Source organism: Bacteroides sp., assembly GCF_028690125.1.
Lineage (GTDB): Bacteria > Bacteroidota > Bacteroidia > Bacteroidales > Bacteroidaceae > Bacteroides.
On record NZ_JAQVBV010000005.1, the window covers coordinates 1 to 115,343 of the forward strand.

The following is a 115,343-nucleotide window of genomic DNA, read 5'->3' on the forward strand; positions in this document are numbered from 1 at the left end:
CCGAAGAATTGAAACCAATCTTAGGAAAGCACTCTCTATAACATTTTCCTTCTCACAATTATCCCAAGGCATTGAATCTCACGGTTCGATGCCTTTTTTATTCACCCAGTCCCCACCTAATTAACCCTTTGTTAGTAATCAGAAAGGTGGGGACTTAATTTTTTAACAATGGAACAACTAGATAATAACCTCTACGCTGAAGCATTGAAGGTGTTTTTTCAGAGATCTGGGAACTTAAGATGTACGCTACTTCTATTTATAACTATACAGTATGGAGAAGAAACGTTTCCAGGCTTACAATATTAGCAAATAAATCAAATAGAAATCAAAAAAACAAATGAAGAGACTAAAAAAAATTTTCAGTAAGTTTTTCTCAAAGAAAAACACTTATTATGCCGTCCTATTGTTTGACGGACAACAAGATTATATATCAGGAACTCCCTACCCTTCTAAAAAAGAAGCCCAAAAGTTTTCTGATAAAATAATGAAAGAAAACGCCACCATGAAAGTGATAGGAATCATCAGTTTCAAGACAAATAATATCTTGTTACGGATAGAAAATCGGTTTGATAGAATCAGGGAAGAACTAGGTGATTAATATATAGAATAGCCTTCATTATTCAATACATACATTTGCAATATGAAATTCAAAAATTTACTCAGTATTATTCGTTCCAATAATTCACGCAAAGGATTATTCGTTATCCTCCATTGCGATACAAACTTCATCTCCCTATCAAATGGAGCAGTTAAAGAATTAGGTGTCAAAAAAGGAGGTATCCCTTTCATCTTCGTTTACAAAACGGAATATAATTCCAAAACTGTTTACGCCTTAAGACGTGTAAAATATGAATTTGCCGTACGCACACAAGTCGGATTAGTAACCAAGAACCGAGAAACGGGATTTTATGTATTCGAAAATATGTGCCCCACTAATCAAGCCATATTCTTCGATCTTGGTCTATTCCACAATCAAGACCAAAGATTCAATCTTATTAAAAGAACTCTAAACGAATCAACCGAATATATACTCCAATATGAAGCAGCTAGCAAGTAATATCAAACCGGACATTAAGTTTATGCCAAATGGAGACATTCACCTCACATCGAGAGTAGTGTCTCTTTTGGACATAAAAGCTGGAGACTCAATACAGATATCGTATGATAATGATGAAGTTTATATTTACGTGCATATGCGCCAAGCCATCAATGATAATATCGCAGGTATAGCTAGACGCACATCGAAAACAACCGGATATCTCCGTGTCCGATGGACATCACTATGCAGAAAGATTATAAGCATGGACGGAAGAGCCAATTTTGCAGCTTACCGCGTAGGAGAGCCATATGAAATAAACGGTCTAAAAGTTCTACCAATTATAACTAGAAAAAACTATGCAGCAGAAAGAAATTAAATATACAGGTATCACAAGCACTCCATCCGATTACGATTGTCCGGATGGAGACATCTCAACAATGATAAACCTCATCAATGAGAATGGGAACTTAGTGCCTGTCAATTCGCCAGAAACCATTTTTACTTTAGAAAACGCTCAAAAAATAGTTTATATCCATAAAACATCAGATTATTGTAATTATATCATACATAATATCGGAAATAATAAAGTTGAAAGCAAAATATCTTATTTTACAGAAAATCCTGCCAACACAACAAATATTCTTTCACTAGGGGGAAAAAAGTTATACGAGATAACCTCTATTGGAAATACATTAGTTATACTCACCGATAACGGTTTGATTTACGCCCTATATAAGTCAGGAAGTTATGAAACGCTTGGTAATAATCCCCCATTTCCTTCCATTTCTTTTCGTCTAAAAGGAAAAGTTGGTGAAATAAAAAAATTTACCATAAAATTTAAGAATAAAACTAAATATTACAAAGAAATCACATCTACCAACCCATTTGATCAAAAAAATCTTGGACTATTATTTCTAGATAATCCAACCACCTCAGAAGCTATTTACGCTAATATTAATCCAGATTCAGAAGCAGTAAAAGCCTCAGGAGGTTTCCAGTTTGACTTCATGCTTAGATATGCATACCAACTATACGATGGGTCGTTATCCATGCACTCAGTTCCAATATACATGAACGCTGGCGATGGAACTCCATATTTAATGAAAGTAGAAAGTTTCCACAACTACGTGGACGATAATGGTTCTGATAATATTGGAAAATACTCCATGATATATGATGTAGAAATTAGTATGCACAGACTTGGTTCAAGACTATATTATCAAATATGTAATTTTGATGAAATAAAAAATGAAATGGAGAAGTGGAAAGATATAATTAAAGATATATCTGTATTCATCACCCCTCCATGCTATTATATGGATCAAAACTACCAGCCTGTTCACTCTTTCAAAAATTCAATAACAGAAGGGGTAGGCGATGGAACAATAGACCTTAATTTCACCATGTCAATAGGGAGGGAAAATAATAACACAGAAATATATCATAAAATTGAAAATTACGCATATATTCATTTCACCGAAGATACGAAGTTTATTCCTGTATCGATAAAAGCCAATGCAGGAGATGGTATGTTCAATTTCCACCATATCTGCTCTATAAATATAAAAAATCTAGAATCAGGAGAAAAACTTCTTCCTTTAGAAAGTGGAATACTTACTGAACTCATCGGAAGAAAGCAAATGACAGGAGACAGCCAGAAAAATGGTACAATTGTAGCCAGATATGCTTTCACATACAATTCACGACTCAATTTGGCTAATATTACTATAATTCCCCAAATCACTCCCCTAGAATCTTGTTGTCAATATATTAATGGAGAATTTGATATTTTTGGAATAACCGAAATAGCAATCCATAAAGTATATAAATACAAAGCTTATATATTCATCAAATCAGAGAAACAAGATATAATGATAGATTGTACAAGTACCATAGAAATCAATATTCCAAATGGTTCATACTTTTTTTATCCAGATCCTAAAGCATACAAACTTATCATAGAAAGAGAAGACAGCAGTGGAAATAAAACATATTCAAACAACAAACTTGAAGAACATCAATTCCTCAATGGAGCATACAACAGCGCGATCAATAGTTTCGTCACCGATTTCGACACATCTATTCTCCATAATACCAGTCGTGGAATCCCCTACTACAATAAAATTTATACCTCAGAAATCAATAATCCTTTTAGTTTTCCATCAACTGGAGTAAAAACCATCGGCTCTGGTGAAATACTAGGTATTCGTTCTGCCACCAAAGCACTTTCGCAAGGACAGTTTGGTCAATTCCCCCTATACGCATTTACAGACGAAGGGATCTGGGCACTCGAAGTATCCAGCGAAGGAACATTTATCGCAAAACAACCAATTACCCGGGATGTTTGTAATAATCCTGACTCCATCACACAGATAGATACTGCCGTATTATTTTCCTCCGATCGCGGTATAATGCTTATTCAAGGATCTGAAAGTATATGTATATCAGACATAATTAATGAAAAACCATTCGATATCACAACACTACGAGGATACAACGAGCTGATAAAAATATCTACATTTACAGATAATCAATTTCAATACATCCCATTCAAAGATTACATAAAAGAATGCATGATATCTTATGACTATAAAAACCAACGGATTATATTATTTAACAAAAAACAAGACTATTCATATGTATGGTCTTTAAAGTCAAAAACATGGAATATACTCTCATCTAATTTTGAATACGCAATTAATTCATACCCAGATTCCTATATAATGACAAAAGAAAACACCCTCATCAATATATCCAATACCAAGAAAGAAAAATTAAATGGTATTATTATCACGCGTCCACTAAAACTTGACGCTCCTGATCTCTTAAAAACAATCAACCAGACCATACACAGAGGAATATTCGCAGAGAGCAATATCAAAACAGTTCTCTATGGATCACGTGATTGTATCAACTTCATCCCCATAGCATCAAACGCCGGACGATCCATAAACTCAATTCATGGAAGTCCGTACAAGTATTTCCGATTTGCAATTTTAACGGAACTATCTCCTGGAGAAAGTATTTCAGGAACCTCCATTGTTTTTGAAACCAAACAAACCAATAAACTTAGATAAGAAAAGAGCCACTTCAAAAAAGTGGCTCTTTTCTATTCAACTTAAAAAGGATGCATCTTTATCCTGACAGGATTCACCCTCACATTCAAGAATTTTTTAACTTTTGCTAGTTCTATGAGAGACTCACTCTCATAATACGAAACTTCATCCTTTTTAGTTATAGCAAACCACCCAGAAAGGGCTTTATTAACAAGATAAGCGTGCATTGAATTCTTCACAGCTTCCGCATTTAGTTTAGAGAAACTATATGGGACACATAAACGCACAGAATACTCATTCGGAATAATAAAGCTATTATCAACATTTAAATCCTCATTAGTCTCTATCTTTGTATACCCAGTAATACTATTCAACAACTCGCCCCAAGCCTTGTTGATGCCTTGAGTCGTCTTATCGACCTTCCCATCATCTCCAACATCCATCACTAAACTACGCTCTTTCTCATCCATTCCCTTTACAGTATCACCGACAGAGTAAGCAATAAGCTCAATATCATACATAATCTCATTACGAAGTAGTGTTATAGTAATAATACTATTCATGTCGTAGAAACTTCAGGGATAACCCTCTTAGGAGTAGTCCTCTTGTTTACCGATTCTCTAATAGCCTGAATAGAGATAGCCGATAAATCAGCATAACTCTTTGCTTCATCGGGTTTAGTTATAGTAAACCAGTCACAGATAGCCGTATTCACCATATACTTGTGACAAGCAGCTGTGATACTGTCAGCTACGGATTGATTAAAATTACTTGGCATATTAAGCATTAGCTTGAAATCTCCTGTTTCCATCTCCTGTACGTCTGACGATTTTACAGCTGTATCTACCAAATAATTAGATAACTTTGTTTTCAACTCACGATATGCGTCCCCAAGTGAACGAAGAATCTGATTCTTATGTTCTTCATCATCATTCATTTGCATATTTGCTACTTGCTCATGATTATCTCCCGTCTCCCGGCTTCTTCCAGTTAAATACGTCTTATTCTGTACCTCATAAATAAGTTCCGATTTTACAAGTGTAATAACTAATTCTTTCTTTGCCATACGTTATTTTTTTTAAGTAAATATTTTCAAATTACAGGAATTACTCTTTTAGGCTTTTTTCGATAATATAATTTACTCTTCGTTTCATTACCGGACGCAACCGCCATTGTATTATACTTTTCCTCTTCCTCCTTATTAGTGATAGCAAACCATTTACTAGCAATAGAATTCACCGCATAAGAAAATATAGAATCATTGATTGACACAGTAAGATTATTATCAAAATTACTTGGCATATCAAGTGTAACAGTCCAAACCTCAGATATATCTATTGATTGAGAATTACTAGATGTACTTACAGTAGAAATAAATCTTTTAACTTCATCCGTGATAGCACCTATTGCCTCCCTCCAAAATCTCTCAAGCATCAGACGATCATCATCTGTCGTAAACACTCTATCATAAGCCTTTCCTGTATCCTCGATAGTCTTTGCACCAACATATCCTGTCAGCTTTGCTACCTCATCATACACATTAGCCTTTTTTATCGTAAGCACTATATCCATACTTTTTTATTTTATACGCAAATAAACATATTACATCCCATTGATATCTTCTACATATTAATCATCATTCTACCAATCTCCAATTTTGTACACACCAATTCTGGATATGGAAAATCATGTGTTCCAAGAAGTAGGTAACATTACCTTGACTTTTATTTCATATTATGATAGTAAGTTAAATGAAATGTTATGTCATGTTGATTCATTATGAAAATAGCCGACCTTTATATTCAAAAAAAAATCTCTCATCAATGAGGCTACTTTCAAGCTATTTGATTATGTGTTTGAGGAAAACAAAAGCTGATATAATGATGATGAAAGGGTAAAAGTAAAGGCAGCTTATTGGGCTGCCTTTATCTTATCTGTAGCAAATATTACAAGCACTCCTTTTCTTCTTAGCTTGTTTGAGACTGATTGAAACTATTTCAGCCCTACAGTTATTAAGACCGGAGCTACTACTATTTTTATGATACATGTATGATAAGCTTACGAATAAGAGATGATTTATCAAAATTACAAGATGCAGAAAAGACAGCCTACTAGCTTCCTTTTAAACTCAATTTGATGTCTACCTATTTGTTCATAGCTGCTTCATCTTATAATGTTTTTACATCATCGCTATTTTCTTTCTGAATTGAATCGTACAGTTTTTTTAGAAAATCATGCGATACATATTCATTTTTAATCACGTTTTCAAACAAAGTGGGCGGAAAGTTTATATATTCCATTCGGGATACAGACTCATCATTTGCTCCCTCTTTCAATCGTACATCCTTTAATTCAAGGTTATTGAACAGATCGGCATTCTGATATAATTCTCGTGTCTTGGGATTAGATAGTGAACTGAATGAATTGAAAAAAAGGAGTACAAGTTCATATTTTGATAGTTGCGCCCGGAATATCTTCGAATATTTTTTAGGTGAATTGAATTCTGAAGCCATTTCCAAGATGTAATAAGCGTTCCTGAAATATGTGCCAAGCTGATTTTTATATGGAGCAAAGCAATGGTCAGCGGCTTTTTTACAGGCTTCAGCTATAGGTTTGAAATTACCCTGCTCGATATAGAGTTTTATTGCATTCAGACATAGATAATCATAGGCATTTGGGTGTACGGGTGACGTAATCATACTCCCTCCGTTCATGCACCAATCATACTCTAGGTAGGTGTTGTTAATGGCAGTAGATATATGTATATACTTCATCATCCATTGTTCTCTCGACATGTTGTTGGGAATAATCCTTTTGGTGAACTCTTCCTTAGAAAAATTCTCAGGAATGCCTCTTCTTATCTCCAGATAGAAAGTATGATATAACTCTACATAAATTTGCCTATAAGTTTTTTCAGGTGTACAAAACTCATTATATGGAGTTATTTTCCATTGACATTGCTTCGCATTGTATTCCCAGTCAATTCTTTGCACCCGCAAAGAATCCCTATACGAAATAAAAATCCTAAGTAATTCAAAAAAGACAGACCTCTCCTCGCTGTCAAGAGATTGCTGTTTATTCTGTCTCAACGTAAAAAGAACTCCGACAAATGCTATCAAGCCAGTTATCGCTCCTAACAAACTTCCAAATTCACCCCAATTAATCTGTTTGTTTTCAAAACTTCCCCAAGTTTGATTGAAATAGTAACCTAGAATTACTATTATGATTACCCCGATAATAACAGTTCCCAAAACGAGCCAATCTTTCACATATTTTCTTATTCTTGACATAGTCTATGTTTTTTCAGTTGTTCAAATATAATAACTATTTTGATATACAGAAAACCTTTTTAAAAATAATCAAATTAAAAGCCCTGAATCCTAAAACCCAGGGCGGACAGCTTATCAATGATAAGCAGCTTCTACAATTATGCGAAGATACTACTTCTTTCTTAAACGATATACCAACCAGCCGACAATTAACAGAGCGAATAATACGATTATCCCGAACGCCCAACCGCCCAACTCTAACTTCACAGACTGCCACCGACTCAGTTTCTTCTCGACCAGATAAGGAACTTGAACCGAATCAGTCTTATGAATATACGTCGTATCCCGGATCAGCTTATCCCGATATTCAATACGGTATCTATCCCGGAATACCGTATCTCCTTTCACTAACATAAATACGCTATCAAGCACATGAATTGAATCACGTTGCAAACGATCTTTATATTGCACTTCTGTTTTGATAGTCTCTACCGGGACGTACTGAGTACTTCGGCAGGAAGTGAACCATATTCCAGACATCAGGAATATGGTTAAGTAGATTAACGCTTTCATAGCTTCCGTATTTCACCTCTATTCTTTCCATCAGCCCGGTAACTTACATGAATCCAGCTGTAGTCATTCTCATTGATTAGCTGATCAAACGGTAGATGTTTGCGGATCAATTCAAACAATTCCCTGTTACCTTCCTTTGTACCGGCATAAATATCGGCAGCTTCACCCTTCATGTGTTGGGAAGTCTTAGAACCTCCTACAGCTCCGTTCAAGTCCTTAGACCTAAATCCTGAGTTGATGATGATAGGTCTTTTGAATCTCTCTCTTAGAGGGTCTAATACGTTATCCACTAAAGCCGTTAGCGAATCAATTTGCTGTTGATTCGGCTTGTTATCTATTCTCCGTACCTCTGCTACATTAGAACGACACAATTCTTTTAATGTAAAATGTTTCATTTCTTTTCCTCCTCTTTAATCATATCTTTTTTCAAGTATTCACCCAAAGCCTCTATTATCTCAGCCGGATCAGTTTTATGTTTAGCTATTTCAGCCGCAAGGGCAGCTACCTCTTTATAATCCCCCTTTACTTTTTCATCTGCCTTCTCATAGATTGACTTCAATTCAACCAATGAGATACCTAAAGCTCCAAGCAATGTAACCACAGGGAAAATCGGTATAGACCAACCATAATACCCATCTAAATACCATACCCCGCTCATCTGCATTACGTCAATTACTGTCAGAGCAATTAGAGCGTTATAATACCTGGCTATCTTGTCAATAGTCTTTTTATACATGAAGCTGGAACGTACCTCACCACGCAATTTCGCTTTTCGTATTCCACTCCAAAGATCAGCCAGTATCATAATAAATACTTCTATGTAGATGCCAAAAAGCATCCAGCCGATAACAAATAGTTCATTTAGTCCTTTCATATATTTTAATTTTATATTCTTATTACTAACTTCATACACGTTTTGCAATATGAGACAATATTTTTTCTATTTTTTTATAATTTCAAGCAGATTAATACCCGGTCTGTAGTACATACTGCCTGTATTCCAGAATGAAATATCCAGCCTTCCAGTCGTTCCAACATTCACATTATCAATATCTATAAATTGCGTCATATTATTTACCGGATTGAAATTAATATTGACTGACATACCATTTGCCTGGTAGAATATCTTATTATAATTATTCTCAGCAATAAAAGCACCTTCTCCACATGATATAAGAAGTCTAACCTTGTAGTTTCCCGCTTTTAGATTATTAAACCGGAGATATGCTTTAAGACCCGTATGAGCGTTTCCATTACAAACATGCTTACTAATGTATTTTGCAGGATATGCTCCACTGTCATCCACTGCAGGAGCAAACATGTTTTCGTTAAGAGGAGCGATATCCACATTAATTACGCCCGGATAATCACTTGGATTTTTACAGAACTCACAACTTTGAGCCCCACCAGAATCCCGTAATGCAAGAGTCTTGTATGAAACAGCCAGGGAACTGCTGACACAATTTACGATCTTACCACCTACTGAATCATAGGATATATTGTTATAACTATTACTAAATGAAACGATTGTCTTTACCGGCTCCGGTTCTACATAATCAATCTTATCTGAAAGAATAGAACTTATATTATTAAACTCATCTTTTAGCTGCACATATACGGTTTTAGTTCCATAATCCGGACTCAAGAATGAATAAACAAACTTTTCACTAAATGCATACCAGGGCATATCTGACAGGTCGGATAACTCACCCGCCCGGTAATGAGTTGGAATCCCATTGTATGTAATCCCAACGGAAACTTCCCGCGCTGTTGTGCTTGGCGCGCCGAAATTAACAGAAACACCTGTCAATTCAATCTGCTGCGGCATATAAGCAATACTATCGCTAAGTATCCGGGATTCACCAAACTGATTCTTGACTTTCAAATAAAGAGTATGCAGCCCAGGAACATTAGTCAAAGTAAAATTTTCATGTGCCGAACGAATCATTTCCCATTCTGCCCCTTCGAAAGTCGGAGATTCAGAGATGCAATAATGCGTGGCACGTTCGTCGGTCGAATAATAAAATTCTATATTCGGGGTATCCGTAACGGATGGAGTAGATTCATAAATATAAAATTCATTCAGTACAGGAGGCTTCGCTATCGCTTCTATCCTTGCCAGGTAAGCGTCCGAAAGTTCCTGCCGTAACAGAGAGATGAAATACATCGCGTCCGATCTGTCCTCCTCATTCAGGCTATGCTCAAATGCACTGGTATATTTCTCCGCACATATGGGAAGGTGATCGTCATAATTTACATTTATCAGAAGATTTCCGTTGTTTATTCCATAATTCAGACCATTTGCCGTGTCATTAGTTTTAATTGAAAGACCTGAGACACTGGATATGCCGTCTACTAAAACACAAATGTCTTTGTGATAAAAATACTGATCCGATGGAATGGACAGTGTAAATTCCACTGTCTGTCCGGCTGCTTCTTTCCGTATCATGGCATTCTTGCGTACAAACCACCATTCGTACACTTCATCAACAGTAGCCATCCAAGCTGAGTCATCACCGTCTTTTCCGAAATTATTATTAACACGCGTAAGTAGATCAACAATCGGTTGCCCCGGAGTATGAGTAAACAAATGACACCATTGAGGGTTACCGGAATCGTGTATTGCTTTTATCCACGCAAAATCCGTATCGTTATTCTCCGAATATATTCTGCGCATACCGGTAACCTTGAAAAGATCCGGATTATCGGACGGATATAACTCAATAGCCGGAGAGTTTTCACCACACATCATAACTACATCACCAGCCATGACGGCGGCTGTAATATAGTTATTATTTCCATCCGGTCGCATCATTACCTTCATCCCACGCCCGGACTTTCCTACGGTCTTTAACTGGTCCTCCTTTAGTCCTTCAAGTATTTTTAAAGGATCGTTTTTGTACCAGGCGCGCTCGTTTACATTATGCCAGTACAATGCTCCTCCAAAATCCATGATTGGAAGTGTTTCCGGCCATATGAGGTAGGGATAATTTTTACCCTCATCCTGCCTGTCCATAAAGTCATTTATATAATCGTTGCCCAGATTGGGCCAGATGGCAACGCCGACAGGCATACGGTGCTCCTTTCCGCATCCATCCGTATAGCCTAATGTCGTAGCGGGAATATAGCCCGTTGTGCGTACCTGTCCCTTGTGATAATATTTTTCGTCATCAACCCATTTCTTGTTGATAGCTCGGAATACTTTTCCGTAGGCCCCTACAGGACAATCATCTGCCGTATAGGTGAATATAAACTTCTTGTTATATTTCAAGACAGGGAGCGAAGCATTAACCGCGCCGGAATCGATTCCGTCCGGGAGTGTGATGATGAGGATAATATCCTTACGTTCAATTATAACAAGCGAGATGGTATCTGCTTTAGCGTCACAGACTGATTTGTCATCCATGATCTGCATGTAAACAGTTTTTTGCCCTTCGGCTTCGGATAAGGTAAAAGATACTTCCGAGACTTTCGGGTCAGGCCATTGTCGCCATTCAACAGTGGAAAGGTCCGGACTTTCCGATATACGGTAATAAGCAGGAATACCGTTCATGTCGGCCATGACGGTCACCTCACGGGTATAGGTACGGCTGTCATCGTTATTAATATAGATGTTTTTTAAGACAAGAGGCACATACGGATCACGGTACTCGACATTAATTGTACGTATGTTAGACTCTCCAAAAAGATTTTTCACTTGTACATAAAGTATTTTTTCTCCAAAACCTTCACTAATCATATAAGGTACATCCATTTCACCGTTTGGAATATCCACCCATCCACTGCCTGTCATATCCTGATTTTCTGATATGCGGTAAGCCGTAGGCGTTCCGATACAATTCAAATGAACAGTGACGTCCGGGAACTTGACAATGTCGTCCACCGCCTCGATTACAGTGGCGTCACGTAAGAAAACATCCGTGTTTTCAGGCGCGTCGTTTGATTTATACTCTTCGATAATCATGAATGTCGTAATCGGATAGGTAGAATTTGCGCTTCCGTCTTCAACGGCATTGATCACATCTACATTTAATATACCTTCTGTAGACTGGCAATCTTCAATCATAAGGTAAGATGTACCGTTATCTTTCTGGTTTATCACACCGGAATATTTATTGCCCACCTTGATTTTGGCAGAAGCGCCATTGCCGGCTTTCGTACCCCCAAAATGCCGGATTGTATACCTATATTCGTCTTTCAAACCGGATAATTGGAGTCGCGCTACTATATTTTCTGTCACATCGCTTTTAAATCCCGGACCACGCCAGCCGTATTTAAACACGGACTGTTCAATACCTTCGATTTCACAGTAACCATAGTCTATGTTGGTACTCCACGAATACTTAGGGCTGGATTGTATGGGAGAAATTATAATGTCGGAGACACGTTGATATGTATCTTTCAAATTTACAGATATTGTCTCTGTCTCCGGATTTCCAATAATACTATTCCATTCTTCGTCCTGAGGCAGAGGTGAACCGCTACCGGTAAAGTTGATTTTATATGTCGCTTCCAGATTTGTAAAATTACCGATTATGTTTATAACCTTTACGTTTGAAAAGCCATTGAGGGCAATTCCATACACTGATTCGATACCTATTCCCATATAACTGATACGTACATCGCTGCGGCGGTCATAGTCTTTTAATGAATCTTCCGGTATATAAAGGATAAGATTTTCTGTATTGGCTTCATCACGCGATACCGCTTGTATCAGTCGCAGGTTACCGTCTTCGGTGAGAGTAAAATTTTCCTTTGCAGTTGCTGAAATGATTCCGATCGGAAGGTCGAATGTCAGAATGATTTTCGAACCGAGTTTATCTGTCATTGCCCGTAGCAGCGTAGGAGAGCATTCTTCTGCCATCAGAGTACGGGTCGTAATTTCTTTGGAATATTCACTCTGACCGTTTAAACCAACCGCACGAATTTTATACTTATAAGTATGCCCCACAAGTAGTCCGTTATCGGTGTAGGTCAAAATGGATTTGTCTTCTACCTTTCCGGTCTGAATATATTCACCCGATTCCTCAGCACGATAAATGGCATAGTAAACAAAGTCCGCTACGGGCATAGATGTATATTCCCATTCCAGAGTGACGGATGTTACAGTCCGGGATGTCACACGAAGATTATCGGGAGAAGGAAGTTCAGAGTATGTTCTAACGCTGGTATAGTCGCTCATCGTTCCCACTTGTCTGTCTTTGACCGGGCGGATTTTATAATAATAGGTCGTGTCAGGGGAGAGTCCGGAAATGGTGAACCTGTTTTCGATAAAAACCGGAATCTCTTTCAATAAAGTATAGCCTGCTTCAGGAAGTTCTGAAACGAAGATCTGGTATCCGGTATCTTCCGTATTAGTATTGTTCCAGAAAAGTTCTACCGCGGAACCGGATATGGTCCGTGAACTAAAATCAGTAACCAAAGACTTGAAATCAGGTTCAGGGATCGCATCAAAAAAGAAGTATTCCGGAAATTCGGAGACATTTGCCCGAATCATTCCCCGGACAGGCTCTTCAATGGTTTCATTACCGGTACGTCCGTGTATGCCTTCCGGATGATAATCAATATAATCACATACTGCTTCTACCTGGCGCCAAGATAAAGAAATATCATTCTTCACACTCCAGATGATATTTCCTTCCGCATCAACATTCGGTTCATTCTGCCATTCTTCACGATCTGTTTCATATTGTTGCGCACTCAGGTTGTTTCCGCGGTTGCTGTTTTTTGCCTGGACGGGACCTGTAATGGGGAAGTAAGGGTTTTCTTCAGTGGTTGGAAGAACCACGACTTCGCAACCTTCATGCGGATTCTCCGGGTAAAAAGCGGGACCTTGCGCATATGAGGCATAACGGTCCTGATAGTAAGGTTGGTGTACCAGTATCCATTCACCATTAACATACCGTTCATGCCGCGCCCCGGAAAGTCCTGTACGCGCATGGTCATTGCCTAAGTCTCCGGGAACATTTTGTGGATTAGGAATGTCAGGAATATAAACTGTGACATGACGGACCAAACCGACACTTTCAGGTACAGGAATTTCAACTCTTGCCATGCCTGTATTACGGTTGTCATCCAGATATACCACGTACGCTCCTTTATCTTCATCCTGTTTTTTAAAACAGGCAACTACAATACGTTCATCAGTTTCAATGTATTTCATTCCTGTATACACATAGCCTTTCAGGCGGTTACGCATAGTTGCAACCCACCAATATGACCGGGTGATCGGGTAGGCACCGTTACCCAGGATTTGTCCGAACAGTCCGGTAGTGGCAAAGCCGCCACGGGCATATGAATGCTCATATCTTCTGATCGCTTCCGCTTTGGCGCCGGGAGTAGTGTCTGTGCAGTCGTTCCAGTGAAACATCTCGAAACCGGCACCACTATCCCAGTTGCCCGATCCGAAATAGTTGCTTTCCGTTTCAGTCGAGTAGTAATTGACAAAATCAACACCTAATTTCATCATCTGTACGCAAGCTCTGACAATCCAGGCGCCTTTTACATCCGAACGGTGACGGTCAGGAACAGTCCAGTCGCCGATCTGACATCCCGGTTGTGTGTAACATTGGTATTTACTTGCCGTATCACGCCCACCACTTTCACCCCATCCAAACTCCGTCAGAGCTATTTCTTTGTCGGGAGCGAAACGATTACGAAATTCAATCATCTTAATGAGTTCACCGCCGGTATTGTTTTTCATGGCTTCTTCAAAAGTAATGCCATATTGGACGGCTTCCTTCGATGCATCCTGGCTTCCTATATTGGAGAAATACATATGCATGGAAAAAACATCAACGGGAATACCGGCATTATGCCGCCTGGATTTCCAATGTAGGATAGCCGGAAGCAAATAACCTCTATTAACGGAAGCCGTACCGCTACTCACTACTTGAATATCACCGTATCTAATGCCGGAAAGTACAATACCGTCTTCATCTGTCAGCGTACGGTCGTGACCGTCGGCTGAAGCGGACAGTATGGCCGCGTATTCTTCAGCATGTGTATATCCGAGCCAGCCGGACCAGTTCTGGTCAGGTTCATTTTCCGGTTCTATTCCGCTGAGCAAGTTTAAGCCGGTAGTTTCATCTGTATCGTAAAAGAATCCGGTACCGGGCACAGCGTTCCTGCCATATTTCGCGGCAAGTGCCTGGCAAAGTTTGGCGTAAGTTTTATAGGAAGCCGCGTCGGTAGTAATACCCAAATACCGGTCAAGCCCTCTGACACCACGCTTGGGAACCGGACGCCATGTCCCGGGAAACCAATAACCGTCACAGGGACGGTTATGAACACTCTGATTACGATTATAATAGCAGTAATCAAAAACCCCAGTATTGCACAGGAATGGCTTGAGTCCGTATCTATGGTAAGTATTCAGGAGCATATCCTGCAATCCCTCCTTACTGCCGTTATTACTATATACCCAAGAAATATCACTGACCTTAAATCTCATATCGGCCAGACGCGTATAAGCGTCAGGGGTGCCATAACCGACAGCAAAATGTCCAAAGTGAATGTACATACGCATTCTCTCACCTGAACACATGCTATGGATTCTTCCCTGTTGGTAGGCATGACCATTGGTGCAAAAGAATTGGTCTACGGTTTTACGGACCGTAGAGCGGCGAAGCGGGGACATGATACCATCAGGGCATGTAGACACGGGACGACCGTATAAAAGGACGTTGTCTATTCTGTCAATGCTGCCATTGTATTCCGGTTCGGGAAAAGCTTCCGTTCCTTCAGGCATGACAGGGCTGGTTGAACTCGCTCCAAAGTCCATCTGATCAAATGACAGCTTAATAAACCGGCATTGGCCGGAACGGAAATCAAGTGACTTCCATTCATTAAATCCGATTTTTATTTCACCAAAACGTTCCCATTCATATCCGAGGTCTTTCATACCATAAACTGAAAAGTAAGGCTTGCTCCTGGAATACACGAACAATTTATCGATGGAATAAGTGGAATACAAGTCAATAATTATATTGAACGGAGAAGTATCACGGCTATACTTATATTGTGACCAGAATGTGGTATAGTCCTTATTTTTCATATCCGGGTATCCATCATCAAGAAATACATTTTTTTCCGTCTCATCAACTATATTCCCAATTGAACAGATGCTACCGTCCGTGTCGGTCAGGTAATTGCGTAACTGGGGAATCAGATTACGTTCGGTCAGGTTAATACGGAAAGCTTTCTTTGTATCTCCGCTGCCTAATGTCTTGAAGTAGATAAAGTCTGATGAATCTGAACTGTATTCGATCCCATAATTAATCTTTATGCTTTTCAAGTAAACATAGTATTCTTTATTGGATGTCAGACCACTGATAGTCATTTTCTGGATTTCTCCCGGTATGGCGGGCTCAGGAACACCTGATACTTTCTTGAGGCCTGACCAAACTTTCGGATCATCAGCATCGACAAGAGAATTGGAATAACGTATATCATATTCGGTAACCTTGTCATAAATGTTATTGGCATAAGGGGCAGACCATTGGACCATACATACGGAAGTATCGGAATATACAAGCATGAAATCCCTGACTTTCTGGGGGGTGGGAAACTGGATGTCGCCAAGCACTGTATTTGTATGAATATATATAGTGTCACCCAGACGGTTGTAATGGAGCAGGGCGATAGTGTCCCTGTTGAGAGGGAGGTCTACAGTTCCCTTTATGTTACTGGCCACAGATATCTGTTTAAAACCGGATTGAAAAACAAGTATCTTTCCGCTGCTTCCGTCTTTCGTGTTATTGATTGACAGATTGAATATCTTATGATCACCCGAAAGGGTAACTTTGGCATAAGGGGTTTTAACAAAATCAATGGTAATATTGCTGGAAACAGGCATGATTTCAGAAAACTGCTCCAGAGTGAAAGTACGGAAGACATCAAGGTTTAAAGGCTCATATTTACCACTTGTCCAAATGTAAGGTATATCGCCTACCTTGAAAAATCCATTTTCGCAAGGACCTTCCGGATAGGCGTTCATAAGCTCATCAAGAGTTTGATAGCTGCCAAGAACTACAAACTCAATACTGTCTCCTTTGGAGCCGTCATGTCCCTGCAATTTGGATATGGGAACCATCACTGTTTTAGTAACTCCCTCATATTGCTGGATAGCAGGAAGCGAATACACGCCATCCGTAGTATCGGCTACAGGAAGTTTACCTACCTGTATAGCTTCATTTTTGATCACTGGAGCCACGAGTGAGGCGAGCCGGCGTAATTCATTGTCTGTTAATTCGTCTAATAATCCCATATCTATGATTGATTTGAAATTGAATTTGTTATAGATCCGTTTTTCGTAAATGTAATTCCCATAGGACTCACATTTACTTTATAAATATCCGGTTCAAACTGCCGGGATTCCAAGTTGAAATTTCCTGCCTGAAGCGTTGAAAGAGCTATCACATCACCGTCGGCGGACAGGTTATACAAACTAACAATAGCCATACTGATCGGATTAGCACTAGTTGAATGAGAAGATTCAATAAATGAGATTTCTGATATTTTATGCCCATTCTCATTATACATTAAGATTGCATTTTTCTGTGGATCTATTTCTATGCGTTTTCCGGACAATGCAGTAACGATCTTGTTTGATATCACTTTATCAGCAAGCAAAGTATTCACGTCAATCAGTTCCAGATTCAAATAACCACCTATCATAATTGCTTTTCCTGTTGTAGCCGCATTCTCAACTAATTGAGAATAATTAGTGTAACCTAGCTGTCGCGCAACATCATCTTTTGCCGTCATGCTTGCATTGCCGAATGCCTGATTATAAGCAGTCTGAAAATCAGCACTGAAGCTTTCAAAGGTGACGAGACCTTTCAGATTAATATGTGACCCGCTCAGAAAGATCCCTTCCGGGGTGATATTGAAAAGCGACATCGCCTTGGTTCCATCGGAAAATGTACAACTGGCCCATATTTTTGTACCGTCTTTTTCGGTTAGCCAGCCGCTTTCCTCTATTTTTTTGGCGATGTTATCAATAGATTTAACGGTAGCTTCTATACTTGTGGCGGTCTGTTCTATTTTACTGTTTATTTCCTTTTTAAAATCATCCAATGGGCGGTTGGTCAGAGTTACCAGACTGATATAAATATCACCGGTGAATTGTATCAGGAAATCACCGGTGCCATCCCATGTACCGGAAAACTCGAAAATTCGTGTTTGGAGATTAGTAGCTATTGGAGCTGTTTTATACAACCCCTGCTTTTCAAAGCCGCAGGTCAGTGTTCCCGGAGTTTTACACAGATAGCGGAAAGAAATGTAAAATATGGTTGCTTTCTCAGGTTGGTCAAGATTGCTGTTTAGTTGCCTGACAAAACTATCTTTCAAATGGAGCATATACTTATTTTCATAGCTGACAACCTCGGCTATCTTCGTTGCATCAGCGTAATATTCCCCATTAACTACGATAGGTTCTTCCGCCGCGATTACTTCCAGATCGGATTCACGCAGCCAGTCCTCCAGATTCAGAGAAAAAGAGGCATTATGAAGATAGTTGTCTTCATCATTGATCCAGTGTTCTACACTTTGAATCTCTGTTTTTATAAGATTCTCAAGGACCTTTAACTGTGTGGCGATATTGATGCCGGTATTCAAAATGAAGTCACCTACATAGCGGTTTCCTTCAGGGGAAGTAACTGACACTTCTTTGCCTTCGAGTGAATAGGAATTGATTCCTGTATATTGTTTGAAAGAGGGAGCGTCGGGACCATAGGAGGATAGTATTATCGCATTCTGCCGCGTCGGATCCGTGCGATTACCTAACTGGCATATTTCATCACCTTCCTCAGGAATATCACTCCCTGTATCAAAATCAGTTTTGCTCAGATCTATATAGTCTGCACCGATTGCTGTAATCAGTCGCCAATAATATTTATTTGTGGCGTTATAGGATGTGCCTGATTGGTAGTTATCTGTTTTTACCTTAGCCTGGTCATTAACGACAAACTGGTTATGGATGATCTTCTCATCCTCCTTATTTTTAAAATAGCAACGATATACGTTCTCTAGTTCATCGACTTTGATACATTTCATTCTAGCGGGTGATAAGATGAGAGCACCACCTACATGCGATAGGGTTTCTATAATCATCTCGTTAAAGTATGATTTCACCCGAACGAACAGCTCATCGACTTCGAGATAAGACTTCTCGGTTAGTGGATCAATCTTAATACATGCACCGGAACCTAATATGCCGGTAATGAATTTACCAAAAGTCGCTCCTAAATCGGCTTGAATCAAACCTTTCGCAACAAAACCTTTTAAGAAAGTGATAAGACCGGCGGCTTTGTCGTCGTTGTTTTTGCTTAGAACCTTGTCATACACCGGACTAATCGCATCCAAATCATAAGCTTCATCTGCATATTTAGCATTTTCAACCTTTCCGGGAATAACCACCCCATCCTCAACTCCAATAACATCACTCAAATTATGTTTATGAGTCTTTAAGGCATAAGGAGGATTCTTAACTTCGAGTACTTCTGTAACTACTTTTTCAAAATCAGCAACATTCCCTTTAATATCCCCACCAATAGTCAAATCCTTATCAACTGTCAAATTACCCTCTATTAGCTGTTCCTTATCCGATGAAATATCATCTCCATAATCCCCCCATACCCTGCGTTCATCATTCCAAAACACAACTTCTCCGCTAATCGTGGCATAATCCCCAGGGCATCCTCCATAAGGATAAGTATCCCATACTTTCTCCAAAGTATCAAATACCCCTAAATCACGCTCGTCCTTCATTTTAAAAAATCTTTAGCGATTGAAAACAACACTTGACCCTGTTCCTTCTCCTTATATGTTTGACATACCATTCCAGCTGTATAATAAACAATAGGCATATAAATATGAGCGCAAATATCAACAATCCCATTCTTTATTGAAGGATAAGGCAAATACTTTGCAACTTTAACACCAACAGACGCCCCACCAACACACGAGTAGAACTCCATCACCTTTCCCGTAGGATAAGTTGTTATTGCACAAACAGGCTTATCAATACCTCCTCTAATACCCGAAAACTTAGACTTTTGCAAAAAGTATAAAGGATCCGTATCTTCAATCGGAATCACCACAGGCCTCTTCCAATCACTCATCTGAAAGACAACTAATCTCATAAAATCATCAGGAAGAACAGTATACCCCATACCCTTACCACTCGATCCACTTTCCCAATACAAATTTGAAGCGAAATTCACTCCACTGTCCAACAGTCGTGAAGGAGCCATTTCAGTTATACATCTTGTAGCATCCAAAATTTTCTGCTCAATAATAGCGTCCATAGAAAGAGTATAGACATCATCAATAAAAAATGTATTAACCTCATTTTCATCCAAAGCCTTCCGGACATCCTTAACCACCTCTTGAACGCTATAATTCATCTTATTTCAAATTAGGAAATTCTACACCAAGTTCCTGCGCGTAAGCCAATATGTTATCCTTACTACGGATTGTCTTATCGCAACCCTTAGTAATCAGATACTCCTTAGCTTCAGCAAATGAAATAATGCCCTCTTGAATATCCTTCGGTTCACCTCCATTCTTGCCCTGTGAATATTTTTCGCCTTCCAATCCTGAAGACCCCTCACCACCCCCAAAAGAATCATTCGCAACCTTCCCTTTCTCTTTGTCCGATTCCTCTTCAATAATCTCCTTCACTTCAATAATACTCCCGAATTGTTCCAATCCCTCAATTCCTCTTTGCACCTCCATGTCATTGGTACGATACTGGCTTCTACCCCCCGTCATAGAATCAAAAATAATTCTTCTCTTATTCCCACCAATTTTCAGATTAAAAGAAATCTCAGACACACATCTATATACTTTTATCATATCCGAATAAAAATTAAAAAAGGAGCGGGATAACTCCGCCCCCTAAGTTTATACTCCAATTAATTATGCTGCTTTAGCCAACTTCAAACGAGCATGTGCCTTAGCGTATCTCAAATAAACACAACTGATCTCCTGCAATACGATTGCGTCAGTATTTCTAACCCCAGCAGATTTTAAGTCCAAAATATTTCTGCTCCAGCTCACAAACGTACGCTTAGTCAAAAACTGAGGATCAAGAACCAAGCCACAATCACTCATACCATTCTGATCGAACAACTCATGATGAATAACCAATACTTCCCCAAAATCTGTATCAAAACTCTTAAACTTCAAGCTCCAATTCTCCACACTCTCCTTCAAACGGAACTTATCCGATTTAATCTTAGAGAAAGCAGCGAGCATATCACTTCCAGCAAAAAGAATTTTCCGTTTATTGCCCACTCCGACACCAGTAAACAAATCCTTCGTGATATCCACCAGTTCATTATCTGTAATTTCAGCCTCTCCAGTAGTAGTATTCCAGTCTCCTACAATAATATCCTTTCCAGCCATCCACCAGATACCTCCAGTAAACCATACACTCTGTTTTTTCACCGGATGTTTAGCTTTTCCTTTCACTCCAAACAAGAAGGTATTCTCCATACCCATTCTCATATCAAAAATCGAATCTTCCTCCAAATCACTGAAGTTCCAATCCACCTCTTTACTTTGCAACTTATCAAGTGTAGACTGCTCCACCTGCGTCATAAAGTTCTGGCAGTACTGAACCTCCGGAGTAGGAATATTACTAAACGAACTAGTCTGAGCATCCAACTCTGCGCAAGCCTTACCCATACGTATTATAACCGTATTAATTGGAATAGCTGGAATCCATATATTATTTCCATTACCATCCTTCTTTCCATTCACCGCATACACTAAAGGATTACCCGAAGCTGCAGCACCAGATACACAAAGAACCAGTTCCTTAGTATCTTGAGTAGTACCATCTTGCTTATACCCCATAACACCTATTACACGTATCGTATCTGACTCACCAAACATATCAGGATCATTCACTACAATTTCAGCCGTATTACCCGTAGTCTGTGCTGAAAAAGCAGCAGTCAATTTTCCCTTAATCGGACGAGTACCAACAGTATAATACTTTACCTCCATACTCTTTGTACCCATAGCTTTCGCATGGCGAGTAATCTGATCAATCGGAGTAGCCATTGGACGAATTTTCGTGATTCTCTTGTCAATTTCCTGAGTGTAAAGTTCATCCACCGCTTCTTTCCCGTCTGTTATAGTAGAAGCACCGGGTATAGTTTTACCCGCATCCGGCAAGTTAATCGCACTTTCTGCAAACATAACACAACCCGAAGCACCTGTCAAAAATGCGATGAGCATTAGGAGCATTGCCCCCATAAACTTTAAAACAAAACCTTTTTCCATTTTTTTGTCTATATTTAATTAATAACTATTATTTCCTACCTCTCTTCCAAATATCATCAGGATCATCATCCGAATACTTAGCCAACGCACCCTCAATTATAGGCCTCTTACTTACATTATCGTTCAATGCCCCCTGCCCACCCAATTGAGGCGGAATACCCTCGGGAACAGTCTTCTTCTTCTTCTCTTTGTCAATCCTTGCATTTCTTCCCTTTATTTCAGCCTCATACGCAGCGTTCTCAATATCCATGTCATGATTAAGCCCCTTTAACAACATCATCCATGTCTCTTTAGTCACCTTATCTACGATAGCATCTTCCTGAATCTGAGCAAACATTTCAAAGGCCTTGTCTGCGTCTTCATCACTACCCCCCAGCTCATTCCTTGCCTCTTCCAACGCATCCATAGAAATCAATATGTTCCGCTTCGCCTCCTCTTCCAGTTTGCTATTTTTCGACTGTCTTTCAAGATAAGCATTCTGTTTTTCTACAATCTTTTCTTTCATATCCGGATCATCCAAAGCAGTCCTTATTTCATCCTGTCCGAAATTATCTATCAGATACAATAGAGGATTTTCACCATTAGTCATAGCTAAAAACATGCTAGCAACTCTTGGATCCTTATTAAAAGCCCTCAACAATTTTTCTTCATTCTTCTTGTAACCCTTCAATTCTCCGTCGTAAGAGTCGTAATCGTCGTTAATGGAACCGTATAAAGCATCCTCATCTTCATAGTTCAAATCCGGTCGCTTAGCTTTCATCCGTTCAATAAAAAGATCCTTTTTGCTCTTAACATCCTGTTTTTCGATACTTTCCATACATTTACTATTTTACGCCATTATTATTGAAAGCAAATGTACAATCCGCATTTATATATGTTTTTCTACATATTAACGAGCATACTTCATTTCTCATTAACTTTGTATCTGTCAGCATGATAATATTCTATTTTTATTTCACTTATGGGAAAAAGAGGAAAAAAGGGCCGATTCTTTGAATATAGAGATGAACGAAACTCAGATCTCTTACGAGTGTTTCGTGAATGCATAATGTCTTCTCCTGAAGAAGAAAGTATGGAATCCGTATATCAACGTATTGTCCAAACTAAATCAAAACGCTTCTGGGTCTCGGAAGAACAAGCCTCCAAAGTAATATCCTACATGATGAAAGGGAACAATATAGACTATATGGGAAAGAATAAAAGAAAAATGTTTGAAGAAATTCTTAGCCGGGTAACAAAGCTACACCAAAATAACCCAGATATACGCATTTTCAAGTTAGTAGAAATAGTAGTAGCGCAAGAAGCACCATGTTTCTACATGACACCCGGATCAGCGAAAGTAATCATCAGTCAGATAAAGTCAAAATGGTGCCAACAAAGATTACAATTATTACGATTCTTACGATAATATACTGTGCTGGAATCCCATCCGATTCATACGGAGTTTCGTCCACCTCCCCTTGGTGGACTCATTTCACATATCAATTTTTACATGGAAGTTTTATACACCTATTATCCAATGCCTACGCTTTATGGTTTTGTTTAAATAAGAAAAACGCCTCATTTAAGAATCTCCTGTCAATATACCTAATGTCAGTATTGGCGTCTTTCATCATACCCTCTTCAATACCCACAGTTGGATCATCCGGAATGATCTTCTCTATAATAGGAATCAATCTCATATCAGCCCCTACTAAAAGAAATATTATATACACAACCATTATACTGATTACAGGATTCATAATCCCACATATAGCAGGTGGCATCCATTTGACATGTTTTATTCTAGGATTCACAGTGTCTGCCATTTACAAGAACATAAATCGTTTTAAAAATGACTGTTGCTGATATTATAAAAGAGAATAAGAAAAGGCTGAATTTGATCAATAGCACATTCAACCCACTCACTGGAGAAGGATCACCCTTAGAGAGAGTTCCCCTTCGAATATCTGACTATGTTCTCCCTATCCAGTATATCCCCAAATCAATGGCCAACAAAAAACTAGTCATTAAATTATCCAAAAGTGGATCCATATTATCATTTTTAAAATCCATAAATGTGCCAGATGATGAAATAGAGCAAGAGCGGGAAAACCTAATTAAACAGTTCGTCCTACTAAGAATAAAACATGACTTCCCCTTTTGGGCATACTCTTACGTCAAAATAAAGAATAAGTTTGGAGGGAAAAACATACCATTCAAACTCAATCGCCCCCAAAGGAAACTCCTATCAGTACTCGAAAAGATGAGACTTTCGGGACTTCCCATACGCATAATACTCCTCAAAGCTCGTCAATGGGGAGGATCTACCTTAGTACAAATCTATATGGCATGGATTCAGCTGGTCCATAAAGAAGGATTCTACTCCGCTATCGTAGCTCAAGATGCCGGTACCTCCCGCAAAATACGTGCTATGTACTCTAAGATGCTAAAAGAGTACCCACCCGAATTACTAGATTTAGATCCTTCTCGGCAACTGGAATTAACACCCTATGAAGGCTCTCATAATGATACAATCATCTCCCAAAAAGGAGAATTAGCAAGAGATTCAGTAATATGTATCGGAACAGCCGAGCGACCGGATTCAATTCGTGGTGGTGATATATCCTTAGCTCATATGTCCGAAGTAGGACTCTGGAAAGCCACCGACGGGAAAACTCCGGAAGACATAATACGCTCCGTATCCTCCTCCATCCTTTTAGAACCACTAACTATGGACGTCATAGAATCAACAGCCAACGGAACCGGTAACTTCTTCCACACTGAATGGCTTGCTGCCAAGGATAATAAATCAGACCGGACGCCAGTATTCGTTTCGTGGTTCGAGATCGATATGTATTCAAAGCCATTCAAGTCAGATCGTGAGAAAGAATATTTTATCAACTTCCTCATAGATAATAGAGAAAATACAGAAGAAACATCTCGTTCCGAGAGTGGACGCTATCTATGGCGGCTATGGAAAATGGGAGCAACGCTCGAAGCCATCAACTGGTATGTAAGCAAGCGCAAGTCCTACAACTCACATTCCGACATGGCAGCCGAGTTTCCATCTGATGATATCGAAGCATTCAAGCACTCCGGAAAAAAAGTATTCGACCAATATGCAGTAGAAGAATTACGCAAATACTGTCGGGACCCTCGATTCAAAGGAGAAGTAAGAGGAGAAGCCACCGAAGGGAAAAAAGCCCTGTTCTCTACAAAGTTCGTACCAGATAATCAAGGATTATTCAAAGTTTGGGAACTCCCCGACAAAGAAATAATCGTTAGCAATCGCTACCTTGTAGTAGTCGATGTCGGTGGTCGATCAGACAAAGCCGATTTTTCCATAATAACAATCTTAGATCGATTCTGGCTCATGTATGGCGACAAGCCGGTTATAGTAGCCGAATGGAGTGGACACATCCGACACGACCTCCTGGCATGGAAAATGGCACAAATAGCCGAATTCTACAACCGCGCACTCTTAGTAGTCGAAAGCAATACTTATGAAAAAGACCAAGATACTGACGGAGACCACACCGAATACATCCTAAATCAAATAGGAGAAGTATACTCCAATATGTACAAACGAGAAGCCTCCGAACAATCTATAAAAGAAGGACGCCCCACCATGTGGGGATTCCAAACAAACAGGCTCACTAAACCATTGATAATAGACAATTTAGTAAGATACATTGAAGAACAACTATACATAGAAAGAGACAATGATACTATTGATGAATACCTCTGTTATGAAAAGAAAAAAAATGGAGCTTTTGGCGCAATAGATGGGAAACACGATGACAAGCTAATGACTCGAGCCATCGCCCTACACATATCCAACAATATGCCAATACCTAAAATAATAGAAAATAAACCCAAAGCAGCCAAGAGGAAAGTCATTTCTGCCGCTACTTTATAAAAAACAAATTATGAAACTAATTAGATCATTATGTGATTACATCCACTACAATGTAGATGAGTTGAAATTAAAGTTAGCCATCTACATGGCCCAAAAAGCCCACAGTCAAAACGGGAAACGTTATTTCGTAATGCCAGATGAGAGAGACAGATTAATAATCATGCACCGACCATCCTTCAGAAAACTGAAACATTCCGGACGCATATCTTATGCCGCAAAAATAAATGACTTAAAGCGTGAAAGCTTCTATTTTACACCATATTCTAATGAAATAAAAACAAAAAATGATCATTCCACATACTGCGACAGTAAAGATAACACCTTTTTTTGTACAATCGAATCAGAATCCATAACCCCCGACATTCAAGAAGCTAAACGGATCATGTTCCACAAATACATGAAAGAATCCAGAATTCGAAAGAAAAACACATACCATACCCCCTTCCTCATCCGACTGAAAATAAGACTAAAACTGTTAGCCATACAGTATAAAATAGCGACTAGATAAAACAAGGGGCTGTGTCAAAACTCCTCTTTTAACAAAAATATCCTTACCACAGATAACTGTAGCAAAGATGCTTTTTCATTTATAAGGGTTTTGACACAGCCCCTTGTTTCTAGCTTATTTCATTGCACTCTGTAACTTTTGCACAACTTGCGGATTCGCATTTTGAGCAACCTGCTGTTGAAGATCCGGAGAAATCCCTTGCGGTAAATTCCCGTTCTCTATCTCCTCGCGCTGACTCTTAATACTTTGCAACAACCTATCAGCAAACGGGAAATTACCATTCTCAAGCAACTGCTCCACACTAATCTGCCCAGCTTTCCATATCTCCATCAGAAAATCATTAGCAATCATCCGATAAGTCGGAGTATTAGAACTCTCCACAATAGAAAGATCAAACTCCACATCGTTAATCTTCTCCGGATCATATTCCGAAACACCACTCGCACTCTGTCCCACAATGTTAAGCACCCGTTTACTATCATAGAATTGCTGGATATTCTTCACCTTCTTTATGCTCGATTCAATGATAAAACTAGAAAACGACTCAAGTAAATCAAGCAAAGAAGACGATGAATTTTGCTGCTGTTGGTTATACAGAGAAGCACTCATACCCGAATACCCAGGCTTCCCCTGCAAAGCCCCTGTAACCCCCGTAACATCCTCCATCAAATTCATCTGCATCTGAAGCATCTCCGAAATTCCAATATTCGTACTCTTATTCGCAACCTGCGTAGGAACCTTATCAGTGTTCTTAGAAGTATAAACAATCACCCCGTTAAACCGGGCCCATTCATCCGCAAAATCCTCCACAGTCATATTCTCCGGAATACACTCCTCCGGAACCAACAACGCACCCTTAGCACTCGCCCTGATGATAAAATCATTCAATGTAATCAATCTATTCACATACCTCTGCTGATCAATTACATCACTCACAAAACTATGAATCTCCCCATCTATGAACGGATAAAGTTTAATCGTATACGGATGACTTCTATGCTTATAAGGAGTCTCCCCTTCCATCAGACATTGACCAAATGGAGTCAAAAAACGATAATACCAATAATCATCCATGAACCACTCATACTCAATCAGTGGAATATCATCCGGATCAATTCCAGCAGCGAGTCCCTCCTCTATCCTAGCCCGATTCTCGGTCTCAATATTAGAAAGATTATCAACCTCATCCTTATAATAATCACCATCCAAATAATCATGACATCGATACCTCGGCTTCTGTTCCTTTCTCCAGACCTCAATCACCCGACATAAATTCGTATCATAAGGAGCAAGGAAATCGATATTCTTCAAATCACTCTTATCCAATCGATCCGCATACTCCGACAAGAAACGTCTATCTGCAGCAAGATTATAAATATCCCGAAACATCTTATAATCATCTGGAGATTTCGCAAAAGAAACACATAACCTCTCGAACGTCAAATCATGAATCTCACCAATAAGAGAAATATCCCAATGCCTGACATCTCGCATCACCCCATCAAAGAATATATGATTAGGGCTCACCATATCACTCCAACAATCCATCTTATCATTCCTCCATTCATACACCTCCTTCTCAAAAGCACCACCACTGATAAGAAATTCCTCAAAAATTCTTCCATTCACCTCCTGCATACGGTTCGCCTTCCAGTTACATTGCAGCGCAATACTCATCGTCTCCCCAAGCTTCTGTTCATCCCTATCATTAGCGGTACAAGTAGGCTCCTTGCTTTGCCCCCGATAAACTCCCATGACAGTACGCACCAACCTTCTTATCAAGTTATTCTTTAAAGGAACACTTCCCTGTTCCATAATATACCTCTCTTCAGTAATCTTCTTGCCATCACCATTATCCACTAAATCACTCCATTGATCACCATAAGTATACTTTTTATTTCTCGCTCTCTCCTCCCGATAAGAACGCAACCCATCCCAACAATGCTGCGCCTGAAGCAACACATCAAAATTATTCCCAAGATCCCTGCTACTTTCTCTTTTCACACTGTCCAGTTCCACGCCCTCCGTAATTCTGGACTTTGGTATCAACTTTCTATTTGCCATGAATTAATATTTTCGGCAAAGGAAAATATAACCAGTCATGAGTACATTCTATCCATTAATCATGAAGAGGATGTGTCTAAATGATGCATCCTCTTCAGCACTTTCTTATTTACGTTTGCGAGTTAAGTTCATCTCATCAATCATCTCTTTCTTAATTATATTCAACTCGGATTCAGCCACTTTTCGCTCATCCTCATCAACAATTTCTTTCAGTTCTTCGTAGAGTGCATTAATATCACCCTTGTAATTCTCAAATATTTCGTAACGTTCATATTCGGGTGAGTTGTAGAGAAAATCAACCTTCTCAGCATAATCGAAAATATCGTTATACGTATCTTCCTCATAATGCTTGAGTCGTGACTTCAAATTATCATGCTCATCTTTCAAGCGGAAATACTCATTATTCACAGCCCTGTACTCTGTACTTTCATCGCCATTTTTCACAATACGGTTCAATAACAAGAAACTACGAGGATCATACTCCCTCTGCCCGGCAATCGTTTCAGTCATTTTGGAGAGCTTGTCAATTGTGCTGGACACACCGCCAAAATACCCATTCAGCATGTATTCGATCTTGGATGGATTAAGATCTATTGCACCTTTTGTATATTCGTCACCTCGTTCAAATTCTGTCTGCCACGGCATTTTCACCTCATTGAGTACCGCACAAAGATTTACGATATATTTGTTGGCACTCTTATATGCTTTCGTCCATTCGGGCATATCCTTATTGTAAGGGCTATCCTTATACAATGGCATACCAGTCCATCCTTTTTCACTCACATAAGCTTCGTAGATAGGTTTTGCCGCACTTGGTATAAATGCAGTCACGTTGCCACCACCCTCCATAAGGTCAATTGGCAATACTTGACTAACTTGCCCTGCGATAGCCTCAGCTATCTCTCCGCCTGTAAGATGTTCTTTTCCATTTAATATACTCATCATTAGCTCACCCATCCCATAAAAGCCACGAAATTCAACCGACAACGGTATTGAAATCCATTGACCACCTATACGAAAGAGTATGTTGCTACGTCTTACATGTTCAGGAAGATTATAATATGCATTCTTGTCGTCTTCATCATCATCGCCACCAAGACCAGCCATTATTGCTCCAAGAGTGAACATTGCCGCAGCTCCAATAAAAGCTTTTGCCGGATGTCGTTTGAATTGACGCCCAAAATTGGCACTACCTTGAATAGCTGCGTTCCAAAAGACGTAGCCAATGCGACCAATACCAGAAACAAAAGCACTGACATTACCTACCGCTGTCTGTCCAGTTTCCCCCATAAACTTAGATCCGCTACCTTTTTTATTGAAATTTACGGATATTTCCTTTGCATCGTAAATAGATCTGTCTATGCTACGCCCCATTTCACGAGAGGTAACGAATGCGGAAAAACGTGCGCAGTTTTCAACGGCTCTATTGTATTCATCCAAGCGTTCACCAAGTAAACTTATAGCACGACCGATTTTTAGTTTGCCATTGGACCGTTTTAATTCTCTGCGAATGTCGTTCTTACGTTGCTCAATATCACGAACATTAGCATAACCGGTTTCTCCTCCATTTATAATAAATTGATGGAACATTCTTTCTGTTGCATCATTCATGGCAATTTCACCCTTGCGATATTTAGAAAACAACATTTTCATCTTGGCAGGATTCATCATGGCAAAGTTTCTATTGAAACGAAGTGCATAGTTCGGAGTTTCTTTAACCCACGCCATTGTATTGGAGTAGATCATATCCCTGATAAAATTAGATACAACGAAGTCCGGATTACGTGTGGTATAAAATGCGCTCAACTGGCGATTTACCATTTCTCCTACTTTTAGTATTGCACCAATGGAGCCAGATAAATCATTATCTGGGTTGGTTTGACCGTTGATAGCCTGAGCTGCTCTCGGGTTTCCGTTAATAGTAACAACGTAATCACGGGTACTGCACTTTACCACTATTTGATGTTGGCGCAAATCACGGCTTTCAACAACACGATACGGAATATTTTCAGCATCTTTTCCGTTCTTGTATTGGTCAGGGTATTTCTCCGAAAGTTTCTCCATCTTCTCCTCGAAGTCTTTCATCTTTTTCTCTACTTCCCCCGGAGTGTCGGTATCCACTATGTTATCTGGGAATACAGGCTTCCATTCGTCAGATGTCTTGTCATACGCCAACCACAAATCACTAACGCTAACAAGATCACTCGGATGATTGAGTGCGAAGTTGAGGAAACGTTGCTTTACGAGTCTATTACGGTTGCCCTGCATTATTGCACTTTCTGCCATACTCTCCAAGTTAGCGAATGGATCATCAGCTTTCGACTTACGACCTTTCGTATTCTTTATGGGTGCATTAAATGCACTCTGTTTGCTCGAAAGGTAAGCATAAACTTCATCGCTTGTTTTTTCATCAAAACCACGCAAGGGAATATAAAACTCATACATCTCCTTTACCTTTTTATAAGTAGCTTTCGACATCATCCCACTTTGATATGATTTTTCAAGGATAGCATTACTTACAGCATGAACCTTTGTCCACAGTTCTGTCGTATCATTGCCTCGTTCGTAATCATCTACCATTCGTCTAGCTTCCTCTTCCGCATCTGCAACCTCACCAATTCCTGTCAAAGCCGTAAGACCGGAATAATCTTTTTGACGATATTTGGCAAGAATATCATCAAATGATTCTGTACTGCCCGCTTTTACTTCTTCCTGTGCATCTCTCTCAGCCATTTTAGTATTACGCTCAAGCCCATGTTTGGCCATCATGTAGTCAGTAAGATTCCAGCGTTCGTCCTCATTCTTGGCGAAATTTGCAACCTCATCAAGCATAGGTTTAAATATCGTATGCGCAAAAGCATCCGCTTCTGCTTTATTCACCGAAGACAGGCTATTTTCACCAAGATAAGCGTTTTCAAAACCACTGATATCCTCGATATATTTATCAGTTCCTTCCGCTTTCAAAATAGCATCCATAGCCTCTTTCAATCCTAGCATACTATCTTGTAATGCTTCTTGTGTTTGATACATTCCGCTTCGCACTCGTCGCTCGTATCTATCCCGTGCATATACCCTTTCATGTATTTCAGGATTACCATCACGATTTGTAGATGGATCTTCTACTCCCGAATTGTCGGATTCCCTTTTATCTTTTCTTCGTAAGCGTTCCTCTCCCGATTCAAGTATGCTTCGTAAGTCAATCCAGCCGCCTCTGCTTTCTTCTTCAGATCTGATATTTCCATCGGAGTTCCGCATTTCCAGGGCTTCCCCTCCTCTTTCCTCTTTCTGAGTTCCTCCATCGATTTTTTCATTCCACTTTGAAACTCCTCCATCAATTTCCCGTCCTGATCGTTCTCGAACATACTTTCCAACTTCTTTTCTTTCAGTCCCATAAACAACTATATTATATATTTCCGTTAATACATTTTTCGTGCTAAGAAGGTTTTTTTTATTAATTTTCTCAATGAAATTTGAATAAAAATCGTCTCCATATATCCTATATAAATCCTCTACAAACCATACAATACATTCTTCTCTCTGTTCTGCTTCCGACCTATCCGAATACAATCCGATAATTTCATTAAAATCTTCTTTCGTATACATTGACAAATCGTCGTACACTTTGTCAATGTATTCCTGCATATTGTTCCCATACAAATCTTTTAATGCCTTATGAATATTCTCATGCCAAAGATAAGCATTTAACTCTTCTTTTGTAACATCAGTATCTAAAACAAATATTCTTTCATATCTTCCTGAATAAAAGGCCGACGTTTTACCTTCATTCATCCATCGTTCATACTTGTCAATATCTTCATCTTCTATATGAAGCACCTCCATTTGTTCACGAAGAGAATCCTTAGACTTAACAACCAAAGTTCTACAAGCACCTGCACACTTTTCGGAAAACTCATTGATAGCATTCAGAGCATTATCGTAGTTCTTATTAACTCTTTCTTGCTCCACAATGCGCTCTGCGGAATCAAATATATTCTCATTTTCTCCACTTCTTTTCCTTTCATTCTCATACGTAGGTTCAATCTCTCCGACCCCATAAACACTTTCAGGCTCCATCAAATTATCATCAACCGCACTCCTCGTATTCATTCCGCCGACACTGACACAATCAAGAAGCCGAACATTACCTGCGGACAGCTTTCTGATTTTACCATTCAATGCGCCAGGACTAAATTTCATCATATCAAAATTACCATATACCACAGCCGACGTTCCACCAAAACGGATAACATTCCTTGCAATATCATCAGCTAGAGCGTTCTCATACCTTTTCACAGATGAAAAAGTGGTATGCAGATTACCCAAAACACGACCAGCATTATCCAATATCATGTAACTCACCTTCTTTCGTTTTCCGAGACGCTGCGAAGACACCAAAGCAGCTATATCTTCTGAAGACCGAATAATACTCAAATTATTCGCGTCATAATCCTTAGAAAACACCAACCGATCGAAAGTATATAATTTCAATGAAACCTCATCTTGCTTATCAGGACGTTTGGACATCTCGCTATCTCCTTCCAAATTAAAAGTGCCATATTCCCCAGATGTAGTATCTATGATTATTCCATCTCGAACAACAACCTCTTCAGATTCAAACATATTAACAATATTTCCCAATATTCCAATATCTTCTCTTGAGCACTTCAAAACACCTGACGGATGATTATGAACAAAGTAAATTTCATCAGCACCGACAGCATTATATGCGGCTTTTATTGCCGCAGAATTAACGACCGTAGATGTAAATGCCCCCATTCCTAAATGAACAACAGTCGGCTTCTTATCTTTCACGAGTACGACAAATGAATTCTCTACAGATACATTTTCAAGCTCTCTGAAAATATAAGCTACATCATCAGTTGATTCTATTTTATCTTTCCCTGTAAACGAGAATGCGTTACTTTCAGTAAATATTCTTTCAACATGGCAGAACTCCCCCTCTTTTAAAGGTAATTCTCCACTATGAGTATAAAGAATAGGATCATCATCTTTCGGATGATATTCTTCTTCAACCATGCCAGATTCCGCATTTGATTCTTGCGCAATCCCATACTCCGCAAAAGGCTTTGTCTTACGACGAGAAGAATCAATCCACTCCTTAAATGCCTCCTTAGAAACTCCCGTAATCCCCCCAAGCCCCTTCCATCCCGGAGAGTAATTCGCCAGATAAGACACTCTCGCCTCCTCCATAGAACCAAAACCATACATCACCTTATGTTCATCAAATGAGCCATCCTCATTTATCTGATCAATTACATATACATCTCCTCGCGTCGGATCATCAGACAAGAACACATCAATATGATCACCGTCCACACCTTCCGTTCCCCGGATATAACCATAAGTGTTATTCATAGTAATACTCCACGGTTTCCCGCTAACATCTACACCGCTGCGCTCACTACCTTTAGGATTCTCAATAGTTATATTATAACCATCAATCTTTACGTGTCCCTTCTTGTAATTTCCGGCTTCCTTCTGAGTATCGGTAGGAGCAGTATTTACCTTTTTTTCTTCTTGGTGCAATACATGAGCACCATTCACACGTTCTGCGTAATCAAGAAGAGATTCCCCCTCCATATGAGAAGGAGCAATAAATTCACTGTTTACTTGTTTGTTTTCAGGCTCTTCACTATCTTTACTTCCAGAAGAATAGCTAACATCCTGAAGAAGAGTTGAGTCACTCTGCAAATTATTTCGATTTTCGCCAGTGTCTGTCGTCTTGTCGATAGATGATAGTGCTTCTTTTTCGAAAGCAATGGCCTCTTTTGCTTTACCTTTAAACTGACTATAGATTTCTCCAAATGAATTTATTTCTCCTCCGGATGAGCCTTCAGATACAACTCCATCCTCGCTAACGATGCCGCCATCAACTTCTGGGGATTCTTCTTCAATTCCTCCAGCTCTCCCGGTCTGTATAAATTCTTCGTCATGCAGAACCTCGCTGCTTGTTTCGCTTTCTCCAGTAATTCTTTGTTGTCCATTACTATTCATTTTTTGTTCATCTACAAAAGTAGACATAAATTCATTATACTCTTCTTCCGGTAAAGAACGTTTTGCCAAATCCTCAGTTATTTCCCCTTCGTAAGTCTCATATTCTTCCGGTATCATATGATAACCTTCATCACACCAACGTTCATATGCTTCATATTCAGCCTGTCTTTCACGTTCCGCCATAGCCTCCCGTCCTTTACTTATATACCCGGTCAAATCCCCACGAGTACGGGCAGATGATAACACATCAAGAATGGCATTACGCCCAGCATTGGCATCTTCTTGATCAAAGTAGTTTGTCCCAGCTTCCATGTCAGCAAGCATCAACTTTTCTCCAGCTTGCTCAATAGTCAAGCCTCCATTCTCTTTAGAAGCAAATGTACCAAACATACCACCAGCTTCTTTATCTTTAAAACCAGTCTCTTTCTTATAATCACTATACAAGAGAGGAAGTTTTCCATTTCCAAGCATCATAGCTGCCAACTCATTCCCGTTCATCGGATCTCCCATAGAGGTGATCTCCTCAGCAGTAGTATCACCTGGCTTCTTACGAGTAGCTAGTACTTGCTCTTCTAGTTCATTCCAATACTCAGACTGTGCTTGAGCATCTGCCATCTCGTCTGCCCATGCTTTTTTATCCATCTGATACTTTTCAAGATTAATACCAACCTTCGGCTTGCTCTTCTGCAACTTCTCAAATCTTTTGGAAGCTTCAATCTTTTGGGCACCAACAAACTCATCCGTCTCAGCTTCATCAAGGCCAAAGGAACGTATATCTTTCAAAGACGTTTCCACTGAAGCTTTATGATAAAGCTTATTTCCTTTCTTATCTACCGGTATAAATACTGTCCGATTCTCTTGGCTACCGTCCACTTCTACCGAAGCAGCTGTCGTTTGCTCTTGAACCGGGACATCAGCAACAGGTTCAACATTTATAGGCGTATCTATCAATTTGCTTTCTTCCATCGGTGATAAACTCTCATTTTTATCACCTATATCTATCATATTGCTACTGTTTTTCTGTTCTGGAATGATAATAGTCTTCAATTGTTCATCAGATAATTCAACCACTTGAACCTTTTCACCACCATATTCAATAGGATCATCTAATTGCAATACCGTTGATCCATCTCTTTTGGATTGTACAGTAGCAGTAGCTTTAATCCCTTGCATGTTAAGAGAAACAACGTCCCCGGGGTGAAAAGAAGCAACCACTTCCGCATTCTCCTCTTCACTTGGAGTTTCTATCTCCTCCGCATATCGTGCCGATTCTTGTTCTCGTATCGTTTGAGCAGTCACCTCTTTCAAGTACTCACCATTATCAGACGCTTCCAATTTATATAAATCATCAACAGACCGCATCTCCACCTTCCCCGTGTCATCATGCACAATAAAGCGAGCATCAGATTGCTTTCTGTCTACTATCCCATTCTCATCAAACACAAGATTTCCACTAACGGGAAACACATGCTTATTTTCGTCTGAAGACAAAGTAATATCATACACATTCCCGTCTTTATGAGTCACGTTAGTAATATGTTCATTAGATCGGGCAACCTTTTCGTCTATACCATCACGGATACCTTGAATCATTCCATCAAACCTTGACCAGGCATTAATATACGCAAGCTCATACGATACATCCTCTCCAGATTCAGCTCTTTGTTTCATCAAATCGTATTGTAGGTTTTCATCTCCAGAGAGGAACTCATCATCTAGCTCTTTCTCGGCTTCACTCATCTCTCTAAAAGCCTTCCTCTTCCCATTCCTGTCTGCCTCTGCTAATCTGTACCCTTCATCAAAATTCATTTGAGACTTGACCACCTCATCAGGTGTATCTCCCTCTGTTTTTCTTTTCAAGTCTGCCAAGCTAGCGCCATGATAAGTCTTGAGCCTACCTGCATACACCAGAACAGCTTGCTTGGCTTCATCCGCAAGCTGTTCATCCTTCATTACTCCAGAAAGAATATAAACAAGCTCCGAATCATCGGCTTCATCAACCTGTTCCTTCAAATCCATCCATTCCTTACTATTGTTCATCACCCCAGAGGCAAAACGGGCGGCTTCGTTTAATTTGTTCTTAGCAGAATACTTCTCACGTGCATATCCGGCAGTCTTGACTCCAGAGAATAAACCTCCCAAAGCAGATACGCCAAGAAATGTATCAATTTGCACATTAGGATCAAACATGTCCGATAAGTTATTGTCGCCAACAGTCAATGCATTCATAGCCATCCCAGCCTGCTCTTCCAGATATTCGCCAATAGTTCCGTTCCACTGAGTTTTAGACTGAAAATCATCAATAATCTTCGCTACGTCACTTGATTTTATATCACCTATAACTCTATTAACTCTCCCTAGACCAATTTTATTCATGGCCTTCCCCGTACTAGCTGCAAATGCACCACCAATCGGAGCAAGATAGTTACCAAACATTTCTGAGAAGTTTTCAATAGTGCTAGCTCCATAAGCCTTTGCTAGCGACTCCCACACACCTTCGCCTCCATCAGTACCACCAAAACGATAATATCCATCAGCGTCTACAACAAGAGATACGTTTCCATTCATTCTATCAACAGCGTCGGAAGCCGTTCTCATTGCTCCAGTTGTTCCTGTCATAATTCCTGCACCTGCAATATCTCCGCCCACACGTACTGAATTACGCGCAATCTTTCCTATTGTACTCTTCGCAGCCTCTTTGCCAAAATTAGTTACAATCTTTTTTGTAGCAGCTTTACTAACTGCCTTGCCGGTTCCCGTAGCAGGATTTATCATAAATTCAGCCATAAATGGAAGAGATTCAGCTGTGGTTCCTCCTGCTTTATAGCCTCTCCCCAGATCACCGGAAAGTTCTCCGCTTGCAGCCGCTTCTAATGCCACGGCGTCAAGAAGGTTTTCTTCCTCATCACTTAGTGTCTGTCCTGCTTCATATTTTTTAGCGGCCGATGATATAGCCAGATTAGCCTGCATATCTCTTCCTCCGAAATCCCAGGTGCTAGTTTTTGAAACTCTTTCCCAGAAGCCACGCCCGAACCCTGAAACGAATGAAGTATTACCTTTTCTGCCAGTTTCTTCAATCATGTTAAGCGTATCATCCGCACGCTCCGAAGCCGCTCTGGTCAGTTCCACTTTCTTTTGTGATTTGGTCTGGTCAGGCGTTTTCATCTCAACCCCCATCACAGGATCATTTATAGCAATAAAGGGATTATTTATCACTGCATCATAATCAGCTTGCACCTTATCCCCCATTGCAGAAACGTGTTGTTCACCTGCCTTTCCTTTGATAGATAAAGCCTGTTCTTCCATTTGTTGCCTTTTCAGCTCTTTCTCCTCATCCAAGGCCTTCTGGTAATAGTGAGATTGACTTTCTGGCTTCATCTGAGTATAAATACTATAAGGAACACCAAATATTGTAGTATCCTCTCCCTTACCTTGAACAAAACGAGAAACAGGAATATCAGTCTTCAAATGAGTATCTGCATTAATCTCTTTATAAAATGGAATAGCATCCTTGTAAGTGGATATAAATCCACTCTTTTCTGATACCGGTATATTATAGTTCCGTCCATTAGCTACATATTTCTGCGTAGCATCAGGATAAGTTTTTTCAAATCCTTCGACTTCATCTTCCGGTATGGTGTATGTTTTACCGTTTCTTTGATATATTGGCATAGTCTTATTGGTTTTTATTATTCAGCGTACTTGGCATAAGGATCATCTCCCGTAGTATATTTAGCATACGGATCATCTTCCTCTTGCGGAAGAGACTCATTTGTAGCAAGCTCATATCGCTTCTTGTAATCTTTCTCTAGCTCAATGGCGAGCTGTTGCGCACGAGGAGAACTCATGATGTATTTATCGACGATAGCAGCCGTCTGCTTAGCGTCAGCCCCTTTCTTTCCGTTAAGTCCATTCAGTTGCTTACTCAACTGCTTTGCCAAAGCAGGATTGCTTGCTTCGATGTCCTTTATTATCTCCCCAGCAAGCTGTCCCGCATTCTGCTCCCACGTATTCCTACCGACATAAATACTGCGAGCACTATTTATCCTCTTCGGTTCAGGCGAACCGTTTATCTTTTCGAATTGATACTGACTATATGCCTTCTGTTTATCTTCTTGAGCCTTAATGCGCTTCTCTTGAGTATCTACAGCAGCCCATCCACGCGAAGAAGCATCCTTTTGCGCTCGTTCCTGATCTTTCTGCGCTTTCTCACTCAACTTGTAATTCCTATCCCTATCAGCCATGTTGAATTCATCAAGTACCTTATTTCTTTCCTTAGTATCTTTATAGCGTTCATTGTCAGTTCGAACTTGACTATCGTGCCATTCACTAGTTCTGTTCCAGTTTGCATCATCCCGATCCTTATGATAATTAAATAAACGATCTCTATCATAAACAGCTAATCTAGCATCATCCCACTTCTCTTGCATTCTTCTTCGTCTATCAAGTATCTCCTGATAACGTCTAGTGTTTGCAGCACTCATCGAAGTCTGTTCCACATTATTTGCCCCCTTTCCCGTAAAGTATAAATTTGAAATAGCAGAAACACCGTCAGCAATAGCGGATATAATCTGCCTTGACTTCTCACGTTTCCTTTCCTTTGCCAGTTCTTCTTCGGTAGGCATACGTTTTTTATACATCTCATCCGCCACATCTCCCATGCTCCCATATTGCTTAGGTGGCTGTTGTCCCACTATAGAATGTTGTGTAACTTGCGATTCTTTATTTTGCACCTGTCCATTGTTTTTAACTCCATCAGAAGAATGCTCATCAATAGCTAGGTCATTAGGCGCAGAATTAGTCTTGTTAGCAGGTTGTCCCACATGTTTTACCTCTTCCTTTGTCATAGGAGGAACAACTATAGGTTCATCCTTGTTAGATTCACCCAGTATCATTGATTGTATTGATCCCATATCGTATTACTGCTTATCAGGGAATATTGAACTCATAATTCCAGCACCAACCGAAGAGATACCACCAGTGGCACTAGAGATATTATTAGCTTTCCGTTGCTCATCGCCTAATTGCAATTGCATTAATTCAGCATCACGAGCTTGGTACTGCGCTTCAATAGCATCTTTTCTAGCCTCTCCGTTTATTGCTATTTTACTCATAGTATCAGCAAGAGCTTTATTCTGTGCCTCTTTTTCAATAGCTATGCTCTCTTCCGTTCCTCCCATAACGGCAGCCCTTCCGGCAGCAGCCGCAGTACGTTCCTTCATCGCTTCACGCATCTTTGCAATAGCTGCCTGCGCATCCGCCCTCTGGGTGCTATCCTCATTATACCTCCTGTCAAACCACGCTTGGTTTTTACTCTTTTCATCAGCGATCATACGCGCCTGCTTACGTGCAGACCTCGCCCCTATGATACCACCGGCTATCGCACCACCAACATTTAAAGCCCCTCCGATAATTGATCCTATCATATATGTATATTTATGATTAATACTTAGAATGATTATGCGAAAGTATCTGATTTACTTTGTGCAATGATTCTAAGTATTAATCTACCGCAATCAATTGTAGATGATTGTAGTTTACATTCAAAGACATGCCACAACCAAAAGGGAAAACAGGGAATCCGAATGGACGTCCGAAGGGATCAATCAATAAATCTACGCAGAAGATAAGACTAGCGTACGCCAAACTGTTAGAGGATAATATTGAAAAGATGCAAGAAGATCTTAATTCTATTGATAAACCAGAGTTAAGGTTGAAGTTACTGATAGATATGAGCAAGTTCGTCGTGCCCGCCCTATCAAGCGTTAATATAGATGCTTCTGAAATTGCAAGAAGTTCTTTTGAGGATAGATTTAAAGAAATGGCGGAAGAAGAATGAAAGCCAATGTGCAAAAAAACTAATTGGTGTAAATCAAAACTTTATAGTATAGGCACTGTTCACTATTTTGTATAAATAAAAAACTACGAGAGAAATCCCATAGTTTGCTATTTACGGCACTGTCCACAATTTTGTGTAAATAGAAAACTTCAGGATTCGGGTTTTATACTTGAATCCTGTTTTCAAATATAGTAATAAATTGGTTAAATATCAATGCCCAATTCCAAATAGGTTGATACCATTTCTTTTCGATTTCGTTAATAGCCATATAGACAGATTTTTTCAGCGCATCATCATTCGGAAATGATAGCTTATTTTTGGTGTACTTTCTAATTTTCCCATTCAGATTTTCAATAAGATTAGTGGTATAGATAATCTTTCTAATCTCGACGGGGAAATCAAAGAACACGGTCAGTTCTTCCCAATTATTTCTCCATGAGCGTATCGCATATGGATATTTAGCACCCCATTTTTGCTCAAAGTTATCCAACTCCATCTCAGCTGCTTCTTTAGTAGGTGCATTATAGATGTTCTTTAAATCGGCAGTGAATTCCTTCTTTTCTTTCCAGACGACATAGCGACAGGAGTTTCTAATTTGGTGTACCACACATATTTGAGTAGTAGAGGCAGGAAATACACTCTTGATGGTTTCTGTAAATCCATTCAGGTTATCAGTAACTGTAATCAGAATATCTTCTACACCACGGGCTTTGAGATCCGTTAAAACGCCCATCCAGAAAGCAGCACTCTCATTTTTGCCAATCCACATACCCAATACTTCTTTCAAGCCTTCCTTGTTCAGACCTACACATAGGTAAACAGTCTTGTTGATCACTTTGCCGTTTTCTCTGACTTTGAATACGATGCCATCCATCCAGACAATCATATATAAACTGTCCAAAGGACGATTTTGCCACTCTGTTGCAGCCTGGCTAACTTTATTAGTGATAATGGAGATAGCGGAGGTGGAGAGGTTAATACCGTATATTTCCTGCATTTCCGACTCAATGTCAGCGACGCTCATACCTTTGGCATAAAGAGAGATGACAAGACGCTCAATAGATAAGCCGCGGGATTGATGCTTGGGAACAACAATAGGCTCAAATTCACCTTCCCGATCACGAGGAACCTGAATAACAGATTCACCCATCTCGGTTTGAATCTGCTTCCTATAACTACCTTTGCGGGAGTTGCCACTATGATCTCCTTGATTGGAGTGTTTCTCATAACCTAAATGGTTATCCATCTCTGCTTCCAGCATTTGCTCATAAACACGAGTATGAAGCTCTTTCATGAAAGCAGTCACATGTTCGCCTGTCTTAAACTGGGACAGAAACTCTTTACTTAAAAATTCTTTAGGAATGTCCATAAAATCTGATTTTTACAAAGTTAATACATAAATAAAAAAACTACGAGAAAAATCCCGTAGTTTTCTATTTACACAATCAGATGGATAGTCCCCTATTTACACAAAATGGCGGACAGTGCCTAGTCCCAATTTCAATGATGATCATTCACACATATTTTCCCATCTTTTACCATTCGATTATAAATTCTCATCTCTCCGGTATCGGCGTTCTCTATCTTAACATCGACTCTAGCCATCTCGGGAATATCCTCTGGAAGAAATTCATTCATCCTCTCCATCACATCCTTGATATTATTGAAGCCTACATCTGCGATCTCGCCAATCTTTTTTTTATTATAATAAAGCGTACCGTAAATAAGGGACTTATAAGAAGACACGATTCTAAAAGACTTAACTTCATCAACCTCCACCTCTTTCTTTTGCTCGATCTTAACCCCATTTACAATATAGTCATACAATGCTTCACACATTCGAGTGGTTCTACTCCAATCTTCACGTATATACCCTTTAGTTATTCTATGTCCGGATGAATGATTCATGGCGAAAGCCACGTCATCATCACTATATCCAAGCTCATTACGACAGATTGTAGCAAATGAATGCCTGAAAGTATATGAACTCATTCTTTCCATATTATGAAACTTGCACAATCTAGCAATACCAATATTAGCACCAGCATTAAAACTATCCAAGGTACTATACTTCTCATAGAAGTTAAGATAGTAACCACTTCCTTTTTTTGCTCTATATTTACTTATAAGAGAACAGACATCTTTTGGAATAGGCAGCTCACAATAAGCACTGTCCCTACGGGAATTTTTTGTCTTACATCTATTATATCTGATAGTATCATCATCGCACATTTCCTCTTTTAGGCTAAATAGATCAGCCGTGCTAATACCACCAAGAAACAAAATGAGAGTAGCCACATCTTGACCAATCTCTTCCGACTGAACAAGCATCTTAGTTGGAGGGAGTTTAGCTTTTATGAATGCCCTTAATATATCAACACTCACCGCTTTTTTGTCCGGCATATCCGCTTCTGGAATTTTTATACGAAGAAATGGATTGCTTTTGATACGTATAACATCCCTATCCTCATCATTCAAATCCAGCATCGCTTTGCGAAACACCTGTCTTATGCAAACTGGGTACATCTCTTTTGCTCTGGCGGTGTTTGAAAGTGATTCTATCCATTGTTCAATAACCTTCCTTGTCAGTTGGGAAAACATCACCCTATTTGTGCCTATAAATCGTTCAAGATGTCCAATTGCGAGATAATAGTTCTTAGCGTTTCTTTCTTGGCCACGATTGTACATATTATCCGTGAACTTCTTAGCGTACTCACTAAAGCAGATATCTTCATCTATCGAGTTAAGATATGCCATTATCTCCTGTACGGTCCAATTCTTTGAATCCGATTTATTAAGCTTTTCGGCGTATCCCGCAATAGCATTTGCGCAATACTTATTAATGTGCACGTCTTTAAAAACGCCATTAACGTCAGGAGAATCGGATATTTTATCCGTTTTAATATAACCGATTTTTCTATTTTGCGTAATCCGTATATACACCGTATATAATCCATCACTACGCTTATACTTAACACACGCTTTAAATGCTGCCATACCATTTTATCTAGTAAACATACAGTAAACACCAACAATGCAAAGGTATTGTTTTTTAGTAAACATCCAAACATAATCCACACAAAAAACCGTGTATAAGTATATTCCACAAAAAAGGCGTATAAGGTATTTATTACACTTTACACGCCTTTCAATACGCTATTTTAGCATTTTACACTAATCTTCCAAAGCTGCCTGTGCCGCTGCCAACCGTGCAATAGGTACACGGAATGGAGAACAGCTAACATAGTTAAGACCTACTCTGTGACAGAATTTCACAGAAGAAGGTTCACCACCATGTTCACCACAAATACCACATTTCAAATCCGGACGGATAGCACGACCTTTTTCAGTAGCCATACGTACCAACTGCCCTACACCATTTTGGTCGAGAACTTGGAATGGATCTACTTTCAAAATTTTCTTTTCCAGATAAACCGGAAGGAAAGAAGCTATATCATCACGAGAATAACCGAAGGTCATCTGTGTCAAGTCATTAGTACCAAATGAGAAGAATTCAGCAGAAGATGCAATACGATCAGCTGTCAAGGCTGCACGCGGGATCTCAATCATTGTACCAATCTTAAAGTCAATACTATCTCCCATTTCTTCAAACAATTTTTCAGCTTCTGAACGAATCACTTTTTCCTGCTCCTGGAATTCATAAACGATACCTGTTAATGGAACCATTATTTCAGGATGAGTTTCAACTCCTTCTTTCTTCAACTGCAAAGCAGCACCTAAGATAGCACGTGTCTGCATCTGAGTAATTTCCGGATAGGTATTTCCCAAACGACAACCACGGTGTCCCAACATCGGATTATGTTCACACAATGATTCTACACGTTGCTGTATATATTGCAGACTTACGCCCATTGTATCTGCCATTTCCTGCTGACCTTTCAAATCATGAGGAACAAATTCATGCAAAGGAGGATCGAGCAGACGTACAGTCACGGGGCAACCAGCCATAGCTTTAAAAATACCCTTAAAGTCAGCTTGCTGATAAGGAAGGATTTTAGCCAATGCTTTCCGACGTCCTTCTGCATTTTCAGACAAGATCATTTCACGCATAGCTTTGATCTTTTCACCTTCAAAGAACATATGCTCTGTACGACAAAGACCAATACCTACTGCACCAAAATTACGTGCAACCTCTGCATCGTGAGGAGTATCCGCATTTGTACGAACTTGCAGACGGGTGTATTTATCTGCTAATTTCATTAAATCAGCAAAGTCACCGGAAAGTTCAGCAGCTTTTGTTTCTACTTTACCTTGATACACTACACCTGTACTACCATTCAAAGAAATATAGTCACCTTCTTTTAAAAGAACACCATCAATTTCTACTGTACGACCTTTATAATCAATATTCAATGCGCCTGCACCCGATACACAACATTTACCCATACCACGAGCTACTACGGCAGCGTGAGATGTCATACCACCACGAGCAGTAAGAATACCTTCAGCTACAGCCATACCGGCCAAATCTTCCGGAGATGTCTCAATACGAACCATCACAACTCGTTTACCGGCAGCATACCACTCAGCAGCATCGTCAGCAAAAAATACGATTTGTCCGGTTGCAGCACCCGGAGAAGCAGGAAGACCACGAGTCAGAATTTTAGCTTTCTTCAACGCATTTTTATCAAATACCGGATGAAGCAATTCATCCAATTTATTCGGTTCGCAACGCATCAAAGCAGTCTTCTCATCGATCATACCTTGACGAAGCAAGTCCATAGCAATTTTCACCATAGCAGCTCCCGTACGTTTACCGTTACGAGTCTGGAGGAACCAGAGCTTCCCTTCTTGTACGGTAAACTCCATATCCTGCATATCCCTGTAGTGATTTTCCAATTTTGTCTGAAGAGTGTCCAATTCTTTGAAGATTTCCGGCATAGCCTCTTCCATAGAAGGATACTTAGTAGCACGATCTTCTTCGCTGACACCAGCCAATTTAGCCCAACGTTGAGAGCCGATCTTTGTAATCTGTTGCGGAGTACGGATACCGGCAACTACGTCTTCACCTTGTGCATTAATCAGGTATTCACCATTGAATAAATCTTCACCTGTAGCAGCATCACGAGAAAAACAAACACCTGTAGCCGAGGTCTCACCCATATTACCAAACACCATAGCTTGTACACTAACGGCAGTTCCCCATTCATCAGGAATTCCTTCCATTTTACGATAAAGAATAGCACGATCGTTCATCCATGAATTGAATACAGCGCAAATAGCCCCCCAAAGTTGCTCATATGCACCAGTCGGGAAATCCTTTCCGGTCTGCTCCTTAACGGCAGCCTTAAAACGTTTTACCAACTCTTTCAGGTCTTCCACTTCCAGTTGATTATCAAGCTTCACACCTTTCTTATGTTTCACATCTTCAATGATAGCTTCAAATGGATCCGCATCTTCCTTATTAATCGGTTTCATTCCCAATACAACGTCACCATACATTTGAACAAAACGACGATAAGAATCCCAAGCAAAACGAGCATTACCAGTCTTACGTGTCAAGCCTTCCACAACTTCGTCATTCAGACCCAGATTCAGGATAGTATCCATCATGCCCGGCATAGAAGCACGCGCACCGGAACGTACGGAAACCAATAAAGGATTTTCTATGTTACCAAACTTTGATTTCATCAATGTCTCTATATTGGCGATTGCTTTTTCCACTTCAGCTTTCAGAAGAGATACAACTTTATCCTTTCCTAATTCATAATATTCTATACAAACCTCTGTAGTAATTGTAAATCCCGGAGGTACGGGAACACCGATTAGATTCATTTCGGCAAGATTGGCGCCTTTTCCACCTAATAGATTTTTCATGTCAGCCTTTCCTTCTGCCTGGCCATTACCAAAGGTATAAACTCTTTTTTTATCCATAATATTGTGATTAAAGTTACATTATGACTTTTTCTGTTCGCAAATCTAAGTATATTTCGCAAACCAGAAAACTTTTTAAGAAAAAACTTTCTATCAAAATATAATTTCGACATTACAATCTGGAATATTTTCACTGACACGAAAATTTTTCCAAAAAAAATACCTACTTTTGCATCATAATTATTAGATTGGTGTAAAAGTGGCAAGAAAGAAAAAAGAGCTTCCCCTGTTGGAGAAGATAACAATCATGGATGTGGCTGCCGAAGGAAAAGCCATTGCAAAAGTAAATGACCTGGTTATTTTTGTTCCTTATGTAGTACCGGGCGATGTTGTAGACCTGCAAATCAAGCGTAAAAAGAATAAATATGCCGAAGCTGAAGCTGTGAAGATTCATGAGTTTTCGCCCAACCGTGCCGTTCCTTTCTGCCAACACTATGGCATATGTGGTGGCTGTAAATGGCAAGTACTCCCCTATTCGGAACAAATCAAGTTTAAGCAAAAACAGGTAGAAGATAATCTGAAACGTATAGGTAAAATCGAATTACCAGAGATTTCTCCCATATTAGGTTCCGAAAAAACAGAGTTCTATCGGAATAAACTTGAGTTCACTTTTTCCAACAAACGCTGGCTGACAGCCGAAGAGATTCGTCAGGATGTGAAGTATGACCAAATGAATGCAGTTGGTTTCCACATCCCGGGAGCTTTTGACAAGGTATTGGCTATAGAGAAATGCTGGTTACAGGATGACATTTCAAACCGAATCCGTAATGCGATACGCGATTATGCTTATGAACACGATTATTCATTCATCAATCTACGTTCACAAGAAGGTATGCTACGGAATATGATTGTCCGCACTTCTTCAACAGGTGAACTGATGGTGATTGTTATCTGCAAAATTACGGAAGAGCACGAAATGGAGTTATTTAAGCAGCTATTGCAATTTGTTGCCGACTCATTCTCTGAAATAACCTCGCTTCTATACATTATTAATAATAAGTGCAACGATACGATCAATGATCTCGATGTACACTTATTCAAAGGAAAAGATCATATCTTTGAAGAGATGGAAGGCTTGCGTTTTAAAGTCGGTCCGAAATCTTTCTATCAGACTAATTCCGAACAAGCCTATAATTTATATAAAGTAGCCCGGAATTTTGCCGGATTAACAGGAAATGAATTAGTGTACGACTTATATACCGGAACCGGAACAATTGCAAATTTTGTATCTCGCCAAGCGCGTCAGGTTATCGGCATTGAGTATGTACCCGAAGCAATTGAGGATGCTAAAGTAAATGCTGAGATTAATAATATTAAGAATGCTTTATTCTACGCCGGAGATATGAAAGATATGCTAACGCAGGATTTTATCAATCAACATGGACGTCCTGATGTGATTATCACTGACCCACCGCGTGCTGGTATGCACCAAGATGTAATTGATGTCATCTTGTTTGCGGAACCGAAGCGAATAGTATATGTGAGCTGTAATCCCGCTACCCAGGCACGTGATCTGCAATTACTTGATAGTAAATATAACGTAAAAGCGGTACAACCGGTAGATATGTTCCCCCATACTCACCATGTAGAAAACGTAGTATTGCTGGAACTTCGATAATTCATTGAATCGTTCTTAAAATAAAAACAGAAATGGAAAAAAAACCGAGAAGAACTCTAGCTGAAAAAGCCCGTGCTCAATATACAAACTATACTGTCAAAGAGCCAATGGAACTTATGGAGTTTCTGGCTGCCAAAATGCCCGATGCGAGCCGTACAAAGCTGAAATCCCTTCTAAGTAAACGAGTTGTATTTGTGGATAATGTAATTACTACACAATTCAACTTTTCTTTGCAACCAGGAATGAAAATACAAATCAGCAAAGAAAAAGGCAAGAAAGAATTCAATAATAAATTACTGAAAATTGTATATGAAGATACGTATATTATTGTAGTTGAAAAAATGCAGGGATTACTTTCTGTAAATACTGACCGCCAGAAAGAACGGACTGCCTATACAATTCTAAACGAATATGTACAACGCTCGGGACGCCAATTCCGAGTATTTATCGTCCATCGTCTCGATAGAGATACTTCCGGACTAATGATGTTTGCAAAGGATGAAAAGACACAACGGACATTACGCGATAATTGGCACGATATTGTAACAGATCGCAGATATGTTGCAGTAGTAGAAGGCGAGATGGAAAAAAACTATGACACGGTAGTTTCCTGGCTAACAGATAAAACAATTTATGTAAGTTCCAGTCAATATGATGACGGAGGTTCCAAATCCATCACTCACTACAGGACGATTAAACGTGCTAATGGATATTCTTTATTAGAACTTGATTTGGAGACTGGACGCAAAAACCAAATTCGCGTACATATGCAAGATTTAGGTCATCCCATTATTGGCGATGGAAGATATGGAGGCGAAAATTCTCTCAATCCGATAGGAAGACTGGCTCTCCACGCTTTTAAACTGTCCTTCTATCATCCGGTTACAGGGGATTTAATGGAGTTTGAGACTCCATATCCGGCAGACTTTAAGAAATTGTTTCTAAAGAAATAACTTTAAAATAAAAAGAGAGCTATAAAAAACTATCCGCTGAATAATGTTTATCATATATACAACGGATAGTTTTTTGATCAACAAAAATATTTATATTAATCAACCATTTCCAAAGTAACTATTCCTTGATCTATGTTACCGGAATACAATCGACCTGTAAGATATCTGCCATCTACATACACAGCTTCTAAAACCAACAAAGGATATCTATTCCCATAATCCAGATATAAGTCTCCATGATCAATCCACCAACGCACATCTAAAACAGCAGCCCTATCTCCCCAATCATAGTAGAATTGTTCATCCACTCCAAAACCATTACTTTTAAAGGTTATACCACTTTCTACAGGTTCACCATTCACGTAAAATCCTAAATCACCAATCCATGTACGGCCTACAATACGATCAAATATCGTTTCATCATCCTCACATGAAGTAAAGCTGACAAGCAACGTCAGCATCATTAACACACCTGCATATTTCTTCAATGTTTTCATATTATTCTAGTTTATTGCATTTACACATTACAAAAGTAGCATTTTTATTTTACGATACATGGCAAGCCACAAGTTTTTTGTACCTTTGCATCATAATATTAAAACTCTCTCATGAAACTTCTTTGGCTTGATTTGAATAGTTCATACGCCCACTCATCATTAGCACTGCCTGCATTACATGCCCAGATAGCAAATGACACCGCTATTGAATGGTGTATCGTATCAGCAACTATCAACGAAAATATTGGCAATATCGTGCAACAGATTTATTATCATCAACCCGATATTATAGCTGCTACCAATTGGTTATTCAACCACGAGCAATTGCTTCACATCGTTTCACGCGCAAAGTCTCTGCTTCCAAATAGTTCCGTTATTCTTGGCGGTCCGGAATTTCTAGGTGAAAACGAAGACTTTTTAAGAAAGAACAAATTTATTAACGGAGTGTTTCGTGGAGAAGGCGAAGAAGTATTCCCTATTTGGTTAAAAGTCTGGAATCATCCGAAAAAAGAGTGGAGCCAAATACCGGGTCTTTGTTATCTGGATGAATCTGAGAAGTATCAGGATAATGGAATTGTCCGTGTCATCAACTTCTCTCAACTTGTTCCCCCCGAAAAAAGTTGTTTCTTTAATTGGAGCAAACCATTTGTACAGTTAGAGACAACAAGAGGCTGTTTCAATACCTGTGCGTTCTGTGTTAGCGGAGGGGAAAAACCAGTACGAACAATCCCTATCGAAGCTATTCGTGAACGTTTAAATGTTATTCATCAACATGGTATAAAGAATGTTCGGGTATTAGACCGTACGTTTAATTATAACAGTAAACGAGCAAAGGCTTTATTGGATTTATTCCGTGGATATCCGGACATTTGTTTCCACCTTGAAATCCATCCTGCTCTTCTCTCGGAAGAATTAAAACAGGAACTAACCACTTTGCCCAAAGGCTTATTACACCTGGAAGCTGGAATACAAAGTCTTAGAAAGCCTGTACTCGAGCAAAGCCGACGAATAGGTAAACTTGGAGATGCATTAGCAGGACTCAAATACCTTTGTTCTTTAGAAAATATGGAGACTCATGCTGACTTGATTGCAGGCCTCCCACTCTACCACCTTTCTGAAATTTTCGAGGATGTACACACCTTAGTAGATTATGGTGCAGGAGAAATACAATTGGAATCCCTTAAATTACTACCTGGAACGGAAATGAGAAGAAGAGCCGAAGAACTAGGCATTCAATATTCCCCTCTCCCTCCTTATGAAGTATTACAAACCCGGGAAATTTCTGTAGAGGAGTTACAAACAGCACATTATCTGTCCCGATTACTAGACGGATTCTACAATACTTCTACATGGAGAGGAATTACCCGTACATTAATTTTGGAAAATCCACAATTCCTCCATGATTTACTTCATCATCTCGTAGAAACTGATGTAATAGATAATCCGTTAAGTTTAGAAAAAAGAGGACTGATTCTTTATAACTTCTGTAAATATCATTATCCGGATTTTCTGACTCAGGTTACAGTTGCCTGGATAGAAGCAGGTATGTCTCTTAAAAAAATTCCTGCAGAAAAAGTTAGAACAAAAAGACAAACACCTCCAGAGGATTGGCAAGTGCTATATGGCTCTTATCAGGAAAATCTCAGATTATGCTTTTTACCAGTTGATGAAGAAGGACACGGTTACTGGTTCGGTTTTGAATCGGAAGTTCAAAAAATAGAACCAGTGTTTAAAGCATCAACATTGTAAGATTACTTTTTAAAAAGATTATCCTAATACCTATTATGAACATATTAGACAAAGATTGTTACAACTTGTAAAACAGCAAGCATTTTCAAACAATATAAAGCAACATTCATACATTTTCCACGTCTATACAATAAACCTAACTAAATGTATGAACCTTAGAAAATGTAAATTTATTATTTTATGTTTGTTACTCCCTGCATTTATTACCGCACAGGAATGGAGCCTAACGGATTCTTTGAAGCTAAAAAAACTTCTAGAATCTGATAAGGAAATTATAATTAACAAAAATAGAATTGAAATGCTAGAGCGCGAGTTTCATCAATCAAGATCATATTTTGAGTTTGATACTACATTGCCAACACTTAAACCATCTTCAAGTAATCTCTTTCGGTTTTCAACTAACATAAAAACAGATTTTCATCTCTCTAATTCGACCTTTTTACCCACATATTCATGGCAAAAACTTAACAAAAATCTTTATTTCGAAAGTAAAAGTAACTTCTCCAAAACATCCAATTACTTCCATATTCAAACCATTATGAAATATCACTTATCCCCAAAGTGGACTCTGAACATATATGGTATGCAGTATCTAAATAATCAAAGATATCGAGGATTCCCTTCTGAAGTCATACCGACAGAATTTGGTAGCAATATTTCTTTTAAATTAAACAAGCATTGGAAGATAAAAACAGGAATTCAATATCAACATAATATGATATTAAAAAAATGGGAATGGATTCCTCAATGCAATATTACATATAGTTGGTGAAACACACAATTACAAAAATGAAAAAGTATATCTTACATTTGTTTTTCGACCTTTCCTTTATAACCACATCAGTTAATTACGCCCACAGGAACTGCTGACAGTATCTCAACAATCAGACATAAAAGTAAGAGTTTTAATAAAATTTAAAAAAAGAATACATATTTCTCCTATTCAAATTTCACACCGATATAAAACTGTTTTGATAAAAAGATATATGTCAGTATTAAATACTTGAAAAAATTCATTTATATTATAGAATATTTCTGTAACTTTGAATTCAAATTACAACTGAAAGTGCAATTAGTAATTTCTCCACTATAGGAAACCTCGTAGATTCAATATGGGAAAAATATACTTTAACGACCTCAAATGTATATTCTTCACCCCAAAATAGTAGGACGTTTTTTAATTCTAAAAATGATGTATTCAATTTTATTCATCATTTTTGTAAGGGAAAACTAATTACACTTAATTCCAGTTATTATATTGCAGAAATCCAGTATACAGATTTGGGAAAGGCTTTGTATGAAAAATATGGTATAAACATTGACGAATACACCTTGAAGTGCCATGCAACAGTCGGTAAGCTTGTTGATTATATTTGGAATGAAAACACAATACAAACATAATCTTAGTTAAAACTATTTATTCCATAAATAACTCTGCAGATGTCTATTTTAACTTTCAAGAAAGTAAATTTTATTTCTCAATTCCCAATTAAAATACAAAATTGCAATATATCAACAACTATTTCACCAACAAATAAATGACTGTCCGTCCTGCCCCATACCGACTCAACCACCCATCTGCCACAAACTGATTCAAATCATCCACTGCCTTATTTTTCAGTGTATGAGTAATATGACAATAATCAGTCCGAGTTATACATGGATGAGTTGCCAGAAAACCTCTTAATATATCTTCTTTCTGTTTCAAAGTTATTTCTTTAGAAACAACTACAGGCTTTTCTACACGTTCCAAAGGAATTGAACGCATACTTTTCCGCAAACTAGTACTCATTCGAAGATTTACATTCTTAAAATGAACAGAACCGGAACGGATTTCTTTTTTCTCTTTCACCGGACGACTCGTGACGGTAGCCGATAAATATCCTAACTCGCCTAATTGTACAATATAACCATCACGCAGAAATTCAATGGCTGCATCTGTAATACAAGTCATTATAGCATCAGCTTGCCCACGACTGAATCCACCGGAAGTTTTTTCTATATATTTATATAGTTTTTCTTTACTAATCGTTCCCTCAGGAACAATTCTTGCTCGATATTTTTCTTCTTTCTCTTTGTTATCAATACCATGCACCTTATATATATCATATTTTGCCATATCTCACCTTTATTTAATAATTATTACAAAAAGTATTCGTACCCACACGTGAATCTTTTCGTTTTCACATATGAATTCTTTCGTCTTCACATGTAAAGACGAAAGGATTCATATGTGAAAACCATTTAATTTTGGTGTAAAAGTAAGAAAGTTTTAGAATAGAAGAAAGTATATCTTTCATTTTATTCTCTACCTTTGTAAAAAGATTCAAAAAAACATCTTATAATAATGAAAAAGTTTATCAAGGGATTCCGGTTCACCCCATCCAATTATCCGGCAGAAGTAGAAGAAAAGATACAAAAACTCAGGAAACAAGGTTATAAACTCCCTCCACGTAAAGTTCTCCGCACTCCTGAACAATTGGAAGGAATCCGCGAAAGTGCTAAAATCAATACTGCATTATTAGACTATATCTCTGCAAATATTCATGAGGGAATGTCTACCGAAGAGATTGATAGATTAGTGTATGATTTCACTACTAGCCATGGAGCTATCCCTGCCCCACTCAATTATGAAGGCTTTCCCAAAAGTGTCTGTACGAGTATCAATGATGTTGTATGTCACGGAATTCCCAGCAAGTCGGAACTGCTGAGAAGCGGAGATATTATCAATGTGGATGTATCTACTATCTACAAAGGATACTTCTCTGATGCGTCCCGTATGTTTATGATTGGTGAAGTCAGCCCGGAAATGCGCAAGTTAGTTCAAGTAACCAAAGAATGTCTGGAGATTGGTATCGCTGCCGCCCAACCCTGGAAACAACTGGGAGATGTGGGTGCTGCTATCCAGGAACACGCAGAAAAAAATGGATACGGTGTCGTGCGTGAGCTTTGCGGGCACGGTGTAGGCGTGAAATTCCATGAAGAACCGGACGTAGAACATTTCGGACGTCGTGGCACAGGTATGGTAATCGTACCGGGTATGACCTTCACTATTGAACCCATGATCAATATGGGAACCTTCGAAATATTTATAGATGATTCTGACGGATGGACAGTCTGCACTGATGACGGACTGCCTTCTGCTCAATGGGAAAATATGATTCTGATTACTGAAACCGGAAATGAAATCTTAACTTATTAATTAATGGAACTGATTTTACTGATAGTAATAGCCGTACTAGTGATCGCTCTACTTATACTATCACTAACAAGAAGTAATAGCCAAGCTCAGGCAGAACAACTACAAACAGCTTTGCGTCAGCAAATGCAAGAGAATCGCGAAGAACTGAATCGAAGTATTCGGGAACTTCGCATGGAAATGATGCAAACGCTGAATCAAAATTTGCAACAACTTCAAGACGTACTTCATAAGAGCATGATGACGAGCGGAGAACTGCAACGTCAGAAGTTTGATGCAATGGCACGGCAACAGGAAACATTAATACAATCGACAGAAAAGCGATTGGATGATATGCGCCTGATGGTAGAGGAAAAGCTACAAAAGACATTAAACGAACGAATCGGGCAGTCATTTGAGATTGTACGTTCCCAACTCGAGAATGTACAAAAGGGGTTAGGGGAAATGAAATCGTTAGCACAAGATGTCGGCGGATTGAAAAAGGTACTCAGTAATGTCAAAATGCGGGGTACTTTCGGCGAAGTACAACTCAGTGCTTTACTGGAACAAATGATGAGTCCGGAACAGTATGATGCCAATGTCAAAACAAAAAAAAGTGGAACTGAATTTGTTGAATTCGCTATTAAACTGCCCGGAAAGGATGACACAAATAGCATCGTTTATCTTCCTATTGATGCTAAATTTCCCAAAGATGTATACGAGCAATATTATGATGCTTTTGAAGCAGGAGATACTACTTTAATAGAGTCATCCGGCAAACAATTAGAGAATACTATAAAAAAAATGGCTAAAGATATCCATGATAAATATGTAGATCCTCCTTTTACAACAGACTTTGCTATTATGTTTCTACCATTTGAAAGTATCTATGCCGAAGTGATACGACGAACCAGTCTTGTGGATACTCTTCAAAAAGAATATAAGATTGTGGTAACCGGACCTACAACCTTGGGTGCCATTCTGAATAGTCTCCAAATGGGGTTCCGGACACTTGCCATTCAGAAACGTACCGGAGAGGTCTGGACAGTATTAGGTGCTGTAAAAACAGAATTCAGCAAATTCGGCGGATTACTTGAAAAGGTACAGAAAAATATACAAAATGCGGGTGATCAATTAGAAGAGGTGATGGGTAAACGCACTCGCGCTATCGAACGTAGACTCCGACAAGTAGAACAATTACCCCAAGAAGAAAGCAGAAAAATTCTTCCTATTGATGATGAAGATGATGATCTTATAGATTAACCTTATATATAACTAACAATCCAACAATCTACCTACTTTTGCATACTTTGCAGTATTCATTTTATCAAATGGAATTAATACTAATGGCATTTATTATAATTTGAATAGCTTTTACAAAGAATTATGCCATTAGTATACAAGAAAATCGGATAAAGCCGAAATCTTTGTTGGTGGATTCTCTTATACAAAAGAGTGACGCTATCCAGTAAGGATAGTGACGGTATATAAGGACAATATCGTCACTATCCTGAGCTTATACCGTCACCTTTTTTATACATTAAAAGGAAACTTGCGATAATCTGGATTAATCTACGTTTAAGCAGTTACATAATGGAGTTTTACTTCCCCACGTCTATCATTGAATCCAATAATTAACCTTCAATGCATTACATTCTCTAAGAACTTGCTTTATATCCTCTACTACTCCTATTGCACAATCCTTAGTTACTTTCAGACCGATAGTTATTCCATCTGAATCTTTCGAAGTTGTTTTGACAGCCATTATTTCCTTCCTCAAATCCTCCAAAGTAAAATCCTTCAATTCCTTCTTTATTCCGTCAGGGGATTCGTGAAGAGTAACAGTAGCTTTTGATATCACTTCAGTTGTTTCTTTTTTATTATTATTTTTAGGAGCCCCCACCTGCTTTTTATAATTTTTAGGAGGACCAGCTTGCCTAACAAGAATTGGAAATACAGAGTCTAAATAAGCTTTATTATCATTAGAGGACTCCAATGCTATTCTTGTCCGAATATTAGTATACGCACCCTTTACACTTTGAAAAACATCCCTCATTGTACTTTCATTAGCACTCCGGTCAAACTGATACACTAAAACCTCCGTAAATTTTTTATGCTCTTTCCACGAATTATAAAGCTGTTCCTCTATTATCCCTTGCAAATCCTTTAGTTCGGGATAATCTCCATTAAACAAAAGCCGATTCTCTTTATTTATAAAAAGACCATTATGATGAAAAAAGAAACCTTTCTTACCCTTCATTCGATTTCGATAAGCATCTTCTTCATTACTAAAATAATTCATCAATTCCCAATAATTATCTTCCTGTTGCTTCTGAGCGACTTCCTCCACAATTGGAGTCAATGTTCTCTTCACTTCGGGCTGTGCAAATGCATAAATTGCCCCACCCATAATGGGCACTACAAGCAATAGCTTTAACCTAGCCCAACGGTTTGTTCTTTCTTTCAACATCATAGTAATACGTTTTTTAAGTTTAGAGTGATTAAAGCCGTTAGCCATAGAGTAGAGCCTTGTACCAACAGCTTTTTTCACTAATAAAAGTTGATATTTTTTTGCATCGATGCCTGTATTAAGCACTCCATTATCCGCCTCAAATTCATGCATTTCCTGTAATTCTCGCTTCAATAACCAAATCACCGGATTGAACCAATAGAACACCAAAAAGAATTGCATAAGCCATAGATCAAGCGTATGTCGATAACATAAGTGCATCGTCTCATGAAGTAATATTTCATTTATTTGCCGAGAATAATCAGATGCTGAAACTACAATATATTTCCCCCAACAAAATGAGGAGACTGGTTGTGAAACAACTACCAGCCTATATTTTCCACATTGATACCTTTCTCCGGTCTTTATCAACTGAAACATTCGGAAAAGAGAAACCGACAACCAACATAAAGTAAACAAAGCACCTAAAAAATAAATATACCCAAAAATAACAGGACACCAATTCACAGTCCGTCCGCTCCCATTTTCATCCTTTTGCATAGTCCAGTTCACCCCATCCGGAAACACCATATTCCGTTCATCACCCAAAGCCTCCTGAATAGTCCGCAAAGGAATAGTAAAAAGAGTTTCCTCCACAGTAGTAAATTCTATCAAAGGTAAAAATGCACAGCCCAATATTCCAGCTAACAAGACGATCCGATTAAAGCGAAAGAAAGTAGTTCCACTCATCAATAACTTAAAAAGCAGATAAAAGATAATGAGGAAACATCCAGATTTCAGCAGATAAAATAAAAACTCGCCCATTGGTATCAACTTATTTAGAAATTGAGTATTTTATAAGATATATTATCCAATAAAGTAAAGACTATTTTTTAGATCGTCCTTTCTCAATACTGTCTATCAATGCCTTCAATTCATCAACAGACATACCTTCTTCTTCAATAAAAGAAGACACGACATTAACATAAGAGTTATTGTAATACTGAGAAATGACATCTTTCAAAGCAGAACTTTTATACTCCTTCTCCGAAATAAGGGCATAATATTGATAAGTATTTCCATAAGCCCTATACCCAACAAATCCTTTCTCTTCCAAGCCTCTTACAAGCGTAGAAACGGTATTATAATGTGGTTTAGGCTCATCATAATACACTAATAGTTCACGAACAAACATAGAACCATTCTCCCAAAACATTCGCATAATTTCTTCTTCTTTTACTGTTAATCGTTTCATACCTTCCATGCTATTATTTAGTATTACACCACAAATATAATACTTATAATCAAACAAACAACTAATAACAATAGTTAATCTACTAACAGTGTTAGTTATTTAACTATTATTATTAGTAGACATCTGTTTCACCATATTATTATAATAACAAAATCATGATAACAAGAGATCTTAATCAAAAAACATCAAGATTATGCTTTCGGAATAAAAAACAAAAGTAGATTAAAATCTATCTATTTTATTCATTTAGCGACTTGTTACATTTCAATGCTTTGGGTATTTTTCATTTATAAAGCAGTGGATTTAAGATAGATAATTTTTAAAAATTGATAAAATCATGTACATTTGCAAGCAGAATAATGAATTCCTCTTTAATGAAAAACATCATCTACAAAATCAGACAAGTTTACCCGGTCACCGATGAAGCACTTCAGGCATTGCAGGCAAATATGCAATTAATGCATTATCCAAAAGATACTTATATAGTACAATCCGGAATAACAGACCGGTTGGTTTATTTCATTGAAGAAGGGGTTACCCGCTCTGTATTTCACCACAATGGACAGGACACTACTACTTGGTTCAGCCAAGAAGGTGACATTACTTTTGGGATGGATTCATTATATTATAAACAACCATCCATAGAAAGTATTGAAACTCTTTCGGATTGCAAAATCTATGTCATCCATATAGATAAACTCAATATTCTTTACGAAACGTATATTGACATAGCTAATTGGGGAAGAATCCTGCACCAGAATGTCAATAAAGAACTCAGTCATATGTTTGTAGAAAGACTTCAACTTTCGCCCAAAGAGCGATATGAACAATTCAATCAGCGTTATCCCGGATTAATAAATCGGGTGAAGTTGAAGTATGTAGCTGCGTTTCTCGGTATTTCCATCTATACACTCAGTCGGGTACGCGCTAAAAAATAGATATTTATGGGTCTTTTTTGCTTTAGAGCAAAAGAACTTCGTTTTGTAAGCTGTATCTTTACCATCTGAAAATATTAACTAAAATAATAAAAAACAGATGTCAAGTATTTCTTCATCAGCTTTTACAGACACCAAGCCACATTATGATCTTCTAGACGGACTTCGTGGTGTAGCAGCTCTTATGGTTATATGGTATCATATATTCGAAGGCTACGCTTTTGCCGGTGGCGGTGCTATCGAAACCTTCAATCACGGATATTTAGCGGTAGATTTCTTCTTTATCCTTTCAGGTTTCGTTATTGCTTATGCATACGATGATCGCTGGCGAAAGAATCTGACAATGAAAGACTTCTTTAAACGCCGTTTAATACGCCTTCATCCCATGGTAGTGATGGGTGCCGTTCTGGGTGCTATTACATTTTACATTCAAGGTTGCGTGCAATGGGACGGAACACATATTGGGATATCTATGATTATGCTATCCCTCCTTTGTACAATATTCTTTATCCCTGCAATGCCGGGTGTTGGCTACGAAGTTCGTGGTAACGGAGAAATGTTCCCATTGAACGGCCCATGTTGGTCATTGTTTTTTGAGTATATAGGAAATATCCTTTATGCCTTATTTATTCGTCGCTTGTCAAATAAGGGATTGACTGTACTTGTTATATTGACCGGAATTGCATTAGCATTATTTGCTATCCTTGATGTCTCAGGTTATGGAAATATAGGAGTAGGTTGGACATTAGACGGAGTAAACTTTGCAGGCGGATTATTAAGAATGCTTTTTCCTTTCTCTATGGGTATGCTCTTATCGCGTAAATTTAAGCCTATTAAAGTAAAAGGTACTTTCTGGATATGTACAATCATATTAATTCTTTTATTCGCAGTACCTTATTTGGAAGGTACAGAGCCAATTTGTACAAACGGTGTTTATGAAGCATTTTGTATTATCATAGCTTTCCCTATTCTTCTCTGGCTGGGAGCATCGGGAACTACTACTGACAAGAATTCAACTAAAATTTGCAAGTTCTTGGGAGATATATCTTATCCAATCTATGTGATTCATTATCCATTTATGTATCTGTTCTACGCATGGTTAATTAAAAATCAACTCTTTACTTTCGAACAGACTTGGCAAGTTGCCTTGTGCGTTTACGCATGGAATATTTTGTTTGCTTATCTATGTTTGAAACTATATGATGAACCTGTACGGAAATACCTAGCCAAGCGCTTTTTAAATAAAAAAACAAGAAACTAAACCAGACTAAACTTAACATTCCGAAATGCACTTCAAAGTTATATTTAGACTTTAGAAGTGCATTTCATTTTGATGTTAACAACAATTGAAAAATCAATTATTGGTAAGAGTAAATTCTTAATCAGAATAACTTCTTAAAGCAAGTTTTTTCACCCAAAGGACAAATATTCCCGTCAAAATTAAGTTCAGTACCAAAGTCAAAACGGAAATAACCAAAGCAGGACCCCCTAAATTATATCCTAAAGCAATAAATATAATTCCTGCACCCACTTCGCCACGGGTAAACATACCAATAGATAAAGCAAGTCTCTCGCTCAATTTTCGGTCACGATAGAAAAACATTGGGCATAGCTTTCCTATATTTGATAAGAAGGAAATGATTACTACATGAAACAAAATCATTCCCCATGACATCATTTCCTGTGAACCAGTTACCGAATAAGCACCTGCATGAGTTTCTGCAAAATTCACTCCTATGAAATGAGGCATACTCATTCCTACCAGAAACATAAAAAAGAAAGAAACTCCGGTTGAAACTTTTCGTTCTACAGGCGTATCATGTTCCTTATGCTTCATAATCATACCCAATACAAATGCCGGCAACAGCACCTCAATATGAATACTTCCTGCTTCACCATACAATTGTTTACTACCAAGGTAAAGCAATTGTGTAGCCAGAAAAATAATCACTGAATAAAAGAGAATCGCCTTCCAGTCCTGACGCCAATTATATTTATTCAGTTGTCTCCAACCAATAGCCAAAAGCCAAAATACAATTACAACCACAATAATCAACTGCCAACGTAATCCAATCATCATAATTTGAAGTGGAATCATCAAAATAATAGTATCCAAGTCATCGAAGATAGCCAACACCTGAATTTTCTTATAAATCCAACTCGACTTCAGCCCGATAGCTGCCAACATCGTAAACAGAATACCAGCCGACGTAGGTGCAGCAAAACGGCTCAGCAATAGATTCTCTTTCCAAGCCTCCCAACTATTCCAATATTCAGGCGGAAGCAATACAAAAACATAATAGATTGCAATCATGAACCAAGGTAAAGCCGCAGTAGCCATCGCTATAAAATAATCTTGTGCATAACTTTTCCAATGCGACTTATCAAGAACAAACTCTCGACCTACATTAATCATGATAAAACTAAGACATACATAGAGTAGTACATTGGCTACTGATTTAACGGTTCCAAAACCGTCACCCGCCATCATCGGCAGGAATTGTGAAACAACGAGTCCCAACATCAGGAAACCCGAAAAAGACAGAACTTTTCTCATATTTATAAATATATTTTAATCTTGGTGATTGCCCGGGAAAGCTCTGTAGACAGAGAGCAATCACCTGGTATATAAAAAACTAACCGCAAAACGATTTGTTCAGAAAAAGACTCTGAAAAATCGTTTTGCGGTAGTATCTTAATCCAGCTTCAGTACAGCGAGGAAGGCTTTTTGAGGAACCTCCACGTTACCAATTTGCTTCATTCGTTTCTTTCCTTTTTTCTGTTTTTCAAGCAACTTACGCTTACGGCTCACGTCACCACCGTAACATTTCGCCGTCACATCCTTGCGAACTGCTTTAATCGTCTCACGGGCAATTATCTTTGCACCGATAGCAGCCTGTATAGCAATATCAAACTGTTGCCGGGGAATAAGTTCTTGTAATTTTTCACACATCCGACGCCCCATATCATATGCATTGTCAAAATGTATCAACGTAGAAAGAGCATCCACCGGCTCTCCATTCAACATTATATCCAACTTGACAAGTTTTGACGGACGGAAACCATTCGGATGATAATCAAATGAAGCGTATCCTTTTGAAATGCTCTTCAAACGATCATAGAAATCAATAACAATCTCTCCCAAAGGCATATTATAAAAGATTTCCACTCGATTACCGGAAATATACTCCTGCTTGATAAGTTCACCACGTTTACCCAAACAAAGCGTCATAATAGGACCGATATAATCAGTAGTCGTAATGATAGACGCTTTAATATACGGTTCTTCAATATGATCTATCAGTGTCGGATCGGGCATACCTCCCGGATTGTGCACTTCCTTCACTTCCCCCTGTTTATCATAGATCATATAAGAAACGTTCGGAACAGTAGTAATCACATTCATATTAAACTCACGGTCGAGACGTTCCTGAACGATCTCCATGTGAAGCAATCCCAAAAAACCACAACGAAAACCAAAACCTAATGCCAGTGAAGATTCCGGCTGGAAAGTCAAAGAAGCATCATTCAACTGCAACTTCTCCAATGAAGCGCGCAAATCTTCAAACTCTTCAGCTTCAATCGGATAGACTCCGGCAAACACCATCGGTTTTACCTCTTCAAACCCTGCAATAGCTTTATCGCACGGACGTGCAATATGTGTAATCGTATCTCCTACCTTTACTTCTTTTGAAGTCTTGATTCCGGAAATGATATATCCCACGTCACCAGTACGCAACTCCTTACGTGGAACCATATCCATCTTCAACACCCCTACTTCATCTGCTGCATATTCTTTGCCTGTATTAAAGAACTTCACTTTATCACCGGTACGGATTATTCCATTCTCTATTTTAAAATAGGCTATAATCCCACGGAAAGAATTGAATACCGAGTCAAAAATCAATGCTTGCAAAGGTGCCTCTTCGTCACCTTCAGGATGAGGAATGCGCTCAATCACAGCAGCAAGAATTTCTTCCACGCCCATACCAGTCTTACCGGACGCACGAATAATCTCTTCACGCTTACATCCCAATAATTCGATGATCTCGTCTTCAACTTCCTCTGGCATAGCACTTGCCATATCGCATTTATTGATCACAGGAATAATCTCAAGATCATGTTCAATAGCCATATACAGGTTAGAAATAGTCTGTGCTTGTACCCCTTGTGATGCATCTACAATCAGCAATGCACCTTCACAAGCAGCAATAGAACGGGAAACCTCATATGAAAAGTCTACGTGTCCCGGAGTATCAATCAGGTTAAGAGTATACTTTTCACCTTTATAAGTGTATTCCATCTGGATAGCATGGCTCTTAATCGTAATACCTCTTTCCTTCTCCAGGTCCATATTATCAAGCATTTGCCCATTTGTTACCTGAATTGTATGTGTAAACTCCAGCAAACGGTCTGCTAAAGTCGATTTACCGTGGTCAATATGAGCAATGATGCAAAAGTTTCGTATATTCTTCATACGGGATTCTAATTTATTTTATCTTTTTGGTGTGCAAAGATACGTAAATGGCGGAACATAAAAAAATGCGTTGATAACATTATAACAATGTATCAACGCATTTTTTTTATCGCTTAAGTGAGTTACTCGCTTAAATCAATTTGATAAAAAGTTCACCTTCAACTTCATCTACAGAAAGTTTGTCTTCTCTTAATAACCAGCCAAGGCCGAGGAACAAGTCTTTATCAACCAATTTAGTTGCTTTTTTCAGCTGTTTGGCAGTCATACCTTCTGTTCCATTCAGTGCAATCCAGATATTTCCTGCAATTTCACCTGCTTTTTCTTTCAACATTTGCTTTGAAAATTTTAGTTATACATACTATTAAATCAACAATTCAAAAGAACTATCAGATTTTATATCGGTGGCAAAGATAGCTATTTTTATGTTATATAACACTTTATCTATTCTTTTTTTGCTTTATTTGTAATAAAAACAGCTATTTCTTACCTATTTTGAGCGTTTTTCAAGGTATTCTACCCATATTCTGGCAGCTTCTTCCACCATTTTTGCGCACGGACGCTTCGTATAGTATTGATTAGTACGTTCTTCGGGAAGTGAAACAATAGGCTCCGTTTTCTTTAATCCTAACAATTCTCCACAAATCAACGATCCGTTTCGCTTTTTAAATTCAGCAGCCAATTCTTGGACAACAGCATAATTTGCCGCTTTTCCTTCACGATCTGTCGCCTCTGTAGCACCCGTTTCAAGTCCCGCTACAAGAAATAACCCGCAAGCCGCCCCACACGTTTCTCTCATACGACCAATTCCACCACCAAAAGAGGCAGACATACGCAAAGCCTGTTCCTGAGTAAAACCATACATATCTGCAAATGCAGCCACTACCGACTGTGAACAATTATATCCGCTTTTAAAAAACTCCACTGCTTTTTGTATTCTATCTTCCATTTCTGTTTTTTTTATTTTCATGCAAAGGTATAAAAAAGTATCTTTGCAGCCGTTTTATTAATCGAAGAAAACAATGGCTACAACATTTGATATTCAGTTACACCATTACTCACGCGGATTTCATCTGATTACCCGTGACATAGTTGCACAACTACCTCCACTACCTGAAAGCGGTTTACTCGTAATCTTTATTAAACATACTTCTGCGGGATTAACGATCAATGAAAATGCAGATCCTGATGTCCGGCAAGATTTTGAAACTTTCTTCAACAAACTAGTACCGGACAGTGCTCCATACTTCATCCATACCTGTGAAGGTCCGGACGATATGAGTGCACACATAAAAGCATCGCTTATAGGAAGTTCTGTTACTATTCCCATAAAAAATTATCGGCTAAACCTGGGAATATGGCAAGGTGTCTACCTCTGCGAATTTCGCGATGGAGGAGACACCCGTAAACTTAGTATTACTATTTTATAATCCTGACTCAGCGTTCTATTTCCAACACCATCGGGCAATGGTCAGAATGTACAGCACCGTTCAAGATGCACGCACTCTTCAACATCGGACCCATCGGATCGCTCACCATACAATAATCAATTCTCCAACCTTTATTCTTAGCACGTGAATTGAAGCGGTAACTCCACCATGTATATTCTTGCTTTTCAGGATAAAGTAAACGAAAAGAATCAATAAAACCTACGGAAAGGAAACGCGTCATCCACTCCCGTTCTTCCGGAAGAAAACCACTATTAGTTGCATTTCGGACAGGATCGTGGATATCAATCGGCTCATGGCAAATATTATAATCACCACAAAGAACCAGATTAGGACGAGATTTTCGCAATTCCATCACATACTTCTGAAACTCTTCCAGCCAGACCATTTTGAATGCCTGACGTTCGTCCCCACTTGTCCCCGAAGGATGATAAACACTGACCACCGATAGATCTCCAAAATCAGCACGAATGAAACGCCCTTCGTTATCATAAGCCTCTATACCCATTCCATATTCCACATAATCAGGTTTCTGCTTTGTCAGAATAGCAACCCCACTATACCCTTTCTTTTGTGCCGAATAGAGATAAGATTTATAGCCTAACGACTCAAATACCTCAGCCGGATATTGATCAGGTTGTAGTTTCGTTTCCTGCAAACAAAGAACATCAGGATTTTCTTGCGCCAACCATTCCGGAAATCCTTTAGTAACAGCTGCACGAAGTCCGTTCACATTATAAGTTATAATCTTCATCATATCTGTTTATTGATTTATATCTATTTGTTTTTATGAAAATAACAGCATAATATTCAATACTGATACAATCACAGCAATAGCATAAAGTACAAAAGTACTCCAACGACTATTGACATAATCCCCCATCACTTTTCGGGAAGAAGTCAGTCCCACCTGCAAAAACACCGTAAAAGGCAACTGAATACTAAGAACCATCTGTGAAATAATCAAGCCTTTGAAAGGGTTCCCGATAAAGAATATCAGTAACAGAGCAATACCTAAAGAAAGAAGAATACCCACCTGAGAGTGGCTGTCTTTTATATGATAAGACTCCCCAAAGATACCTGCAAAGATAGATCCAGCCGCCATCCCACTTGTGATAGTAGAGGATATACCTGCCATCAAAAGAGCCAGTGCGAAAACAACTGCAGCATTGCTACCCAACAATGGTTCAAGCAAAGATTTTGCCTGTTGCAATTCTTCTACTTGAATTCCACTTTTAAAGAAAGTAGCCGCAGCCAATAAAATCATTGCACTATTAATAGCCCAGCCAACAATCATAGAAAAAAAAGTATCGAACAGTTCATATTTCAGCACTTTCTTAATAGAGGCATTATCTTGCTTATTATATTCATGACTCTGTATCACTTCCGAATGTAAAAAGAGATTATGAGGCATTACTACAGCTCCTAGCACACTCATAATGATCAACATACTTCCTTTAGGAAAAGAAGGAGTCATCCACCCTTCTACTGTCATCGGCCAGTCTATCTTTACTAAAAATAATTCATAAATAAACGAAAGTCCGATCACTGACACAAAGGCTATAATTGAACGTTCTATCTTCTTATAAGAATTAGTAAATAGCATGACAGAAACGAACAGAGTAGTCAATACCGCGCCCCATATAATCGGAATATCAAACAACATTTCGAGTGCGATAGCACCTCCCAAAATTTCAGCCAATGAAGTAGAAATAGAAGCTAATACCGCAGTACCAAGAATCGGACGTGAAACCCATTTAGGGGTATATTTTGTAGCAGCTTCTGAAAGACAAAGTCCCGTTACAATGCCCAAATGGGCTACATTGTGTTGTAGGACAATTAACATGATAGTAGACAAAGTTACCACCCAAAGCAGTGAATAACCAAATTCGGAACCTGCTGCAAAGTTAGAAGCCCAGTTTCCCGGATCAATAAAGCCAACAGTTACTAAAAGTCCGGGACCAATATATTTAAAAACATCCAATCCACCCAGATATCGTTTGTGGTCTTTGCGTTTTAAGTCTTGAAAAATATTTTTCATTATTGCATAATAGTTTATTGAATACAAATATACTTATAAATAACGATCACAGGCTATTTTTAGTTCAAAATACCAACAAATAAGGAATGGGCAACTAGTGAATAACAGGCAAAAAAAAATACGGATTACACTAAAACACAGTTTTTATTAACTAAAACTGTAGATTCCGTGTAATCCGCGCCTAAAATAATATTTAAAAGGGGGGTAGTAAAGATTGATCAATATCCCATCTCGTGCAATGCGTGACACAATTGGTCTGGACACGAAGTAACTCTACCTCCACAACGTACCCCTTCTAATTTCTGAAGCACATCTTCGACTTTCATACCTTTTATCAGCCGAGAAATACCCTGAAGATTTCCGTTACATCCACCCCAAAAGGTTATTTCCTTCACAATACCGTCTTCCACATTCAGTTCAATGTTCGTACTGCAAGTGCCTTTTGTTTTATATACATATTCCATAACCTGTTTACTCTTCGCCTTCTTCCGGACGCATATTAGTATAAACAGTTTGTACGTCATCAAATTCTTCCAGACGTTCTACCATCTTATCCAATGTTTCGCGTTGTTCAGGAGTTACGTCCTTCAAGTCATTCGGAATATAAGTGAAGTCTCCACCGACATCTTCGAAGCCACTTTCTTCCAAATGTTTCTGGATAGCAGCATAGCTCTTAGGATCTCCATAAATAGTGATTGTTCCTTCTTCTTCATCTTCCTCATACTCATCGTCCACATCATAATCAATCAGATCAAGAATCAATTCTTCCATATCAACTCCATCTTTCATCTTAAAGGTAAACATACATTTATGATCGAACAAGAATGCTAGAGATCCCATTGTACCCATGTTTCCGCCAAACTTGTTGAATACTGAACGAACGTCAGCCACTGTACGTGTAGCGTTGTCAGTTAATGTATCCACAAATACAGCAACTCCATGAGGACCGTATCCTTCGTAAGTCATGCTCTTGTAGTCACTCTGATCTTTACCCATTGCGTTCTTAATAGCACGGTCGATATTATCTTTCGGCATATTCTCACGCTTTGCATTCGCGATAATCGCACGCAGAGTAGGATTATTTTCCGGTTCCGGACCACCAGCTTTTACAGCAATAGCAATCTGTTTACCTATTTTTGTAAATGTACGAGCCATATGACCCCATCTTTTCAGCTTAGCGGCTTTTCTATATTCAAATGCTCTTCCCATTGGTTTATATTTTTATAATATGATTTATTTTTGTATTATCTTAATTTTGCATTTAATTTATCTTCTAGATTCTTCACTAGTTTCGACATGATTTTATCAATCATCTTGTCGTTCAGCGTCTGATTTTCATCTTGAAGCAAGAAACTTACGGCATACGATTTCTTACCAGCTTCTAAATTCTTACCTTCGTATACATCAAAGAGTTCTACTTCTTTCAGCAGTTTTTTCTCTGTCTCATAAGCAATCTTTTCGATTTCAGCAAACTGTATATTCTTGTCAATCAGCAATGCCAAGTCGCGCTTCACAGCCGGGAATTTTGAGATTTCCCTGTAACTGATCTTCACAGAACGAATCGCCTTCAACAATTCACCCCAATTCAGATCAGCATAATAAACGTCATTATCTATATCGAATGCTTTCAACAATTTCTTTGTTACCACACCGAAAGATGCAAGACGTTTACCACCTTTGGTATTTACAGATAGCGCAGTAGCAAAGATATCGTCCGCCAAATTTCCGACTACCAGATTGTGTAAATCCAGTCCGAGACGTTTCAGTATATTTTCAACATAAGCTTTCAACTCATATACAGATGAATTTTCATCAGGATGTGCCCACGAATTAGAAACTTTCTTGCCGGTTACCCACAATCCCAAATGATAATCTTCTGAATAGGCGGCTAATACTTTTTCTGTATTCTTTTTATCAGCATCGAAATGATAGCAATTACCGAATTCAAAGAATTTCAAGTCAGCATTTTTGCGGTTAGCATTATGAGCAATACTTTCCAATCCACCAAACAACAATGTCTGACGCATACCATTCAAATCCGCACTCAACGGATTCATCAACATCACCAGATGATTGGAAGGATAAGTTTCCAGTCCATCGTAATAAGCAGCACGAGTCAGCGAGTTATTCAGAATTTCATTAAATCCGCATCCAACCAATTGCTCAGCAATCAGATTCTGCAATTTATTTGATTTGTCATGCTCCCCCTTCGTAGTAAGACTAGACTTCAATGTAGAAGGAATCTCTACATTATTATATCCGTAAATACGAAGAATATCTTCGATCACATCACAATCACGTTGTACGTCCACACGATAAGGTGGCACTGCTAATGTCAACCCCTGAGCAGTCTCATTCGATATTTTCATTTCCAAGCTAGTCACGATACTCTTGATCGTGTCTACCGGAATCACTTTACCAACCAATGAATGTACTTTTTCATAAGAAAGTTCTACCACAAAATCCTGAACAGGAGCAGCACATACATCTTTAATTTCAGAAGAAATCAGACCACCTGCCAATTCTTTTACCATCAAGGCAGCGAGCTTCAAACAGTAGATAACACTATTCGGATCAATACCACGTTCGAAACGGAAAGAAGCATCTGTATTCAATCCATGACGACGGGCTGTTTTACGTACCCATGTCGGATGGAAATAAGCACTTTCGATAAATACGTCGGTAGTAGTTTCCGTAGAACCTGAATCAAGTCCACCGAATACACCCGCAATACACATCGCTTCTTCCTTGTTGCAAATCATTAAATCGCGTTCGTTCAACTTACGTTCCACCTCGTCTAATGTTACAAACGGAGTACCCTCAAGCATTGTTTTTACAATGACTTCATTGCCTTTAATCTTTCCGGCATCAAAGCAGTGCAATGGCTGACCGAAAGCATGTACTATATAATTAGTAATATCTACTACATTATTAATAGGACGCAAACCAATCAGGCGAAGTTTATTCTGCAACCATTCCGGACTTTCCTTCACAGTTACACCTTTTACAGTTACTCCGGCATAGTGAGGACATGCTTCGCCATTTTCCACTTTCACATCAATATCTAGTTCATGGTTATCTACCTTGAAAGTATCCACTGACGGGCGCTGCAATGTAGCTTCCTTACCATTCTGAATAAGATAAGCATACAAGTCACGAGCCACACCATAGTGTGAACAAGCATCAGCACGGTTTGGAGTAATATCTACTTCAAGTACATAATCACTTTTAATATTATAATAGTCCTTAGCAAGAGTACCCGGAAGAGCTTCTGCCGGCAATACGATGATTCCCGCATGATCAGTTCCAATACCTATTTCATCTTCTGCGCAAATCATGCCAGTAGATTCTACACCACGGATTTTAGATTTCTTAATCGTAAAACATTCATCCCCGTCATAAAGCTTTGTACCCAAAGTAGCAACAACCACTTTTTGTCCGGCAGCAACATTGGGAGCACCGCAAACAATCTGAACCGGTTCATCGCCTCCCAAATTAACAGTAGTAACGTGCAAATGATCAGAATTAGGGTGTTCAACACAGGTCAGCACTTCGCCGATCACAAGTCCTTCCAAACCACCCTTAATAGTTTGTACTTCTTCCACTCCACCTGTTTCCAAGCCGATAGAAGTAAGCGCAGCCGCCGTTTCATCGGGCGTCAAATCGAAATTGACATACTCTTTCAGCCAGTTATAAGAGATATTCATATAATTAAATTTTTATTGTTTCTCAAAAAGATTCGCAAAGTTAATAAGATTTTTTGGTTGGTAGTGAAGGATTTGAAAGAAAAATGCAAAAGGGAGTCATCCTGTACCATTAAAGATGATGAGGGTGAATCAAAGTCTGACACACTCTCATCATAGTATCAAAACGATGTCATCATACCAATGAAATCACGATATCATTTTTTGTTCTTATGTTTGTAATATGAAATAACCTTATATCTAAAGGAACAACACAACAATTATCTATCATTCCTGCTAAATTAAGTATAAGCTTTTAGAATATCTTTCTTTTTTAATGTAAGCACTGGTAACAGGATGAAAACACCAACCATTGACATGATCAATCCCCCGATTGTTCCCGCCGCCAGCGGAAACCAGAATCCTTCTTTTTCAGTCCCTACCATAAAAGGTATAAACCCTAGAATAGTAGAAGTTACTGTCAGGAAAATAGGGATAATTTTAATATTCCAAGCTTTCACATACGCACGAAGTGAAGAAAGATGTGGGAAACGCCTGCGCAATGCATTATACTCATTCAAAATATAAATGCTTGCATTCACTGTAATACCACAAAGCAATACAAACGAAGCAAAACCTCCCTGGTCAAAATTTAACTTAAACCAATAAAAAGTAAGAAATACCCCTATATAAGAAACCGGAATCACAAAAATAATAGCTAATGGTTGTTTCAATGAATTAAACAAAATACTGGTAATCATAAAAATAATGGCAACCACAATTAGTAACAAGCGGTATTGCTTATTCACGCCACTCGATCCCCAAGACCAATTTTGCCTTTCTGACTTGGCGGAATACCCCATGGGAAGAATTTCTTTAAATTCCTCCAAATCCTTATCCAATATTCTATAGCCTTGCTCAGAAGCACCAATATATTCATATTGGAGACATAAACGGTATTGCTGATTCTCCTTGGCGACTTCCTGGGGCATCTGCCCTTTCTCAACCTTTGCTAATTCAGACAATTTATACTCCCGACGCCCTGCCTGAACAGGGAAATATTGCATCGCCCAGACATCTCGTTCTTCCGACTGACGGGAAGATAATTTAATTTTTTCTACTCCATCTTGTGTCAGTACCGAACCAATCTCCATATTACGACCGTAAAGAGGACGAATAGCTGCAAACAGAGTCTGAGCATTTACCCCTTCTTCCGCCATTCTCTTTTTATCTAAGTCAAAATAAAACTCTTTATAATCATCTTTCCAATTAGAGAACTCAGAACCAATTGTTACCTCCTTGATACGACGGTGAGATAATAATTTCTCTTTCAATTTTTCTGCCCAAGAGTAAAGTTCATCATAATTATAACCATACATTTTTACCCTGAAAGAACCGGCACTTTCACGGACATCATTACTAAATCCCTGGTCTTGAAGCCCATATACATCCCAGCTACCACCTCCCAATTGCAATGCTTTGCTGATGATATCTGCTTTCAACGTGTAAGGGAAACCGCTATACTGGTGTTCCTTCGTAAAATTAACACTGATAGAAGCCCGCCGGGCACTTTGTATGGAAGTATGAAACTGCTTAATTTCCTTAAAACCACTCAAATAGGCTTCCATACGCTTGATCAATGTATTCATCTGTTCCAACGTACTACCATTTGGTAAAGTTGCATTGGCATATAATACCACCTCATCGTTGCGGGTAAAGTAACTACCTTCATAAACTTTCTCAACAAACAACCTTAAACTTCCACCAAAGACCTTATCTACTATGGGTTTCACTTTCTCCTTATAAGTGGGTGTTCCTATAGTCCGATTATAAAAATCAGCCATCTTATCTTCACCTTTCATGTGCTCGGGAAGCAAGAATACAGGAAATCCAAACGCAAACAAAAGCAATAAACAAACTGCAACTCGCCAACGGCAAAGAATCCGTATCAGCCACATATAAAAATGAGAAAAATAAACAGGTATCCGTCTCATTATCCGCCTGATCCATCGAAACCAATTACGGTTCATTAGTCTCTGCCATCTGACACCGCTCTTTTTTCTTTTACCTTTTCTCTTCAGCCCAATCTTCTCTATCAAAGAAGGAACAAAGAATAAAGCGACCAATAAAGAGACTCCCAGATTAATAATAACTACCGCTGCAAAATCCTGCAAATTCAGACGTATTTTTTCATCAAGGAAAAATATAACTACCAAAGCCCCCATAGTAGTCAGCGTAGCAGCCAACACGGACAAGAAAGCTTTCAAGTTCCTGTGTCTTAGATAATGATCACTCATCACAATCGTATTGTCAATCACCAAGTTCAAAGAAATAGTGATACCTGCCAGGGAATAAAGCTGCATTTCCAATCCAAACAGATAATAGAAAATGATGGCGATTGCCATATTAATAGTCAAACTAACAACAATCAGAAACAAATATTTAGGTCGCCAAGTAATTAACAACACAAACAAGAGAAGAATAAGCACTGTCATTCCAGTACGCAAATAAATTTTGCTTAGTTCTTCCTTAATATATTCCGTTGCATTGTAACTCATGTGTATTTCATACCCTGCAGGAAGAAATTCATGAATTTCTTTCATAACCGCTTCTACCTGTTTACTCAACTCCAACTGATTGGCCGTTTCTTCAGCCACCAATGATAAATAAATAGAATTCAGTCCATTAATACGATAGTAACTTTGTGGTTTTTCTTCTTCACGTGTAACTTTTACTAGTTCATTCAGACTGATCATTTTACCATCTTTAATCGCTATTGAAATATCTGCAGGATCAAAGATTCTGTTATCTTTTTCCGGAACCAATGCCAATCGAATCCATTCTTTTTCTCCACCGAAATGTTCCACATCCGATGTCCCCATAAACTCCTTTCGATAATGCAAGCCGACTGCCTGCCTAATATCATCCACCGACACCCCCAAGCTCCGTAATTGCTCACTATCATACTCCAGTCTCCATTCCATGGGAGTGGCTCCGTTAAGATTCACTTTGTAAACACCGGCTATTTGCGACAATCTCGGTTTTATATGTTCATCTGCATACTGCTGGATGAGAATTGGTGTAGAGGGCGCATTAATAGTAAAAGAGATAAAAGGTCCCTGATTTCTCTCTCCGACACCACTCATCTGAATAGTAGGATAGTTTACCTCTTTAGGTAATTCAGGCCAAGTCTGGCGAATAATAGTAGACGCCTCAAAACGCGCCATTTCTACATTTGTATGTTTATCCAAGCTTACATTGACTCTTCCCCACCCGTTCCCCGAAGTAGAAGAAATACTTTTTATCCCTCTGACTCTGGCAAGCATTGCCTCCAGTTTGCTGGTAGCTTCCATCTCCACTACGCGGGAAGAAGCACCAGACATATTGAATGATACGGAAAACCCGGGTGAAGTCCTTGAAGGGTTCAGCTTCACCGGAAGCAGTGGAATGAGTGTAAGCCCAACCAATGCCACACAAATAAAAGCGACAATCAAAGTAAAAGCAGATACTTTTGAATGACTTTGTTTCTCCGGTAAATTCTTCATTCTTATTTTTTCATTCTTTATTTAACTATACTTCCTCCATTAAAATCGAATCGGTCGGAAAGTGAAATTCCTGTAGCAAAATCAAACAAAGTAAGTCGCCTGATCTTATAATAATTCAGCCAATACTCCTGCAATGCAGAAATATAATTACGTTGTGCCTGTTGCTGACGATTTTGCGAAAGGGTCAAACTATTGATATCAGCCTTTCCGATAATGAAACGCTGACGAGTTTGATCATATGCTAATATCGCCAAATTCAATGCCTCTTCTGCACTGGCAATCAGCTGTTCCTGAATATTAAAATCATTCACTGTCATGATAACCTCTTCTTCAATACTGATCTCATCCTGACGGGAAGATATTTTCACGATATTCAAATTGTTCCGGGCCATATTAAATTTCCCTTTTCTCACCCCCCAGTCAATCAAAGGAATAGAAACACTGACAGCCACCAGATCTTGCTGCATAGGCTTATGATACACATCACCAAAATTTTCCGCTACTTGATTGAAACCGATACTGGCATTGACACTAGCATTAAACCGTGATTCCTTTTTAGTCTTATCCACACTCCGTTCCGCTTCCAAAATATTCTGTTTCAGTTCGAGCAGTTGAGGATTATTGCTCCTTCCCCATTGCAAAGCCAAATCTACCGGAATCTGCAAATCATTAAGATGAGATGGAAGTTCCAATTTAATTTGTGTATTTTTATCCAAGTTCAAAAAAGAAGCCAATGAAAACATGGCACGTTTCAGGTCGATCGCTTTATTCTTCAATGAATTTTGCGCATTTACTCGGTCTAGCTTCAAAGTCAGCAAATCAGCTTGAGAAATAGCCGCAATTTTATGCCGTTGTTCACCAATACGATAAAGAGTATCACTGGAAGCCATATTCTCTTTCGCCAAGTCATATTCAGCTTGTGCCATAGCTAAAGAAAAGAAATAAGAGGTAGCTTTCTCTGATACTTTCTCTACATTATAAAGAAACTCTTTCTTTACACGTTCATATTTCAATGGTTCAATCTTACGTTCCCATTTAAAAGCATTATATCCAAGCAAGCTTTGTGAATATCCGACCCGGATAGGCACACTGGTAAATTGAATAGCCTTATTATCACCGAAGTTGCGCATATATGCTAAATTCGATTCCAAATAAAAAGTACCACCCGTTAAATCAAAATTCTGTTTCACAGACAGACCACCATAAGCATAGTATGACTGCTGGGTACGATATACGTCAAGATTAGACTCTGAATCGTAACGTTTCGTTATATCCCGGTTATATTGAGCAGGAGTCAGGTTCATTGTCAGACTCGGCAAGCGGTTTGCTTGGTAAGTACGATATGCCCAATAACCGGAAAGATACATATTTTGAGTACGGAAGGCTTCGAGAGAACTGTCATTTGCCAGTTCAATCGTATGATTCAGGTCTAGCATAACAGGTTGCTGAGCATCTACAGCAACAAATGGAGTACAAAGGAAGACCGCAGCTATCAGGTAATCAGATATTTTCTTCATATTCAATTTTATTTTTTCCGATAAATAAACCAATAAAGCAAAGGAATGATAAACAGGCTCACAGCAGTTCCGACAGTCATTGTTCCGATCATAGCAATAGAAAGAGGTTTCTGCAGCTCCGAACCCATATCAAAAGAGAAAAGCAAAGGAACCATAGCGAAAATAGTTGTCAGTGAAGTCATAATAATTGGCCGCAAACGTCTACGTCCTGCCTCATGAATAGCTTCAATCAGAGGTACCCCAGCTTTACGCAGTTCATTGATGGCATCTAGCTTCAAAATGGAGTCGTTGATTACAATACCACAGGTCACAATCAATCCGATAGCTGACATCAGATTCAGTGTATGACCGCACAACCAAAGTAATAACAGTGCGAAAGCGACATCGATAGGAATCTCTGCTAACACAAGCAATGGCTGCAGGAAACTCTCAAATTGAGATGCTAGAATAAAGTACATTAGTAGAAGCGAAATAAATAAGATCACTACCAATTCATCCAGCATTTTCTGATTAGAAAATATGCCACCGGAAAAACCTGTATCCCATCCGCCACTTTTATCTGCCATTTGTTTAACGTCTTTAATAAAAGTATTAACATCTTCCACCTTATAAAAGTCAAAAGGAACATACTCTCCATTGCGGCCCGAAGTTATCGTTTTTAAATCCTCCGACGGAGTCACGTTCACTAGTTCCCATAAAGGAATATAGTTAGGACGTCCTTTTGAGTCCGGTTGTGTTTGGACCAAAGTCTCATGCAAAACCTCATTAACCGTTTTCTCTTCTCCAGCAATAGTAATCGGCAGATATTGCTGATAAGAATGTAACATATTGACACTATTTTCTCTGAAAGCAGTTTTCAAAACCCGATAAAGTTCATTATATGACACTTTATAAAGCAATAATTTTTCTTTATTGATTGTTAAATTCAACTGGTTTTCGAAAGCAATACTGGTAGGCTCTACTCCTGTTTGTTGCGCCAGATTCTTTTCCATCTTGCGTAATGTTCCCGCTTCCGGTGCATGATTCTTGTTACGGGCATAAAACTCTGCTACAATATCCGGCTCACCAGTGACAAACAGCTTCTCAAACACAGTCTCGGGTGGTGAAAAAAAGACTACTGCCAAAGGATAATCAGATTTTATCTTTTGATACACTTCTTCTTGCAAAGCAAGAATATCTTCTACGCTTTTAGCTTTAAAATAGACTTCCGCTTCAGAAGAAGAAAGTTCCCTGTCTCGTTTCAGAATAAAATCCTGTTGCCCGATAGAAGCAGTATGCTCAGTAGCTTTTCCCTCCACTGCACGAAACAAGGCATCTACACGATCCTGATTTTCGTCTACATGAATATTTTCATTCCAGTCAATACGGACAATCAGTTCTGTTTGCTCGATCTCTGGCATCCGTTCTTTATCAATAAAGAAAAAGAAGAAAACACAAAGGGGTATGGAAACAACACAGAATAGAACACTAATAGTCTTGTGAGCGAATACCCAATTCACACCAGCATCGTAAAAACGGTCCATAGTGTGATCTTTAATCGGATTATTAAACTTAAAAGAAAGCCATCGCCATTTTCGGGTGGTGATGCTGGTACGATAAACCAACATATAGAGTACCGGAAGCAACATAATGCCGGTAAAATAAGAAACCATCAGACCAACAGTTACTGAAAAAGCCTGATCAAAAAAGATAGCTCCAGCTATACCGCTCATAAAGATCAACGGTGCAAATACTGCGATCGTGGTCAGAGAAGAACTAAGCATCGGAGTCATCACTTCACTAGTCCCAACAATACATGCACGACGCAATGAATATCCCCTTTCACGATATTGGGAAATATTCTCTGTCACAATAATCGAGCTGTCTATCATCATACCCAATGCGAGAATAAGTCCGGCAAGAGATATAATATTGAGAGACATACCACAGAGGTAAAAGAATACAAAACTGATGACAATAGATACCACCATACTAATTCCAATAACCAGTGGAGATTTCACATCTCCCAGAAAAAGGATAGCAACAATACAAATAAATAAAAATCCCAAAGAAAGATTCTGCTGAAGATTGGAAATAGTATAATCAAGCAATTCCGTCTGGTTACGGCTAATACTAAACTCTATATCCGGATACATTTTTTTAAAACTATTCATCGTTTTGACCAAAGCATCCTTCATCTGGTCCATATTCTCATCCGCTTGTTTGATAACAGCTAATGTCACCGCACGTTTTCCACCGGACAGAGAAACGCCCTTTTCTTTGACAGGAAGAATATTGATACGGCAGAAATCTTTCAATTGGATAATCCGATCCCCTTTCTTCAGATAAATATTCTCCACATCTTCCGAGGTACGAAGCAATGTGGAAAATTTAATATTATATTCATAATAACCATCACGCACCCTCATGCTACCCGGTTCCACATTATTTGAAGATAAAGCGGATTCAATATCTTCAATGGAAATATCCATGATAGCAAGCTTATCTCGGTCGGGAACAATCTGTACCTGTTGTTCAAGCAATCCGGTCACATCGACCATAGCAACTTCTGGCAATTGTTCAATTCGTCGTTTGATAACCGTCTCAGCAAATTCACACATTTGAAGAAAAGCCTGCTGGTCAGTTTTACTATAGGAATTGTCATTTTTCAGAGTCAAGTTCAGATAAAAAACAGGTATATCCGTTGCACTGGCTTTCACTACTTTTGGTCGTTCCGCTTCCTTAGGAAGATAATTCATTGCGGCATCGATCTTTTCATTCACTTCGATAAAAGCAAGATCAGTATTAGTCCCATATTCATAGGACAAACGAATAATGCCGGCACCATCTCGGGATTCACTATGAATATCCTTCAAAGCAGATACTTGAAGTAACTGTTGCCGTAATGGTTTAACCAATGTGTTTTCCAACTCACGAGCCGAAGTGTTCGAGGCTGAAACCTGCACGGTTATTTCCGGTATGGCGATATCCGGCAACAAGGATATGGGCAAAGTAGAATACGTCACACAGCCGATAATAAAGCAAGCTGTAAAAGCCATCAATACGGCAATGGGACGCTGTATCAGAAATTTTATCATGTTCTCAGTATTTGTCGTTCTCAGTCCGTCATCTTACCATATCACAGTCACCGGAGCTTCATGCGCCAGATTCAGATTTCCGGTTACAATAACTGTATCTCCTGCCAGCAATCCATCCGTCACTCCATTCTGCGACCGATCGGATACGATACATTCCGTTGCATTCTCCAATCCGGTGTTTACGTAATTCCATTTCGCTTGTCCTGACTCCAGAGTAAAAACGACTTGTCTGCCGGAACGTAATACAACCGCAGTTTTAGGGATTACCAATTGCTCGCCTAAAGAACGGTGAACACTTACACGAACATTCATGCCACTGAAAAGTTTACCTTGACCGTTTACACTTGCTTTCACCTTTACCATCCCATTGGTATCTACTAATGGATTAATTTCAGAAACACTACCTTCGAAAGCACTTCCTCCCGCATAGGGAGTAATCACTACCTTATCTCCTTTTTGAATCAAGGAGAGTTCACTTTCCAATACCGTAAATTCTACTTCCATTCCCTTAGTATCGATCAATGTACAAAATGCCTCCGAAGTATTCGCAAGATTAAAAGGTTTGGCAAACAAGTTAGCTATCATTCCATCAAACGGAGCCACTAATGTAGCATGTTCATTTTCTCTTTTAGCCAATGCATATTGAGATTTAGTTTGGTCATATCCACTCTTTACTTTAGCCAACTTCATTACATCTGCCGGAACCTTATCCAGTTCGTCCACATTATACCCTTGACCAATAAGAACATCTTTCAGCTCAAGTTCCGCTTTCATCAGTGAATTTTCAGCTTGTGACAGCTTATTTTCCAAACGAAATTTGTCCAGTTCCGCCAATTTCTGACCTTTCTGTACCCGATCACCATTCTTGACATAAATATGTGCAATGACTTCATTACTTTCAAAACGTAATTCCGCCTTATCTCGAGAACTTACCTTACCATTACTAACAAGTTCATGATTAAAAACTTGTCTTTGCAGTATTTGGATGGTCACTTCACTTTTAGCATCAGAGAGTATAGTAGAAATACCTTCTTCCTTTTTATCATTATTCTCAGACGATTCTTTTTTATCAGAACATGCTGCAATTATGCTTAACCCAAGACAAAGCACTACCCACTTACATTTGTGTTTTTCCATCATTATTTTATTTTATTATATCATATACACTAAATTTCGAAAATAAAGGTAAGAAATATGTGAGTAAAAACGCTCAAAACTTACTGACAATTTATGACCTATCTTGTTTTTTTTCTAAAATAGTCCATTTCATCGTAGATTCTACAATATTTTATTCACTTTATCATTCCATCAAAGATCATATACAAATAAAACATGATTATTTTAGTCATCATCAATAACCAAAGATATATGATTTTTTGTGATAAAAAAACGAAAGCCTATTTAATCTTCTTCATTATACTTTTTCAGAATATCTTATTCGTATGTCGATTTCCCAACAATAAAATCGTCCATCAACATTCCCCAATAGGTGGAATCCTTAAAGTTAGCAATCTTATTTCCGGAGATAAATAAACAATTCTTCATAAAATGATATTGATGTACCACACTATAACCTAATAATATTATACCATCTTTAAAGCGTAAATCCTATTTCTGCTCCCAACCGATCAACTGTCTATATAGAAAATAAGTCATTTCATTCATTGATACATACTGCCTCTTCTTTCGGAATAGCCTTTTCTTGGAACGGAATGGTATCATTAGTTCCATAAAAACCAATCCCAGCAATGTGACAATGTTTTTTTATAACCAATGTTTCTCAAATAACGATATTCCTTATGGCTCTGACTGTTTACGAAAGTACAGAGGCAGTATGGTTTATACTGAAAATAAATAAGGTATCTTTCTCTGCAATATCCAGACGGTTGTTTCCTTGAATCAGTGATGAAAGATAATTTTCCTTTTTTATATGTCACAAATCATCAAACAATACATATTTTGTTCAAGGTTGCTTTTGCTAGACTCTGAGTACCGATTCCATATTATTACAGATAGATGGAATCAATTTCAAATATATTCCATTTATTGTCCACTTTCTCCATCAGTTCAAATACTTATTTCACAAAATCGGCAAACTCTTCAGGTTGCCTCACAGGAAAATTTTTCAACCAGACGTAAAATGTTTTATAGCTTCCCAATTACTTTCCAGAAAAATATCCATAATAAGGCATATTCTCGAAAAAACAAGTTGTTTTATATTTAAAACTATCAAACGGACCTTTTAGTAATAACAAAGTACTTTTAATTTTTTTTGCTGATTATCATCTAATGATTGTAAAGAAGTCTCTAATAAAAATATTGGTTCTTCTTTCTTCATAGTCAATAACTTCGTACATTTGCCATCAAAGCATGATAATCAATACAATGAAAGCAGCCTGAAATTCATAGCGTTTTATCATATATATATTCTAGCCTTTACTTTGCATTTCCTGTAACTTTCAACTGAAAAGGAGAATCTTTCACATTGCAATAGATCGTTATGGTTTTATCAAAATGTTCCGCATATTCCGCTTTATAAGTCACATTCAATAATAAAGTATATCCTGGACGAACAGGTTCCCTGATATAATCTACCGTGATACAGCCACATGAAGTATTTATGTTATCAATTACCAAAAGATTGACACCTATATTAGTTAATACAAATTCGACCTTTTGCTCTTGCTCCCAAGCAAAATCACCAAAAGAAATAAATGACTTATCAAGAGTTATTTCTGTCAGTATGATTTGTCGTCTATCTTTACTAAACTTCATTTCCTCATTCAATATAGTTTTCAGATACAAATAATATCAGAAAGACTAGTATTTTCCTTGAATTCGAATAAAAGCTTTCCATGTTGTTAAAATATAACAATCATATTCCAGATTCAAAACGATTATTACTTTTTTAAAGAACATATTGCTAAAATTACATTAGAATCAAATTGTATATCAGCAGACAGAGACTTACTCAATTCAGTTAAACTGTCGTCAGTAAATATAGATGGATAAACCGGATATATCAACATAGTATCTGTAGAATACAACAGTTGTGTCGAAATAGGATATTTTACCGATGCCATAAAAGGATTATTAAATACATAACCTTTTTTCGATTTAATATTATAGAAACAATTATAAGAATGTACTATCCCTAATCCGCTTTCTATAAACGAGAAAAATATTCTATTTTTATTTATAAAACACCGACTAATATCTCCCAAATAAGTCTTACCGGAAAGCAATTTATCATATTCTTCTTTGTTATCCATCTCAATAATCTTATCATAAGGCATTGTCTTTTCACCAAAATCTACTTGAAGATAAGGAATAACATCTGTACCTGAGATTTCATAGACGACATTACTTGATGGATAATAAAAGAAAACCCTACCATGCTCATCACTCACAAAAGTTGGTGAAAATGTTACATTTACAAATTCTTTTTGAGGGAAAAATTGTTTCCTAACACTTTGCAAATTTGAAGTTAAAAGTGTCAAATTATAATATTCTTGGTTCTGATCACTAAAACAGCTATATACCCAAAGACCCTCTTTTGTTTTAAAAAAAGAATTGAATGATATTAATGATTTCTGAGTCTTATCTACCAAATTACCAGACAAATCATAAGTGTATATACAATTTCTAAATCTTTCATGGGCAAATATTAACATATTTTCTTTATCAAACTGAATATCATTTATAAACATATATTCATCCGGCCCTTCACCTTTCTTGCCAATCCTTCTGGTAAATTTCCCATCAATCCCAAATAAAAAAATTTCCATTGATTTTTGATCAAAGATAATTATATGTTCATTTGTTACAAACATTTTGGTAATTTCGCCAATAAGTATTTCTTTAGTCGTCTCCAATGCTACATATTTTACAGAGTCAAAGCATTTCTTAAAATCTAGTTCCTCATTGTTTTTTACATCTATATTAACAGCATTAACAGGAGAATCCATTCCTCTTTGAGGAGAAGAGCATGCACAGATAATCAATACAAATGTCACTAAAATAAAAATATATTTTTTCATTTTTATGATAATAATGAGTTGAATGTGGAGCACTTTATGATACCCACATTCAATTCTGTTAGTAAATTTAGCACTCTTCGTAAGAACAACCATCTGGATCTACAGCATTTTATTTTCACAGTTTCTATCGACGAAGGTGTGTTGTTTGAAACTTTTCCTTCAAATAACCAAACATTTAATTTAATATCAAATGTCCAACCAGAAGATGATGTCGAAACAATAGTTTTTTCTCCTTCTTGCCAGTTTTTTATCACTTCCACTCTCATTATTCGCGAATGTTTCAATGTTAGTTAATACCATATCTGACAAACAATTGACCCCTTGACTAATATAAACATTATATTTCATAATTATAGCTACCAGTGTTACAATATAGATAAAATAAACTTTTTCATTTTTATACTTTTTATTTAAAAAATAAACATTTAATCCACATCTATCATTTCTGCGAAAGCAAAACATATTTGCTGCAACTCGATATTATTCTTATCTTTATCTTCTTCCTTTTTATCCTTATTCTCAGACGATTTTTTTTATCAGAACATACTGCAATTATGCTTAACGCAAGACAAAGTATTACTCACTTACATTTGTGTTTTTCCATCATTATTTATTTTACTATATCATATACATTAAATTTCAAAAATAAAGGTAAGAAATATGTGAGTAAAAACACTCAAAACTTGCAGACAATTTATAACCAATCTTGTTTTTTTCTAAAATAGTCCATTTCGTCCTACATTCTACAACACTTTATTCACCTTATCATTTCATCAAGACCATATATTAATAAAACATGATTGTTTTATTAATTATTAACGACCAAAGATATGTATTTTTTTGTAATAAAAAAAACAAAAACCTATTTAATCTTCTTCATTATACTTTTTCAGAATATCTTATCCGTATGTCAATTTTTCAAACACAATTTTTGAACAAATTATTTTATCCTAAATTGTACAATATGACTTTCAGGATTATCAGTCAGCCCATATATCATTCCAACTTTTTCATCAACAACAAAGTCAAAAATCGGCGTATCCAATTGATAATATTTTTTAGGATTACCTTCCCAATCAAACACCAGAATCTTATTTCTAAGATAATGTCTTGCATCTTTTGGATCGAAAACTTTTCCCGAATAGAGCACATATATATATCCACCTATTGTATGTGGATATAAATATCCATTTCTTTCAAATCCTTTGTTAGATCTTATCCGGTCTCCTTCCTGATGTACTTCCGGGAAAAAATGATCCGGTCCATGAAGCCTTTTCAATAAGTTCATATCAGCATCATAAAATTCAATCAAATCAGTACGTTTATAGGTAACCACAACCTTAGTTCCCTCTTCATTTACCCCTAAATTATTCACAAATCCTTCTATCTTTTCCACATCTGTATTCAAGTTGGAAAGAGAAAGGTAATCTCCTTTAGTAAAAAGAGTATCTCCATCAGCATCAAACAAAAAAAATCTTTTATGAGCAAAAGTATGCATAGAAGCAAGAAATTTACCTCTTGATAAAGGAACTATATCATTGCAAAATTCTTTATAGGAAATTACACGTTCAATCTCAACTCTATTTTCACAAAGAAATTTGCTTTGATCACAAATATACAGCACCCTACGATTTCTATCCAAAAGCCAGATGTTGCCATCATGTGACGGAATCAAGGTCGGATCAATCATTTCATTAGGACCTATACCAAATGTGACACATTCTCCCACTTTTTTCTTTGACTGCATATTAAAGATGTGATAGATCTGCTCAACATTTCTATTTTTAGTTATCAAAAAAGAATCAATAAGATGTATTTTAACAGGCTTCAATAAAATATCATCAAAAGCAACACTATCTCCTTTCAATTCAATACATTCTTTAAAATCATCAAAAGAAAAAAGACTTACATCAGGATACTGTTTAGTTTCATAGTATGCTGACATAATGAACAAAGGTAGAATTAGGATTATAAATATTTTCAAACTATTTTTCATTTTTCTTTGTTAGTTTATAATAAATAATACAATAATTACCCAGTTGCTTATAAATATCTTTATATTTTTCAATACTAGTATCCAGCTCCTTTCCAACAATCATTTTCTTTATTAAATTCTCCTTTTTAGTGAACTGCACCCCAGAAGTTGGACATAAATCAATAAACTTATGTTCGAAGAAAAGAGAAGAAAAAACAAGAAACATGATTTTACAGAGCGTATAGTTGCTGTTCGAAAGGTTCTAAATGATCACGTTTCTGTACGGGCTGCTGCTAAAGAAATTGGAGCAGATCACATGCAAGTCAAATACTGGGTTTCTATGTGCGAACGCCATGGTGAAGATAGCCTTTTACCTGGTCGTTTAAACTATAGTGGTGAATTTAAGGTCACTGTAATAGAGGATATGTATACAAATAAATTAACTTTGTATGATACTGCCTTAAAATACTGTATTCCAAGTCCGAGTACAGTTCTTTCATGGAAGAGATTATATGATACTTCTGGCAGTGCCGGACTATACAGTAATCATAAAATGTGGAGTGAAACTATGCGAACAATTAAAAGCAAGCAGAAAAATGAAAAATCAGAAGAGGCGTCGTCTGTGCAAAATAAGAGTCTTCAGAAGGAGGTCGAATACCTTAGAGCGGAGAATGCCTACTTAAAAAAATTACAAGCCTTAGTTCAGCAGCGGATCGACCAAGAGAAAGGGAACGAGCTGCCGCCATCCAAGAACTAAGGCAAGAACATACACTCTCAGTATTATTGAAGGTGTCAGGGATGGCTAGAAGCACATTTTATTATCATCAAAGCAAGAGTAATATTACTGATAAATATATTGAATATAAACGAATTATACATGCTATTTATCACGAGAATAAGGGTCGATATGGATATAGACGTATTGCTTTAGAGATTCGAAGACGGGGGTATGTCATAAATTCTAAGACCGTTCTTAAACTCATGCACAGTTGTGGATTAAAATGTATGGTTCGTATCAAAAAGTATAGATCTTACAAAGGGGAATATGGAAAAATAGCTCCAAATCTGTTATTGCGAGATTTTATTGCAGACAAACCTAATCAGAAATGGGTAACGGACATTACTCAGTTTGAAATGTTTGGTGTAAAATGCTTTCTATCTCCAATCATGGATTTATACAACAGGGAAATAATAAGCTACACAGTGTCATATAGACCTACATTTAATATGGTTACAGATATCTTGAAGAAAGCATTTAGGAAAGTACCAGATAATACAAACCTTATTCTTCATTCTGATCAAGGTTGGCATTATCAGCATCAAACGTATCAAAGATTACTTAGAGAAAAAGGTGTCGTACAGAGTATGTCTCGTAAAGGTAATTGTCTTGATAATGCTGTAATTGAAAATTTCTTTGGATTATTAAAATCAGAATTGCTATATTTACGCAAGTTCACCTCAATAGAGGAATTTATACGAGAACTGAATAAATATATCAAGTATTACAATACAAAAAGAATCAAACTGAACCTCGATGGATTCAGTCCAGTTCAATATCGAAAACAAAACTTGATAGCTGTATCAAAATAATCCGTCCAACTTCTGGGGTGCAGTTCATAGTCTCTTTACTTCCTTCATCATAGATAAGAATTGCAGGTATATTCTGCCCCAATATTTCACCACTCATTTTGAAGTTAACAAATTTAGCAACATTCTTCTCTCCTATTAAATAAGGGGCACTAAATACACAACCACTAAGAAAATATGAATAAATAACAGTTTTCTGATAGTTTGACCAATCAACTAATAAATCAACGCGAGTTCTATCTCCCTGTCTTATGTCACCACCTTTTATAGCGGTCATTTTCTCTTTACCATCAACTAACTGGACTATATACAAAGTAAATTCCAGATTTGAAGACACAAAAGGAGAATAAAACTTACAATTAATGTCATTCAATCCCTTTGGCATCGGAACAGCAATAGCTCCTTTAGGAACAGTCAAAGTTTTAATCCCATCACCATAATTCTTTAAATAAGGTTTCCCTTTTTTATAATAAGTCGTGTCACTAGCTGAAACAGTTACAACATTATTTTTACGTATATACTCTTCTATATTTCTATTTAATTCTTGGGCCTGACCAAAAAACGGAAATAATCCCACCAACAAATAAAAAGTGCAAAATATTCTCATAAGTACTTTTATAAATTAAAGCTAACAATAGATTATCAGATACCTCTTCACAGAACTCTATTAATCCATTGCCAGCATTAATTCTTTAGTTAATATCCTCTCATATCGTAACAATAACGCCACCCTCCATCATGATACCCAAAACAATCAGCTGAAGGGTCATAACAACAATGTGCCGTATAACAATCAAGGGGAGTTATCCCCTCATTATCAGCCAGTGCTTCCATATTCGACAATGCTAAATTTGATAATATAGTTTCTACCTTTTGAAAAGTATAAGTCATATAAACTGTCATCATTATGAGTACTATTATTAAAGCAATTTCTCATATAAGGTTTTTTCTTATTGAATATTATTTAATATAAGATTATATGTCTCTGTAAACTAAAAAGCACTTAATCATGATTCACCCATATTCATTTATTATTCTTTCCCATGCCATTTTGTATTTATATTTAAAGTTATACATCTACTATTAAGCTTTAAGTTCTGGTATCATTCCAAACTTCGTGAATTTCTATGTAATATCCAAGAAGTAACTGTATAAAAAATACGCAAACAATATTTATATATGGTTTGCGTATATGATATCTACATTAAAAACTAAGATTATTGATAAAATCGACCTTTCTTGAGCCATTTACGCAGAACAGTATATTCAGAATAGCATCCACTATTTTTATTATAATACTCATTCTTATTTTATTTTCTGTAATTCAATTAATTCCTGATAAGCTATCACACCTAAAACAGATTTAACGCTCTCCTGATGGATAGCAATTGGGAAGCAGCCTAACATTTAAAGAAAAAAACTCAATTACTATCTCCTCCATTACTATTTAGTGAAACCACCAGTTTCTTAACCTCTTCCCGCATCTCTTTCACCGCTGTAGACTGAACTTTTGGTTCCTTTGTCAGCACTATTTCCGCTATACTTTTCAATTTCTCCAATTGCCTGTATCCCGGCTCTGCATAAAGTTTCGCCAACAAATAATAAGGATAGATCCGATTAGGTAACCGATGCGTAGAACGTATCAACCATCCTTCCGCCTTTCCATATTCCCCTGCTGCCTGATAATTCTTTCCAATTATATTTAGAACCATTGGATCATTACAGTGTACTATTGCTTCTTTAAGCACTTTTGTTGAGCTCTCGTAATCCTTTAATTTATGTAAACAATGTCCATATTCAAAAAGAAAAGTTCCATTACGATTTAACTCCGAATATAATGTCTCATAGCCTTCTTTTGCAGCTTGATAAGCACCTATTTTATAAAGCATCTGATAGCTAGACCATTTTTTGGAAGCATCATACCAATTATGATTCCAATAAAAAGTCCCCCATAGAGTAATCATTACAGTAAATAATAGCACATAGAAACGAGAACGCCCCACAACACAGGCGGCTAACAAGAAGTAAAATGCCACTGCAAAACCAGGTATTTGCATAGGATAAGAAAAAAATGCAAATATTAAAATCGAAATCACACCACCACAAGTACTGAAACGTTTTTCAGTAGCGCCTTTCCAAAGGCTAAAACTTATTACAAATAACACTACCAATAAAAAAGGAATACCTTGTTCCACAGCAACCTGCAAATATTCATTGAAAGCATATTCCGGACTCCCTGCTACCAATTCTTCGGTTTCAGAGTAATTTGCATTGGCAAAATATTTTTCTTGGGCCATTCCATATGCATAGGAAAATCCATTCAAACCATATCCCATTAATGGTTTTTCTGCAATAGCAATACTAGTAACCTTCCACATCAATAGCCGTCCACTAGCCGAATCAGCTTTTAAAAAGAAAAGAGCATAACCGGAGGCTGACACTACTACTCCCCCAATGACAGCAACCAGAAATACCCTTTTCTTATATTTTTTTACCACCTTTCTCAAACGAGCTCCCCATGAATAATGTACTCCATATACCCACAATCCGGAAACGACTGTTGCCAACCATGCAGAACGACTCATACCCGCAGGCAAAACACAAATAATCAATAAGAGTACACCTAAACTTATATAATATTTCCCTTGTTCAATCCATTTCCGGTTAGCCTTATCTTTCAACAATAGCCATTCTCCCAAACAAATAGGAAATACCATTGCCAAATAACCTGAATAAGGTCCCGGATTATAAAATGATCCCGTCAATGCAAATAATGAATGGTGTGACACAAACTGCCCATATATTTGCCCTAAGCCCCAGATAGCTTCAACACCACCAAGCAAAATTAAACTCCAAATAACCGAGTTATAGAATCTATCTTCCTTTCTGTCATTTATACTAAGAGAAAAAAGAGAACATACTGCAAACACTACAGTCATCCGACTGAGCCACATCTTCTGATATGACATTTCTGCTATATCAAAATGATCCGGAGAAACTAATACTACTCCCAATAGTGACATTACCCCTATAAACACTACCAGACTAACAACAAATCTCAAACTAATCCGACTAGTAGTGTTTATACAATACATTCTCTCTTTCATAATCTAAGTTAAGGTTTATGGTTGTATTTCTATAAAATCATGCAAGCTTACTATTTATTTAGCGTCTCCGCTAAGTTTTACCAAAAATGGTGCATTTTCTGCATTACAATGCACCGTTATTGTTTTATTAAAGTGTTCTGAGTGTTCCGCCTGATAATATACTTTAATCGATATAGATTTACCAGGTGAAACAGGCTGCTTATCATACTCCACAATCATACATCCACAAGAAGTTATCATTTCATTTATCACTAAAGGATTTTCTCCCGTATTTGTGATTTGAATTTCCCTTTGTTGTTTAGAGTTCCAAGGAAACTCTCCAAAATCCAAATGAGTTTCAGATAAAGTAGCTGTCGTCAGTTGCTGATTATTCGGTGCATTAGAATATCCCTCCTTACCAGAAATGATACTCATATAAAGTTCCTTCACTTTTAGGTTATTTATTGGATTACCAATAGCAATCACTTTATTCTCTTCATCCAACAAAAAAGTCTGAAACATCGCCTCCGAAGGAAAATGATTCAATTCATTGATAGAATCCTGTTCATCTATACAAACCGGATATTTAAACTTATCAAACAACAGAACTCGACGAATCTCATTTTTACTTTTCGGATTAAAGTAAAATAAAAACTGTACAACATCAGGATATAAAGAATCAACATCAACTATAAACTTCTGCCATTCGTTCAGTTTCAATTTGCAACTAATACATCCGATTGAATCAACATAAGAAAACACCTTATATTTACCTCCTATCGGACAAGTAACCGTATCATTTCCTTGTATTGAGAATATTGGATTACTAGGAAACAATATTTCCCGATGCTCCCATTCTTTCAATATGGATGCTATATTTTCCTTTTTACTATCACTACAAGAGAATAAAAAGAACAATAATAACAGAATACTATACTTCATCATATATTTTGAATCATCACTATTAAGTACTTTTCAGTCCATTGCTATAAAAAACTTATTCTCTTTTTTGCCTCTAATTATATATGAGAATCGCATTTTCCATATTGTCATCAGCAATAGAACTTACTATAATATCATAAATACAAAAATCTAATTCACTTCTTTTTCAAGATTCAAACTTTCATTATTTTTGTATTATTTCTGCGACAAATGTATGAGATTGAAACTGAATAGCAAAAAAATATGGCTGACCATTTCGGACCAATAGTGTTTTTATCTTTAGATCCCCTTTTTATCGGTATTTCTTTAATTATACCTGAAGTTATTTATATCTAAATCCTACTAGAAGTTTTGATAAATCATTCCCCCTCTCTCTTATGCTTTACTCCCAGATATGTTTTTTATAGTGGTAACTCACTTTATAACAGAATTAACAATGATAAGAATCATGCTAAAATAATATCAAAACCATTCATTATTATTAGTCTAGCTTAGCAATACTCATTCAAGACTGATATTAACTTCATCCTATCAATTGGTTTTACCAAATACTGATTACATCCTGCTTTAATCGCAGCAATTCGGTCCGACTCAAAAGCATGAGCAGTGAGAGCAATAATAGGGATGTCGAGATTAAACTTACGTATCTCCGCAGTAGCCTTCAAGCCATCCAGAACAGGCATTTTCATATCCATCAACAGCAAATCAATCTGTTGACTACGGACTATTTCCACAGCCTCCTCCCCATTTACTGCATGAAGCAAATGATAGTGATCCCTCAATATCTTTGATACTAACTGATAATTACTTTGCATATCCTCAGCTATAAGAATGGTTTTCCGCGCGGATTTCTCAACACCAATGATACGCTTTTCTTCCACAGTTCCGCCCTTTTCATCATCCTTTACCATGGTTGAAAATATATCTACTTTGCAAGGCAAAAACACCCAAAAGAGTGAACCTTCACCATATACAGACTCAAAACCGACATTACCTCCCATCGCTTCTGCAATGGCCTTACAAATCGAAAGTCCAAGTCCTGTTCCCTGGGCAAATTCATCGAGTTTCTCAAAACGCTGAAACACCTTAGTTTTTTTATCATCAGCTATACCTATACCGGTATCTTTCATAAAAATAGATACCTCTGTCCTTACATTCATACCCCATCTCAATGACACCTTTTGGTGTATACTTAATGGCATTCGTGACATAATTAGTAAGAATCTGGGCTACTCGATTACGATCTAGAATAACCTTACAGCAAGGATAAGGATTAATAGCAGCCAATGTTACATTCTGATTCTTTATACGCTGTCTCATGGAAGCTACCATATTATTGAAGTGATCAGAAAGATCGAATGATTCATATTTCAATTCTACCGAGCCAGCTTCAAGTTTAGATAAGTCAAGAATATCATTGATCAGTTTCAAAAGCAACTCATTATTGCTATTGATTATCTGGATATAATCATTTTTCTCTTCCTCGTTAGCATAAGCCATTAATTCAGAGAAACCGACAATAGCATTCAATGGGGTACGTATTTCATGACTCATATTTGCCAGGAATGCCGACTTCAGCTTATCAGATTGTTCTGCCTGATGTTTAGCTTCTTGCAACTCTCTTATCATCGCTTCCCGTTCGGTTACATCATCTATACGGATAACAACTCCATCTACAGAGCCATCTTCATGAAGCACAGGAGTAGCAAATATTTCAACGGTATGTGCACTATCTAATCTAAATTTAATCTGTTCTGTCTGGAGTGAAGCAAACGCTCTCTTCATGACACAATTCTCACATGGAGATGTACGATTGTGTGCACTTTTATAACATAATTCGCCTTTTTTATACGCTTCATAAGAAAGACTTTTTGAACACAATGAAATATTCTCCCACTGCACTATATAGTCCTTCGTAATATATGCCAAACCTGAATTGGTATTATTAAGAACCAGTTCATTCTGCCGCACCAAGGCATCCTGTACTTTCTTATTCTTCAATAAAGTTAATTCTATTTGCTTATGTGAATCAATGCTCTGCGACATACCATACACAAATTTATAAGGAGCATCATTCAGCAGACTAGTTTCAACCACACCACGTGTTTCCCACCATTCATAAACGCCATCTCCCTTAAAATCAATACGGTATTCTATATCCCACAAACCGTCCCCTTTATCTACTGCTTTATTCAAGGTATCAACAAACTGCTGCTTATCTTCAGGATGCACTAAAGTTAAAAACTTCTCAACAGTATTAACATCTGATATTTTTTTCCCCTTTATATCAAATCCTTCACCGTAACTTACCCTATTCCTAGCCGGCTCGAAAAACCATGTATAAGCATTCATAGTTTCCAAAGTGATAGAAAGCAATTGGGCACGACGTTTGAGATCATTTTCCATACTCTGATCCCAACGAGTATTTAATAAAAGACGTTTTCCATCATCTTCAATAATACTTTTGCGTACAATAGTATCATAACTACGTCCATCCTTCAGAACAATACGCTCCATTCCGAAATAAGGCTTTCCAGTATTAAAAACTTCGATATCTGTTTTCTGAATGCGCTCTACTTCCTCTTCACCCAGTATATCATAGGCAGTCTTATCCTCACTAGTACCAAACATCCGCTTACTTTCTTCATTGCAAAAAACATATCGAAAATTATCTTCTATATCTTTTATATGAACGGAAAGCGGAAGACTATTTAATATATTATAGAAAAGCTGCTGCTTCTTCTGTACATCTGTATTATTTTTCCGTGTACCAACATATTTCATTACCTTTTTATTAGCATCAAACTCATAGGGTGCACCACTTATCGTACAAAATTGCCAATTAGGATTATCAGGTAACATAACCCGGGCATCAAAAGAAAAAGTAAAGTTCTCCCCTCTGCCCATCCTTACCATAACACTAGCAATCCCATCACGATCATCAGGATGCAGGGTTTCCAAATATAATGCTATACTGACAGGTTTCGACTCGTCATAACCATTTAATGGTTCATTATCACTATAAAAATGCTGAGCAATTACATCAAACTCCCAAAACATAATATCTGCCGCTTTCATGGCAAGCTCTGTTTTTTTACGGCTTTGTCGAAGTATTTCTTCGTTCTTTACAACTTCTGTAATATCTTCAAAAATGAAAACGTAATTAACAAACTTTCCGGTATTATCAAAAAGAGGATTACCATTACATTTTAAATAACAGGTACGGGTACGGGTTGAAAAAAAACGTTTATCCTCTCTTTGTTTATCAAAGTCATATAAAAAACTCATTTGCACCGGAGTACTTTGACGAACAGCTTCCTTTACAACATCAGGAACAATGGAATTATCATTTATATTAAGTTTTTTTTCTATAAGCATTTTTCGATCGGCCCCAAAAATCCGACCAAAACGTTCATTGCATCTTACCAAAGTACCATCTGAAGTAAAAAAACCTACACCCACTGAAAGTGAGTCAAATATAGAAAGTAACTGTTTGTGCTCCATTTCTTTATCCGTGAGAATAAAATAACTAAAAAGATTATATATATCAAAGATGCGAATATATATATATTTTTGCTATTACAACCTCATTTATTCCACATTTTTTATTAAAAGAAAGAAAAGAGCATAACCAGATGCTCCTGTTCCATTTTCCCCCAACATCGGCAACCGGAAACGCCCTTTTCTTATTTTCTTACTAATCGGTAAATCGTTTATCTATTAATAAATATATGTCATATCTATTACTTTATTATTCAATCTTCTTCATTATCCGATCCCAACGGGTTTTATCTGTATTCCTATTCTTCGAGTACCAAATACGAGTTGCTTTTCCGACAATATACTCTTCCGGCAGCATTCCCCAATAACGGGAATCCTTAGAGTTAGCCATCTTATCACCAGAGACAAAATAATAATTCTTCATAAAACGATATTGATGTACCACACTATCGCCTAATAAAACATTACCATTTTTGAGATACAACTTCTTCTTTTGTTCCCAGCCAATCAATTGCTTATAAAGTAGATAAGTGGTATCATTCATTAATACACATTGTCCTTTCTTAGGAATAGACAATGGTCCAAATTCCCGGATATTCCAGTCCAGATGCTCATCATTTGGGAAAGCTTTTGTCACAATTCCCCATTTCTCAGGACTCTCCAAATCGGCTAGTTCAATTTGAGCCTCCCTATTTCCTAATACCTCATCACAACCACGTATTTTATAAAGTCCATTTCTTATCTCCAAAGTATCTCCGGGAAGTGCAATACAGCGCTTTACAAAAAAACGCATGATGTCCATTTGAATACAATCCCACCCTTTCCGATAAGGGAAGTTAAATACTAATACATCATTACGCTTCAAATCTCCCAAACCCGGAAGTCTATAAATTGGCACTTCTTTATTCTTCAATGCCGCAGACACATCAAATAATCGTGCTCCATCTATCAACTTATTTACTAAAATATAATCACCATCTTGCAAAGTAGGCTCCATTGAATCCGAAGGAATCTTGAATGAAGCAAAACAAAAAAGTTGAAGAAAGAATAATACGACACAAGAGCAGACCCCCCAAAACACTATATTCAGGGCAGCATTCAACCATTTCATTATGCGGTTCATTCCTATATTCATCGTTTCTTTTGTAATTCTATTAATTCCTGATATGCTATTAATCCCAAAATTGACTTAACCTCATCTTTATATGCTGCAGGCAACTGTTTAACCAAAAGCTCTTGGTTTCGAACAGAATCCTTTTGTAGTTCAGCTAACTCTCCCTGTTGTTTCGTCACCATTGTTACCAGATAGTTTCCCCATTGAGATATAACCTTCCAATGCTTCTCTGCGTAATCAAAAGATTCGTCTGCTTTCACTACAGCTAAGGTCATCATCAACATATTGGAAGCCATCTCGATACCATAATCATTCACACTCTCCTGATGAATAGCAATCGGAAAAAAACCAATATCAAAAGGAGGAAATTGTTTAAGCCAATAGCCATTCTCGCAAAAATCAAAAACAGGTTTTAATGTACCTTTCATCCAATCCATGCGTTCAAAAAACATTAAATAAGGAAAGCTATCAAAAGCATCTCTTACTCTACCCACGATACTACTATAACACAACAAACCGCCGTCCGGAGCAACTGAAAGTCTGCGAGTAGCCATAAAGTTCCGATAATACGGAAGCATTTTCTCAGCATTTATCTTACTCTCCTGCAAAGATAATTTCTGAGAATAATACAGATCAGTCTCATTACACATACTTTGTAATGACCGGTATTCATCTCCTATATTTCTCAATACATCTTTAATACTCGTATTTTTATTTTTCTGCCAATAATAGGGTAAATTCTCACCAAAATATTGTAATACCTCTCCTTCTTCATATCCCAAAAGCAATACACCACGATCCATACCCTTACGCATCATATTCTTCTGCGTCAAGATTACACGACCATCCTTACATACAGATTGTACATCCTCTGCCTTCACCGCCAAATACAAACTATCTCCTTGTATTATCTTCCATCCCTGCTCCACAGAATCTTTTACTTTAACTCGATCAGACATCCATTCCATATCCATATCGAATGAGATATCAACATCATGTTGCTGACCATCGGTAGACACTATTTGATAAGAAAGAAACCCTACCGGACATCCCATAAATTCCTCGTTCTGCAACAGAGAAGGTGAAACAAAATTGAGTTGAAGCTCCATACTGCCACATTGAAAAGCATAACGCGTTTGAGTTGCCTGAATATCAACTGATTTCAATCGTGCAGTATCCACATCATCATACTCCTTATTCTCCGCATACAATCCATAGTCTAATAGCGCATTATATGAAATGTCATAGCAATGGGCAGCAAACACATTATCTCCAGCTTTCAATTTCCGGACAATTGTATCAGAAAGTTGCCGACAATGAGTTGTTTTGTTCGTATAATTAAAGCGTACCACCTCATCACCATTACAATAGATAGTAGCTACATCGTCACAAAGAAAGCGAATATACAATTTACAATTGTTCAATGCTTCCTTATTTAACATCACATGCCTGCGAACATAAATATTTTCAGCATCCCAGAAAGTATTAGTCATATACCAGGTATTCTCAGTTCCAAACGCGGCTCTTCCTTCGTGCCAACCGGTATCGTTATATTCCCTTTCTTTCCAGCCGTCTCCCGGATATAAAAAAGAATATTTCCCTTTCCATCCGCAACTATCTCCTGCCAATGGAGCCAAAGCTTGAATACGCAATGAGTCCGCCCCCATGAAACGGTAGCCTTTGCCATCTACATACAATATACCCATTAATGGAAAATCCTTCCCTTTGGGTATATGTAAATACTGATGATGCAAAGTATCTCCCGACACTTCAACCGAGAAAGTCGGAGCCAAAGGAAGCAATATATGACGAGACGGATGTATATCATTTGTCATTACCTCAATGTGCTCTGATGAATCACAGGCAGTCAGCAAACTAATGATATACAAACATATCATTAACAATTTGCCATTATAGTTTGTCTTTCCTTTTATTTCCATGCCTGATAACCATTTTCGTAAACAAATATTCTTTCCTGTATTCCACGTGTAAGATTGCGCAATAGCAAGACTGTATTTCGGGGAACATTCCGATAAACAAGAGAGTCGGCACTTGCTTTCACTTTACCAACCGATTTCCAGTCCCCATTACAATAAAATAATTCAAACGTATCTCCGGGACGAATATAATTATCCCGATTTGCAGGAGTATAAACAATCCTCTCTACCTGCATAGGTTCTCCTAAGTCCAATCCTGCCCAACCACCGTCATTCTCCAAATAATCAAAACAAGTCCATGTCTGACCGTCAAAGGCATTTGGATATTCATGGCTACCATCCAACTGATAACAGCCATAAGTGCCTATAGGATTCCCTTTCAACGGAATGGTATCATTCACACCATAAAAAGCAATTTCAGCAATTTGAGAATGAGTGTTTTTGTATCCGAAATATCGGATATATCGGTACTTCTTGTCACTCCAACTTTTTACGGACGTATACATCCGATTAGGTTTACTTTGAACCATAAATAAGGTATCCTTTTCAGAGAAGTCAGCCTTATTGCTACCTTCAAACACGCCACCAATCAATCGCTCCCTAAATAAGTTCTCCTTTTCAAGCGGAAACTTAGCGTATAGAACAACACCTTCCGTCTCATCTGCACAAGAATAAAAATGCAATTCATTGCTCATTCTATGTATATAAAAAGGATCAGTAATAAAAGATAGTTTTCCTTTTTCATAAGTGCCGACACGAAGAACTGCACCTTTCCGAATATCTCTAAAAACCAATTCACCGCCATCATATTCTGTCCAGTCCACCGGAACCCATCTGTCACGATTGGTAATACATAAATAGGCTATTTTTCCTTTCGCTTCATCTTTATTTATTTTAGACGAAGGAATTCGCAGTTGCCTCATATAATACTTAGCATAAGAATAGGTCACATCTTTAAACTTTGGAAGCTTCCAAAATGGATACAAATCCTGGCTTAGATTAGCCATCTCATCATATAACTCTCTGTTTATACTAAAAGTATAACGATAAACTTTTGCTGCATCGTCATTATTATACCAACCATCCTTACAAGTATACACAAAAGGATCCGGAAATTCTGTTTTACAATCTCTCCCATTCTGATCCCACGCCGTCAGCCAGAAATGTCCTGCATTCGCAAGATCACATCCCAAAATAAAATCTATCGCACACGGAATACCTAAAGCTCGAAGTAGATACATTCCAAAATCAGTACGATCTCGACACGTACCAGTCATGTTGGGAACATATTTCGGACCTATGTGTCCAAAAGTATATGGAGCAACGGTAGAATTACGCTGAAATTTATCAGGCAACCTACTAATCAGGTAGTTTGCAGCAACGATAGGATTTTCTTTATCCAGCTTATCTGACATACGCAAAGAATCAAGTAATGAATTATATTTCTCATAATACTCTTCGCGCCAATAAGTCAAAGGCTCATCATCAATACGATACGGCAATATATATTGACAGAAAGCATCAAAAGTCACATGTTTTGTCCAAGGTTGCTCTTGCCATACTTTAAATGCCCATTCTATATTATTACATAAATAAGCAGAATCAACTTCCATCACATCACATTTCTTGTCCAATTGCCCTATCGGTCCAAATACCTTTTTCACAGAATCAGCAATCTCCTCCGGTGCCCTTTTGGGATAAGTCTTCAACCAGACATAATACATTTTATAGTTTTCCAGTTGTTCACCGGTAGAATACTTATAGTAAGGTGAATTCTCAATCAAGAAACAAGCCGCTTTGTACTTCAGACTATCAGCCGGATCTTTTTGGTAATAGCGAAGTACTTTCTCTAATTCATATCTGTTATCGCCGGCCAATTGCAAAGAAGCTTCCAATGGAGATATTGACTCTACTTTTTCAGTGGTCAATAAATCCACAATTTGCCATCCCAGCACGATTAGCAATACTACAAAGACAATTTGAAATCCATACCGTTTTACCATCTTTTTCTCATCAATATCTAATATATCTTTTTCTGATTAAACATATCTATTTTACTCTACAGCAAATCGAACGTAATCTAACCTTATATGTCATTAAGAATCTCTTTCAAATTATAACAATAAAATGTAGACGAATCAACCTTTTCTTTATATGCAACAAGAGTTCCCATTTTATCAATATCAATCGAATTCACATATTGATCTAATATAATTTGAGACCTATAATTACCATCTATATCAAAAACACATATGACATTACCTTCCTCTACTCCATTTTTAGTCTTTAAACACAAAAATAAATTATCATATGAACCTATATCTAGAAAATAATATTTTAGATCAGGATCAGGCGAATCCATTTGATCTTTATCCGATCCCCAAATAAGTTGTGGTACAATTTTGTTACCTTCATCTAAATGTAATAATTCCAATCTATCTATATAATTATAAGCCAACAAGATATGACTTCCTATTACATCAAAGTCGTAATCAAAAGCGGTATATGATACACTTTCTCCTCTCTTAAGTGCACATTGATCTCTAAGCGTGCAGAGATAAGTATCATAATCTTGTTGGTTTTGCAAATTTACTAAATGAAGTTTTGTATCTCTTCCATCCTCTTTCATAAGGAAAACAGAATCATTCATTTGAATTATTTTTGTAAACGGTCTACAAAGATTATCATCATCTTTAAGTAATGAATATTTGCGTTTTAAAGTAAACTCACTATTTTCAATACTATATTTATATAAAGAGCTTTTCATTATATCATATAAAGTAATAAAACCAAACTCTTTATTACTTCCCCATTTTTTTGTAACAAATTCACCAGGTCCCTGGCCTGTTTTCCCAAAACTATATAGGAATTTGAGTTGAGGATAAGAATAGACAGAAATAAAATTTTCTAAACTATTAGAACAAAAAACAATTTTATCATCCATAATCTTCCAATGATACAAACGAAAAACCTGAGAAATTTCTACCGAATCACGGCATTGTATTTCTTTCTTGATTCCACAGACCATTTCTTTCACAGGTATTTGAAGATTATCTTTCTTTTTTTCTTGGCAGCCAACTAAGAGACAAACAAGAATGAATATACATATATTTTTCCTCATATAAAATATAAGATTTGACATTCTAAAAAAGAAGGGAAACAATTTGATTTATTTTTAAATAAAATCTGATTCTCTTCATTTCTATTATATATTTATTTTCTACTACCTACAAAATTTCGCATCTTTGTCCGGTGCATTATTAACTCATTTTGGACAACAATCATATGCTCCTCCATCCTTACTACCAAACTTTGTATAACCATTTTAATAGTTACATTTATCTGTTTCATCAGAACCTACTAATGATTCCATATTTACTAAAGTTAATTCCGAGAAACGAACATTACTTTTTGATGAGTACATATTATAACCAACTACCATTGCAACAAATAATGTTACTAAAATAAACTTTTTTACTTTTCCATTTTATCTATTCAAATTAAAATTCAAAAATACGAATACTGTCTCTATAACTCCTCTTAAAGAAAGCAAAACGTATTTGCCACAATTGATAAAATTCTTATCTTTACCCATCTTCTTTCTTACTAAGGATACAGGAATAGGTGATACCAGTAATCCGGCAAGATTAAGACAGTAATCATACTGTTCCTTTTTAATAAATTAACATTATCTTTTTAGTCTATAGAAATTCAGTTTATTATTAGCACCTTTCACTCTTCTAATTTTAGTAGCTTCATCCATTTTTAATAACTAGATTATATTGTTGCATCATACAATATCAAATTTAATAATCGTTCTTCTTTAAATATTCAAACTTCTATGATCTTTAAATATTTTCGACCATGAAAGTAAGGAATAAAAACGAAAATGCAAAATAATGTTGCTGACCATTTCGGACCAACCATATTTATGATAAAAATTTCTTTTTTATCGTCCTTTCTTCGAATATTTTTCGGATTTTATTGCATTTACCCTCATAATCGAACAAGTTTTTGATAGGTCATCTATCCTAAAAATCTTTTCACACACTCATCGTTCCCATTCAATAATCCATCCGATGAAATAGATTCTTTAACCATTGAATCATTCAGATAAGCTGCCGATTGAGTTAATACTTTCCAATGCAAATCTGCATATCCTGAATTTCCCTCTGCATCCACAGTCGCCGCTACCATCATCAACATATCAGCCCCACCTCAACACTACAATCCTCAATTTTCGCCTGACGATTAATCTTCGGAAACAATCCGATATCATACGAAGTCCTATACCTATTCCCTACAGATTTCAACAATTCTTCAACACTACCACTCCCACTCTTATTCCAATACAGGCTTAAATTGTTCCCTTTATATTGCAAAGCACGATTCTCTTCATACCCCAGAAGTAAAACACCGTTATCCGGATGCTCTCCACACAATTTCGGACATAGACATAACACTACATGACCATTATCAAATGAACTTTCTGTTCGTTCCTTTTTAGCTCCCAAGTACAATCCGGAAGATTTAATAATCCGCCAATCCTGTTCTAAACCATCTCTTACCTCGCTTTGACCAAACATCCACTCTATGTCCACATCGAACAAGATTTCTATATCATATTTTTCTCCGTCTTCTACAGACACTTGATAGGTAATAAAGGCAATTGGTGCTCCTTCTGTGATTTGCCCCTTTAATAATCTAGGAGAAACAAAATCAAGACATAATTCTACGTCACCACATTGAAAACATATAATGAGTTTGAGTAGTTTGCACATCCATTCGTTAAAAAAATGCTGTATCCACTTCGCCATATGTTTTATCTTCCATATACAAACCAACATCCAATAATGCCGCTCCCTCATCATTGCATCCATATGCAGCAATTACATTATCACCTTCACACAGCCGTTATCTTTCTTTATCTGTAAATTGCCGACATTTTGTCTGAGTCATAAAATGATTTACCTGCAATAAATATTCCCCATTACAATAAAACTTCATTTGATTGTCGGCAATATAGCAAAGATATAATTTCCGTTCTTTCAAAGTATCCGGATCATTTATAGAAATTACGGCTGCTGACACACAAATAAGCTATCTTCCCATTTCCTCTCTCCGGATATAGTTTTGAAGAAGGAATCTTCAATTCCTCATTATAAGAGAAAGCATATTAAAGAGTCACATCTTCGAATTTAGGCAAACGCCAAAATGGATGTATTTCTTCCTGCTGCATAGCCATCGCCTCACATATAGCCCGATTAAGACTGAAATGATAGCGAAATACCTTCGGACTATTCTCACTTTTATAATAGAAATCATCACGAACCGGTCCTAATTGAGATGGAAACTTCCACATATATTCTTCACCATTTTTATCCCACGCTACCATCCAAAAATCCGAAGTATTCTAATCCCCTCACATTGGCAGAAAGTCTATTGCACAAGGAATTCCCAAAGCTGTATAAAGATAAATACCAAAATCGGTAGCATCTCGACAAGAACCGGATAATCCCTGAACATATTTAGAACCCAAATGTCCCAATTTTCCGGGTATGAAAGTTGTAAAATGATATTTTTTAATCGGTAGTCTTTTTCTCAAATAATTAGCCACAATAATAGGATCTTCTTTATCCAGCTCATCAGACATCCTCAAAGAGTCCAATAATGAATTATACTTTTCATAATATATCTCACGCCAATAAACTAACGGTTCATCATCAATACGATACGGCAATATATACTCACAAAACACATCAAATGTAATATTCTTACCCCATGGTTGCTCCTGCCAGACTTTAAATGCCCATTCTATATTACTGCATAAATAAGCTAAATCTATTTCCTATATATCTCGTTTTTTTCTAATTGTCCTAATGGACCAAATACTTTCTTCACAGAGTCCGCAATTTCCTCAGGACTCTTATTTGGAAAACGTTTCAACCAAACGTAATACTTTTTATAGTTATCTAGCTGTTTTCCTATAGAAAGAGATAGGTATAGTAAGACACATTCTCAATCAGAAAACAAGCCGCTTTATATTTAAGACTATTAGAAGGATTCTTTTGATAATAGCAAAGTACTTTTTCTAATTCCAACCGATTAACATACTTTCTATCCCCTTTATTTTGTGTTGCATATCTCACACATTACAAGCTGTGGATACTCATCCTCTTAACGTCTTTTACATGACAACTGTGTTTTTCTCCTATTATTATATATATGTATATTACAGTCGAAGTGTGGAACAATTATAAAAGAAAAGGAGCAAACTGAATACTACCATTACTTTCCCGAATGATGGCAACAATCAGCCCCCCTTTTCTTCAAAAACAAATAATTTATAGAATTTACAATTTTCAATATACCCTCAGAATTTAAATTATATGAATATCGTATCTTCTATGAGTGCGAATTTAGGGTATAAAATCACGAATACCAAAGAATAAGCCTGACAAATTCGGACCAAACCCTTTTTATCTAAAAATGCCCCATTTCATCGACATAATTCTACACATTTTATTTTATTCAAGTACTATGTTTCTTTGAAATAAGTTATTCTTTTATCATTCGCATAACAGATAAATATATTAATCTTATCTACTTTTACAGAACAAGGAGCATAAGATATGAAATAGATCCGGCAAAATCCATGACTCATCATTATGCTCCTTCAAAAACCCTGTTAATTATCTACTACTCTTAACCAATGCGAAACTTCACTATTGGTTGGTCATTATTTACATCTGTTGCTATTATAGTTTTATTAATCTCATCAACCCAAATTCCAGATATATAATGGTCAAGTATATATTTACATAATGGTTCTCCTCTCAAATCGAATACATATATATACTTTCCTCCACTAGGAATACGACCATGTTGCTGTGCTATGTCTTTAAAAGTAGTTCCACAAAATACTGTATAAATAGCACTATCAGTAACTTGTACATCACTAAATCCCATAATTCCTGTTGGTACTCCATACCCCCCCGTAATACGGAATTCAGGCTCTCCATGTTCACCTATGCGCACAACATGAGTAGTATCTTTTAAATTATAGACTTCTATCACTTCCCCCAATTGAGTTACAGATGCTAATACACCATTGTTAGGATTATAATCCAAGAAACTTCGCCATACTTGGGCCAAAGCCGGACGCGCATTTTGCAAGGCTTCCTCATTAGCTGATGGAATCTCACCTATCTTATTCATAAGTTTTCCATTACGATGAACCCAACACAAACGTTTTTCTCCTGAATAATCAGGAATAATAAAAGTTGTATCATTATATATAACAAAATCAAGAGGTCTTAATAAATCTCCATCCAATGTCACCGCTTCATCACGAAGAAGTGAATCACAGGATGGAGAAAAACCCAACCTAGTTAATTCATTTTTATTTGCGTCTAACGTCCACACTTTATGATTATCAAACCGTATATTATTTATAGACAACATATCTGTAGGGGAATCACCACGTTTACCAAAGGAGGACAAATACCGAAAATCAGGGTATTGAAATAGATGACCGTAATAATCGGGAGCATGTAAATCCATAATAATGGTTTTATCTCCATCCACTTGTATTCGAAAGGGATATCGAAACAAAGCAGAGTCTAGTTTAATCACTTCTCCGTTTATTTCTTTTTCTCGTGGAAAATTAGAGTAAAAATATACATCCTCACCATATTTCTTCTTGTTTATACTACATGAGATCAAAAGAAAAAAAAATAGAATACTAATGTAGTACTTCATCTATAATCACCTCCAGTAATAAACTCAACTCCCTTATGATCTATCGGGCAATCAATAGGACCTATCAAAAAACATCTAACAGCAATTGTACCTTCATCTCCCGCCAAAGCTTCTATATTTTGTAATAATAACAAATTTTTTTTATCCTGTCGTTTTTTTTGAACGCCCCAAAGAGCTAAAATACACAAAAATAAAAATACAATCAACTTCTTCATTTTATTCTATGTTTATTAATATTTAAATTATGGGTGCAAATGTAAAGAACCAAAAGCAAAATACAAAAAAAAATGGCTGACCATTTCAGACCAACCAGTTATCCATCAAAAACACCCGATTCCATCGAGCTATTTTTAATCGTTCATTAAAGCCTATTTCAACTAAAGCAGCAACTGATAACTACTTGAAGTATTCCTTTTTATATCTATTGTAGGCTCAACCTCCTGGATACAGGAACGTAAACGACCAATTGCTTTATGAAGTCGATCTGCTGTGCCAGCACGATTTAACCATAGTTTTTCCATAATGTGCTTATCCGTCAAAATATATTCATCATCTTTCGCTTTTAAAAATAATTCCAACAATTGACAAGTCTGAGGCTGAAGTTTATTTTGTACTCCACCTATTTTCTCTATTTTTCGTTGCTCTGCATAAAAAATAACATTATCATGTAACATATAAGAACGAACAGGAGTATTAGACACTTCTTGTACTATTTCTATAACAGGTATCTCAATAATCTCCCTTTTTGATATTGAATTTACTTTTCTTATAAGAACAAGACATAACTTATAAGCAACAAATACACAAGCTGAATACAGGAATAAATAAAGTAAAATATCCGAATACATTATGCCCCATAATGAGTAATTAAGATATCCTATTATCTCAATTTCACAAGCATAACCTACATAAACAGTAAATACTAATTTAGATAAAGAACACCATTCACTACCCGAAGTACTTTTTGACTTTATTCCTCCATCATTTCCCATAACAGAAATACATAAAGCCGATTTACCATACACATTATACTTTCCTAAATTACCGCCCCAAATCATATTCAAAGAATCAGGATTAATAGGATATTTTTTAAAAATCAACGAATGCAAAGAACGTATATTTGCATCATCAGTAATATTCATATGATGCTTTTTAGGATTTAGCCGATACCAATGTTTTCCTTGCTCATCTTCAAAATAAACGGAGTCAGGTATATTAGAAACCATAAAGTTTCTAACATTATATTTAAATGAAAAGCTTCCTTCTTGATTTCTATTTTTTAATTCCTGACTAAAACTTTCAATAAAAACTTCTTTTGCTTTCTGTTTAATTTCTATCTGCTTAGATTCATAAGTATATCTACAGATCAGAAAGAATGCAATTCCTCCAATACAGATTAACACCAATAACAAAATAATATTTGTACGTCTCATAATGTTTGCATTTACGCTTTTTAGTAGGGCAAAGATAACACTTAGTTATCAATTTCATTCAAATCCTATAAAACAAAAATATCTACTTACCGAATATTATTAATTATACTCGGTAAATTAGAGTTAATACAAAACGTTTTTAACCGTTCAATAATATAACTTAAAAAAATAAGCTAATATACTTCCATTGAATCTTAGCTTTATTTGTGGTCTCAACTCTTTAAGACTTCATATTAAATAACCCAAATAACAATTATATTATAGTTACACTATTATCAAGCATACAAATAAGTGTTTTATACATTAATAAAATAAGATTATTAAATTACTATTACGACAAAAGTAGAAAACAGTAATTTAGATACAAAAAGAAATAGGTGACCATTTGCGACCACCTATCTCTTTTATTTAAAATTCCTCATTTCATCGAGACTTAAAATAATTCTATTTCATTACAAAATCTAAACAATAAGCTGATAAGTATCTAAATTTTCTCTTTCAATGCGAATAGTAGAATCAGGCATTAAATAAGTTCGTAAACGTGCAACGGCTTTATGTATACGTTTCAAATGTCCGGATCCATCTAGCCATAAGGTATTCATGATTTCAGAATCTGTCACTATATAATTTTCAGAATTTAAAAATAATTCTAATAGTAGACAAGCTTGTAATGGCATTCTTTTCTTGATCCCATCTATCTCAATCACCCTTTGCTCAGCATAAAATAAAACTTTATCATGTAAGATATATGAACGTACAGGAATGTTAGACATTCCGTGTACTACTTCTATTTATCGCATTGATTTTAATTTCATCATAACAACAAGACCTATTTTATAAAATATACATATACAAACAACATATAGCAATAAACAAAATAAAATTTCCACACACCTCATGCCCCATAAAGAGTAATCTAAATAACCTATTATCTCTATTTCACAGGCATAACCTAAATAAATAGCAAACACTGGACTATATGAATTACACCATTCACTATGAGAGGTGTCCTTGAATTTATTTCACCATCTTTAGCTATAACTGAAATATACAATGCAGGCTTAAAAAAAATATCAGATTTCAATAAATATTTCCTCCAAATATTATTCAAAGAATCTGGAATTATTGGATTTTTCTCAAATGTTATAGAATGTCTTAAACGTAAGTTTACATCATTAGTAATATTCATAAAATACTTTTTAGGATCTAATTTATACCAATGTTTTCCTAATTAATCCTGAACACAAACAGAATCCGGAATATTTGCGGTTAAAGTCGATTTTGTATCAAAAGTGTATAAAGGGTAACTACGAAAATTTCGACTTTCAAATTCCTGATTCAATGCCTCAACAAAAGCTTCTCTTGCCTTTTCTTTTACTTCTGACTTCTTAGACTCATAAGTAATCTTATTGATAGTAAAAAAGAAGACTCCTCCAATACAGATTATTACAGATAACAGAATAATATTTATATGCTTCATGTTGTTCAAGGTTATACCATTTACCCCCACAAAGATAATATTTAGCAATCAATTTTACTTATATTCTGTAAAACAATAATTACATTATGTTCAATGTGCTTACTTCATGAAAGTAAAAAAATTAAATAATAAGCTGATAAGTATCCAAATTTTCTCTTTCAATATGAATAGGAGAATCAGTTATTAAATAAGTTCGTAAACGTGCGACTGCCTTATGGACACGTTTTAGATGACCAGAACCATCCGGCCATAAAGTATTCATGATTTCAGTATCTGTCACTATATGGTCTTTAGAATTTAAAAATAACTCTAAAAGCAAACAAGCTTGTAATGGCATTTTTTTCCTAATCCCATTTATTTCAATCATCCTTTGCTCAGCATAAAATAGAACATTATCATTTAGTATATATGAACGAACGGGAATATCAGGTATTCCTTGTACTAATTTTATAATTGGAACTTCTATGATTTCCTTTCGATGCATTGATTTTAATTTAACTATTACAGAAATACTAATCTTATAAATTATAAATACGCAAACACCATATAACAATAAATAAAGTAAAGCCTCCATATACATCATTTTCCAAATAGAATAATGCAGATAACCTATTATCTCAATTTCACAAGCATAACCTAAATAAGTAGTAAACATTGGATTACACGAAATACACCATTCACTATTAGAAGTAGACTTTGAATCAATATCTCCTCCTCTACCTGTAACCGAAATACACAATGCAGAATTAACAAAAAGATCTGATTTCAATAGATATTTCTTCCAAATATTATTCAAAGAGTCAGGAATAATCGGTTTTTTCTCAAATGCCGTAGAATGCATAAAACGTAAATTTGCATCATTAGTTATATTCATACAATGTTTTTTAGAATCTAATTTATACCAATATTTTCCTAATGAGTCCTGAAAACAAACAGAATCTGGAATATTTGCAGCTACAGTAGACTTCATATCAGAAAAGTATAAAATTTTGCAATTCAAATTTCTACTTTTAAATTCCTGATCTAATGCTTTAGCAAAAGTCTCTTTTGCTTTTTCCTTAACCTCTGCCTTCTTAGATTCATAAGTAATTCTGCTGATAATAAAGAAGATAATTCCTCCTAAACAGATTATAACAGATAACAGAATAATTTTCGTATGTTTCATGTTGTTCAAGGTTATACCATTTACCCCCACAAAGATAGTATTTAGCAATCAATTTTACTTATATTCTATAAAACAATAATTATGTTATGTTGAATGTACTTATTTCATCAGAGTATTAAGATTAAATAATAAGCTGATAAGTATCTAAATTCTCTCTTTCAATACGAACGGGAAAATCAGTCATCAAACAAGTTCGTAAGCGTGCAACCGCTTTATGGACACGTTTCAAATTACCGGAACCATCCGGCCATAAGGTATTCATGATTTCAGCATCTGTCACTATATGATCCTTAGAATTTAAAAATAACTCCAAAAGCAAACAAGCTTGTAATGGCATTTTTTTTCTTATTCCATTTATTTCAATTATCCTTTGCTCAGCATAAAAGAGAACATTATCATTTAGTATATATGAACGTACAGGAATATCAAGTACACCTTGTACTAATTTTATAATTGGGACTTCAATGATTTCCTTTTGGCGCATTGATTTGAATCTCATACCAACAAAAACACTAATTTTATAAAATACATATACGCAAACAGCATATAGCAACAAATAAAGCAAAATTTTCATATATATCATACCCCACAAAGAGTAAGCAAGATAACCTATTATCTCAATTTCACAGGCATAACCTAAATAATTAGTAAACACTGGATCATACGAATTACACCATTCACTATGAGAGGTAGTCTTTGAATCAATTTCACCATTTCTACCCGTAACCGAAATAAACAATGCACACTTAACGAAAATATCTGATTTTAATAGATATTTTTTCCAAATATTATTCAAAGAATCGAGAATAATCGGATACTCATCAAATGTTACTGAATGCATGAAACGTCGATTTGGATCATTAGTCATATTCATACGATGTTTTTTAGGATCTAATCGATACCAATGTTTTCCTAATGAATCCTGAATATAAACAGAATCTGGAATATTTGTAGCTAAAGTCGGTTTTATATCAAAATAGAATAAAGAGTTATCAATATTTCTACTTTTTAATTCTTTATCTAATGCCTTAACAAAAGCTTTTTTTGCTTTTTTTTTAACCTCTGACATCTTAGTTTCATAAGTAATTCTGCTGACATTAAAGAAAAAGACTCCTCCAATACAGATTATTACAGATAACAGAATAATATTTGCGTGTTTCATGTTGTTCAAGGTTATACCATTTACCCTCACAAAGATAACATTTAGTAATCGATTTTATTTAATTTCGATCAAACAAAAAAAATGTTGTGCTTAATCAAAAATATGATTTTTTGGAAAAGATATCTTTGATTGATCTCTAGTATTATGTACTAGCTTATACTACCTTTTTTCTAAAGTATTATTAGTTAAGTTCTTGTTTATTAAAGCTAAAGTTCTGTTCATTTAATAGTAAAGTTCTTGTTTATTTGACATAAACTATAAATGCAACTTGCAATTGTATAAATGCAAGTTGCATTTATACAATCAAAACTTCCATTTGTACAAACGGAACTTGCATTTATAGATTTGTATCTGATAAAAATAAGTTTTCTATTAGAATTGAATAAGTTTACTCCTAATGAATAGTAACTTATCTGTTAATACTCTACTAGAAAGGAAATGATAGTTTATATGGATGCATTTATGCCTAACCAGCGAATCGATTTTATTAAACTTCTATAAAAAAAATACCATTATCGATCAATACCATAGATAATATAGACATTAGATATAACTAACATCTATATTACTAATCCTAAATAAGTACCTTAAAATACCTATTTATTCATGTTACAGATATACCAGAACCTATAAAATATTTTCATTAATAATATTATATAATCCAACTTTCATAATATACACGACTATTAAAAATAAAATATTATGAGGACAAAAGTAGAAAACAGATACCTTTATGCCAAAAAAAGTAAGTGACCATTTGCGACCTTCTATGTTTTTTATTAAAAACGCCCCATTTTATCGGAATAAAAGATAAATCGGAGTCTGTTTGAATTTTGTTTAATAGCATCCTAATGGATGCTAATTTTACCATTTCCTCTGCTAAATCGAATGTTAGTTCATAGCTTCGGCAGAAAGTGAGGGCAAACGGTTGCTACCACTCCACTATCATAGGATCTATCATAGCTGAAAGTCCTATAAAAAGGGGCGTTTAGAAAGATAGTGAGGGCATGATAGCAAAATACATTTTTATTCTGATTGTAGCTCCTGCCTGAGTTCAAGTTATAAATGTGACATTTGATGCAGGTAAAATAATACATAGCGCTATGTAAGCACGACCCTAAAGGGTTTCTTCGTGTAATTTGAATTCCGTAAGGTACAAATTAATTTTAAAAAGGCAAAGGACCCTCAGCCGGTGTTCCAAACGGATTATCTGTTTGCGGAGCAAAATCTGGCACGGGAGATGGAACATCTCCTGCATTCAACTTAGAACCTAACATAGCTCCGACAGATTCACCCGGCATAGGAATAACCATGTCATCCTCAGGATTGGAGAAACGTGTAAATTCTCCTTTAAACCTAAGAAGTACCTCTCCTACGGCACCATTACGGTGCTTGGCAATCACAATTTCAGCCATACCGCGAAGGTCGTTCCCACGATCGTCCTGGTATATCTTATAATATTCCGGACGATGAATGAAACATACCATATCAGCATCTTGCTCGATAGCTCCAGATTCACGAAGGTCACTTAACTGAGGTCGCTTACCATCAATACCTTCACGACTTTCTACACCACGATTCAACTGAGACAATGCTATAATTGGAATACTTAATTCTTTTGCTAATCCTTTCAATGAACGAGAGATTGTACTCACCTCTTCCTGGCGACTGCCAAAAGCCATGCCACTGGCATTCATCAACTGAAGGTAGTCGATAATAATTACCCGCACTCCATGTTCACGAACCAAACGGCGCGCTTTGGTACGAAGTTCGAACACAGACAAAGATGGCGTATCATCTACAAATAAAGGTGCATCCAACAAGTCTTTTAACTTATAATCAAGCTGCTGCCATTCATAAGTTGCCAACTGTCCGCTCTTGATTTTCTCACTGGGGATCTCACATACATTTGCGATCAAACGATTGACCAACTGAACGTTACTCATTTCAAGAGAGAACAACGCTACCGGATTACGATAATTAACTGCTATATTTTTTGCCATGGAAAGCACAAAAGCTGTTTTACCCATGGCAGGACGGGCAGCAATAATAATAAGGTCAGAGTTCTGCCAGCCGGCAGTCATTTTATCCAGTTTCGTAAAACCACTTTCAAGACCACTTAAACCGTCTGTTCGTGCAGCAGCTTTCTGAATTAACTTATAGGCTTCATCAATCACCGGATTGATCTGCGTATAATCTTTTTTCATATTCTGCTGTGAAATCTCAAATAGTTTTCCCTCGGCTTCCTGCATCAAGTCGTCCACATCGAGGGTTTCATCAAAAGCTTTACTCTGTATATTGCTTGTAAAGGTGATCAGCTCACGCGCCAATGATTTTTGAGCAATGATACGGGCATGATATTCAATATGTGCCGAAGAAGCTACCTTACTACTCAACTGAGTAATATAGAACGGACCTCCTACTTCTTCCAACTCTCCACGTTTACTAAGTTGTTCTTTGACCGTCAAGATATCAACAGGTTTCTGATTGACAGCAAGATCCATTATTGCAGAATAAATCAGTTGATGACGGTGTTCATAGAAAGAATCTGGACGAAGAATCTCACTCACTAATGAATATGCATCCTTCTCAATCATTAAAGCACCTAAAACAGCCTCTTCCAGCTCGGGTGCCTGTGGTTGAATACGACCATAATCATTGACCGGTTGTACTTTTGTTGATTTAGTATTTCGAGTATTTTTTCTTTGTTCAGCCATGGATTCTTTTTTAATGGGATGACAAAGATAAAACATAATCACGAAGAAAAGATAAGGAAAAATGAAGATTTTAGTAACTTTGCACACACAATAGTAATTTAACGAATCAATAACCTCTTTAATCACTCAATAAAATGATCACCTTTCCTAATGCAAAAATAAATTTGGGACTTTCTATCACAGAAAAACGTCCGGACGGATATCACAATCTGGAAACTGTTTTTTATCCGGTAGCTCTTGAAGATGCATTAGAAATTCAGACTAGCACGAAAGAAGATAAAAAGTTCAATTTATATCAGTATGGTCTGGAAATAATAGGAAATCCAGAAGATAACTTAGCAGTAAAAGCTTATCTACTACTAGATAAAAAGTATCATCTTTCTCCTATCGATATTCATTTATACAAACATATACCCTCGGGAGCGGGTCTGGGAGGTGGTTCAGCAGATGCGGCTTTTATGCTGAAATTGCTTAATGAACATTATCAACTTAAATTGTCTGATAATGAATTGGAGATATATGCGGCAATTTTAGGAGCTGACTGTGCATTTTTTATTAGGAATGTACCTACCTTTGCCGAAGGGATCGGAAATAAATTCTCTCCTATTTCACTTTCATTAAAAGGATATCAGATTATCATTATCAAACCTGATGTATTTGTTTCTACCCGGGAAGCCTTTTCTAATATTGATCCTCACTACCCTAAATACCCGGTAAAAGAAGTTATTAAGCGTCCGATTAAAGAATGGAAGTCGTTACTGATAAATGATTTTGAGGCCAGTGTATTTCCACAACATCCGGTAATCAGGGAAATAAAAGAAGAACTTTATGCTCAAGGAGCTATCTACGCATCGATGAGTGGTTCTGGTTCATCCGTTTTCGGTTTGTTTGAACCGGAATATTCTATCCCCCCAATTAATATTGAAGAAAATGTATTTTGCTTCAAAGGAAAATTATAAAAATCAAAGAAAACTTTGATCTTCCATAAAAAAACGGTACCACGACTCTCGTCGTAGTACCGTCACAACACAAACACAAAATAAAACACGACAAAACTACTATGCAATCACCTGTCTATGCCGGGGAGGCATATGTACTAATTAGGCATATTCACATACACGCTAATAAGCGTCAGAGTGGTTTGCAAAGAATTAAACAAACAGTTTCTCTCATTTGTTTAAGGTTATGTATATTTTAAAAACAATTTATATCTTATTGAATTCCTTTTTCACGAAGTTTCAATTGCCAGTTCCATGCAGAACGCAATGTATCTTCCAAAGTTTCTACAGCCTTCCAACCCAATTCCTGATTTGCAAAGTCAGGGTTTGCCCAAACTTTTTCGATATCGCCAGCACGACGACCAACAATTTCATAATTCAGTTTTACACCGGTAACTTTTTCAAAACCGTTAATCAATTCCAATACAGAAACTCCACGTCCTGTACCAATATTGAATACTTCAGCTTTTTCTTTTTGTTTCTTCTCAAGAATACGACGGATAGCTATCACGTGAGCCTTTGCCAAGTCCACAACATTAATAAAATCACGGATGCAAGAACCATCGGGAGTATTATAATCGTCACCAAACACACTCAGCTTCTCACGGATACCCATAGCAGTTTGAGTCAGGTAAGGAATTAAGTTTTGAGGAACACCATTGGGCAGTTCACCTAACAATGCAGTAGGGTGTGCGCCAATCGGATTAAAATAACGTAACATAATAGCATTGATCGGAGCACCGGATGTTATTGTGTCACGAATAATTTCTTCATTGATTTGTTTTGTATTTCCATAAGGAGATTCAGCTTTCTTGATCGGAGCTTTTTCAGTTACCGGAAGTTCATCGGGCTGACCATAAACAGTACAAGAAGAAGAGAAAACAATGCCTTCTACTCCATGTTTTGGCATCAGTTCCAGTAAATTGATCAGAGAAACCAGATTATTACGATAATAAAGCAACGGTTTCTGTACAGATTCACCTACAGCTTTGCTTGCAGCAAAATGAATAATAGCTTTAATTCCTTTATATTTAGTAAATACAGCGTCAAGACCCGCTAAATCCAAGCAATCTAATTTTTCGAACGCAGGACGAATTCCGGATACTTTCTCTATATTATCAACGACATCTGCACCTGAGTTTGACAAATTATCGATAATGACTACTTCATATCCACTATTTTGTAACTCCACAACAGTATGAGAACCAATATAGCCGGTTCCACCCGTTACTAAAATTCTTTCTTTCATAAACTTTACAAATATGGTTAGTTCTTTCGGTTTCCGATTTGTTTGAGGTACAAATGTATGGAAATAAAATGAGAATGCAATAATCCACAAGAAAATTATTTTCCTTGGAGTATTAATAGAACAATTAATTCGGAAAATATAACAGAAAGTCGAAGTTGTATCAAAAGTCCATAATCACTATTCTTCAGACGCGGATGAGACGAATAACGGGGAGTTTTTACTATTCAAATATAGCGAAACCTATTTAATCCGTGTTATCCGCGTCATCCGCGTCTGATAAATTATATATTTATTGTTTGACCAACTTCTGAATCTCATTT

82 protein-coding genes and 1 pseudogene are annotated in these 115,343 nt (G+C 37.1%); 21 read left to right on the top strand and 62 right to left on the bottom strand.

Translation table 11 applies throughout. The annotated features are described in order from the left end of the window. Positions 1 to 337 precede the first annotated feature (337 nt). Genes PHO71_RS04535 through PHO71_RS04550 form a run of 4 tightly spaced genes read left to right on the top strand, consistent with a single transcriptional unit; the run spans position 338 to position 4,116 of the window. On the top strand, positions 338 to 598 hold the full coding sequence (locus PHO71_RS04535) for a hypothetical protein (RefSeq protein ID WP_300199584.1): 261 nt from the start codon (positions 338 to 340) through the stop codon (positions 596 to 598). Positions 599 to 640: 42 nt separating this feature from the next. After that, positions 641 to 1,057, top strand: coding sequence for a hypothetical protein (locus PHO71_RS04540; RefSeq protein ID WP_300199586.1), 417 nt, complete (start codon positions 641 to 643; stop codon positions 1,055 to 1,057). Continuing rightward, positions 1,038 to 1,415: a hypothetical protein gene (locus PHO71_RS04545; protein ID WP_300199589.1), complete on the top strand. Its 378-nt coding sequence runs from the start codon at positions 1,038 to 1,040 to the stop codon at positions 1,413 to 1,415. Before PHO71_RS04540 ends, PHO71_RS04545 begins: the two co-directional genes overlap by 20 nt. Beyond that, on the top strand, positions 1,396 to 4,116 hold the full coding sequence (locus tag PHO71_RS04550; protein ID WP_300199592.1) for a hypothetical protein: 2,721 nt from the start codon (positions 1,396 to 1,398) through the stop codon (positions 4,114 to 4,116). Before PHO71_RS04545 ends, PHO71_RS04550 begins: the two co-directional genes overlap by 20 nt. Before the next feature lie 41 nt (positions 4,117 to 4,157). Here PHO71_RS04550 and PHO71_RS04555 read toward each other — a convergent pair whose 3' ends face one another. The 13 genes from PHO71_RS04555 to PHO71_RS04615 all read right to left on the bottom strand — a co-directional run bounded on the left by PHO71_RS04555 (position 4,158) and on the right by PHO71_RS04615 (position 23,052). Then, complete coding sequence (locus tag PHO71_RS04555) at positions 4,158 to 4,658, bottom strand: hypothetical protein (RefSeq protein WP_300199595.1); 501 nt, start codon at positions 4,656 to 4,658, stop codon at positions 4,158 to 4,160. Then, positions 4,655 to 5,161: a hypothetical protein gene (locus PHO71_RS04560; protein ID WP_300199598.1), complete on the bottom strand. Its 507-nt coding sequence runs from the start codon at positions 5,159 to 5,161 to the stop codon at positions 4,655 to 4,657. Before PHO71_RS04560 ends, PHO71_RS04555 begins: the two co-directional genes overlap by 4 nt. 26 nt (positions 5,162 to 5,187) lie before the next feature. Then, positions 5,188 to 5,667: a hypothetical protein gene (locus PHO71_RS04565; protein ID WP_300199601.1), complete on the bottom strand. Its 480-nt coding sequence runs from the start codon at positions 5,665 to 5,667 to the stop codon at positions 5,188 to 5,190. A 596-nt stretch (positions 5,668 to 6,263) separates the two neighbouring features. Continuing rightward, positions 6,264 to 7,385 (bottom strand): putative phage abortive infection protein, encoded by a 1,122-nt coding sequence (locus PHO71_RS04570; protein WP_300199604.1) that lies wholly within the window; start codon positions 7,383 to 7,385, stop codon positions 6,264 to 6,266. A gap of 150 nt (positions 7,386 to 7,535) precedes the next feature. Further along, a complete protein-coding gene (locus tag PHO71_RS04575; protein WP_300199607.1) occupies positions 7,536 to 7,937 on the bottom strand; it encodes a hypothetical protein in 402 nt (133 codons plus the stop codon). Continuing rightward, positions 7,934 to 8,332 carry a D-Ala-D-Ala carboxypeptidase family metallohydrolase gene (locus PHO71_RS04580; protein ID WP_300199610.1) on the bottom strand — a complete coding sequence of 133 codons (399 nt, stop codon included), beginning with the start codon at positions 8,330 to 8,332 and terminating at the stop codon, positions 7,934 to 7,936. The genes PHO71_RS04575 and PHO71_RS04580 overlap by 4 nt, the downstream gene beginning before the upstream one ends. Next, on the bottom strand, positions 8,329 to 8,811 hold the full coding sequence (locus PHO71_RS04585) for a hypothetical protein (RefSeq protein WP_300199614.1): 483 nt from the start codon (positions 8,809 to 8,811) through the stop codon (positions 8,329 to 8,331). The genes PHO71_RS04580 and PHO71_RS04585 overlap by 4 nt, the downstream gene beginning before the upstream one ends. A gap of 66 nt (positions 8,812 to 8,877) precedes the next feature. Then, positions 8,878 to 17,205: a fibronectin type III domain-containing protein gene (locus PHO71_RS04590; protein ID WP_300199617.1), complete on the bottom strand. Its 8,328-nt coding sequence runs from the start codon at positions 17,203 to 17,205 to the stop codon at positions 8,878 to 8,880. A gap of 2 nt (positions 17,206 to 17,207) precedes the next feature. Continuing rightward, on the bottom strand, positions 17,208 to 19,709 hold the full coding sequence (locus tag PHO71_RS04595) for a hypothetical protein (protein ID WP_300199620.1): 2,502 nt from the start codon (positions 19,707 to 19,709) through the stop codon (positions 17,208 to 17,210). Then, positions 19,706 to 20,347: a hypothetical protein gene (locus PHO71_RS04600; protein ID WP_300199623.1), complete on the bottom strand. Its 642-nt coding sequence runs from the start codon at positions 20,345 to 20,347 to the stop codon at positions 19,706 to 19,708. The genes PHO71_RS04595 and PHO71_RS04600 overlap by 4 nt, the downstream gene beginning before the upstream one ends. A gap of 1 nt (position 20,348) precedes the next feature. After that, the gene (locus PHO71_RS04605) at positions 20,349 to 20,777 is read right to left on the bottom strand and encodes a hypothetical protein (protein ID WP_300199625.1); all 429 of its coding nucleotides are present in this window, start codon (positions 20,775 to 20,777) and stop codon (positions 20,349 to 20,351) included. Positions 20,778 to 20,861: 84 nt separating this feature from the next. After that, on the bottom strand, positions 20,862 to 22,235 hold the full coding sequence (locus PHO71_RS04610; protein WP_300199628.1) for a hypothetical protein: 1,374 nt from the start codon (positions 22,233 to 22,235) through the stop codon (positions 20,862 to 20,864). A 28-nt stretch (positions 22,236 to 22,263) separates the two neighbouring features. Then, complete coding sequence (locus PHO71_RS04615) at positions 22,264 to 23,052, bottom strand: hypothetical protein (RefSeq protein ID WP_300199630.1); 789 nt, start codon at positions 23,050 to 23,052, stop codon at positions 22,264 to 22,266. A 255-nt stretch (positions 23,053 to 23,307) separates the two neighbouring features. Between PHO71_RS04615 and PHO71_RS04620 the strand changes: the two genes are divergently transcribed. The 4 genes from PHO71_RS04620 (at position 23,308) to PHO71_RS04635 (ending at position 26,644) form a co-directional block, all read left to right on the top strand. Beyond that, positions 23,308 to 23,643, top strand: coding sequence for a hypothetical protein (locus PHO71_RS04620; protein WP_300199633.1), 336 nt, complete (start codon positions 23,308 to 23,310; stop codon positions 23,641 to 23,643). Next, positions 23,601 to 24,083 (top strand): rhomboid family intramembrane serine protease, encoded by a 483-nt coding sequence (locus PHO71_RS26155; RefSeq protein WP_367279879.1) that lies wholly within the window; start codon positions 23,601 to 23,603, stop codon positions 24,081 to 24,083. The genes PHO71_RS04620 and PHO71_RS26155 overlap by 43 nt, the downstream gene beginning before the upstream one ends. A gap of 211 nt (positions 24,084 to 24,294) precedes the next feature. Next, the gene (locus PHO71_RS04630; protein ID WP_300199638.1) at positions 24,295 to 26,136 is read left to right on the top strand and encodes a terminase; all 1,842 of its coding nucleotides are present in this window, start codon (positions 24,295 to 24,297) and stop codon (positions 26,134 to 26,136) included. Between the two features lie 10 nt (positions 26,137 to 26,146). Next, positions 26,147 to 26,644: a hypothetical protein gene (locus tag PHO71_RS04635; protein ID WP_300199641.1), complete on the top strand. Its 498-nt coding sequence runs from the start codon at positions 26,147 to 26,149 to the stop codon at positions 26,642 to 26,644. Between the two features lie 114 nt (positions 26,645 to 26,758). On the opposite strand, the gene PHO71_RS04640 is transcribed toward PHO71_RS04635, so the two are convergent. The 4 genes from PHO71_RS04640 to PHO71_RS04655 all read right to left on the bottom strand — a co-directional run bounded on the left by PHO71_RS04640 (position 26,759) and on the right by PHO71_RS04655 (position 40,149). After that, positions 26,759 to 28,708: a hypothetical protein gene (locus tag PHO71_RS04640; protein ID WP_300199644.1), complete on the bottom strand. Its 1,950-nt coding sequence runs from the start codon at positions 28,706 to 28,708 to the stop codon at positions 26,759 to 26,761. Between the two features lie 105 nt (positions 28,709 to 28,813). After that, the gene (locus PHO71_RS04645) at positions 28,814 to 38,395 is read right to left on the bottom strand and encodes an LPD38 domain-containing protein (protein ID WP_300199647.1); all 9,582 of its coding nucleotides are present in this window, start codon (positions 38,393 to 38,395) and stop codon (positions 28,814 to 28,816) included. Between the two features lie 17 nt (positions 38,396 to 38,412). Continuing rightward, positions 38,413 to 39,636 carry a hypothetical protein gene (locus PHO71_RS04650; protein ID WP_300199650.1) on the bottom strand — a complete coding sequence of 408 codons (1,224 nt, stop codon included), beginning with the start codon at positions 39,634 to 39,636 and terminating at the stop codon, positions 38,413 to 38,415. A gap of 6 nt (positions 39,637 to 39,642) precedes the next feature. Then, positions 39,643 to 40,149, bottom strand: coding sequence for a hypothetical protein (locus tag PHO71_RS04655; protein WP_300199653.1), 507 nt, complete (start codon positions 40,147 to 40,149; stop codon positions 39,643 to 39,645). 125 nt (positions 40,150 to 40,274) lie between these two features. On the opposite strand from PHO71_RS04655, the gene PHO71_RS04660 reads away from it, so the two are divergent. After that, positions 40,275 to 40,562 carry a hypothetical protein gene (locus tag PHO71_RS04660; protein ID WP_300199656.1) on the top strand — a complete coding sequence of 96 codons (288 nt, stop codon included), beginning with the start codon at positions 40,275 to 40,277 and terminating at the stop codon, positions 40,560 to 40,562. Positions 40,563 to 40,725: 163 nt separating this feature from the next. Here the strand turns inward: PHO71_RS04660 and PHO71_RS04665 are convergent, their stop codons facing one another. The 3 genes from PHO71_RS04665 to ppdK all read right to left on the bottom strand — a co-directional run bounded on the left by PHO71_RS04665 (position 40,726) and on the right by ppdK (position 46,457). Next, positions 40,726 to 41,931, bottom strand: coding sequence for an IS256 family transposase (locus PHO71_RS04665; RefSeq protein WP_300199659.1), 1,206 nt, complete (start codon positions 41,929 to 41,931; stop codon positions 40,726 to 40,728). Positions 41,932 to 42,062: 131 nt separating this feature from the next. Then, positions 42,063 to 43,559 carry a phage integrase SAM-like domain-containing protein gene (locus PHO71_RS04670; RefSeq protein WP_300199663.1) on the bottom strand — a complete coding sequence of 499 codons (1,497 nt, stop codon included), beginning with the start codon at positions 43,557 to 43,559 and terminating at the stop codon, positions 42,063 to 42,065. A gap of 177 nt (positions 43,560 to 43,736) precedes the next feature. Next, positions 43,737 to 46,457: a pyruvate, phosphate dikinase gene (gene ppdK, locus PHO71_RS04675; protein WP_300199666.1), complete on the bottom strand. Its 2,721-nt coding sequence runs from the start codon at positions 46,455 to 46,457 to the stop codon at positions 43,737 to 43,739. Between the two features lie 253 nt (positions 46,458 to 46,710). Between ppdK and rlmD the strand changes: the two genes are divergently transcribed. After that, positions 46,711 to 48,075, top strand: a complete 1,365-nt coding sequence (gene rlmD, locus PHO71_RS04680) for a 23S rRNA (uracil(1939)-C(5))-methyltransferase RlmD (protein WP_300200014.1) — start codon at positions 46,711 to 46,713, stop codon at positions 48,073 to 48,075. Positions 48,076 to 48,107: 32 nt separating this feature from the next. Further along, the gene (locus PHO71_RS04685; protein ID WP_300199669.1) at positions 48,108 to 49,028 is read left to right on the top strand and encodes an RluA family pseudouridine synthase; all 921 of its coding nucleotides are present in this window, start codon (positions 48,108 to 48,110) and stop codon (positions 49,026 to 49,028) included. 95 nt (positions 49,029 to 49,123) lie between these two features. Here the strand turns inward: PHO71_RS04685 and PHO71_RS04690 are convergent, their stop codons facing one another. Continuing rightward, positions 49,124 to 49,525, bottom strand: coding sequence for a hypothetical protein (locus PHO71_RS04690; RefSeq protein ID WP_300199672.1), 402 nt, complete (start codon positions 49,523 to 49,525; stop codon positions 49,124 to 49,126). Positions 49,526 to 49,636: 111 nt separating this feature from the next. Here PHO71_RS04690 and PHO71_RS04695 point away from each other — a divergent pair, with 111 nt between their 5' ends. Together PHO71_RS04695 and PHO71_RS04700 are read left to right on the top strand one after the other, a co-directional pair. Continuing rightward, on the top strand, positions 49,637 to 51,274 hold the full coding sequence (locus tag PHO71_RS04695; protein ID WP_300199675.1) for a DUF4080 domain-containing protein: 1,638 nt from the start codon (positions 49,637 to 49,639) through the stop codon (positions 51,272 to 51,274). 148 nt (positions 51,275 to 51,422) lie between these two features. After that, positions 51,423 to 52,046 (top strand): DUF4858 domain-containing protein, encoded by a 624-nt coding sequence (locus tag PHO71_RS04700; RefSeq protein ID WP_300199678.1) that lies wholly within the window; start codon positions 51,423 to 51,425, stop codon positions 52,044 to 52,046. A 747-nt stretch (positions 52,047 to 52,793) separates the two neighbouring features. On the opposite strand, the gene PHO71_RS04705 is transcribed toward PHO71_RS04700, so the two are convergent. After that, positions 52,794 to 53,393 (bottom strand): DNA-binding protein, encoded by a 600-nt coding sequence (locus tag PHO71_RS04705; RefSeq protein ID WP_300199680.1) that lies wholly within the window; start codon positions 53,391 to 53,393, stop codon positions 52,794 to 52,796. A gap of 228 nt (positions 53,394 to 53,621) precedes the next feature. Here PHO71_RS04705 and map point away from each other — a divergent pair, with 228 nt between their 5' ends. Both map and rmuC read left to right on the top strand, forming a co-directional pair. Then, a complete protein-coding gene (gene map / locus PHO71_RS04710; RefSeq protein WP_300199683.1) occupies positions 53,622 to 54,476 on the top strand; it encodes a type I methionyl aminopeptidase in 855 nt (284 codons plus the stop codon). Positions 54,477 to 54,479: 3 nt separating this feature from the next. Next, positions 54,480 to 55,715 carry a DNA recombination protein RmuC gene (gene rmuC / locus PHO71_RS04715; RefSeq protein WP_300199684.1) on the top strand — a complete coding sequence of 412 codons (1,236 nt, stop codon included), beginning with the start codon at positions 54,480 to 54,482 and terminating at the stop codon, positions 55,713 to 55,715. Between the two features lie 355 nt (positions 55,716 to 56,070). Here the strand turns inward: rmuC and PHO71_RS04720 are convergent, their stop codons facing one another. Continuing rightward, on the bottom strand, positions 56,071 to 57,726 hold the full coding sequence (locus tag PHO71_RS04720) for a M56 family metallopeptidase (protein ID WP_300199687.1): 1,656 nt from the start codon (positions 57,724 to 57,726) through the stop codon (positions 56,071 to 56,073). Positions 57,727 to 57,787: 61 nt separating this feature from the next. Further along, entirely contained in the window at positions 57,788 to 58,156 is a 369-nt protein-coding gene (locus PHO71_RS04725; RefSeq protein ID WP_300199690.1) for a BlaI/MecI/CopY family transcriptional regulator, read from the bottom strand. Positions 58,157 to 58,530: 374 nt separating this feature from the next. On the opposite strand from PHO71_RS04725, the gene PHO71_RS04730 reads away from it, so the two are divergent. Both PHO71_RS04730 and PHO71_RS04735 read left to right on the top strand, forming a co-directional pair. After that, positions 58,531 to 59,094 (top strand): Crp/Fnr family transcriptional regulator, encoded by a 564-nt coding sequence (locus PHO71_RS04730; RefSeq protein WP_300199693.1) that lies wholly within the window; start codon positions 58,531 to 58,533, stop codon positions 59,092 to 59,094. A 97-nt stretch (positions 59,095 to 59,191) separates the two neighbouring features. After that, positions 59,192 to 60,352 carry an acyltransferase gene (locus PHO71_RS04735; protein ID WP_300199695.1) on the top strand — a complete coding sequence of 387 codons (1,161 nt, stop codon included), beginning with the start codon at positions 59,192 to 59,194 and terminating at the stop codon, positions 60,350 to 60,352. Positions 60,353 to 60,469: 117 nt separating this feature from the next. On the opposite strand, the gene PHO71_RS04740 is transcribed toward PHO71_RS04735, so the two are convergent. The 4 genes from PHO71_RS04740 to PHO71_RS04755 form a co-directional block, all read right to left on the bottom strand. After that, positions 60,470 to 61,648, bottom strand: coding sequence for a sodium:proton antiporter (locus PHO71_RS04740; protein WP_300199698.1), 1,179 nt, complete (start codon positions 61,646 to 61,648; stop codon positions 60,470 to 60,472). A 138-nt stretch (positions 61,649 to 61,786) separates the two neighbouring features. Next, positions 61,787 to 63,568, bottom strand: a complete 1,782-nt coding sequence (gene lepA / locus PHO71_RS04745) for a translation elongation factor 4 (protein ID WP_300199701.1) — start codon at positions 63,566 to 63,568, stop codon at positions 61,787 to 61,789. Positions 63,569 to 63,698: 130 nt separating this feature from the next. After that, complete coding sequence (locus PHO71_RS04750; RefSeq protein ID WP_300199704.1) at positions 63,699 to 63,899, bottom strand: winged helix-turn-helix domain-containing protein; 201 nt, start codon at positions 63,897 to 63,899, stop codon at positions 63,699 to 63,701. Positions 63,900 to 64,055: 156 nt separating this feature from the next. Next, a complete protein-coding gene (locus PHO71_RS04755; protein ID WP_300199706.1) occupies positions 64,056 to 64,514 on the bottom strand; it encodes a C-GCAxxG-C-C family protein in 459 nt (152 codons plus the stop codon). Positions 64,515 to 64,587: 73 nt separating this feature from the next. On the opposite strand from PHO71_RS04755, the gene PHO71_RS04760 reads away from it, so the two are divergent. Beyond that, a complete protein-coding gene (locus PHO71_RS04760) occupies positions 64,588 to 64,995 on the top strand; it encodes a secondary thiamine-phosphate synthase enzyme YjbQ (RefSeq protein WP_300199709.1) in 408 nt (135 codons plus the stop codon). Positions 64,996 to 65,002: 7 nt separating this feature from the next. Here the strand turns inward: PHO71_RS04760 and PHO71_RS04765 are convergent, their stop codons facing one another. From PHO71_RS04765 to PHO71_RS04820, 12 genes are all read right to left on the bottom strand, one after another. Then, positions 65,003 to 65,767 carry an exodeoxyribonuclease III gene (locus PHO71_RS04765; RefSeq protein WP_300200017.1) on the bottom strand — a complete coding sequence of 255 codons (765 nt, stop codon included), beginning with the start codon at positions 65,765 to 65,767 and terminating at the stop codon, positions 65,003 to 65,005. Between the two features lie 33 nt (positions 65,768 to 65,800). Further along, positions 65,801 to 67,054, bottom strand: coding sequence for an Nramp family divalent metal transporter (locus tag PHO71_RS04770; RefSeq protein WP_300199712.1), 1,254 nt, complete (start codon positions 67,052 to 67,054; stop codon positions 65,801 to 65,803). 218 nt (positions 67,055 to 67,272) lie between these two features. After that, the gene (locus tag PHO71_RS04775; protein WP_300199715.1) at positions 67,273 to 67,518 is read right to left on the bottom strand and encodes a TIGR03905 family TSCPD domain-containing protein; all 246 of its coding nucleotides are present in this window, start codon (positions 67,516 to 67,518) and stop codon (positions 67,273 to 67,275) included. 7 nt (positions 67,519 to 67,525) lie between these two features. Then, positions 67,526 to 68,263, bottom strand: a complete 738-nt coding sequence (locus PHO71_RS04780) for a YebC/PmpR family DNA-binding transcriptional regulator (RefSeq protein WP_300199717.1) — start codon at positions 68,261 to 68,263, stop codon at positions 67,526 to 67,528. Between the two features lie 35 nt (positions 68,264 to 68,298). Then, positions 68,299 to 70,761, bottom strand: a complete 2,463-nt coding sequence (pheT, locus tag PHO71_RS04785; protein ID WP_300199719.1) for a phenylalanine--tRNA ligase subunit beta — start codon at positions 70,759 to 70,761, stop codon at positions 68,299 to 68,301. A gap of 278 nt (positions 70,762 to 71,039) precedes the next feature. Continuing rightward, positions 71,040 to 74,282, bottom strand: coding sequence for an efflux RND transporter permease subunit (locus PHO71_RS04790; protein WP_300199722.1), 3,243 nt, complete (start codon positions 74,280 to 74,282; stop codon positions 71,040 to 71,042). Positions 74,283 to 74,299: 17 nt separating this feature from the next. Continuing rightward, on the bottom strand, positions 74,300 to 75,799 hold the full coding sequence (locus PHO71_RS04795) for a TolC family protein (protein ID WP_300199725.1): 1,500 nt from the start codon (positions 75,797 to 75,799) through the stop codon (positions 74,300 to 74,302). Between the two features lie 8 nt (positions 75,800 to 75,807). After that, the gene (locus PHO71_RS04800; protein WP_300199728.1) at positions 75,808 to 78,876 is read right to left on the bottom strand and encodes an efflux RND transporter permease subunit; all 3,069 of its coding nucleotides are present in this window, start codon (positions 78,874 to 78,876) and stop codon (positions 75,808 to 75,810) included. A gap of 33 nt (positions 78,877 to 78,909) precedes the next feature. Further along, complete coding sequence (locus tag PHO71_RS04805; RefSeq protein ID WP_300200020.1) at positions 78,910 to 80,013, bottom strand: efflux RND transporter periplasmic adaptor subunit; 1,104 nt, start codon at positions 80,011 to 80,013, stop codon at positions 78,910 to 78,912. A 1,299-nt stretch (positions 80,014 to 81,312) separates the two neighbouring features. Next, positions 81,313 to 81,651: a DUF1573 domain-containing protein gene (locus PHO71_RS04810; RefSeq protein WP_300199731.1), complete on the bottom strand. Its 339-nt coding sequence runs from the start codon at positions 81,649 to 81,651 to the stop codon at positions 81,313 to 81,315. Positions 81,652 to 81,776: 125 nt separating this feature from the next. Next, on the bottom strand, positions 81,777 to 82,916 hold the full coding sequence (locus PHO71_RS04815) for a 6-bladed beta-propeller (protein ID WP_300199733.1): 1,140 nt from the start codon (positions 82,914 to 82,916) through the stop codon (positions 81,777 to 81,779). Between the two features lie 940 nt (positions 82,917 to 83,856). Next, on the bottom strand, positions 83,857 to 84,912 hold the full coding sequence (locus tag PHO71_RS04820; protein ID WP_300199736.1) for a BF3164 family lipoprotein: 1,056 nt from the start codon (positions 84,910 to 84,912) through the stop codon (positions 83,857 to 83,859). 169 nt (positions 84,913 to 85,081) lie between these two features. Here PHO71_RS04820 and PHO71_RS04825 point away from each other — a divergent pair, with 169 nt between their 5' ends. Both PHO71_RS04825 and PHO71_RS04830 read left to right on the top strand, forming a co-directional pair. Beyond that, positions 85,082 to 85,648: a transposase gene (locus PHO71_RS04825; protein WP_300199739.1), complete on the top strand. Its 567-nt coding sequence runs from the start codon at positions 85,082 to 85,084 to the stop codon at positions 85,646 to 85,648. Next, positions 85,579 to 86,481 (top strand): IS3 family transposase, encoded by a 903-nt coding sequence (locus PHO71_RS04830; RefSeq protein ID WP_300200023.1) that lies wholly within the window; start codon positions 85,579 to 85,581, stop codon positions 86,479 to 86,481. Before PHO71_RS04825 ends, PHO71_RS04830 begins: the two co-directional genes overlap by 70 nt. Here PHO71_RS04830 and PHO71_RS04835 read toward each other — a convergent pair. From PHO71_RS04835 to dnaB, 21 genes and pseudogenes are all read right to left on the bottom strand, one after another. After that, the gene (locus PHO71_RS04835; protein ID WP_300199742.1) at positions 86,432 to 87,085 is read right to left on the bottom strand and encodes a hypothetical protein; all 654 of its coding nucleotides are present in this window, start codon (positions 87,083 to 87,085) and stop codon (positions 86,432 to 86,434) included. The genes PHO71_RS04830 and PHO71_RS04835 overlap by 50 nt on opposite strands. 89 nt (positions 87,086 to 87,174) lie before the next feature. After that, a complete protein-coding gene (locus PHO71_RS04840) occupies positions 87,175 to 87,408 on the bottom strand; it encodes an NVEALA domain-containing protein (RefSeq protein ID WP_367279881.1) in 234 nt (77 codons plus the stop codon). A gap of 491 nt (positions 87,409 to 87,899) precedes the next feature. Continuing rightward, entirely contained in the window at positions 87,900 to 89,585 is a 1,686-nt protein-coding gene (locus tag PHO71_RS04845; RefSeq protein ID WP_300199745.1) for an O-antigen ligase family protein, read from the bottom strand. Positions 89,586 to 89,639: 54 nt separating this feature from the next. Further along, the gene (locus tag PHO71_RS04850) at positions 89,640 to 90,509 is read right to left on the bottom strand and encodes a DUF1573 domain-containing protein (protein WP_300199748.1); all 870 of its coding nucleotides are present in this window, start codon (positions 90,507 to 90,509) and stop codon (positions 89,640 to 89,642) included. Positions 90,510 to 90,997: 488 nt separating this feature from the next. Continuing rightward, positions 90,998 to 94,010 (bottom strand): annotated as a pseudogene (locus tag PHO71_RS04855) (response regulator). Between the two features lie 247 nt (positions 94,011 to 94,257). Next, positions 94,258 to 95,130 (bottom strand): signal peptidase I, encoded by an 873-nt coding sequence (gene lepB, locus PHO71_RS04860; protein ID WP_300200029.1) that lies wholly within the window; start codon positions 95,128 to 95,130, stop codon positions 94,258 to 94,260. Positions 95,131 to 95,138: 8 nt separating this feature from the next. Further along, the gene (locus PHO71_RS04865) at positions 95,139 to 97,061 is read right to left on the bottom strand and encodes a DUF5127 domain-containing protein (RefSeq protein WP_300199751.1); all 1,923 of its coding nucleotides are present in this window, start codon (positions 97,059 to 97,061) and stop codon (positions 95,139 to 95,141) included. After that, entirely contained in the window at positions 97,052 to 99,061 is a 2,010-nt protein-coding gene (locus PHO71_RS04870) for a transglutaminase domain-containing protein (protein ID WP_300199753.1), read from the bottom strand. The genes PHO71_RS04865 and PHO71_RS04870 overlap by 10 nt, the downstream gene beginning before the upstream one ends. Positions 99,062 to 99,144: 83 nt before the next feature. Beyond that, the gene (locus PHO71_RS04875) at positions 99,145 to 100,179 is read right to left on the bottom strand and encodes a BF3164 family lipoprotein (RefSeq protein WP_300199756.1); all 1,035 of its coding nucleotides are present in this window, start codon (positions 100,177 to 100,179) and stop codon (positions 99,145 to 99,147) included. 905 nt (positions 100,180 to 101,084) lie between these two features. Next, the gene (locus PHO71_RS04880; RefSeq protein WP_300199759.1) at positions 101,085 to 101,264 is read right to left on the bottom strand and encodes a hypothetical protein; all 180 of its coding nucleotides are present in this window, start codon (positions 101,262 to 101,264) and stop codon (positions 101,085 to 101,087) included. Next, complete coding sequence (locus PHO71_RS04885) at positions 101,258 to 101,875, bottom strand: DUF5127 domain-containing protein (RefSeq protein WP_300199762.1); 618 nt, start codon at positions 101,873 to 101,875, stop codon at positions 101,258 to 101,260. Before PHO71_RS04885 ends, PHO71_RS04880 begins: the two co-directional genes overlap by 7 nt. Positions 101,876 to 102,234: 359 nt before the next feature. Continuing rightward, positions 102,235 to 102,420 (bottom strand): hypothetical protein, encoded by a 186-nt coding sequence (locus PHO71_RS04890; RefSeq protein ID WP_300199765.1) that lies wholly within the window; start codon positions 102,418 to 102,420, stop codon positions 102,235 to 102,237. A 60-nt stretch (positions 102,421 to 102,480) separates the two neighbouring features. Then, positions 102,481 to 102,816, bottom strand: a complete 336-nt coding sequence (locus tag PHO71_RS04895) for a hypothetical protein (RefSeq protein WP_300199768.1) — start codon at positions 102,814 to 102,816, stop codon at positions 102,481 to 102,483. 947 nt (positions 102,817 to 103,763) lie between these two features. Then, on the bottom strand, positions 103,764 to 104,819 hold the full coding sequence (locus PHO71_RS04900) for a BF3164 family lipoprotein (RefSeq protein WP_300199770.1): 1,056 nt from the start codon (positions 104,817 to 104,819) through the stop codon (positions 103,764 to 103,766). Further along, positions 104,816 to 105,034: an NVEALA domain-containing protein gene (locus PHO71_RS04905; RefSeq protein ID WP_300199772.1), complete on the bottom strand. Its 219-nt coding sequence runs from the start codon at positions 105,032 to 105,034 to the stop codon at positions 104,816 to 104,818. The genes PHO71_RS04900 and PHO71_RS04905 overlap by 4 nt, the downstream gene beginning before the upstream one ends. Before the next feature lie 162 nt (positions 105,035 to 105,196). Continuing rightward, the gene (locus PHO71_RS04910; protein WP_300199775.1) at positions 105,197 to 106,252 is read right to left on the bottom strand and encodes a helix-turn-helix domain-containing protein; all 1,056 of its coding nucleotides are present in this window, start codon (positions 106,250 to 106,252) and stop codon (positions 105,197 to 105,199) included. 461 nt (positions 106,253 to 106,713) lie between these two features. After that, complete coding sequence (locus tag PHO71_RS04915; protein ID WP_300199778.1) at positions 106,714 to 107,025, bottom strand: hypothetical protein; 312 nt, start codon at positions 107,023 to 107,025, stop codon at positions 106,714 to 106,716. Positions 107,026 to 107,483: 458 nt separating this feature from the next. Further along, a complete protein-coding gene (locus tag PHO71_RS04920) occupies positions 107,484 to 107,732 on the bottom strand; it encodes a hypothetical protein (protein WP_300199781.1) in 249 nt (82 codons plus the stop codon). 121 nt (positions 107,733 to 107,853) lie between these two features. Then, positions 107,854 to 108,897 carry a helix-turn-helix domain-containing protein gene (locus tag PHO71_RS04925; protein ID WP_300199784.1) on the bottom strand — a complete coding sequence of 348 codons (1,044 nt, stop codon included), beginning with the start codon at positions 108,895 to 108,897 and terminating at the stop codon, positions 107,854 to 107,856. A gap of 121 nt (positions 108,898 to 109,018) precedes the next feature. Next, positions 109,019 to 110,059, bottom strand: coding sequence for a helix-turn-helix domain-containing protein (locus PHO71_RS04930; RefSeq protein ID WP_300199787.1), 1,041 nt, complete (start codon positions 110,057 to 110,059; stop codon positions 109,019 to 109,021). Positions 110,060 to 111,225: 1,166 nt separating this feature from the next. Further along, positions 111,226 to 112,776 carry a replicative DNA helicase gene (gene dnaB, locus PHO71_RS04935; protein ID WP_300199790.1) on the bottom strand — a complete coding sequence of 517 codons (1,551 nt, stop codon included), beginning with the start codon at positions 112,774 to 112,776 and terminating at the stop codon, positions 111,226 to 111,228. Positions 112,777 to 112,910: 134 nt separating this feature from the next. Here dnaB and ispE point away from each other — a divergent pair, with 134 nt between their 5' ends. Then, positions 112,911 to 113,735 (top strand): 4-(cytidine 5'-diphospho)-2-C-methyl-D-erythritol kinase, encoded by an 825-nt coding sequence (gene ispE / locus PHO71_RS04940; protein WP_300199793.1) that lies wholly within the window; start codon positions 112,911 to 112,913, stop codon positions 113,733 to 113,735. 253 nt (positions 113,736 to 113,988) lie between these two features. Here ispE and galE read toward each other — a convergent pair whose 3' ends face one another. Continuing rightward, positions 113,989 to 115,023, bottom strand: coding sequence for a UDP-glucose 4-epimerase GalE (galE, locus tag PHO71_RS04945; RefSeq protein ID WP_300199796.1), 1,035 nt, complete (start codon positions 115,021 to 115,023; stop codon positions 113,989 to 113,991). Between the last annotated feature and the right edge of the window lie 320 nt (positions 115,024 to 115,343).

Bases quoted from the DNA above. Each gene is read 5' to 3' on its own strand.
- PHO71_RS04580 (WP_300199610.1), bottom strand. From the start codon at position 8,332: ATGAAACATTTTACATTAAAAGAATTGTGTCGTTCTAATGTAGCAGAG.
- PHO71_RS04865 (WP_300199751.1), bottom strand. From the start codon at position 97,061: ATGGAAATAAAAGGAAAGACAAACTATAATGGCAAATTGTTAATGATA.
- PHO71_RS04820 (WP_300199736.1), bottom strand. From the start codon at position 84,912: ATGAAAAATAGTTTGAAAATATTTATAATCCTAATTCTACCTTTGTTC.
- PHO71_RS04535 (WP_300199584.1), top strand. From the start codon at position 338: ATGAAGAGACTAAAAAAAATTTTCAGTAAGTTTTTCTCAAAGAAAAAC.
- PHO71_RS04815 (WP_300199733.1), bottom strand. From the start codon at position 82,916: ATGAAAAAATATATTTTTATTTTAGTGACATTTGTATTGATTATCTGT.
- PHO71_RS04570 (WP_300199604.1), bottom strand. From the start codon at position 7,385: ATGTCAAGAATAAGAAAATATGTGAAAGATTGGCTCGTTTTGGGAACT.
- PHO71_RS04730 (WP_300199693.1), top strand. From the start codon at position 58,531: ATGAAAAACATCATCTACAAAATCAGACAAGTTTACCCGGTCACCGAT.
- PHO71_RS26155 (WP_367279879.1), top strand. From the start codon at position 23,601: ATGGTGCCAACAAAGATTACAATTATTACGATTCTTACGATAATATAC.
- PHO71_RS04610 (WP_300199628.1), bottom strand. From the start codon at position 22,235: ATGGAAAAAGGTTTTGTTTTAAAGTTTATGGGGGCAATGCTCCTAATG.
- PHO71_RS04560 (WP_300199598.1), bottom strand. From the start codon at position 5,161: ATGGCAAAGAAAGAATTAGTTATTACACTTGTAAAATCGGAACTTATT.
- PHO71_RS04540 (WP_300199586.1), top strand. From the start codon at position 641: ATGAAATTCAAAAATTTACTCAGTATTATTCGTTCCAATAATTCACGC.
- PHO71_RS04850 (WP_300199748.1), bottom strand. From the start codon at position 90,509: ATGATGAAGTATAGTATTCTGTTATTATTGTTCTTTTTATTCTCTTGT.
- lepB (WP_300200029.1), bottom strand. From the start codon at position 95,130: ATGAACCGCATAATGAAATGGTTGAATGCTGCCCTGAATATAGTGTTT.
- PHO71_RS04740 (WP_300199698.1), bottom strand. From the start codon at position 61,648: ATGAGAAAAGTTCTGTCTTTTTCGGGTTTCCTGATGTTGGGACTCGTT.
- PHO71_RS04775 (WP_300199715.1), bottom strand. From the start codon at position 67,518: ATGGAATATGTATATAAAACAAAAGGCACTTGCAGTACGAACATTGAA.
- PHO71_RS04760 (WP_300199709.1), top strand. From the start codon at position 64,588: ATGGCTACAACATTTGATATTCAGTTACACCATTACTCACGCGGATTT.
- PHO71_RS04915 (WP_300199778.1), bottom strand. From the start codon at position 107,025: ATGTCTAACATTCCTGTACGTTCATATATCTTACATGATAAAGTTTTA.
- PHO71_RS04555 (WP_300199595.1), bottom strand. From the start codon at position 4,658: ATGAATAGTATTATTACTATAACACTACTTCGTAATGAGATTATGTAT.
- PHO71_RS04795 (WP_300199725.1), bottom strand. From the start codon at position 75,799: ATGAAGAAAATATCTGATTACCTGATAGCTGCGGTCTTCCTTTGTACT.
- PHO71_RS04660 (WP_300199656.1), top strand. From the start codon at position 40,275: ATGCCACAACCAAAAGGGAAAACAGGGAATCCGAATGGACGTCCGAAG.
- PHO71_RS04665 (WP_300199659.1), bottom strand. From the start codon at position 41,931: ATGGACATTCCTAAAGAATTTTTAAGTAAAGAGTTTCTGTCCCAGTTT.
- PHO71_RS04825 (WP_300199739.1), top strand. From the start codon at position 85,082: ATGTTCGAAGAAAAGAGAAGAAAAAACAAGAAACATGATTTTACAGAG.
- PHO71_RS04845 (WP_300199745.1), bottom strand. From the start codon at position 89,585: ATGAAAGAGAGAATGTATTGTATAAACACTACTAGTCGGATTAGTTTG.
- ppdK (WP_300199666.1), bottom strand. From the start codon at position 46,457: ATGGATAAAAAAAGAGTTTATACCTTTGGTAATGGCCAGGCAGAAGGA.
- PHO71_RS04725 (WP_300199690.1), bottom strand. From the start codon at position 58,156: ATGAAACGATTAACAGTAAAAGAAGAAGAAATTATGCGAATGTTTTGG.
- PHO71_RS04565 (WP_300199601.1), bottom strand. From the start codon at position 5,667: ATGGATATAGTGCTTACGATAAAAAAGGCTAATGTGTATGATGAGGTA.
- PHO71_RS04595 (WP_300199620.1), bottom strand. From the start codon at position 19,709: ATGAAGGACGAGCGTGATTTAGGGGTATTTGATACTTTGGAGAAAGTA.
- rmuC (WP_300199684.1), top strand. From the start codon at position 54,480: ATGGAACTGATTTTACTGATAGTAATAGCCGTACTAGTGATCGCTCTA.
- lepA (WP_300199701.1), bottom strand. From the start codon at position 63,568: ATGAAGAATATACGAAACTTTTGCATCATTGCTCATATTGACCACGGT.
- PHO71_RS04645 (WP_300199647.1), bottom strand. From the start codon at position 38,395: ATGCCAATATATCAAAGAAACGGTAAAACATACACCATACCGGAAGAT.
- PHO71_RS04590 (WP_300199617.1), bottom strand. From the start codon at position 17,205: ATGGGATTATTAGACGAATTAACAGACAATGAATTACGCCGGCTCGCC.
- PHO71_RS04655 (WP_300199653.1), bottom strand. From the start codon at position 40,149: ATGATAGGATCAATTATCGGAGGGGCTTTAAATGTTGGTGGTGCGATA.
- PHO71_RS04765 (WP_300200017.1), bottom strand. From the start codon at position 65,767: ATGAAGATTATAACTTATAATGTGAACGGACTTCGTGCAGCTGTTACT.
- dnaB (WP_300199790.1), bottom strand. From the start codon at position 112,776: ATGGCTGAACAAAGAAAAAATACTCGAAATACTAAATCAACAAAAGTA.
- PHO71_RS04705 (WP_300199680.1), bottom strand. From the start codon at position 53,393: ATGGCAAAATATGATATATATAAGGTGCATGGTATTGATAACAAAGAG.
- PHO71_RS04770 (WP_300199712.1), bottom strand. From the start codon at position 67,054: ATGAAAAATATTTTTCAAGACTTAAAACGCAAAGACCACAAACGATAT.
- PHO71_RS04545 (WP_300199589.1), top strand. From the start codon at position 1,038: ATGAAGCAGCTAGCAAGTAATATCAAACCGGACATTAAGTTTATGCCA.
- PHO71_RS04585 (WP_300199614.1), bottom strand. From the start codon at position 8,811: ATGAAAGGACTAAATGAACTATTTGTTATCGGCTGGATGCTTTTTGGC.
- PHO71_RS04620 (WP_300199633.1), top strand. From the start codon at position 23,308: ATGGAATCCGTATATCAACGTATTGTCCAAACTAAATCAAAACGCTTC.
- PHO71_RS04800 (WP_300199728.1), bottom strand. From the start codon at position 78,876: ATGATAAAATTTCTGATACAGCGTCCCATTGCCGTATTGATGGCTTTT.
- PHO71_RS04600 (WP_300199623.1), bottom strand. From the start codon at position 20,347: ATGAATTATAGCGTTCAAGAGGTGGTTAAGGATGTCCGGAAGGCTTTG.
- PHO71_RS04635 (WP_300199641.1), top strand. From the start codon at position 26,147: ATGAAACTAATTAGATCATTATGTGATTACATCCACTACAATGTAGAT.
- PHO71_RS04790 (WP_300199722.1), bottom strand. From the start codon at position 74,282: ATGAAGAATTTACCGGAGAAACAAAGTCATTCAAAAGTATCTGCTTTT.
- PHO71_RS04695 (WP_300199675.1), top strand. From the start codon at position 49,637: ATGAAACTTCTTTGGCTTGATTTGAATAGTTCATACGCCCACTCATCA.
- PHO71_RS04640 (WP_300199644.1), bottom strand. From the start codon at position 28,708: ATGGCAAATAGAAAGTTGATACCAAAGTCCAGAATTACGGAGGGCGTG.
- PHO71_RS04835 (WP_300199742.1), bottom strand. From the start codon at position 87,085: ATGAGAATATTTTGCACTTTTTATTTGTTGGTGGGATTATTTCCGTTT.
- pheT (WP_300199719.1), bottom strand. From the start codon at position 70,761: ATGAATATCTCTTATAACTGGCTGAAAGAGTATGTCAATTTCGATTTG.
- PHO71_RS04905 (WP_300199772.1), bottom strand. From the start codon at position 105,034: ATGAAGAAGTTGATTGTATTTTTATTTTTGTGTATTTTAGCTCTTTGG.
- PHO71_RS04575 (WP_300199607.1), bottom strand. From the start codon at position 7,937: ATGAAAGCGTTAATCTACTTAACCATATTCCTGATGTCTGGAATATGG.
- PHO71_RS04870 (WP_300199753.1), bottom strand. From the start codon at position 99,061: ATGGTAAAACGGTATGGATTTCAAATTGTCTTTGTAGTATTGCTAATC.
- ispE (WP_300199793.1), top strand. From the start codon at position 112,911: ATGATCACCTTTCCTAATGCAAAAATAAATTTGGGACTTTCTATCACA.
- map (WP_300199683.1), top strand. From the start codon at position 53,622: ATGAAAAAGTTTATCAAGGGATTCCGGTTCACCCCATCCAATTATCCG.
- PHO71_RS04550 (WP_300199592.1), top strand. From the start codon at position 1,396: ATGCAGCAGAAAGAAATTAAATATACAGGTATCACAAGCACTCCATCC.
- PHO71_RS04720 (WP_300199687.1), bottom strand. From the start codon at position 57,726: ATGGGCGAGTTTTTATTTTATCTGCTGAAATCTGGATGTTTCCTCATT.
- PHO71_RS04755 (WP_300199706.1), bottom strand. From the start codon at position 64,514: ATGGAAGATAGAATACAAAAAGCAGTGGAGTTTTTTAAAAGCGGATAT.
- PHO71_RS04890 (WP_300199765.1), bottom strand. From the start codon at position 102,420: ATGTGGAAGTTTCCATCTCAATTAGGACCGGTTCGTGATGATTTCTAT.
- PHO71_RS04690 (WP_300199672.1), bottom strand. From the start codon at position 49,525: ATGAAAACATTGAAGAAATATGCAGGTGTGTTAATGATGCTGACGTTG.
- PHO71_RS04670 (WP_300199663.1), bottom strand. From the start codon at position 43,559: ATGGCAGCATTTAAAGCGTGTGTTAAGTATAAGCGTAGTGATGGATTA.
- PHO71_RS04900 (WP_300199770.1), bottom strand. From the start codon at position 104,819: ATGAAGTACTACATTAGTATTCTATTTTTTTTTCTTTTGATCTCATGT.
- PHO71_RS04810 (WP_300199731.1), bottom strand. From the start codon at position 81,651: ATGAAGTTTAGTAAAGATAGACGACAAATCATACTGACAGAAATAACT.
- PHO71_RS04880 (WP_300199759.1), bottom strand. From the start codon at position 101,264: ATGTTGATGATGGTAGCGGCGACTGTGGATGCAGAGGGAAATTCAGGA.
- PHO71_RS04925 (WP_300199784.1), bottom strand. From the start codon at position 108,897: ATGAAACATACGAAAATTATTCTGTTATCTGTTATAATCTGTTTAGGA.
- PHO71_RS04910 (WP_300199775.1), bottom strand. From the start codon at position 106,252: ATGAGACGTACAAATATTATTTTGTTATTGGTGTTAATCTGTATTGGA.
- PHO71_RS04700 (WP_300199678.1), top strand. From the start codon at position 51,423: ATGAACCTTAGAAAATGTAAATTTATTATTTTATGTTTGTTACTCCCT.
- PHO71_RS04920 (WP_300199781.1), bottom strand. From the start codon at position 107,732: ATGAAGCATATAAATATTATTCTGTTATCTGTAATAATCTGTATTGGA.
- PHO71_RS04885 (WP_300199762.1), bottom strand. From the start codon at position 101,875: ATGGCGAAGTGGATACAGCATTTTTTTAACGAATGGATGTGCAAACTA.
- PHO71_RS04650 (WP_300199650.1), bottom strand. From the start codon at position 39,636: ATGGGATCAATACAATCAATGATACTGGGTGAATCTAACAAGGATGAA.
- PHO71_RS04805 (WP_300200020.1), bottom strand. From the start codon at position 80,013: ATGGAAAAACACAAATGTAAGTGGGTAGTGCTTTGTCTTGGGTTAAGC.
- PHO71_RS04780 (WP_300199717.1), bottom strand. From the start codon at position 68,263: ATGGGAAGAGCATTTGAATATAGAAAAGCCGCTAAGCTGAAAAGATGG.
- PHO71_RS04735 (WP_300199695.1), top strand. From the start codon at position 59,192: ATGTCAAGTATTTCTTCATCAGCTTTTACAGACACCAAGCCACATTAT.
- PHO71_RS04750 (WP_300199704.1), bottom strand. From the start codon at position 63,899: ATGTTGAAAGAAAAAGCAGGTGAAATTGCAGGAAATATCTGGATTGCA.
- PHO71_RS04930 (WP_300199787.1), bottom strand. From the start codon at position 110,059: ATGAAACACGCAAATATTATTCTGTTATCTGTAATAATCTGTATTGGA.
- PHO71_RS04685 (WP_300199669.1), top strand. From the start codon at position 48,108: ATGGAAAAAAAACCGAGAAGAACTCTAGCTGAAAAAGCCCGTGCTCAA.
- PHO71_RS04875 (WP_300199756.1), bottom strand. From the start codon at position 100,179: ATGAGGAAAAATATATGTATATTCATTCTTGTTTGTCTCTTAGTTGGC.
- PHO71_RS04615 (WP_300199630.1), bottom strand. From the start codon at position 23,052: ATGGAAAGTATCGAAAAACAGGATGTTAAGAGCAAAAAGGATCTTTTT.
- galE (WP_300199796.1), bottom strand. From the start codon at position 115,023: ATGAAAGAAAGAATTTTAGTAACGGGTGGAACCGGCTATATTGGTTCT.